Raw genomic sequence first — 115,343 nt, 5'->3', positions numbered from 1 at the left:
AAAGATGCAGAGCTCTATGGATTTGAGTTCGATGCTCACTACCAAATTACACCAAACACAATGGTTAAAGTATTTGGTGACTCTACCCGCGCTAAACTTAAAAATGATGAAAGCAACTTGCCGCGTATACCAGCAAATAAGTTAGGCTCTGAGTTACATTATGATTTAGGTAACTTGCAACTAACCCTAACTGGTACGCATTACTTCGATCAAAGTGATATCACTGCGTTTGAAAGCCAAACAGATGGTTATACTTTATTTGATGCTCAAGCTAACTACCAATTAGGATTAGGTGCTGTTGATGCTCAATTTTACATAATTGTTGATAACCTGACTGATGAGCTAGGGTTTGTTCATACCTCATTTATAAAAGATAAAGCCCCTCTTCCAGGTAGAAATATTCGCTTGGGCGTTCGCGGCTATTTTTAATCATTAACAGTTATGCTTCGAGGTTAAAGTGTTTAATTAATAACTCCCTTTTGAAACCGTATTTTTAAGTGCGGTTTTTTTATATGAGTTGCTTTGTAATTGAAGTTTAGAGTTAAAAGTGACTGTTCGTGTTGCCTGAAAATAATTAAAGGTAATTTTAATAGGCACAAAAAAACCGCGCTATTAATAAGCGCGGTTTTTTAAATAACTTAATAATGATTATTAAGAAAGGATTTCGTGTAGCTCAACGTCAAATACAAGCGTTGAGAAAGGTGCAATTGCAGCACCTGCACCACGTTCACCATAAGCAAGCTCATGAGGAACGTAAATACGCCATTTAGTGCCTACTGGCATCATTTGTAAAGCTTCAGTCCAACCTTTGATCACGCCACCTACTGGGAATTCAGCTGGTTGACCGCGCTCGTAAGAGCTATCAAATACTGTACCATTAATTAATGTACCGTGGTAATCAACACGTACTGTAGACTCAGCAGTTGGCTTTTCGCCTTCACCTGTTGCTAATACTTCATATTGAAGACCAGACTCAGTAACTGTGATTTCAGGACGTTTTGCGTTTTCTTCTAAGAATGCAATACCTTCAGCAGAAAGTACTTTTGACTCTTCTTCACGACGAGCTTGAATCTCTTCGTTAACTTTTTCAAATGCAGCTTGGATCTCTGGGATCTCAACTTGAAAAGCGCTACCTGCGTACGCATCTTTCATGCCTTCAAACACTGAATTTAGGTTTAAGCCTTCAAAAGGATTAGACTTAAGTTGCTCACCCATTTGTAAGCCAATACCGTAACTTGCTTTTTCAGCATCTGTAGTAAAATTATCTGACATAATGTGTTTTTCACGTTTTGTTAGTTAAAAGACATGAGTATGCTATCACAAAATAACGCACGTTTGGTGCTAGTTTTTATTGAGTTTTACCTTTAACAGACCAACAATAAAGCAACTAAGTATCAAACTGAATAAAAATCCGGCAAGCAATGAAAAAGTTAATAAACTAGCGGTGCCGCCAATAATAATTGGTACAGCGACTAATCCAACTACACCAATAAAAACTGAGGCAACTAGGGGCCATTTTGTATCGTACTTAGTAATTAAGTGGGCCACTAAAATATTAAAACCTACACCATATGCAAACGCTGTCATTAATGGGTGTTCTGGTTGTGCGTCGGCTGCCATTTTAATTAGTACGCTCATGCCGCTTTGGTAACAGTAACCAAACACGGTCCATAAAAGAATGTGTTTTAAAAGCTGTGCACTCATAGGAATAGTTGCTTTGTCTGTCATTTATCAAACCCCAGATAGCAAAAAACCGCCATAAGGCGGTTTTTTTAAATAATGGTGGAGAGATAGGGATTTGAACCCTAGATAGGCTACAAACCTATGCCGGTTTTCAAGACCGGTGCATTCGACCACTCTGCCATCTCTCCGTACGGCGCGTATAATATGGGTTATCGCGATATTTGTAAAGCTTTAAATGTAAAAAATAAAATTTAATCTAATAGTGTAAAAAACTATCACTTATTCATTTTAAGATTTTAAAAATAGCGGTTACTAGTAATACTGTTTAGGCCTACGCGCAATCCAAGAACACACTAAGCAAACCAACAAGCTCAATGAGAAAAAAGTAACCCCTTGAAAAATTAAATCAAAACGGTTTAAGTCGTCACTTGGCACAATGACAAACATAAAAGTAGGCAGAATACTTAACATAAGTACATAACAGCACACTTTAAATGCGCGTCCAAAATCAAATCGTTTAGATTGTTGCATCCACCAAGTAAGTAGTACCAATACACTGACGGCTGAACCGGCAATAAAAGGGGCAGCATTTGTACTCATTGCTACATATAACGTAACAAACGCACCTAAAAGCCCCCAAATTGACCAAGCGAGCCAGTTTTCTTTTTCACGTAAAAATAAATTTCCCATAATTTAAGTCTTCTTTATCGTTATTATTTTGAGACTTTCCATACATTATCAAAAAACAACCGATTAAAAAACAAACTGCAGAAGAATTATCAAGTTATTTAGCATCCATGCCCTTCTTGCAGTTTCTCACTAACATTAATAATCAGTGATTAAAATTTATACTCAATTATAAGTGACCATAAATGCATGTAAAAGTTCACACTTATTTATAAATCAGTAAAATAAGTTTCTGGCTTATGCCTTGGTGACTTTTTACAATCGACGGCAGGTGTACCTATATACAAGTAACCCACAATTTCATCTAACTCGTTTAAATTAAGCGCTAGCTTAACCGCATTACTTTGTGCAAAATAACCCGTGCGCCAAATACCCCCTAACCCTTGTGCAAATGCGGCTTGTTGCATTGCAAGTACGCTACACCCTGCGCTTTGCACTTGCTCGATACGAGGAACTTTAGGATGTTGTTGATATTTAGCAATGGCAATGATGATCATTGGAGCACGAAGCGGTAATTCTTTAGCTCGGTTTATAACTTTATCTTCTTGTTGCTCTGCCACAGCACTCTCGTGGTAAATCGACCCTAACTTTTCACGCGCTTGCCCTTCAACAACAATAAATTGCCATGGCGCTATGCAACCATGATCGGGGACACGAAGTGCAGCTTGTTTAATAATATTAAGCTGCTCAATAGATGGGCCTGGCTCTGTTAGTTTTGAGTCAGATTGGCGAGTTAATAAAAGCTCAATAGCATCCATAATTATTTCTCGATATTTAAAACGCTAGGGTAACATTTTAAGTCTGTGTTGATAAATATTGAAATAAAAACGCCAGCAAAAAATAATTTTTGCTGGCGTATATAAACTCACGTTAAATTTACTCTTTAAAGACACTTCTTCTGAGCCAATAATCAACGCTAACAAAGCGTCCACCTCCAGTGAAAAATAAACTCAGGAGCATAGCGAAATAAATGGCAGCAAATTCTATCCCATTATTTAATATTGAAGGTTTACCTTTTTCGTACAGGTAATCTACAAATCCATGCTCATCGACTATTGATCGTATTTTGCCAATTCGCTCTTGTACTTCAACTGAGTTTTCAAGACTTTCTTTGGCGCCCGGTATAGATAACCAATCAAGTACCTGAGCTGCACTCGTATCAGGATTAGTCGGAGCAATTGCAAACCAGCCATTGTGCCAATGTACTGATGTTGCAGCAACAACCATAGTAAACATTAGAGGAATACTTACGAGGCGAGTCAATAGGCCTACTAATAAAAACCAACCACCCAAAAATTCACTCCAACCAGCTAAAAATGCAAGTAAGTCGGGAAACGGTAAACCTAAGCCCCATTCACTATTTCCAAACCATTGCACAATATCAGGCGAGGCTAATAAATTATTGAAAAAGCCAGTAGCATCGCCGCTGATGCCGAGCTTATTATAACCCGCGATAATCATCACAGGGGCTAAAATTAATCTAAAAAGTAAAGGAGGTAACCCATCTAAAAATGATAGTTTACCTATTGCAGCTACATAGAAGCGAGTCAGTGTGTTCATGCGTATCCTGTGTTTAATGTTTATTTAGTTATAGACTATAAACAACCAAGACCGCATGAATTACTAAACTATTTCAACTTGTCGAAAGGTTAAATACTTCTCGCTATTTGAAGGGCTTCAAAAATAGCGCGCTTAGCATCAATTGCAGCAGCGAGTTTAGCGCCACCAATAACGTGTACTTTAGCGTTTTCAGCATGAGGCTTTACAACTTCATCATTTGAAACTTGACCAATACATGCAATAACAGTGTCGACCGGTAAAACCTGAGTTTCACCACCAACTGTAATAGTTAAACCCTTGCTATCAAAGCTTTGATACTGACAATCTGCAATTTGTTTTACACCATGCTGCTTAGCTACTTGACGATGGATCCAACCTGTTGTTTTTCCAAGTTCACTACCAAATCGGCCAGAGCTTCTTTTTAACATGTACAACTGACGCTCGTCTTTGTGTGGCTTCGGTTCACATTCAATTCCCCACTGCGTTTTAAACTCATCAATGGTTTGTGATTTATGTTCACTTAAAAATGCCACCATATCAAAACCAATGCCGCCAGCACCTAAAATGGCAATAGAGTTGCCTAACTCGACTTCGCCACGAATTACTTCATCGTATGCAAATACGCGTTTGTTATCACCACATTTAATTGACGCCTCACGTGGGCGAACACCCGTTGCAAATACAATATCGTCGTACTGTGTCAGCATTGACTCGTTGTATGACGTTTCGAGTTTAACCGCTACATCTAAACGTTCTAGCTCATTAATAAAGTATGCCAGTGTATGATTAAAGTCTTCTTTGCCAGGTATTTGCATGGCTAAATTAAATTGGCCACCCATTTGCGCTTTTTGGTCAATCAAAGTGACCTTATGACCTTTTTGAGCCAAATAACAACTTGCGGATAAGCCAGCAGGGCCTGCGCCCACAACAAGTACATTTTTTGAGTGTGTCGCTTTATCGAGCGGGTAATCAAGCTCAAAAGCCGCTTGAGGATTAACCAAGCAGGTTGCACGTTTATTTTTAAATACATGATCTAAACAACCTTGGTTACAGCCAATACAAATGTTAATTTGTTTTGTTTGATCATTTTGATATTTATTAAAAAACTCAGGATCAGCTAATAAAGGTCTAGCCATTGATATGAGGTCGGCTTCACCTGCATTTAAAATCTCATTTGCAATGTCAGGTGTATTAATACGGTTTACTGCAATGACTGGAACGCTAACAACACTTTTTAAGCGCTTAGACGCTTCTTTAAAGGCTCCTGGTGGAACCATACTAGCAATCGTAGGAACGCGCGCTTCATGCCAGCCAATACCCGTATTAAAAATATCAACCCCGGCTTTTTCAAGCTCAGTGGCTTGAATAACCACTTCATCAGGAGTGGACCCATCAGGGATTAGATCCATAACCGACAGTCTAAATATAATTAAAAATTTATCAGATACTTTAGCCCTAACCGCTTTGACTATTTCAAGCGCTAGGCGCATCCTGTTTTCAAGGCTTCCACCAAATTCGTCTTCGCGTTTGTTGGTGTGTGGCGCCATGAATTCATTAATCAAATAACCTTCAGATCCCATTACCTCAACGCCATCATACCCAGCTTTTTCAGCCATATAAGCAGAGTGCGCAAAGTCTTTAATCGTTTTTTTAATTGAGCTCAGTGACATTTCTTTAGGCTTGTAGGGATTAATTGGAGCCTGAATAGCACTAGGTGCCTGATTGAAAGGATGATAAGCATAGCGACCCGCATGCAGTAACTGTAAACAAATTTTCCCACCATGTTTATGAACAGCATCTGTGTATGCGCGATGCTTAAAAACATCATAATAACTGTTAAAAGAAGACGATATTGGCGTTAACTTGCCTCGCAGGTTCGGGCTATAGCCACCGGTAATGAGCATGGCTGTGCCGCCTTTTGCACGGGCTTCATAAAATGCACGTAAACGTTTTCTGTTATGCCATCCCTCTTCGAGGCCCGTATGCATTGAGCCCATAACTAATCTGTTTCGTAATTGTGTGTGTTTTAATTGTAGTTGTTGTTCTAACATCTCATGCCCCATTAACTGGTCTAACCTGTGTAGATTCACTAATTCTGCTTTAATGATAACGAATAAGCAATATTTGCATGTATTTAATTAATACTTAAGACACGCTTAAGATACGTACTCATCTCAAAATTACTATTTAATGCGAGAGTGTATCGCATAATAAATCCATTGTTTTCGGTAGCTTGAACGTATTTATAAACACTTCGTTACGATTTAGCAGTTAAATTTATATTTATTCTAGGATAAGATGAAACAAATGTATTAGCTGTACCAAATTAAGGAGCTATTTTGATAGCAAAAATATTCAAAGGCATTTGGGCTGGAATAAACTTTTCTCGTCGATTAATAATCAACTTTTTGTTTGTGCTACTTGTTATTGTATTTATTGCAGGTATATCAAGCGATGATGATAAAATTATTGTAGAGGAAGGCTCTGTTCTAAGATTAAACCTAAATGGCCCATTGGTTGAAGAAAAGTTATATGTAGATCCTATTGAGGCGGCTTTAAATGACGCAACATCAGGTAACGACCAACCAAGTGAGATTTTACTTGATGATGTTGTTGAAGTCATAAACGAAGCAGCAAAAGATAGTCGTATTAGTGTACTACTTCTTGATTTACAAGAAATGCCTAAAGCGCATTTAAATAAACTTAAACAAATTACCAACGCTATTGAAGGCTTCAAACAAGCTGGTAAAAAAGTAATCGCTACAGGTTACTACTACACGCAAGCGCAGTATTACATTGCTGCACATGCTGACGAAATAGCGATGCATCCGTATGGAAGCGTTGTTATTGAAGGTTACGGCATGTACCCACTGTATTTTAAAGACGCACTAGAAAAGCTAGAAGTAACACAGCATATTTTTAGAGTAGGTACATTTAAATCAGCTGTTGAACCCTTTATCCGTAACGATATGTCTGATGCGGCTAAAGAAGCAAACCGTGTATGGTTAGGTGCACTTTGGAATGAATATAAGCAAGATGTTTCTGCTGTACGTCCATTCGATGAGTCAAACTTTGATGAAACTATGGATGTTTACCTAGAAAAAATGCAAGCTGCTAACGGTGATGCTGGTAAATATGCACTCGATAATCAATGGGTTGATTCGCTTAAAACAACTCAGCAAATACGCCAACAATTGATAGATTTAGTGGGTGCACAAGAAGATGGAAAAACATTTAAACACGTATCGTTTCGTGAATACCTGAGCCTGGTTAAGCCTCCTGTCGTTTTTGATAACCCAATAACTGAGAAAGTAGCGGTTGTTGTAGCTAGAGGAACAATTGTAGATGGTGAGCGTAGAGCGGGCGAAATTGGTGGTGACTCTACCGCTGCCCTTCTTCGTAAAGCAAGACTTGATGATAAAGTAAAAGCAGTGGTACTTCGCATTGATTCAGGTGGCGGTAGTATGTTCGCATCTGAAGTTATTCGCGCAGAGGTATTAGCTCTAAAAGCAGCCGGTAAACCTGTTATCGCATCAATGAGCTCTGTTGCGGCATCTGGCGGTTACTGGATTGCATCTGCTGCAAACGAAATATGGGCTGCACCAAGTACGATTACAGGGTCGATTGGTGTATTTGGCACATTTATGACATTTGAAAATACATTATCAAAAATTGGTGTTTATTCTGATGGTGTTGCAACCACCGAAATGGCAGGTTTTTCTATCACTCGCCCACTTAACGAAAAAATGGCTCAAGTTATTCAAATGAGTGTTGAAGAGGCTTACGGTCGATTTTTGAATGTTGTAGCTCAGGCTCGAGGCATGACGCCTGAGGAAGTTGATGCAATTGCGCAAGGTCGAGTTTGGATTGCTTCTCAAGCACTTGAACTGGGATTAATTGATAAGCTAGGTGATAAGCAAGATGCAATTGATGCTGCAGCGGCCCTTGCTAAGTTAGAAAACTACGATGTTAAAACAATCACACAAGATTTGAGCCCGCAAGAAAAAATGCTACAAGACATTTTTGGAAGTGCATCAGTAAAATCGATGTTGGGTCTTCAAACAAAAGCACCATCTGTTTTAGCAACACAAGCTAATTTAAACAGCGTCATTCAACAACTGAGTAGTGAAGTTGAAAGCCTCAAGGATTATAACGATCCACAGGGTGTGTACGCTCGTTGTTTAGAGTGTAAAGTTGCACAATAAAGGTGCGTGATCCACACTCGTTGCTTTATTTACACTAGCGACAGGTTATACTAAGCCCAGTTTTTTTACTGGGCTTTTTTTATGAAACGTAAACGCATTTATATCGCTTATACCGGCGGTACCATAGGAATGAAAAAATCAAGTCGGGGTTACATTCCCGCAGAAGGTTTCTTAACCGAAACGGTTATGAACAATGCGGAATTTAATCGTGATGAAATGCCCTTATTTGATATTCACGAATACTGTCCACTTATTGATTCATCTGACATGTCCCCTGCGCACTGGCAACTTATTGCAGATGATATAAAAAGCAAATATCAGCAATACGACGGCTTTGTTGTACTACATGGTACAGACACCATGGCCTATACTGCATCGGCACTTTCATTCATGTTTGATAATTTAACTAAACCCGTTATTGTTACCGGATCGCAAATTCCACTTTCTCAACTACGATCTGATGGACAGGTTAATTTGTTAAATGCGATGTACTTAGCTGCTAATTACCCAATTGCAGAAGTGAGTCTGTTTTTTAATAACCAGTTATTTAGAGGTAATAGAGCTACTAAAGCACATGCAGATGGTTTTGATGCCTTTGCTTCACCAAATTTAGAGCCTCTTGCATTATCAGGCATTAATATTCAACTTATTAAAGGCCAACTAAGTCCTTATGTTGAAAACGAACTTCAAGTAACCACAATAACGCCACAGCCAATTGGCGTACTTTATTTATACCCAGGAATAAGTACCGAGGTTGTGAAGAGCCTTGTAAACGATAACATTAAGGCTTTAGTGTTATTAAGCTTTGGCGTGGGTAATGCACCTCAAGACGATAAGTTCTTATCAGTGTTAAGTGAAGCAAGTAATAAAGGAATGATTATTATTAATTTAACACAATGCCTAAAAGGCCAAGTAAATATGGGCGGTTACGCAACCGGCAACGCATTATTAAATATTGGCGTTATTAGTGGGTATGATATGACTTTAGAAGCCTGCCTAACCAAACTTCATTGCCTATTCAGCCAAAATCTAGAAACCGAGACTATTCGCCACTTAATGCAAGATAATATGCGTGGTGAGTTAACAAGATAAAGAGTTACACATCTGCAGAATCAAAAAAGGCACGCTTATAGCGTGCCTTTTTGTCTAATAAAGAATTAACGAACTTTAGCGTCAATCTCAACTAGGTCAGTTAAATGGCAGGTTTCACCACTATGGGTTTTAATGCCATGCTCACCAAAATAATCACGCTGGGCTTGAACTAGGTGCCCATTACTTGGTGTTGTTAACGTTGCTAAGTAAGTTTGTGTAGAGCTTAATACAGGAAACGCCAAACCAGACATAACAGCTTGTCCTGTTATCTTACGTAGTGCATTCGCCTCTTTATCGAGTGAATCTATAAATTCGACTCCTTGCGCCACGCTATCTAGGTAGTCAGCTCGAATAATACAACCTGCACGCCAAGTTTGTAATGTTTTCGACAAATCAACTTTCCACTGGTGTGTACGAGATGCGCCTTTAATTAGTGCTAAACCTTGGCGATACGCAAGTAAACTAGCAAGTGTAAATGCATCTTTAAGCTCTTCGAGATCAATATCAACGATATTGGTTGATTTTGAAGCGTACGTCATTTCTTGTGCAGCGGTTGTATCGCAGGCATTGGTTAGGTGTCTGGCTTGAACAGCAGCAACAAGTGATGGTACTGCAATCCCTAACTCTAGCGCGTTTTGTGCAGTCCACAAACCTGTACCTTTAGCGCCAACTTTATTATCAATAAGGTCGACTAGTGGCTCATTTTTATCATTCTCAAGGGTTAATATGTGGCTAGAGATAGAAAGTAAGTAACTATTTAACTGCCCTTGTGACCACTCATCAAATATTGCAGCTACTTCTTTTGGAGAACGGTTAGTTCCTGAGCGTAGTAATTGATACATTTCTGCAATGAGTTGCATAAGTGCATATTCAATGCCGTTGTGAACCATTTTAACAAAGTGTCCACTTGCCGATTGGCCAACACGCGCAAAACAAGAGCTACCATTGTAACTTGCAGCTACTTTTTCAAACCATGGTTCAATACGTTCCCAGCCACCTTCTGACCCACTGGCCATCATTGCTGGGCCATGGCGGGCACCTTCGGCACCACCTGAAATACCCATGGTGGCAAACTCAAATTTGTTTTGGTATTTAAGTTTACGCGTTATACCGTCTTTATAATTACTGTTACCACAGTCAACTATAATATCATCACATTCTACGCCTGCGTCTACCAGTTCATTACAAACGGTGTCAACTAACTCACCCGCAGGAACAAGTAATAAAATAGAACGAGGTGCTTCTAAACGCCTTACCATGTCTCCTAAATCAGAAACAATGTGAAGTTTGTCAGCCATGCCTTGAGATTTAGCACAACTTATTAACTCTTCACCCGCATGTGGGTTTTTGTCATAAGCAACAAGCGTTATCCCCTTTTCTATCAAATTTAGGGCAAGATTTTTCCCCATAACGCCTAACCCGACTAATGCAACTTGCATTTAGTGTCCTCCTCGGTAACAACTATTTGGTTAGAAAATTCAATGTATTCATTCAATAATACCGCATGCTTTATACGTATACAGTAATAAAATACTAACGATGAGCCAATACAAGGTAATATTTCACTACAAGTATAAGAGCCCCGCAATTATATCAAACATCATCGAGTAAAGGGTGACTAAAAGCAAAGCAAATTAAAATTATGATCATTGACGCATTTTGACACCGGTGTCATAATGTTCACACAATAGTTTTGTATAAAGTAGTGGCAATTCTTTTAGCTTTGCCTACAACTAAAGATATAGCTTTATAAAGCTATATCTATCGCAAACAAAATAACCGTCAACCTGCTTTCACCAAGCACACAGGAGAAATTGATGCTAAGACGCACAAAAATAGTCGCTACCCTTGGGCCCGCTACCGATAGAGATAACAACTTAGAAAAAATTATTCGCGCAGGTGCAAACGTAGTACGTTTAAACTTCTCACACGGTGTGGCTCAAGATCATAAAGACCGTGCACAGGCAGTTCGTGATATTGCAAAACGATTGAACAAACATATTGCTATCCTTGCCGACCTTCAAGGTCCTAAAATCCGTGTATCAACGTTCAAAGAAGGCAAAGTAACCCTAGAAGTGGGTGCTAAGTTTATTCTTGATGCAAAAATGGAAAAAGGGCAAGGCGATGTAAATGCTGTAGGTATCGATTATAAAGAGCTTCCACAAGACGTATCTCCTAACGATTTACTTCTTTTAAATGATGGTTTAATTCAACTTACAGTTGATAAAGTAGTTGATCATCTAGTTCACTGTACCGTTACAGTGGGAGGTGTTTTATCAAATAATAAAGGGATTAACCGTTTAGGAGGCGGATTAACTGCACCTGCGTTTACTGATAAAGACAAAGAAGACTTAATCACAGCAGCAGAAATCGATGTAGATTATATTGCGGTATCTTTTCCACGTAGTGGTGATGATATGCGTTACGTTCGTTCTTTAGCAGAAGCAGCTGGCTCTAAAGCGCAACTTCTTGCAAAAATTGAACGCGCTGAAGCTGTAGAAACGCAAGAAGCGATTGATGACATTGTACTTGCTTCAGATGCTGTTATGGTTGCACGTGGTGACTTAGGTGTAGAAATTGGCGATGCTGCGTTAATGGGCAAGCAAAAGCTTATTATTCGTCGTGCTCGTTCATTGAACCGTACTGTTGTTACAGCAACGCAAATGATGGAATCGATGATCGATAATCCAATGCCAACACGTGCTGAAGTAATGGATGTTGCAAACGCAGTGCTTGATGGAACCGACGCTGTAATGCTTTCTGCAGAAACCGCAGCGGGTGATTACCCTGAAGAAACTGTAGCAACTATGGCACGCGTTTGTTTGGGTGCTGAGTCACAAAAAGAAACTCATGTATCTAAGCACCGTTTAGATAGTCGCTTCTCTAATAATGCTGAATCAATCGCTCTATCAGCTATGTATGCAGCAAACCATTTAGATTCTGTAAAGGCTATTGTAACGCTTACTGAATCTGGTAGTACAGCAAAACTGATGTCACGCATTAGCTCAGGCTTACCAATTTATTCATTGTCGCGTCATGCCAGTACGCTTGGTCAAACTGCACTTTATCGTGGTGTATATCCGGTGTTTTTTGATTCGACGCAAACAGATAAAGATGTAATGGTTAAAGCAGCATTGGACACGCTTGTTGCCCAAGGATCATTATATTCAGGTGATACTGTGATTTTAACGCATGGTGATTCTATGGAAACTGTTGGCGCTACAAATACAATGAAAATTGTTACTGTTGAGTAATTAACGCTTTTAAAAAAATGCGAGCTAAGCTCGCATTTTTTATTTCTAACTATAATTTCAGCTCGCTAATGCTGCTTTTACTTTATCTCGGTAACTACGGCTTACTTTTAGCTCTTGTCCATTTTCTAAAACAAGTAAATACTCGCCACTAACCTGTGTTACTAATTTACTGATTTGCTTTGTATTTACAATTGCACTGCGATGAACCCTAACAAATAAATGAGGGTCGAGCTCTTGCTCAAGTTCTTTCATTGTTTTACGTAATATATGTGTTTGTCCATCTTGGCAATGTAAACACATATAATCACCTGCTGCATCAACCCATTGAATGGTTGCTGCTGGAACACGAATAATTTCGCCCTGCTCTTTTACTGCCAACGACTCTGGGTAACGTTTATCAGCTAAAGTATCACCGGTTGCAAGCTTTTTGAGAATTTCTTCACAGTTATTTCCGGTAATGCCAGCTACAAAACTCGCGAGTTTTTTCTTATGGGCGTTGTCTTGTTGCGTTTTTAAATAGGTATGCACTTTTTCTACCGCCTGTTTTAGTCTGTTATCATCAACGGGTTTTAAAATGTAATCCAATGCATGAATTTCAAATGCTTTTACTGCAAATTGATCAAATGCGGTAACAAACACGATTGCCGGAAGTACTTTAGTGCTTTCACTTAACGCGCGAGCAACTTCAAAACCATTCATGCCTGGCATTTGAATATCTAAAAATACTAAATCTATTTTTTCGTTTTTACACGTCTGTATTGCATCCGCACCTGAACTGCATAATTTAATAACTTCAATATCATCAAATTCTGAAAGTCTTACATCTAAACCTTTGCGCGCTAATGGTTCGTCATCAACAATAAGCGTTCTGATTTTCATCATTTCTTCACAGCCTTCTCAAACGGCACTCGCAGATTAACTTTTAATCCACTTGGCGTATTATGTGATAATACAAACGAATAATTATTTTCGTAGAGCGTTTTTAATCTATCTTTGGTATTTGCAATGCCAACACCTTGTGCGTTAACAAGCTTGCCATTTTCTAATTCGGTGCCAGGCCCGTTATCTCCCACTTCAAGGAGTAATTCGTTCGCAAACACTTGGGCTTTTATATCAATTACACCACCTTCAGATAAGTGGGCAATCGCATATTTAATTGCGTTCTCAATAATAGGTTGCAATATAAGACTAGGTACAAGCGCTTGTTTTGCTTGTTCACTTACGTCTATGCTTACCTTTAAACGTTCATCAAAACGAACTCGTTCAATATCTAAATATAATTTTAATGCATGTAACTCTTGCTCAAGTGGTACTTTTTTTATGGGATCGGTATTTAATGTGTATCTTAAAAAGTCACTCAATTTAGAGACCATTAAGTTAGCATCTTTATTTTCTTTTACCAAAACTAATGTTGAAATTGCATTTAGCGTATTGAATAAAAAATGCGGGTTAAGCTGATACCTAAGCATTTTTAATTGGGCTTCGTGGGCCATTGTAGTGGCTTTTAATGCTTTTTGACGTTCACTTTGCAATAGCTGATAATATTTAACGCCAAAGTATAAACCACTCCAACACAAAATAATGTAAACAGAATCCAATCCTTGTTGTAGGTAATAAAACCACTCTTCTGGCCTGTAACCATGGCGATATATTTCCCATAAATTAAATTTTTGTACAACAGCCCACAATGTACCCGTTACATAAGAAGCACCAAACACCACTAACATCAGCACTATAGGTGAAGCATTCCAAACTGTACGGTAAATATAGCGAAGGGGTACTGTCATAAGACAGCCAGCATAAGCATTTAATAATATAACGAATACGTAAATATCACGCATTTCAAATACTTTAGAACCAATGTAATTGACAAGCGCATACCCTATCCAGCCTGCAATCTGCAAAAGCCAAAAAAAGCGCTGACGGTTATCAATTAAAGATTGCCAATTCAAAATTTACACTGTCTCCAAAATAGTAACTGCTTTAAAATCTATTCTTAGCTTGTATTTATTAATAACTAATTAATTTTATAAATAAACTAATTCATAACATCGTTTATTATATAGATTTACGAGGCTGTTTAGCACTACCGCCTATCTTAGTTTTTAATACAATCAACGCAAACTTAACTTACGCGCAATAAAAAAGCGAAAGGGTAATACCTTTCGCTTTCATTAACACGTTGATAATTATTGTTTAAGCAAGTTTATCTGACGCAACTTTATAAGTTGGATCCTCTATTACATTTACTTCAACTAAATCACGCGCTTTGTGCAGTAACTGAGTGCAGTCTTTACTTAAATGACGTAAATGAAGCTGCTTACCCGCTTTAGTATATTTATCAGCTAATGCGTCAATAGCCTCTATTGCACTGTGATCTGATACACGGCTATGTTTAAACTCTACAATAACGTTCTCTGGGTCATTTTTAACATCAAATAATTCAGAAAAGTTTTTAACTGAACCAAAAAATAATGGCCCATGTAACTCATATACTTTTGAGCCTTCTTCATCAATGTAGTTGGTTGTGTAAATATGCTTAGCATGTTGCCATGCAAAAACAAGTGCAGACACAATTACACCTACACACACTGCAATCGCTAAATCGGTAATCACCGTTACACCTGAAACCAACACGATTACAAAGGCATCTGACAATGGAACACGCTTCATCATTTTAAAACTTGCCCATTCAAATGTACCAAGCACAACCATAAACATAACCCCAACAAGTGCGGCAAGTGGGATCATTTCAATTAAACTTGAGGCAAAAATGATAAATGCGAGCAACATTAATGCTGCACTGATACCTGATAAACGTGAACGACCGCCAGAATTAATATTAATCATTGATTGGCCAATCATTGCACAACCACCCATTGCACCAAAAAAGCCACACGTTATATTTGCAGCGCCTTGGCCAATACACTCTTTGTTACTGTGGCCACGCGTTTCAGTAATTTCATCAATTAAGCTAAGCGTTAATAATGACTCTATCAGGCCGATAGCAGCAAGTATCAGTGCATAAGGGAAGATAATTTGCAGCGTATCTAAATTAAATGGCACCATAGGAATATGAAACTCTGGCAACCCACCTGCGATTGTTGCCGCTTCGTCACCTGTCATCCCTTTTAAAAAATCTAATACGGTATGTGCTTCAAGGTCTAAGCCAATCACTAAGCCAGTCACCGTTACAATCGCAACCAAAGACGAAGGAATAGCCGTTGTTAACTTGGGCAGGAAATGAATAATCCCCATAGTTAGCGCAACCAGCCCTAGCATAATAAACAATGGTTCACCCGTCATCCATTGCTGACCGCCCATACCGTCAGGTACTTTAAACTGACCTAACTGGGCTAAAAATATAACAATAGCTAAGCCGTTTACAAACCCTAGCATTACAGGATGCGGTACCATACGAATAAACTTACCGAGCTTGAATATTCCCGCGAGTATTTGCAAAATACCCATTAAAAGCACGGTTGCAAAGAGATACTCAACACCATGATCAAGTACTAAACTTACCATAACAACCGCTAATGCACCGGTAGCACCTGAAATCATACCAGGGCGGCCGCCAAATATAGCCGTGATTAAACCTACGATAAACGCGGCATATAGACCAACTAAAGGTTCTACATTTGCAACAAAGGCAAACGCAACAGCTTCTGGCACTAGGGCTAACGCCACAGTTAAACCAGATAGAATATCGTTTTTAGCAGAGCTTGGCGCCCTACTGAGTAAGTTAAACATTGAGTTCCTCAGGTGTGTTTTGGGTATAAAAAAAGCGCTAAATTCTAGCAAATTAGCGCTCATTTAACAATTACATTGTCTTTTAAACTAAATAGCTCTAAAAAGTTATCCGTTTACAAAGGAAGAGAAGTACTTCGTTTTACACATGTCATTGTTACATTTGAATGCACTTCCTGTACATATTCTAAACTTAACAAGTTATCTCTAACAAAATGTTCGTAACCCTCTATACCTTGTGAAATTATGCGTAACATAAAATCCATGGTACCAGCCATTGTATAACACTCTGTAACTTCATCATAACTCATGATCAGTTTTTCAAACTCAGCCAGATTTTTTTTACCATGGTTAGATAAACGCACATGCGCGTACACTAGCATATCAAAGCCTAGTTTCTTTTCATCTAACAATGCCACTTTGCTTTTTATGTAGCCGTCTTGTTCAAGTTTAGCAATTCGACGCCAACAAGGTGATTGAGATAAGCCTACTTTGTCGGCTATCTCGGCAGTTGAGAGGCTTGCGTCTTGCTGCAAAAGTGCCAAAATTTGGCGATCTACGTGATTTAGAGACATTTTATTTCTTATTTATCAAATAAACTGGTTAAATTATACAACCATTTTTAAAAACAGTCTGCTTATTTTTAGTTTTTCTATGTATAAATTACTCATAATTAATACATTTAACTCACTACCCGTACTGCCCACTCACAAAAGGGTTCGTTTTAATTTCATGCTCTACCGTTGTCTCGCTGCCATGCCCCGACAAAATCGCGGTCCTCACTGGTAAGGTTAGTATATGAGCCTTAATAGATTCTAAAAGTTGTTGACTATTGCCTTGTGGAAAGTCGGTTCGACCCACAGAGCCTTTAAATATAACGTCACCAACAATTACACATTTATTATCTTGTTCATAAAATACAATATGTCCTGGCGTATGACCTGGGCAATGCATTACATCGAATTTTAATTTACCTAGGCTCAAAGTGTCACCATGGGATAGCCACTCATCTGGGTAAAAAGGATCAATAGGAGGAAAACCAAACATTTGAGCTTGCATTGGTAAATTATCAAACCAAAAACGTTCATCCTTGTGCGGGCCAATAATCTTAATATCAAACTGCCTACGAAGCACGTCCGCTGCACCAACATGGTCTAAGTGCCCATGGGTTAACCAAACAGCTTTTAAGGTTAAACTATTACTCGTTAAAGTAGCTATTATCTTATCGCTGTCACCACCGGGGTCAACAACGATTGCTTCTTGAGTACTTTCGCAAGCTATTATTCTGCAATTTTGTGCAAAAGGTGTCACTGGTATTGTTATAATTTTCATCGCTATATTTCTTTATCTTTTTGTTCTGGTATTGCTATTTCTTCTTCAAACGACATAAGTATTGGATACTTTAAATAAGCTTGGTCATAAAACGGGCTATGCCCATACAACCAGTTTAAGCGAGCATCAGGATCATTAGCGAATGACTTGTCATTTTTTAGCTTTTTATCAAATGCTAATGCAAGTTTTGGATTATCTTTTAACATTTGACGGGCAAACGGGATTAGCGCGTAGTTTTCCATGTATTCTGTTCGTTGAAAAACAGTATTAAACTCACCCCATGCAAAAAATGAATCCGGTGCCTCTGGGTGCAGCAAATGGACAGCTAATTCTCCTGCCTTTTGTTGAGTTGTCACTTCAAACCAACCGTCTAAATTTACATTAATAGCAGGCTTATAATCAAAAATAGCCGTTACTCTAAATCGTCCTTCAAACGGAGACTTAGCAAAAGAGTACTTATCTATTTTGGCCTGTTTTAATGGTTGTGTATTTTCACCAACTAATTTGTTCACAGACACACCATGAAGCGATAACTTTTCAATTAAATCCGTGTAAACAGGTGGTATAAAAAATGCCTTAGGCACTTCAACACGCTTTTGTACGTCTTTTTGCCAATATACAGGGAGGTTTGTATAGTCTTCTTTCTCGCCAATATATTGAACTTCTGTTTGACCTGATAACGTACTCATTTTTGAGGTATAACGAATACCTTTGAATTCAATTTCAACAGGAGTTTTACTATACCCTCGTTGAACAATAAGCTCTTTTGGCACAAATGCCTGTTCTTTTTTTACTGCATTAGCTAGTTCATGGCTGTGATTTGATAAGGCATCAATTGCACCATCAATAAATATATAAGTTCCTAATACACGTTGCTTATAGGGTTTCAGAGAATGGTTTTCGACTAAAATTGTAGGTAATGACTTTAAGTCGCCCCAACCATTTGAAAACCGTGGTGTAGCAACCCAACCTGCAAGCCCTTCTTTAAAGTTTCGCTTATTCATAACAAATACAAGTGGTCCAGGTATATGGCCTTGCGATGCTAACTTTTCATCTATTACAGGTTTGAAGTATTGGTCTAGCGCAGCTGATATAGCAGGTGATTCGCTCGCAAAAACCGGGTTATACCCATAGGTGACATCGTATTGATAATCGGCACCGTCAGTAACGTGCACATCAACATACAGATTTGGGTTATAGTCATTAATAACCTTCAAAACACTTTTAACTTCGGGTGTATCAAGTTTTGTAAAGTCACGGTTTAAATTTAAATTATTTGCATTAGTTCTAAAACCCATTTTACTTGGGCCGCGTTGATTAATACGGTTGAAGTGGCCGCTTCTTTCATGTCCGTCAACGTTTAAAATTGGGATAAACAAAATATTTACTTTCTTTAAAATATCCCTGCGTTTGCCTGTCGCTATATCGCGTAACAACATAAACATGGCGTCTTTACCGTCAATCTCGCCAGCATGAATTCCCGCTTGGACAAGCACTGTAGGCTTGGTGCTATTAGCAAGCTGATCTGCATCAAAAAAACCTTGCTCACTCGCTACAACCATTTTAATAGCGCGCTTACTATTACTATAACCAATTATTTGCGATTTGAATTGAGTTGGGTTTGCAGCAACTAAACGCTCTACAAAAGCCATTGTGTTGTTGTAGTCAGGAGATATATAACCATCTGAAAGTTCAAAATCCGTTGTCAGAGGACCTGCCTGTTGTATCAGCGATAAACTTTGTCCTTGCCAAGGTAGCAAAGGTGGTAAATGGCTATCGTAAGTCATAGTTGCAGATAAAAAGAGTAAGCTGGCTAACATATTATTCTCAAAAAACGCTTTAATAACCAAATTATAACAACTTAACTGATCGTTACGAAAAAACTGCGGTAGTTCAACAAAAAACACAGCCTAAGGTAAGTTAACAATGAATCAAAAATGCTTTATTGGTATTTCAGCCCAATTAGCACCCAATTAAATACAGCTGGGCCTTTAAATTGATAACGACTAACTTTACTCGGGAACTTGGAGTAACTCTTATATGTTGGGGGTTTCATAGCAAATTTTAGGCACAAAAAAAGGAGCCAATGGGCTCCTTTTCAGTTCTTATAAAAAAGCTTAAGCGGCTAGGCCTTCTTTAGCTTTTTCTACAAGCGCTGCGAATGCAACTTGGTCGTAAACAGCGATATCTGCAAGGATCTTACGATCGATTTCTACAGAAGTCTTTTTAAGACCATTGATAAAACGGCTGTAAGACAGACCATTTTGACGTGAAGCAGCATTGATACGTGCAATCCATAATTGACGGAAAGTACGTTTCTTCGCACGACGGTCACGGTAAGCGTATTGACCCGCTTTAGTAACAGCCTGGAAAGCTACGCGGTAAACACGTGAACGTGCTCCGTAGTAACCTTTTGCTTGTTTTAAAACTTTTTTGTGACGTGCACGTGCGACAACGCCGCGTTTAACTCTTGCCATTTCTAAAAACCCCTATTAAGCGAACGGTAACATACGTGAAACTAGACCATGGTCATTTTTATGAACCATCATCTTAGGACGTAGGTGTAACTTACGCTTAGAAGTTTTCTTAGTCAGAATATGACGAAGATGCGCTTGTTTACGCTTGAAACCGCCAGAAGCAGTCTTTTTGAAACGCTTAGCAGCGCCACTGTGACTTTTTAGCTTATAAGCCATTGCAATAACTCCAATTGTATTGCTTTTAAATTAGTAAGCAGGCGTGAGGTATATTTCTATAGCTCCACTTTTAGGCCTAACTTACTGCCATGTTCCGGTGAAAGCCCAACATAAAATGCTGCAACTCTACTTTAAAACCGGTTAACTCAGGTGAATATTTACATATTGCTTGCAGACCTGAGCTAAATTCGGTGCGCATTATTACTTAAAAATTACTTTTTAGCAATAGGTGCCATCATCATAACCATTTGACGGCCTTCAACGCGATTTGGGAATGACTCTACTACTGCTAAGTCTTCTAAATCGCCTTTAACGCGGTTTAATAGTTCGATACCAATTTCTTGGTGAGCCATTTCACGGCCACGGAAGCGGATGGTAATTTTAGCTTTATCGCCAGCTTCTAAGAACTTACGTAAGTTGCGAAGCTTAACCTGATAGTCACCTTCATCCGTACCAGGACGGAATTTGATTTCTTTAATCTGGATTTGCTTTTGCTTCTTCTTCTGCTCTTTCAGTTCTTTGCTTTTTTCAAAGATGAACTTACCGTAGTCCATAACCTTACAAACAGGCGGCTCAGCGTTAGGGCTAATCTCTACAAGATCAACACCCGCTGCATCAGCCATAGCTTGTGCGTCTTTTAATGACTGAATGCCAGCTTGTTCGCCGTCGATGTCGATTAAACGAACTTCTTGAGCTGTAATTTCTTCGTTAATACGATTTTTTTGAGCTGTTTGTTGCCCTTTCTTGCCGCCTCTAATGGTACGTTCCTCCAAGAATATCAATAATATAAGCATGTAGATGGCTTTTAGTAATTGCCCTACACGCTCGATTTTTACTGTCGATTTTTAATCTCTTCGCTTATTTTAGCTACAAAGTCATCGACATTAAATTTACCCAGGTCTTCACCTGTTCGCGTACGAACCGCTACTTCTTGTTGTTCAACTTCTTTATCGCCAACAACTAGTAAGTAAGGTATACGCTTTAATGTATGTTCACGGATTTTAAAGCCAATCTTCTCATTTCTCAAGTCAGCAGCGGCTCTAATTCCAAGTTTATTTAATTTTTGTACAATTTCGTGCACGTAATCTGCTTGTTTATCGGTAATATTCATAATTACCACTTGCTTTGGAGCAAGCCACGTTGGGAATAAACCAGCGTATTCTTCAGTTAAAATACCGATAAAGCGCTCAATTGAGCCCAAAATAGCACGATGTATCATAACGGGTGTGCGTCGTTCGTTATTTTCTGCTACATAAGTAGCACCTAAACGACCCGGTAATGCAAAATCTAGTTGCACTGTACCACACTGCCACGCTCTGTCTAAACAATCGTACAAAGTAAATTCAATTTTAGGGCCATAAAACGCCCCTTCACCAGGAAGGTAATCAAATTCAATGTCGTTTGCTTTAAGTGCATCGGCTAATGCAACTTCAGCTTTGTCCCAAATTTCATCGTCGCCAATACGTTGTTCCGGGCGAGTTGAAAGCTTAACCACAATCTTTTCAAAACCGAATGTCTCATAGGTATCATAAACCATCTTAATACACGCTGAGACTTCGTCCATTACCTGCTCTTCTGTACAGAAAACGTGAGCATCATCTTGTGTAAAGCCACGTACACGCATTAGTCCGTGTAAAGCACCTGATGGCTCATTTCGGTGACAACAGCCAAACTCGGCCATACGTAAAGGTAAGTCGCGGTACGATTTTAAACCTTGGTTAAAAATTTGTACGTGACCTGGGCAGTTCATTGGCTTAATTGCATATTCACGCTTTTCAGATTCCGTTGTAAACATGGCGTCTGAATATTTTTCCCAGTGACCTGATTTTTCCCATAACGAACGGTCCATCATCATCGGACCTTTTACTTCTTCGTATTGGTACTCACGTAATTTTTTACGCACAAACTCTTCAAGCTCGCGGTAAATGCTCCAACCATCGTTATGCCAAAATACCATACCTGGCGCTTCTTCTTGCCAGTGCCATAAATCTAAAGCCTTACCTATACGGCGATGATCACGTTTTTCAGCTTCTTCTAAACGCTTTAAATACGCTTTAAGTTGCTTTTTATCACCCCACGCTGTGCCGTAGATACGCTGTAACATTTTGTTTTCAGAGTCACCACGCCAGTATGCACCTGCTACTTTCATTATTTTAAAGTTTTGGCAGAATTTCATGTTTGGTACGTGAGGACCACGACACATGTCAACATATTCTTCGTGATGGTATAATCCTGGACGATCATCTTTTGCAATGTTCTCGTCCAAAATTTCAATTTTGTATGTTTCGCCACGCGCTTCAAACGTATCGCGAGCTTCTTGCCAGCTTACTGTTTTTTTCACTACGTCGTAGTTTGTTTTTGCAAGTTGTAGCATACGCTTTTCAATGGCGTCTAAGTCATCTTGTGACAAAGAATGTTCCATATCGATATCGTAGTAAAAACCGTTATCAATAGTTGGACCAATAGCCATTTTAGCTTCAGGGAAAAGTTGCTTAACTGCATGTCCAATCAAGTGAGCACAAGAGTGGCGAATAATTTCTAGACCGTCGTCATCTTTAGCAGTAATGATTTCAAGACGAGAATCTTCACTAATTAGGTCACACGCATCAACACGGTCGCCATTAACACGACCTGCTATGGTTGCCTTAGCAAGACCAGGGCCAATATCATTTGCTACATCAAGAGTACTAACAGGGTTTTCGAAACTACGCTGACTGCCGTCAGGAAGAGTAATAACTGGCATTATAAATCCTTACATACAGTGGTGACACCTACAATGTATCACGTGTATTTAAAATAAAATTAAATGAGAATGACTCGACAACGCTCTTACGAATAAGCATTGACTATTTTTCGCCTAACAGGCTGATGTAGATGCTGAGTCTGCTCAACTACAAAAATATATTGTCGCGTGAGCGAGAAACAATTACAAGTTTAAAGACTCTGTTAAAGGTGTTATTTTGCTTAAGTTTGTAAATTTAGATAAAAACGATGACAATTTTGAGAAATGCGTAATAAAATTTCGTCTTATTGCTTATTCTCGCAATTTAATAGATGTTGCGTATAATACACATCAATTAAGTTTTATTAGAGAACAGCAATGAGAACATGTGGTGTAGAAATTACCGGTAGTGACGTACTACTTTGTATTTTAAGTAAAGATAACGACGTTTTTGACATTCGCGATGTGCGCCAAACACGTTTTACCTTAGGTAATGGTAACGACACTGAAGTAATGCGCAAATTTCAATTTGATTTTGCAAAACTAATGCAAGATTACCAAATTGACTCTGTGGCTATTCGCGAACGTCAACCTAAAGGTAAATTTGCAGGCAGCGCTAAAGGTTTCAAAATGGAAACCGCTATTCAATTAATTGAAAACCTAGATGTTCGCGTGTTCTCAACAACTGAAATTAAAGAACAAGTGAAACGTAACCCTATCCCCATTGCGTTTGAAGAAACAGGCCTTAAAAAGTATCAAGAGAATGCATTTGTTAACGCTTACGTATATATAATGAAAAAAACGTACCGAAGCGACGAAATGTAACTTAAACATTCAAAAATCTTAAAAATAAAAACGCGCCTAAATGGCGCGTTTTTTATTGCTACTATTTTACTGGCCACATCTTTACCTATAATACATTAGTCTAATTACCCTTCTTTTTGTCGATAATGTGTGCATTTAGTTCCTAGTTTATGTAATTCACACATCGACATGGAGGAAACACATTCACACACAACATAAAGCGGTTAAAGAAGTAGAAGTAATTAATTTACTACCGTTGTCTAAAAGCTATTTTAAAGGCTCAAAAAATACACCTTTAACTAATAAAACCATTGGTGCCTACTTTGATTTTATTGTCGACAAAAACCCTAATTCGCTCGCGGTAGTAGTCAATCATCAAAACATACGTTTAACCTATAGAGAGTTTCAAAAAGAAGTAAATCAACTCGCGATGGGGCTATTAGCCATAGGCGTTAAACCAGGTGAACGGGTAGGAATTTGGTCACCGAATAACATTCAGTGGTGCCTAACTCAAATTGCTACCGCAAAAATTGGTGCCATTATGGTATGTATAAACCCTGCATATCGCCCGAGCGAACTGACTTATGCGCTAAATAGCGTAGAGTGTTCCACTTTAATTACTGCAAACAGTTTTAAAGGCAGTAATTATATAGAGATCCTAACTAGTTTAGCGCCAGAGCTTAACCAATCCGACCCAGGTAAGCTTGAGTCAAAAGTACTACCGAGCCTTAGAAACGTTATTAGTATTGGTGATGATCCCATCCCTGGTATGTTTTCGTTTTCACATATTATGCAGTTAGCTACACCCGCCCATCAGCTCGAATTACACGCTATAGCGGCTAATTTAAACGCAGATCAGGACATAAATATACAATTTACATCAGGCACAACGGGCAACCCCAAAGGCGCTACAGTTACCCATAAAAATATTTTAAATAATGCGCTTTTTGTTGCCGACTCTATGCGGTTTACACATAAAGACAAACTCTGCATTCCTGTTCCTCTTTATCATTGCTTTGGTATGGTTTTGGGGAGCCTCTTGTGCATTACCAAAGGTGCTGCAGCTATTTATCCAAGTGATGCATTTGATGCAAAAACAACACTTGAAGTAGTTGAACAAGAAGGCTGTACAGCACTACACGGTGTTCCCACTATGTTTATTAGCCAACTTGAGCTCAGTAGTTTTAATAAATATGACTTAAGGTCACTTAGAACCCGTGTTATGGCAGGCTCGACCTGCCCTGAACAAGTCATGCGTAAAGTTCAAACCCAAATGAATATGCATCAGGTTTTAATTGCTTATGGGCAAACTGAATGTAGCCCTATAAATAATATTACAGAAACTGACTCATCGATAGAGCGCCAAGTAACCACTGTTGGGCGCGCCCTTGCTCATACTGAAGTTAAAATTATTGATGAACTGGGTAATATTCAAAAAATAGGTTTACCTGGTGAAGTATGCTCAAAAGGCGCAGGCATAATGCGCTGCTATTGGAATGACGAAGAAAAAAAAAGCCACAATAGACAGTGACGGCTGGCTTCATTCAGGCGATTTAGGTGTTATGGATAGCGAAGGGTTTGTAAGTATTGTTGGGCGAATTAAAGATATGATTATCCGTGGTGGAGAAAACGTTTACCCTCGAGAAATTGAAGAGGTGCTTTACACATACCCCAGTATACAAGATGCCGCTGTATTTGGTATCAGCGATGAAAAATACGGTGAAGAAGTGTGTGCGTGGATCAAAGCAAAAAAAGATACAACACTCGATGAACAGTCAATTCGAGCATTTTTAAAAGACAAATTGGCCTACTTTAAAATGCCTCGGTATATTCGTTTTGTAGAGAGCTACCCTATGACAGTAACAGGCAAACTACAAAAATTTAAAATGCGCGAGCAAATGCACGAAATATTATTAGGTAAATCATTTTCATAACATATACTTGCCCAACACCACCAAATATAGATGTTGAGCAACGCTATGATATATAATCTTTAATTACTTTATTCTTACCTGTATTTTTTGCTGCGTACATCGCTTTGTCGGCAGATGCTAGTAATACTTTCATATCCGGACGAAGGGAGCAAAAATCAGCTATAACCACGCCAGCAGAAACTGTTATGCGCTTAAATGTTGAGTATTCGTGGCTTATCGGACTTGAGGCAAAGCGAATAGGTAAGTCGTCAAGCCAGTCTAAGTTGTTTTGGTCTAAAATTTTAACTAATATGAACTCCTCGCCGCCAAACCTGAAAACGATATCTGCCTCGCAATTTCGCAATCTGCTTGCAACATCAATGAGTATTTTATCTCCATCTAAATGACCGTAATTATCGTTGTATTTTTTAAAATCATCGATGTCGATCATAGCAAGCGCTAGCGATTGAGATGGCTTGATTTGATTCATTAAGCGTTTACATTCTGAGTCAAAACTGTGTCTATTATATAAGCCTGTTAGCTGATCAATATTTGCTTTTTGTGTTTCAACAAGCTCCGCTTCATATTGTTTACGTAGAAGTATATCCAGTTGGTATTGAATACAAGCCATTACAATCACAATACTAATGTAAAAGTATAGGCTCCATATTATTGGAGTACTTGAAAAAAAATGAACAATGAAAAGGCTTAAACCCGTGATTGTCCATAAAATAAGTTTGTGCCCTAAGTGCAACATGGGTATTGCAGAAAAAGAAGCGACCACAAGCATAGGCCCTCCCTCGTTTAAATAACCATATAACCCGACAAAGGACCAAAATAAATACCCAAACAACACACAAAATAAGATGCCATAAGCTAAACAACGATAATGTAAGTATTTTGCCTTTAACTTATTGTTTATATATATCAATACAAACGATAAACAAACCATCGATAGTCTTAAAACGTTAATGAAAGAGTATAAAGATTGCTCATCATTCAACCACGAAAGAACAACTAAAAGTGATAAAAATAAAGCAGCCAAATACAATGCGATGTTGGCAAAATGAACGGTGCTTTTGTTGAGTTGATACTGAAAATCTTTTTCTTTGTCGGGTGGAAAATAAAATGTTGCGGGTATTAATTGCATTCTAAATTCCTTTTTGTATTTTCGTTACCTGTAAATAGCGAACTTAAAACGGATATGATTGTGTTCTTATGATACTTGGTTTTTAATGCACTTAAATTGGTTTAGCAAAGTTAACTTTTAAATATTATCGCTAAGATAGATTAATTACAATCTTAGTAAACACTTATAGTGACTGGCTTAAAAACATTGTTTTTCACAACGTTTTTAAGCCAAAATAATTATTAGCAATTATTCAGGGCGGTGTTGTTGCTGAACGCCGGTTAAAAATAAACGAAGTATTTGATCGTTACACACCCGGTAATGCTTGTTGTCTACTTTACGAGAAAACGCACTTAATTCGTGTTTACTTAAATCAAAATCAACCAATGCAAGCGTGGCTATTACATCTTCAGCCTTCATATTTAAAGCAATACGTAACTTCATAAAGATAATATTATTATTAAGCTTACTCTCAGGTATTGGTTGTGCACCCTCGCGTTTACCTCGTTTGGTATTAATAAACCCGTTTAGGAAGGTTGCAAACTCAGTGTCTGAAATTTTAACAAACTCTTGCTCGCCCTCTTTTGTTAACCATGAAATGACTTGCTCTGTGGTTACTGTAGCCTCTGCCGCAGCAAAAATGTCAACCATGGCAATATCGGTTAAATTAAAGGTATAGCGAAGACGGCGTAAAATATCGTTATTTGTCAAAATATAATCCTAAATAAGGGAAAGGCAACTAAGCATTATTTGCTTAGCTCTAATAACTTGCCAGTTTATCAGTTTTAACAAACACACCCTACTTTTTATTCATGTAGGGAGTAATCTAACAACCCTTCTAGACACCAGATACTTTTTAGCTATCAGCTATTAAAAATATAATATAAAAAAACATAAATATAGATCCAAATAACCACAATAAAGTCATTTTCAATAGTATTTTCTGTGACTTTTTATTAAGTACAAACTTCACATTATTAATATACTTGCTTCTGTCGCCTAAACAAATTTGGTTTAATATGACAATAGCAATACTAATAACTATACCACTCGTGCAAACAACAAGTTTTGACTGGCTCATAATAAAATCAATAGTAGCTGGGGATATTAACCCTAGCAGTGAAAGGCTGTTTATAAATATAATAAGAGAAAAAGCAAAAACACCATCAACGCCACTGGCCGTTTTAGAGCGTTTCCTAAGCCATTGTACATATACAAAGTGCATCGTTCTGTATGTAGCAAGCATATTAAATCCTTTTAATAGTTATATAAGTTTCTGAACATGGGTTATTTAGTTACCCAACACTTTTGCAGGGTCTACTCGTGTAGCTTGCCAGGCAGGGTAAATAGTGGCAAAAATTGCTAATACAAAAGTGACTATTACAGTTATACCAATATCACTAAGTACTAATTTACTAGGTAAAAATTCTATAAAATAAACCCCTTCAAGCGGATTAGCACCCATTAGCTGGCTCAGCCAAGCAAATAATTCACTGATATTTAATGCCAATACAACACCTATAAAAGTACCGAGCAATACCCCTACAAACGCTTGCGTTAATCCTTGCATTACGAAGGTGGCTAAAATAGTGCTGTCTTTAGCGCCCATTGTTTTTAAAATTGCGATATTGCCTTCTTTTTCACGCACTTCCATGACAAGCGACGACACAATATTAAAACTCGCAACAGCAATTATTAAAAACACAACAATATACACAATGGTACGAACCATTTGTATATCTTGGTATAAACCGCCTTGTGTTCTAAACCAACTAGAAATATAGACATAATCGCTAATGGTTTGCCCTACATTAAGCGCTATTTGATGCGCCGAGAACACGTCATCAACACTTAATCTTAAACCTGTTACTTGGGCTTCGTCGAAGCCAAGTGTTTGCTGTGCTTTTGTCAAATGTATAAACGCAGCCGTGCTATCAATGGGGCCACCCATTTCAATAACACCAGCAAGGCTCAACGTAACGCGTTTAGGTGCTAATAACTGACCTCCCGTTTGCCCAACTTGAGGTATTAGCAAAGTGATATTATCACCCACTTTTGCATTAAGTTGCTTTACTATTTGCTGGCCTAAAATAACCTCTTCAGTAGATAGTTGGCTCACCAACTTGCCTGTTACAAACTGATTCACTGCAGAAACCTTACCCTCATACAAAGGGCTAACACCACGTATTTCAACCGCTTTTAATTGGCTTTTATACTGTGCCATACCATTAACCGCTACAAATGGAGCAGCCCCAGTGACATGTGGCTGACTTTCTAAATTAGCTATTTTTTGTTGCCAGTTAGCAATAGGACGGCTTGGCGCTACATATTCAACCTGTGGTACTACGCTTAATAAACGATGGACTAATTGTTGCTCAAAACCATTAATTACTGAAAGTGCAACAATTAATACAGCTACCCCCAATAAAATACCGATAGTAGAAGCCTTAGCTATAAAACTAACAAACCCGTTTTTTTCATCTTTATGGCCAGAATATGCTCTAAACCGTTTACTTAAAAATGCACTAAGCAACATATTTTGACTCTTTTACCGATAGTTTACCGTCATCTAAGTAAGCTATTTTACCTAGCTTATCAGCAAGCTCTAAATCGTGAGTTACCACTACAAAGCTCGTGTTTAAACTTTGGTTTAGTTCATTTATTAAATCATAAATTTTAATCGCATTTTGCTTGTCTAAATTACCTGTTGGCTCATCAGCAAGAACCAACGCAGGTTTGGTTACCAAAGCACGGGCAATAGCAACTCGTTGACGTTCTCCTCCTGAAAGTGCAGAAGGTTTGTGATCACTTCGATGTGCAAGGCCAACTTTTTCGAGCATGTCGAGCGCCTGTATTTTGGCTTCTTTTGCAGTTAAACCTTTTATTAATAGTGGTATTGCTACATTTTCAACAGCACTAAATTCCATCAATAAATGGTGAAACTGATAAATAAACCCTAAGTTTTGATTTCTAAATGCTGCTTGTTCAGTGCGAGATAACTTAGCCACTTCTTGACTTTTGATTTTAGCAATACCTGCCGTGGCAGTATCAAGTGTACCGAGTATATGCAAAAGCGTACTTTTACCCGAGCCAGAGCTACCTACAATAGCGAGCATTTCACCTTGTTGAAGCGATAAGTCAACGCCTTTTAACACTTCGACTTGGTTATTACCGTCTTGGTATACTTTGCTTAAATTTTCACAACTAATTACTAAATCATTCATAACGCAACACCTCTGCTGGTTTAACTTTTGCGGCTTTGCGCGCAGGATATAAGGTAGCTAAAAAGCTCATAGCAATACTGGCAAGCGCGATTATTGCTAAACTAATCACATCAAATTTCACAGGTAATTCAATGCCAGCAAGTAGATTCAAGCCAACTAACTCAAGTAGTTCATTAATGTATAAACTCAGTAGTACACCCACAAAAGCCCCAATTAATGTTCCAATAACGCCATTGTAAAGCCCTTGAACCATAAATACTTTTTGCACTTGCGATGGGGTGAGGCCAAGGGTTTGCAGTATCGCAACTTCCCCTTGTTTTTCACTCACCATCATTGTTAAGGCTGATACAATATTAAATACAGCCACCAGCACAATAAGTGCAAGTAGCATTGACATGATCCGCTTCTCCATTGCTACTGCCGCAAATAAAGTACCTTGGCTGCTTCGCCAGTCTGAATAGTTGTAACCCTTTAAAATAAGTTGGCTCGTGTCTGTAAATTCGTCCAATTCAAAGGGTTCATAAAGTGACACGCTTAAATTTGGGGCAACATTTTTATTTAACTTTAAAACACGCTGAAGCGATGCTCCGCTTGTAAAAGCAAGTGCCATGTCTATTTCAGAGCCCGTTTCGTATATTGCTGCAACTTTAAATAAACGCTGACTAGGCACACGGCCCAAAGGCGTGTAAGTAGATGCATTTGGCATGATCACACGCAGTTTATCACCTAAACCAATGCCCAGTTTTCGACTTAAATAGCGACTTATAGCAATGTTATAGTTTGTATTTAGTACTGTTTGCCAATTACCTTGCACTATTTTGTCAGTCACTTTGTATAACGTACCGTTATTGTCATATAATCCTTGCAGCAATACGCCGTGAAGATCTTTATTGGTTTGTAAAATAGCTTCGCCATGGCGATATAAATTAACGTGTTCCACGTAAGGAGATTTAGCTAAATTTGATTTAAGAGCCGACATTTCATCTGGTTTATGGTTTCCAGATTCAACTTCAATATGAGGAATGAGACCTAACATATTGGTTTTTAAACTGTGCTCAAAGCCGTTCATTACACTGCTTACAGTAAATAAAGCCATTAAACCAATAGCAATACCGGCAATAGAAAAAAACGAAATAAACGATATAAACGCGTTCCCTTTAGAGGAGCGGCTGTATCTAAGTCCTATAAATAAACTAACCGGTTGAAACATATTATTTAAAACATTTATGCTAAAAGTGTGCGGCTATAGTAGCACGAAGTTAGCACAATTGAATATGACCAAAAATGTAAGAAATAAATTATAAATCTGAGACTTGGCTGATTTTTCAGCAGTCTTTTTAGCGCAATTTACGCTTTAAGGGCAGCAACTAAATAGTCGAGTAATACACGTACATTGGTAGCTACAAACTGGCGCGGCGGATACACGCCCCACACACCTTCTTGCTTGGGTTGGTAAGACGTTAAAATAGGCACTAACTCACCACTATTAAGCTCATTATCTATGTAGTAATCAGGAAGTTGCACAATACCTAAGCCTTTTTTAGCGCCATCAACAAGTGCCCAACCACTGTTGCAATGTAATCTGCCAGCAATTTTAATGTGTTTTTCACGCTCATTTTCGTTTACACGCCAATATCTGCTGTTGCCTATTAAGCACTGGTGATTATTTAATTCCCCCAACGTATGTGGCTCACCAAAGCGCCTCAAATACGAAGGCGATGCACACATTATAAAGCGCCGAGCACTTAATTTTCGTGCTTTTAAGCTTGAATCTTTTAAATGCCCTAATCGTATTGCTAAATCAAACCCTCCATCTAGTAAATCTTCTTGTTCGTTACTTAGGTTTGCAATAACTTCAACATCAGGGTGATCGTGCATAAAATTGTGCACAATAGGCATAATAAAGATTTCGCCGAACATTACCGGGGCTGTTAGTTTAATTTTTCCTTTAGGGGTTGTTTGATGTGATGCTAGGCCCTGCGTAGCATCGTCCATTGCATGCTGTAAGTGCTTTATTTGATGTAAAAATACCTCACCTTCTTTGGTAAGAACAACTTTTCGTGTGGTGCGCGTTAAAAGCTGGGTATTTAAACGTTGCTCAAGGGCCGTTACATGACGACTAATATGCGCAACCGAAAGGCCCAATATCCTAGCTGCAGCAGTAAAGCTTCCTTCCTCACCGACTGCTATAAATTCGTCAATCCCATCCCAACGCGCCATTATTACCATACTGTAAAAGTGTTTTAATAAATAAGAGATTATCATTATATGAGAAACAAATACAATAGTCCCATCACCCAAACAAAATGGGTCTACAATTGATATTAAATAACACTACTAAGGATAAACACATGTCTGATTTTATTAAATCAAAAGCGGCGATTGCTTGGGGCCCTAACCAACCTTTAAGCGTTGAAGAAGTTGATGTAATGATGCCTAAAAAAGGCGAAGTAATGGTAAAAATTACTGCTACTGGTGTTTGTCATACCGATGCATTTACGTTATCAGGTGAAGATCCAGAAGGTATATTCCCAGCTATTTTAGGCCACGAAGGCGCAGGCGTTGTTTATGCCGTTGGCGAAGGTGTAACAAGTGTTGAAGTGGGGGATCATGTAATTCCACTTTATACCGCTGAATGTGGTGAGTGTAAAATGTGTACATCAGGCAAAACTAACCTTTGCTCAGCAGTTCGCGAAACACAAGGTAAAGGCCTAATGCCAGATGGCACAACACGTTTTTTTAAAGACGGCCAACCAATTTACCACTACATGGGTACGTCTACATTTTCTGAGTACACAGTACTTCCAGAAATTTCATTAGCCAAAGTAAACAAAGAAGCCTCTTTGGAAGAAATTTGTTTATTAGGGTGTGGTGTAACAACCGGAATGGGTGCTGTAACTAATACAGCCAAAGTTAAAGAAGGTGACACTGTCGCTATTTTTGGCCTAGGTGGCATTGGTTTATCCGCCATTATTGGTGCAAAAATGGCAGGTGCTAGTCGTATTATAGGTGTAGACATTAACACAAGTAAATTTGATCTTGCGACGAAGCTTGGCGCAACCGATTTAATCAACCCTAAAGATTTCGACAAGCCAATTCAAGAAGTGATCGTTGAAATGACTGACGGTGGCGTTGATTACTCATTTGAATGTATTGGTAATGTTGATGTAATGCGGTCGGCCCTTGAGTGTTGTCATAAAGGTTGGGGGGAATCGGTAATTATTGGTGTAGCCGGTGCTGGCCAAGAAATTTCAACTCGTCCTTTCCAGCTTGTTACTGGTCGTGTATGGCGTGGTAGTGCATTTGGTGGCGTAAAAGGCCGCTCGCAACTTCCTGAAATAGTTGAGCGCTACATGGCAGGCGAATTTGCACTAAACGACTTTATTACTCATACAATGAGCCTTGAAGAAATTAACGACGCGTTTGATTTAATGCACGAAGGCAAGAGTATTCGTACTGTAATTCATTACTAATAAGCACTTAGTAAACGACTTGATAAAAAGCCGTATTACTTGAACTTTTACGGCTTTTAAGGATTATTATGTTAGAGAATATCTCAAGTACAAAAGTAGCCGGTGGTTGGCATAAGCAATACACCCACACTGCAACAAGTACCCATTGTACTATGCGTTTTGCGGTATTTTTACCACCTGGTGCAAGTGAAACAAACAAAGTCCCTGTGCTTTATTGGCTATCGGGTTTAACCTGTACCGACGAAAACTTTATGCAAAAAGCGGGCGCGTTTAAAAAAGCTGCCGAGCTGGGTATTGCAATAGTGGCACCCGATACAAGCCCGCGTGGCGATAACGTACCCAATGAAGATAGTTATGACTTTGGGCAAGGTGCTGGTTTTTATGTTAATGCAACCCAAGCACCCTACAATACACATTTTAATATGTACGACTATGTCGTTGATGAGCTACCAGCACTTATTGAACAGCATTTTCCGGTAACAAGTACCAAAGCTATTAGTGGTCATTCTATGGGTGGGCACGGTGCTTTGATGGTTGCTCTTAAAAACCCACAAGCCTATGTAAGTGCCTCTGCGTTTAGCCCAATAGTTAACCCAATCAATTGCCCATGGGGCACAAAAGCGTTTAACGGTTATTTAGGCAATGATAAATCGCTTTGGACACAGTACGACACGTGCGAACTCATGAAACTAGCAAAGCAGGACGATTACCTACCAATGCTAGTATCGCAAGGTGATGCCGATGGCTTTTTAGAAGAGCAACTTAAACCACAAAACCTAGTGGCCATCGCTCACGATAAGGGTTACCCGTTAACGCTGGAAATACAAGAAGGTTACGATCATAGTTACTTTTTCATCAGTAGCTTTATTGACCAACACTTATTATTTCATAGTCAGTTTTTAACTGCGTAGCCTCGTTAGTGTGTAGTTCTGGCTTATCTAGTTCTACACACTCTTTTAAACTTTTACTCACCTTCCTACACACTTGACGTTGTTGATTACTCTCCACACTGACAAAGTCGACTAATGCAGAATCAATTTTTAAACCTAATTTTGTAAAAGAAAATCCTTCTCTATCTTTTGGAATGGGTTTGAATGGATCTTTGTAAGGATCTGAACGAGCTTTGCTATTCATATTTTGATTTAATGTATTATTGTTTTGAGCATGACCATCTATTACCGCTCCAGCCACCGTGCAACCACTTAAGTACACACTTATTAATAGTGTTAGTAATAGCTTCATAATCCCCTCCTCTAAAAACATGTATTTATACTATACGTTTACAAAATTAAGACTGTAAAAAGTTGTAAAACCAATTTAAACACACCTATAAACACATTAAGTAAAAGTGATAAACCAATGTGTACATTTTACTAAATATGCTCTCAATTAACCTGGAATAAAAAACAACACATTGATTTTAAATGTTTTTATATTTGGCGCAGCAATTGCTTTTGTAAGTTAAGTTTTTTAATTGAGAATCGCAATGGAATTTGATTTACAGTGGAATGAAATCTTAGATAACTTAATTCATTTAGGTATTGCCTACGCCCTAGCCTTGCCAATGGCCTACGATAGAGAGCGAAGTAAAGACGGCGCTGGACTAAGAACATTTCCGTTAGTTGCAGTTGCATCGTGTGGGTATGCACTTATAGCCATGTCGGTACTAGACTCATCTGAAGCACAATCTAAAATGTTACAAGGAATTATAACCGGGATCGGATTTATAGGCGGTGGTGCAATTTTGAAAAATAACCAGTCAACATCAGGTACTGCGACAGCAGCGAGCATATGGAATATGGGATTAATTGGTATTGCTGTAGCAAATAACCGATATGAAGTAGCCATTTTGCTAGCTATTATTAACTTTATAACGCTCAGGTATGTAAAAAAATTGAAGTAATATAGCTTAAAAGTAAAAACCCCATCGTTATATATGGGGTTTTAAATAAAAATATTTTTTGGTCTTTACAAAAAAGCATTACCACTTTGTTTTAGCGTTACTGTTTGTGCTTGCGCACTTTTAATTAATAACCCGCAACGTAAATCATCTTTAGAAATGACAATTTTATCAATAGCGCTTGTGTTGTAATTTACCACTTTATTTTCACAGCGCAGTTGAACCTTGCTAAGTGGCATTGTTGACTCAAGCACAACCTCACTTTTAGACAATAAAGGCATAACGGCTTGTGCTTTTTCAATCATTATCTGCTGGTTTATATCACCTGAGTTTTTATAAATATCATTAACTTGAGCTAGCAACTGCTGCTTGTTTTCATCTGTAAAAACAAAGGCTTTAATATTTCCTAGGGCATCAATTGCATCATAAGCACGCACGTAGTCCTGTTTAGATATAAACCATTGCAAAGCATTTTTCACCACTCGCACTTTGATCTGATCAGGTAAATTATCTCTAAATAAAAATGCATTATTAATGTGTTTATCAAAGCCAATCCAATCTTGGGTAAAGTAGCTATGCTGACTTTTTAGCCATGAAAGTAATACTATTTCAACAGTATTTTTAGCATGGTCGCGTTCTAGCTCTATTATTTTAATTTGCGCTTCGTCTAATTTTTTTTCATTAATTAGATTACTTGCCGTTTCATAATCATTAAAAAAGCCATGCGTTGCTTTGTCGTTAGTGTACCCCAAGTGCAGGTTTTGAGAAGTCACTGTAATAAGCTTTGCACTAGGCACAGCTTTACCATCGACCTGAGCACTCTTGTAATTTAGTTTTGACACATACTCAACAACTTCTCTTTTATATTTGTCTTGCCCGATAGATGCAACAATTTCAATATCACTAACCTGACCACTTTCATTCACAACATAACTACTTAAATTTAAGCCTTCAAAGCGTGACACACGAGAAGATGTATTTGTTTGTTTATTGTAGTTGTCCTTAACAACTTCAGCTGGCACAAAATCTGCCATTACTGGCACACAAGTTAACGCAGGTAATATAGAAAGAGCTATAGAGAGTTTTTTCATTTGATTATCCATCCTAGAACGCAAAGTAGCTATTATAGAAACAAACATTATAAAAAGATGCAAGCTTATATTTATAACTAACCAAAATTTAACTATAGACTAATAAACTCATAAATATAAAAAAGGCGCTTTATTAAGCGCCTTGGGTTTCAAGTATGTGTGCTTAAAACATATCTTGATAGGAGTGGGTTGTATTAAACGAAATTGCTTTATCAAAACCAGGAAGCTCTATTCCGTCTTCGCCAATTACAATATCGTTATCGTCAATGGCGCCATCGCCAAAACGGTATACTAATTCGTACTTGCCAAGATTTGCTTGTGCTCTATAGGTATTTTGCGCCGCAACAACAGATATATGCTTATCAGCGTAATTACTCATAACCTCATCACCGTGGCGCTTAGCAAGCATTTGCATCGTTACTTTAGCGCTAAGTACAGTCGCAGTGGCGTTATTACCGCCAAAGCCTTTTGAATTTATAAAGGCTATGTCCATATCGCCGCAATCGTAGTGGCTGTTACGTATATCTAAGTGATCTGCATAAACATCGTCAGCAACTTTATCTATGGTAGTAATACCCGGCATAATATTTTGGCTAAATACACCCAGCGCAATCGCTAATTGATCGCCACTGGCAGGTGCAATTGTATGCCCTACATAAGCTTTTGGCGCCGTTACTTTCCAGTTATCAATAGCAAAGGTTTGCGCTACTTTGTGATAAATAAGTGATTCTGTTACCCTGTTTTGCGGCGTACTTGAACCGTGCGCTAAAATAAAGCTGCGGTTTTGTAGCGCGTCATTACCTAATAAGCTTTTTGCCAATGCCGCAGATTTAGCCATGGTAATGTAATTACCTGGGCCCGGTGAGGTGATTGATTTTTTAATGCCATCAGCATTTACAAATACATCCGGTACTGAGCCCATAATATCTGCACCAAGCTCTAGGGCTAATGCATCATCCATTAAAATAGCCACTTGTGCACCTTCACCTAATGTAAAACCACAGTTTTCACCGAATGGGCGGCTACTTTTACGGTAATCGGGCTCTTGTTCACTGCTTAAATTATCTAAACGGCGCAGGCCTTCAACATTAGCAAGGGCGCTCATATTACCAAACCCTTCGACTACTTCTGGCGTTATAGCACATTCAACACTTGCAACAACTGCAACTCGGGTACGCCCAGCTTGAATATCGTTTACTGCCGCGCGTAAGTTATATAAAAAAGTCGCACATGCCCCCGAGGTAGAAAACGTAGTACCTACATTTCCTGTAACGTACGCGTTTATAAAATCAGTCGACATGGTGTTTAAACCCAGTGCTAATTGCTTAGTACTAACGCGATCGCCCTGCTGACGCGCTTTAACTAAGCCACCTAATCCTTTGTCGTCCATTTGCCCAATAACAGAGGCTGAATAGGTGCCAATTTTATCTGGCTCTACGCTATTCATTATTCGTTGCCAGTCAAGGCCAGTCGATTTAATCGCATCGTTTGCAGCAAATATGGTGGCTTGCAAACCGCGAGGCTGATAACGGCTGTTATACATAATTGATGGATCAAACCCGGTAGGAAACTGCCCCGCCGATTTAATTGGGTTGTCACGTGTAGAATCAAGCTTTACGTCTAGCTCTGCGGCTATTGTTACTTTTACTTTTTTGCCGTCAAGCTCTTGTACTTTCCAACTGGCAGGTACTGGACTTGGTAAATCGCGTGCGCGAGTTTCAAATACAATCGCGTTTTCATCAGATGTCTTTAAGGTCATTTTTTGCTGCCAAGGCGTGGCATCTGCGTCAAAATGTTCTTTTTCAATTTTACGAATAAGTGTGCCAGTAATAATTTGCTCACCAAAGCGTGCTTCTATGTCGCTTTGCTCAACATTATTACCATTTGAATCTTGAAGGTTACCATCAACAACGCGTACCAAGTTCATTAATGTGGCGAGGCCTAAAAATGTTTCACTACGATCTTGTGCGTTTAATGCATCTAACACGATACGGCGGTAACCTTGATGAAAAGAAGTACGGCCTGCGGCGTTTATACCGCCCATGCCTACTATTACGGGTAATGCTGTCATAATTAACCTTTAATGCGTGTTACTGGAGAAGCAAACAGTTTAAATGGATTAACAATAACCATTTGTGCTTTAATAGCCAAATATTCAGCATTAAAGGCCAAAAAGTACTGGTCGGAGCATTGAAATGAATAAAAAATCGCTTAACCCCGCGCTAAACATTGCAATCACTGTGTACCCACACTTACTTATTACCAGTTTAACGCTCCCCATTGAAATGCTTAGAGCGGGCGAAGCCTATGCAAAAGGCCATTTAAACCAAGCTGATTTTAGACCGCTTAGTATAAATTTAATTGCTAAAAATAATGAGCCAATACAAAACCGTACTGGTCTTGCTATAGTCCCCGATTTCACTACAGTCAACGCACCGTATAACGATTTAATTATAGTACCCGGTATATGGCGAAACCCTCGCCCAGTTGTTCGTACTAATAAAGAAGTGGTTGAATGGCTGCAAGAAAGCTTTGAAACCGGCAGTCATATAATTGGTGTAGGAACGGGTAATTGCCTAGTTGCAGAAGCGGGTTTACTTAATGGGCACCCTGCAACAACCCATTGGCATTATGCAAAACAATTTAGCCACGACTACCCATTGGTAAGCCTAAAGCCCGACTTTTTTATAACCCAGTCTGAGCGCATGTATACGGTAGCAAGCTTAAATGCCCTTGCCGATGTGATTGTACATATTATTAGCCAATACTATGGCAAAGCTGCTGCGCAACATGTAGAGCGTAACTTTTCGCATGAAGTACGAAAGCCTTACGAAGATCAGCGCTACCTTGAAGGCGCGGTTGACCGCCACCCAGATGAACTCATAGCGCAAATTCAGTTTTGGCTTAAAACTAATTTAACCAGCGAGTTAAACCTGCAAGAAGTCGCTGCACAATTTAGTTTGAGTTATCGCACCTTTACCCGCCGTTTTAAGCTTGCAACTAATCAAAGTCCAATAGAATATTGGCAACAATTGCGGGTAGAAGGCGCTAAAGAGTTATTAGCTTCATCTAATTTAACGATTCAAGAAGTGGCACTTGAGGTCGGCTATAACGACCAAGGCCATTTAACCCGCGTGTTTAAAAAAGTACTGAGCCAAACACCAAGCGAGTACAGAAAAGTAGTAAGAAGAAAATTATTTGGTTAATACACAACGCCACTTAATTAGTGGCGATCTGTGTCGTTAAAATCTTTTCGGTAGTAACGCTTTTGATAGTTTTTTACTTTAGCGTGTACGCCTTTACTTAAACTTTTAAATTTAGCCTCAAGTACATCAACACCATATAAAATACCAACCACCAGCACTGAAAGTTTAATAGCAGCGCCTAAATTGTCGGTAGCTATCATTACGCCAATTGAGGCAAGCACCCAAATGGTTGCAGCTGAGGTAACCCCAACTACGGCGCCGTCTTTTGCAAGCATGACCCCAGCGCCTAAAAAACCAATGCCTGTAATTATTTGCCCAACAACACGCGAATGATCAATTACATCCCCTTGTAAGTTAAACGCGGTCGATAAAAACAAATACGTGCCCAGCGTTATTAAAGCTGAGGTACGAATACCTACAGGTTTACCGCGTAACTGGCGCTCTATACCAATTATGGCACCGCAAAAAGCGGCGGTGCCAATGGCTGCCCACGAATAAGGGGTTACATCAATTAAATCTAAAAAAGTCACTCTTTACTTAAAACCTATTAATTATTAGCAATGGCCACTGCGGTTCTTAGCCGTTGGCCACCAAATGCTGACATTTTACTAAAATCACTGCGCGCTATAGGTACGTACTGGCAATCTATAGCAAGTTGTTTGTCACTTTCTGGCTCGCAAAATGGGTCGTGAACATACACGCAGTGCTCATCAAGGTGGGTAACGCAAACCCAATGAGGTGATTTTTTACCATCAAAACTGTATGTGCTAATTAATAACAGCACACTAAAGCCTTGACTTAACCACTGTTCAATATGCTCAAGCTCAACATCTTTATGCACAAGCGGTATATTTGCTTGCGCCATACCATCCACAAATTGTTGGTGTACTGTTGTAAGTACCACTTTTTTGTTCTCATTGCGTACGCCATCTAAAAACAACGGCTCTGTGGTATTTACCATTACCTCGCTTTTAAAACCGCGTCTATTAGCCGCAAGTGCTAAACCAAACGGATGGCAACCACCATGGCCCGAGGTCATAAAAATGGTGGTGCCTTCACGCCAAAGTGCCAACTCGTGTGATTGGCTAAGCTCGGTTGTTGGCTTAAGTGCCCCCATTGCCATTAATAACGCTGCAGGCCCACAGGTAAACTCGGTAGTTTGCTGATACCACGGCGTTAATCGCGCTAATTTAAGCTCACTCGTTTGGCGAATATTTTTTTGCATGCGCAGTGCATCACTGTGATCGTCATAATAATCGCTGTATTGGCCAAACACTCTGTAACCCAAACTTTTATAAAGCCCAATCGCACTTTCGTTATTTACGGCCACTTCTAATCGTAAGTAAAGTCGCCCGCGCTCACACGTTTCTTTTTCAAGGCTTGTAAGCAGTGCTTTTGCAATGCCCTTACCTTGCATTGTGGGTTTTACAGCAAGCGAATATAAACGCGCCAAACGTGTGCCTTTATGGCACCACACAAGCCCATAGCCGCATACTTGCTCGCCATTTTCTGCAATTAGTAAAATACCGTGCTTAGCACTTAACCAACGCTTTAAACTACGCGGGCTCAATTTATCGTTATTAAAGCAGGCGTTTTCAACGTCTATTAGTGCGTTTAAATCACTGCTAAGTGCTTTTCGAATAACAAGGTTGCTCATGTATTAGCCACGGCCTCGTGCTTCTAGGCGTTGTTTAAATTCATCCATAATGATCATGTATAGCTCGTCGCCCAAATATCCGTCTTCTACTTTGTGATCAATGCTTGGATTATCATTTACTTCAAGCACATATGCTTTGCCCTGATGCTCTTTAACATCTACGCCATATAAGCCTTTACCCACTGTTTTACATGCTTTTAAAGCCGCATCTAACACGGCTTTTGGTAACTCAAAGGTAGGTAGCGTTTCAAAGCCACCCGAGAAAAACCGTTTAGCGTCGTGATTATAAATTTGCCAATGGTTGCGCGCCATTAAATAACGACACGCATATATAGCGCGGCCATTTAATACACCTACTCGCCAATCGTATTCTGTGTACATGTATTCTTGTGCAAGTATCAATGCGCTATATTCAAACAGCTCAGTTAATTTAGCTTCAAGCTCACTGCGGTTTGCAACTTTAAACACCCCTTTTGAGAAAGACCCTTCAGGCATTTTTAAAACCAGCGGATAGGTAAAGGCCTCTTCTAATTGCTCAAGCGTTTGCGCTGCTTGATCAGCCACTACAACCGTTTTTAAACTGGGCACTTTTTGATAATTAAACGCATCGTGTAAATACACTTTATTACAACAACGTAAAATAGATTCAGCATCGTCAATAACTACTAAGCCAAGGCTTTGCGCTTTACTTGCAAGGCGATAAGTTGGGTGATCAATCGCTGTAGTTTGGCGAATAAATAACGCATCAAACTGAGCAATGTTGTCTATTTCATCAAAACTGAGTGCTTGCGCATTAATACCATGTTTAGCCGCTGCTTTTATAAAACGGGCAATGGCGTCTTTATCACTCGGTGGTACTTTTTCGTTATGATCAACAAGTATTGCCATATCCCATCTAAAACGGCGCTGCACATTGCCAATGCGCCATTGTGTTTGGGTAAACGTATTTAGTTTTGCTACAAAATTGCTATATTGCTCCTCGTTTAAAGAGCTAAGCGAACCTTGCTGTAACAAACCTTGCTCATCTACATATAAAATAGGCGCTGGGTATTGTTTAAATACCGACTTAGCCGCTTTACTTTGTAATTCGTTTAGCGCATTACCAAAGTAAATTTCGCCATCAATTTGACCCACATTTAACATAGGTGCGTGGCCGCCTCGAAGCGCGTTTATTGTTTTTAGACTTGGTAATACTTGGTGTTTGCGGGCTTCAGCAAGCAACGAGCAATAGTAACCCTTACTCAAGTATTGGCTTGAGTCGCATAAATTAATAATGCGGGTTTTAGGTTCATTATGTTTTGGGTAATCACGTAAGTAACTATTAAACGTAATCACATTGTCGAACGATTGAGCAAGTGTTTGCTCGTTGTTATCAACCACTATTAAGGTTTTAAACACGACTTTTCCTAGTTAAGCCAGAAATAAAAAAGAGTAAAAACTCAGCATTATAAATAGAAACACCCATCGTACTAAGTGTGCATTGCGCGTATCACTTAATCCGATGGGTGCTTTAACAAATACCTACTGTAAGTGTTAGCGCTTAAATTGCTTAAGCGACATCTGCTTTATATGCCCTTTTTAAAAACCACACAAACGAGATATTTTTAGCGTAAAGATAAAAAATATTGATTAACTATATTTTCCAATTAATGCAGATTAAAATACGCAAAATTAATATTTTATGAGCGTTAAAAATGTCACATCCTGCCTGCCCACAGTGCCAATCGGAATATGTTTACGAAGACCAGCAACTGCTTATTTGCCCTGAATGCGCCTATGAATGGAACCCAAATAACACAAGCGATGAAGACGCAATTTTAGTTAAAGATGCCAATGGCACTCTACTTAGTGATGGCGATAAAGTAACCGTAGCCAAAGATTTAAAAATAAAAGGCAGCTCACAAGTGATTAAAATTGGCACAAAAGCAGTCGTTAGGCGTGTGCTTGATAAAAAAGATCACGAGCTAGATTGCAAAGTTGACGGCATTGGCGAAATGATGGTAACAGCGAAGTTTGTGAAAAAAGCTAACTAGTAGGTCGGATAAAGGGCGAAGGCATCCTGCATGCCTCGCCAAAACGATCGAAATGATTGATTTTTATTTAGTTATTGGTGAGCATTCGTTAACAACCGCTAAACCCAGGTCTATGTGAGCAACAATATAGCCATATTCCTTCTTTGACAGTTTGCCAGTTTTGTACTGCTCTTTTGCCGACTTATGGTTCCATGATTCACCACATTTTGACTCTGGAATTTGAAGTTCTAGGGTAAGTAGGTATTCCTTTTCTTTATCTATGGAATACCCTTTTTTAACAGAGCTTTTCGCGCAGAGGCTAAGTGCATATTCAACCGCAAACTTGTCAACGCTTGGTAAGCCAACAAACTCCACATCACACCCTAAAACACGTTCGCCAGAAGCCTTCGTGTAATAAAGCTTTCCTGTAGTGCAAGCTGATAATAAAAAGAGCATTGCGGATATTGATAAAAATCTATGAATCAAAGTACTTCCTTGTTTACTATTGCCAAGCTCTGCAGGCATTTGAAACGTAGCGAAAATTGGTTCGCTCAAACTATTTATTTAGGCTGACACCTATCTTAATTTCAAAGTTTATGTGAGTGTCTAATTAATTATGTTTATGCAAACTAGGGTGACAAACACAATAACTGGCGTAAACAAACAACCTAAAAAAATGTGACCTTTAGAATCTGTCTTGTACTCGTAGTTCTTTTTTACAAAAAAAGGATATAGCCTAGCGCTCATGCTGATTTGAGCGAAAATATGCAAGGTTAAGATTCCCAGAGAAAATTTCACTGGTAGCATTTCCATTAGATTCAACGTAAGCACAATCAAAATAGGTATAAGAAGCAGAGTAAAGAAGACCTTGAAGCGGTTGCCCATAATCCAAATCGTAACAGAATTTCGCTCATCAACTTCTCGCTGAGAATTAAGGTGCCGACCACATTCTGAGCAAACGAATTGAGATAGAGGAAAAGAATCGAAGTTCCCACATTCACTACTCCCACAAACTTTAAATGTTCGGTGTTTCATATATCAACCTAAAACGCCGTTGTAACTGGCTTATAATATTTGGCTAAAACTTGTCAGGTACGGACAAAGCCAACTGTTATTTGTCCGCGTTTACGACTTTGTAATACTACATTACTCCGTACTTCTTGGGCGACAGTACATTTCAGGAATGGTGCCTAAAGGGTCACTTTGACCAATTAATAATCTAAATTCATTTTTACCATTATCTATCAAATACCCTGGTGAAATAGTCAAGCTTTTAAAGTCTTCAATCGCTGCCCAAAGTAACTCTTCAGCCTCTTCACGAAAATCTGCTTCTATTGCTAAATCATCAGAAGCAGCCAACTTTTTGCCGTTACCTGCATGCTTAAGGGAATTATATGCTTGTTTGTTAAACTTTTGAGCACCACTGAATACCTGCTTTTTCTCTGATTCATTTAGCTTACGCCCAAGTGAATACTCTCGTATCTTGATAACTGCTTCAGCTGACTTTTCATGCGAAGTTTTTTTGTCCGCTTCAGACAAAAGCGGCGATATGATTCCAGTAGAAGCCCCTGCTAGCAAAATACATTGAATATAATCTAAGTCAGATTGAGCAACTTTGAATTTCAAAATTGCTTCCTCTAACATATCAGCTGCAATTAGTCGTTTTTCATAAGTTTTTAACACTGAAGCATCCTTGTAGTTATAACAACTTATTGAACCCATTTTAATGATTTATACCACACCAAAACGGCGCATATTATATCGCTCAATAATTCCACCAACTAACCCTAATGTAAACAGGTAATTACTTATGTTATAAAATCTCTGTTGGTAAAATACACCAAAACGACTTCTAATAATGTTATTCGGCAAATTGGCTTTGTCAGATGGCGCTTCGCTTCTCCAACCTATATATAAAACTAATGCTTTATAAAATTTCTACCACTTCATATTCATGGTTTTTGCCTGCAATGCTTAGGCTTACTTCATCATCAAGCTGTTTGCCTAAAAGTTGTTTACCCAGTGGTGCTTCGGGTGTAACAACTTGAATAGTTTGCCCTTTAACTTCAACCGTTAAACCGCCTGCGGCTGGGCCTAAATAAAACCATTTTTGTAAGGCGCTTTCATCTTCCAAACAAACGAGTGAGCTTATATTCACTTTATTGTGAGTTGGCTCTTTAAAAATGGCTTCAAATTGTTTAATGCTTTTGTAGCAATCGTTTACACGCTCAGCTTGCCCTTGTGCTAAATAAGCAGCCTCGAGTCCTAGGGTATCGTACTGCGTTTCTGCAACGCTTTCTTCGTGAGTTGCGGCGTCGTGCGCAGCTTTTGCTGCTTGTTTTGCACTGTTTAACTGTGCTTCTAGTGCAAATTTAAGGTGTTCTATTACGTGGGATTTATTCATGAAAGGCGCTAATAACCAATACGGTAAACTATGTGATTAATTTTAACGTTATAAGGCGCTTAAAACCATTATTTTAAGCGCCTGTATTTTAATGCAGATTTTAAAAGTATTTATTGCTAAGGCATATCGAGCAACGCTTGCGTTTCTGCATCTTGTTTCTCTTCGTAATTTTTAGCACTTAACCCTAAAAGCTCGGGTAACGTGGCGGCAATACAAATAGATGAGAACGTACCTACTACAATGCCGGTAAATAGCGCAATGGCAAAGCCTTGTAATGGCGCACCCGCGAGGAGCCAAACACTTGCAACTGTAGCAAGCGTGGTGCCCGATGTAATAAGCGTACGCGTTAAGGTACTTTTTATGGCGTTGTTAATAATACTTGCCGGGCTAAGCGCATTATTAGATTTAACACGTAAAAGCTCGCGTACTCTATCACCTACTATTATAGAATCGTTAAGTGAATAACCTATAATGGCGAGTAAGCTGGCAAGTACGGTTAAATTGAACTCAATACTTAATAGCGAAAATAGCCCCAGTACCAGTAATAAATCATGCACTAGCGCAACCACAGAGCCAACAGCTAAACGCCATTCAAACCGTACCGCTAAATAAAGCATTACTGCAACCATAGCTGAAAATAGCGCTAAACAACCTTGCTCAAACAGTTCATCACCCACTTGCGAGCCAATATACGCTGATGATAAAACCTCGGCGTTAATGTCTGCATTTTGTGTAATGGCGCTTTGCCAATCATTGCTGTTTGCTGTTGAACCGCTGGGCGCTTCGCGTAGCTGAAAGTGATTATTACCTTGTGCGGTTAGTTCAAACTCGCCATTGTGATTTTTAGTAATAAATTGCTCAAGGTGTTTTAGCTCAACACCTTGGCTGGTGGTAAATTCTGTTAGGTAACCACCGGTAAAGTCGAGTCCAAAATTAAGCCCTTTTTGACTAAGCGTAAATACCGATAGCAGTACAAGTATGGTGCTCAAAAACATGCCTGAAAAACGCAGACGCGACCCCGCCTCGCCCTTTAAAAAAGTGTTAAGCATGTGCATTTACTCCTGCTTTTTTAGCCATTTTTAAATATACCGTTTGGCTTAGTACTTTTGATACGTACACGCCAGTAAATACCGAGGTTAATAAGCCAAGTGCCAATGTTATGGCAAAGCCTTTAACTGGGCCGTAACCTATTCCATACAATATAAGCGCGGTGATCATGGTGGTTATATTGGCATCAAATATGGTGTTAGCGGCTTGCTTGTAACCTTCTTGAATAGCTTGATAAGCAGAGCGCCCTTTTCTACGCTCTTCTTTTATTCGCTCAAATATAATAACGTTGGTATCTACTGCCATACCAATAGTGAGCACAAGCCCGGCAATACCCGGCAGTGTTAACACAACCCCTGGTAATAACGACATTAGCCCCACAAGCGACGTTAAATTTAATAACAGCGCGACGTTTGCAATAAGCCCTAAACGGCGATACCACATTGCCATAAAGGCAAGTGTAATACCCATTCCCAGCATCAATGCGGCCAAGCCGTGAGTTATATTTTCTTGACCTAGGCTCGGCCCTATTGTTTGCTCGTGCACTATAGTTACCGGCGCAGTCAGCGAACCTGCTCGTAATAACAGGGCTAAATCGGCCGCTGCTTGTTGGCTTTTCATATTGGTAATACTAAAGCGTGAACTTAAATGCTGCGCAATATTAGCCACGTTTATAACTTCACTTTTTTTAACGGTTTCACCGTTTGCGTTTTGAGAGTACTCTGAGTAAACCGTTGCCATAGGTTTACCAATATTTGCTTTTGAAAACGCTGACATGGCATCGCCGCCTTGCCCATCTAGGCTAAGTTGCACAAGGGGTTTACCCCAATCGTCGCGCCCTATGTTGGCATTATTAATATGCTCGCCGGTAAAAATAGGCACAGGATCAAGTTTGATGGTCCCGCCCGATTGCATATTAAATGTTTGCCCACCAATTTCTTTTAACTGATAAAACCCAAGTGATGCAGTTGCGCCTATAATGCGCTTTGCCTCTGTTGGGTCTTGCACGCCAGGTAGCTCTATGCGTATACGGTTTTTACCTTGGCGCTGAGTTACGGCTTCGGTAATGCCTAATTCTTCAATGCGTGAGCGAAGCGTTGTGAGCGTTTGACTCATTACTTCTTTCTCAAAGTTGCTGCGCCCTTGTTCTGAGTAGCTAAACTTTGCGTTTTTAACATTGCCGTTATGGGTTGTTGTAACCGCTAAATTAGCAAAGCGACTTTGTAGCTCATCAATTATGGGTTTTAGTTTTTGCACCGCATTAGGCAGCGCGTTAATTTCAAAACCATGCTCTGTTTGCTGCGCTTTAAGGCCATGCGCTTTTTGCTTAACAATAATTGACTTAGCTTGCTGATACACACTGACTAATTGCTCATCAACAGCTTTATCTAAATCTACGTCGAGTACAAATAACACACCGCCATTTAAATCAAGACCCAGCTTTATTGGTGATAAACCAAACTCTTGCAGCCAAAGTGGGCTGGTTGCATGCTCTACAATTTTAACTTGCGTGTTTGGGTACTGCGCCTTTATAACCGCTTGCGCTTGTGCGCTTTTAGTTGGCTCGTTTAACAAAATATTTATAGATGTTTGATTATTGAGCCCTTGCTCAACTTTTAAGCCTTGGTTATTTAAAAAAGTAACTAAGGCTTTAGTGCTTGGCACAACTTGAGCTTCGCTATGAGGTGCATTGCTTACATGTAACCACGATTTATTTGGGTATAAGTTGGGTAATGCGCTAATGGCTAATAAAACCAGCACAATAAGCATGGCTATATAGCTTAATTTAAATTTTGCCATAAACGGCTTGTGATCTTTTTTTACACTTAACATGGTGTTTCCTTATTACCAGAACCGGTAACGTACTTATTAAAAACACAATTAATCTCAAGGCTTAAACGTAAAACGTTAAAACCTAATAAAAATTAACTAAGAAAATTAAGCGTGGTAGGTAGTTACTGCTTTGTAGAGTAAGTTGGCATCTTTCCAGCCACTTAAACGCAATTTTTTACTATGATATACAAGCGTATACCATGGCTGAATAGCATTTACAGCTTGGGGGCGTAAAAATATTTGCCTAACAAGGTGCTGCGCAAAAAACTCAAAAACAACGTCGTATTCGGGCTCACTTTGAACTGTGTGCAAAAAAAGTGACGCATTACTTGCTGTAAGCCTTGGTTGATGTGAGTCAAAATCGGTGTGTTGTGTTTTTTTATGCGCAGGTGCGTCTGCAGACTTTTTAGTAGGCTTTGTTTTAGTTATATCAATAGCATCTGTGAATAGAATGTGTGAACTGACAGCTGGACTTAAATTTTGTGATACCTGCACAGAATTACTCTGCACACTAAACAGTGCAGCGAGTAGCAAAAAAGCAGTTATAAAAACACGAAATTTAAACATACTTAAATCAAACTAAAATAAAGGATGACTAGTATATTAGGGCTACTATTTAAAATACAATGCTTAATAATTAAGTATTTAATCGAGAAAAATAATGCGCTCCAGACAAAACGTTGAAAAACGTGCAGACGCCATGAATTTAAAACAAAGCGTTAAAACATTGTGGCCTTACATTACAAAGTTTAAAGGGCGTGTTTTTATTGCGCTTTTAGCGCTTATTGGTGCCAAAGGCGCCACTCTTTTAATGCCTTGGGCACTTAAAGAAATTATCGACTCGGTTGATAAGTCAATAAACCCAGTATTGGTCATTCCCGCTTTATTGTTACTTATGTACGGCAGCTTACGTTTCGCTAGCGTGTTTTTAGGCGAGGTACGCGATGCAGTGTTCTCGCGTGTAACAGAACATGCCATGCGCAATATTGGTTTAAAAGTATTTAAACATTTACATAGCCTAGAGCTTGCCTTTCACTTAGACAGGCAAACTGGTGGAATAAGCCGTGACATAGAACGTGGCACCAGTGGGCTCAGCTTTTTAATGCGCTTTTTAATGTTTAACATTGTACCCACCCTTTTTGAAATCCTCACCGTCGCGATTATTTTTGGGACGCTATTTTCTGTCTGGTTTGCTTTAATTACGCTCCTTGCTGTAGGTGTGTATATATTTTTTACTGTCACGGTCACTCAGTGGCGTAACCGTTTTATTCGTGAATCAAACGCGGCTGACAACCTCAGTAATACTCGCGCAATTGACAGCCTGCTAAACTACGAGACTGTAAAGTACTTTAACAACGAAGAGTTTGAAGCCAACACATACGACTCCTTTTTAGCAAACTGGGAAACTGCGCGATTAAAAAATAGAATGTCTCTTTTTGCGCTAAACTCTGGGCAAGCGTTAATTATTGCCAGTGCCATCACTGCGTTAATGTGGTTAGGCTCCAGTGAGGTAGTGACAGGATCACTTAGCATTGGTGAATTAGTAATGATAAACGCGTATATGATCCAATTATTTTTACCGCTTAACTTTTTGGGGTTTGTGTACCGTGAAATACGTCGCGCCCTTACCGATTTAGAAAACATGCTGGGCTTACTTAATAAAAAGCCACAAGTCACTAATGCTCCACAGGCAAATACCCTTAATGTGAAAAAGGGGGAAATTGCCTTTAATAACGTCAGTTTTAGCTACAATGCAAACCGCCCTATTTTAAATAATATTAGCTTTAAAGTGAAAGCGGGTAGCAAGGTAGCTATTGTGGGCGCAAGTGGTGCTGGCAAAAGTTCACTAGCGCGCCTGCTCTATCGTTTTTATGATGTAACATCGGGTAGCATTACTATTGATAACCAAGCTATTAGCTCGGTCACGCTTAATAGCCTTCGTAAAGCTATTGCTATTGTTCCTCAAGATACCGTTTTATTTAATACAACAATTCGTGAAAATATTGCCTATGGCCGCCCTTCTGCAAGCGACACCGATATTGATAAAGCGATTGAAATGGCCCATCTAAAAGGTTTTATTAACACGTTGGCTGATGGCGATAAAACGCGAGTTGGCGAACGCGGTTTAAAAGTATCCGGTGGCGAAAAACAGCGAATTGCAATTGCACGCGCAATTTTAAAACAATCCCCTATTTTAATATTTGACGAGGCCACATCGGCACTCGACTCTCAGGCTGAGCAAGCAATATTAAAGGCAATGCATGAAGTAGCCAGCGAGCACACCAGTATTGTAATTGCGCATAGGCTATCAACCATTACTGATGCCCACACTATTATTGTGCTTAAGTCAGGCCAAATTGTTGAACAAGGGCAACATAACGAATTGCTGACCTTGGGTGGTGAATACGCACATATGTGGGCATTACAACAACAAGATTAACCTGTTTATTAATTTATGTTGGTAGCTTGTTGCTTGCGTTGCTTATTGGTTTTATCGGATCAGGCTGTGATTCACCTCAAAAGAATTGTGTGCCTGTCTTTTATACATAACAATCAAAATGATATTTTTATAACAAAAATTAACAAATTCATTATCCAGGGGGATAAACGATGAAAATGAGTCTAATTGCAGCGGCTTTAGCTGCCACTTTTATAACAGGCTGTTCAGAGCCACAAACTACAAGCAGTGAAGTTCAAACTGCAAGCACAGAAAATACAGTTGTTAGCAATAAAGCTGAATTAGGTAGCTTTGGTGTTGATTTATCAGCGCGTAACGAAGCCATTAAACCTGGTGATGACTTTTTCATGTACGCCAGTGGCACGTGGTACGACAACTACAATATGCCAGCAGACAAAACGCGTTATGGTGCGTTTTCGGCTTTAGCAGAACGCAGTGAAGACCGAGTTAAAAAAATTATTGAAGACATAGCTGCACGTAAAGAGCTAAACGCTGAAGAGCAATTGGTTGCTGATTTTTATAACTCGTACATGGATACCGACACACTTAATGAACTTGGTGTTAAACCTATTCAACCGCTGTTAAATCAAATTAGTAATATGGAATCAACCGACGACTTAGCTTATGTATTTGGGCAATCGTGGTTATCGGGCCTTCGTACTCCTATTGGTGGTGGTATGTGGTTTAACCGTTTAGATCCAAATAAATACGAAATGTCGTTAGGCGCTGGTGGTTTAGGTTTACCTGATCGTTCTTACTATCTAGAAGATGCTGAGCGTTTTGTTAAAACTCGCGAAGCTTACGTGGCTCATATTGCCGACATGCTAAAATTTGCCAATGTTGATAACACAACAGAGCGCGCAAAAGCCATACTAGAGCTTGAAACTAAAATAGCACAAGGGCATTGGCCGCGCGAAAAACGACGTAATCGCGACCTGTCGTTAAATCAAATTAAACGTGAAGATTTAGCCTCTACATACCCTGGTTTTAACTGGGATGTATATTTTGAGCAAACAGGATACAAAGTACCTCAACTTAATGTATCTCAGCCTGAACCGGTTAAAGCCATGATTGAGCTTATCAACAATGAAGATTTAGCGGTTTGGAAAGACTACTTAACCTACCATGCAATTAGCGGTAATGCAGGTTTACTTTCTGAAGATATTTTTAATACACGTTTTGCATTTTATGGCAAAGAACTAAACGGCCAGCAAGAACCACGCCCTCGCTGGAAACGTGCAATTAACACAATGTCGGGAACAAGTTCGCTAGGCTTTGCTATTGGTAAAATTTACGTTGATCAATACTTTCCTGAATCATCTAAACAACAAATGTCTGAACTGGTTGAAAATCTGCGTTCAGCATTAGGTGAGCGAATTGATAATCTTGATTGGATGGGCGCTGAAACTAAGGTAAACGCACGTGCGAAGTTAGCAGCATTTGTTCCAAAAATTGGTTACCCAGATGTATGGCAGTCTTACGATGGTTTAACTATTAGCCAAAACGATTTAGTAGGTAACGTTAAAAACATGCGTGAGTTTTTCCGCGCTGAAAGCGTAGAAAAAGAACTACAAAAAACTGACCGTAACCGTTGGGGCATGACACCACAACGTGTAAATGCATACTACAATAGCTCGTTTAACGAAATTGTGTTTCCAGCCGCTATATTACAACCTCCGTTTTTTGATCCAAATGCCGATCCAGCGGTTAACTACGGTGGCATTGGCGCTGTAATTGGTCACGAAATGGGCCATGGTTTTGATGATCAGGGTTCAAAATCTGATGCTAACGGTATTCAACGTAACTGGTGGACAGACGAAGACCGCGCTGCATTTGATGCAAAAGCAGACCAACTAGCCGCACAGTACAGTAAATACGAACCTATTGAAGGTAACTTTGTAAACGGCCGTAACAGCCTAGGTGAGAACATTGGTGATGTGGGTGGCTTAGCCATGGCTTACCATGCATACAAACTAAGCCTAAATGGTAAAGAAGCGCCTGTAATTGACGGTGTAACCGGCGATCAACGTTTCTTTTTAGCTTGGGCACAAGTATGGAAAGAAAAACGTACTGAGCAAAGCATGTTAAACCAGTTACGCGGTGGAACACATGCTCCAGGTCGCTTTAGAGCGCAAGCACCACGTAACCACGATGCTTGGTACAAAGCATTTGACGTAAAACCAGGTGATGCGTTGTATTTACCAGAAGAAGAACGCGTTCGTATTTGGTAATTGCCTTATAATATGTAAATCAATACTAAACAGCCCGCAATAGCGGGCTGTTTTATTTAGAACGTATTTTATTCAAATTGCTATATTGGCTTTTTAACTATTAATGTTCCCCAATCCGTACTAGCCCTTAATGTCATTTACCTTTAGAATACGGTCTATTATTTTTTCAGTTATTTATAAAATTAAGGCGAAACGCAGATGGGAAGAGCTTACCAAAACAAAAAAGATTCAATGGCTAAAACTGCGGGTGCTAAAACTAAAGTTTACTCTAAGTACGGTAAAGAAATTTATATTTGTGCTAAAAATGGCGGTGTAGATACAGATGGTAATTTATCATTACGCCGTTTAATTGAACGTGCAAAAAAAGACCAAGTACCAGCACACGTAATTGAACGCGCAATTGAAAAAGCAAAAGGCGGCGGCGGTGAAGACTACGCTGCAACACGTTACGAAGGCTACGGCCCAGGTAACTGTATGATTATTGTTGACTGCTTAACCGATAACAACAAACGTACATTTGCAGACGTACGTGTTTGTTTTACTAAAGCGAATGCTAAAATTGGCGCTCAAAACTCGGTTTCACATTTATTTGATCATTTAGCTATTTTTGTTTTTGATGGCGACGATGATGAAGCGGTTCTTGAAGCACTTATGATGGCTGACGTTGATGTAACCGATGTTGAAGTTGATAACGGTAAAGTAACCGTATTTGCTCCGCATACAGAGTACAACAATACTCGTACTGCATTAGAAGAAATGGGCATTTCTGAATTTGACGAAGACTTAATTGCGTTTGTACCACAGGTAGAGGCCCCAATTGAAGGCGAAGACGTTGAAGTAATGGAGCGCTTTTTAGCCATGCTAGAAGATTGTGACGACGTTCAAAACGTTTACCATAACGCGCAATTCTAACCCTTATTCACATATTAATTAAAGCCAACAGCCATGTTGGCTTTTTTATTTACAGGGCTTTTTAAATTAATGAATACCCTTGCAGAGCTTAACACTGGTAAGTTAGCCGGTGCGAAGCACTTACAGCTGGTTGAGCAATTATCTGAGTTTCCAGCAGACATTTTTAAGCTTGCCGATACACTCGAAGTACTTGATCTTTCAAATAACAATTTAAGTGATTTACCAGACGAATTTGCTTGTTTACACCGCCTTAAGCGTGTGTTTTTGTCGTTTAATCAATTTAAACATATACCCTCAGTATTGGCTAAATGCCCTGCTTTAATTATGGTTGCGTTTAAAGGAAACCAAATATCGGTGTTTGCACCTAACAGCCTGCCAAAAAATATTGAGTGGCTTATCCTCACCGATAACAACTTACACGAATTACCTGACGACTTTGGTAATTACAGCCAGCTTAAAAAGCTTGCACTTGCGGGTAATAACCTTAAAAATTTACCGGTAAGTATGGCTAATTGCACTAGCTTAGAGCTTGTAAGGCTCTCTGCAAACAGCCTAATAAAACTCGATGATTGGCTACTAGAATTACCAAAACTTGCTTGGCTTGCTTTTGCAGGTAACGACTTTAATAAAGCGCAGTGTTTAACTAAAAGTACGTTGAAAAATACCCCACTTGAAAAATTTCAGCTTAAAAAAGTAATAGGCCAAGGCGCATCGGGTGTTATTCATCTTGCAAAAGCAGAACGTAATAATGTTGCAGTGAAACTTTTTAAAGGCGCGATCACCAGCGATGGTTACCCTCTTGATGAAGTAAATTGCTGCCTACAAGCTGCTAATCATGCAAACTTAATAAAGGTATTAAGCTACATAGAGCAAAGTGAACAACTTGGCTTAGTAATGGAGTTAATAGATACCAATTATACTAATTTAGGCTTACCACCAAGTTTAGAAACATGTACACGCGATACGTTTAATGACGGTTGCAACTACTCTATTGAAGCTGTTTACAAAATAGCAAAACAAATGGCAAATACGCTTACTCACCTCCATACGAATAAGGTAAGCCACGGCGATATTTACGCCCATAACACCATGATAAATGAACACTATGACGTTTTATTTGGCGATTTCGGAGCAGCTACAAATTTAGCTATGCTTAGCGAATATCAGCAACAGCAAATACAATTAATAGAAGTCCGCGCTTTTGGTTGTTTAATAGAGGATTTACTAAGTACTGTTAGCGCAGCAGTTAAGCAAGACGAATTGTTTGTTAAAATGTCCGATATAGCAACGCGTTCTACCAACAGCGTTATTGCATCGCGCCCTAGCTTTAAAGCATTAAGCACCTTATTAAACGAATTGGTATAAATTAAGCAAAAAAAAGCCTGCATAATGCAGGCTTGGTTGGATAAAGGTAAACTTTTACAGGGTCAATTATAAGTACTGACCTAATGCTTTAACTTGGTCTAACATGCGGTTTGAGAAACCCCACTCGTTATCGTACCAAGCCATTACTTTAACTAGTTTGCCATCAGCTTTAGTTTGCGTTGCATCAAAAATTGATGACGCAGGGTTGTGATTAAAATCAATAGAAACAAGCGGTAGCTCGTTGTACTCTAAAATATCTTTCATTGAACCTGTTGCTGCGGCTTTCATTACTTCGTTAATTTCTTCAGCAGTTGTTTCGCGCTTAGTAATAAACGTAAAATCAACTAAAGAAACATTGATAGTAGGTACACGTACCGACATACCGTCTAATTTACCCGCAAGCTCTGGAAGTACTAAGCCAACAGCTGCAGCAGCACCTGTTTTAGTTGGGATCATAGATTGTGTTGCACTACGCGCACGGTATAGATCTGGGTGGTAAACGTCAGATAAATTTTGATCATTTGTGTAAGCATGAATTGTAGTCATGCTACCTTGCTCAATACCTACTGTGTCGTTAATTGCTTTTGCAATAGGTGCTAAACAGTTAGTAGTACAAGAAGCGTTAGAGATAATGTTGCTATCAGCATTAATTACATCGCTGTTAACGCCGTGAACTACTGTTGCATCTAAATCTTTACCAGGCGCAGATACAATAACTTTTTTAGCGCCTGCTGTAATGTGCTTAGCCGCGTCTTCACGCTTAGTGAAAAAACCCGTACATTCTAAAACGATATCTACGCTTAGCGCTTTCCACGGTAAGTTTGCAGGGTCACGTTCTTGAGTAAGTGTAATTACGTCATCACCAATTAACATGGTGTTATCAGCAAGTGTTACTTTTTTAGAAAATTGACCATGAACTGAGTCAAACTGAGTTAAATGTGCATTTACGTTAGCGGGTGCTAAATCGTTGATTGCTACAATTTTAATTTCACTGTTTTGCTCTGACTCGTAAAGTGCACGTAATACATTGCGACCGATACGACCATAACCGTTAATTGCTACATTAATCATTTTAGACTCCTATTTAAGTTCACTTGCTTGGCGAGCAAGCGCTTCAATGGCTTGCCAGTCTTTATTTTCAATTAGTTGCTTGTCTAGCATCCATGTACCACCAACACAAATAACATTATTAAGTGCTAAGTAGTTAGGCGCAGTTGTTAGGCTAATGCCACCTGTTGGGCAAAAGGTAATGTGTGGTAATGGCCCGCCAATAGACTTAAGCATTGCCGTTCCGCCAGCAGCTTCAGCTGGGAAGAATTTTAAAAACTTAAAACCATGACTTGCTAACTGCATTACTTCGCTTGCAGTTGCAGCCCCCGGTAAAAATGGGATATCTGACTTTTTTGCAAGTTCTAATAACTCAGTACTAACACCTGGGCTAACCATAAAATCAGCGCCTGCAGCCACTGAGGCTTCAAAGCTTGCTTTATCAACTACAGTTCCCGTACCAACAAAAGCTTCTGGCACTTCAGCTTTCATCAACTTTACAGCTTCTGCCGCAATTGGCGTACGCAGTGTAATTTCAAGTGCTTTTAAGCCACCGTTGTATAACGCTCTAGCAAGTGGTGCAGCATCTTCTAATTTTTCGATTACAACCACTGGCACAACAGGTGCCGATGCTAAGATTTTTTCAATACTCATTACTTGTTCCTCATTACCCAGTTTGGCTAATTATTATTCAAGTCCAAAAGCACTCGCGCCTAAATCGGCACTGCTTACTATATTTCTAAATCCTGTAAATAATTCACGTCCAGTACCAAATGTTAAGCTTGGCTGGCTAATTTCAAGCTCACGTTTTGCAAGCTCATCGTCGCTAACATGTACTTTTAAAATTCCGTTAGGGGCATCTAAAGTTACTAAGTCACCCTCTTGAATTTTTGCAATTATGCCACCTTCAACAGCTTCTGGTGCTAGATGTATTGCAGCTGGTACCTTTCCTGATGCACCCGACATACGGCCGTCAGTTACAATAGCGACTTTAAAACCTTGGTCTTGAAGGGTTGCCATTACTGGCGTCAATTTATGAAGCTCTGGCATCCCTTTCGCTTTAGGGCCCTGCTCTTTAAGTACGGCTATAAAGTCTTGGTTTAACTCACCGCGGCTATACGCATCTTGAAGTGCCCCTTGCGAGCTAAATACTTTAGCCGGTGCCGTAACCACTTGATGCTCTTGTGCAACAGCAGATACTTTGATTACCGCTTTACCTAAATTACCAGTAAGCAGTTGTAGGCCACCTTGTTTACTAAATGGGTTACTTACAGGACGAAGCACTTCTTCATCAAGTGAATTTGCAGGGCAATCAACCCATTTAACTTTGCTTGGGCCATTTGAATCGCTCATGATCAGGCTTTCGTCTTTATCTAAACGCGGCTCTGTCATGTAAGGTGCTAGGCCATCACCAAGCATTGTTTTAACATCAGTATGCAGGTAACCTGCGCTTGCTAGTTCGCGCATTAAGAAACCCATACCGCCTGCGGCTTGGAAATGGTTTACATCTGCTGAACCGTTAGGGTAAATACGCGTAAGTAGTGGTACAACTTCTGATAAATCAGACATGTCTTTCCACGTCACTTGAATACCTGCAGCCTTTGCGATTGCAACAATATGAATAGCGTGGTTGGTAGAGCCACCTGTAGATAGCAAGCCAACTAAACCATTAATAATGGTTTTTTCGCTAATTACCTCTGCTAAACACGGGCTTTCTTTATCATCTGTAAGCTGCTTAAGCATGGTTTCTACAGCATTACCTGTTAGTCCATCGCGAAGCTCTGTGTACGGGTTAATAAACGAGCTACCCGGTAGGTGCAAGCCCATTATTTCCATTAACATTTGGTTTGAGTTAGCAGTACCGTAAAACGTACAGGTACCCGCACTGTGGTAAGATGCGCTTTCAGCTTCTAGTAGGTCTTCACGGCTAACTAAGCCTTGTGCAAACTTTTGGCGAATACGTGCTTTTTCTTTATTTGGGATACCAGATTGCATTGGACCGGCTGGTAAAAAGAACACAGGTAAATGGCCAAACGATAGTGCGCCGATTAATAGACCTGGGACAATTTTGTCACACACGCCTAAACAAAAAACACCGTCAAATACGTCATGCGATAATGAAACAGCGGTAGACATTGCAATAACGTCACGAGAAAACAGTGATAGTTCCATGCCATCACGCCCTTGCGTAACGCCATCACACATTGCAGGAACGCCACCCGCTACCTGAGCGGTTGCGTCAAACTTAGTTGCAATGCTTTTTATTACGTCTGGGTAATCTTTGTAAGGTACATGGGCAGATAACATGTCGTTGTATGAATTGATAATGGCTAGGTTTGGCACTTCATCTGCTTTTAAGCGCGCTTTATCGTCGCTGCTGCAGGCAGCCATTACGTGGGCAATGTTGCCACAACCTAATCCCGCACGAACTCTTGTTTGTTTTTTTGCATGCGAAATACGATCTAAATAATCTTGACGGGTTTTTTTACTGCGTTCAATAACGCGTTGGGTAACTTCTTGAATTCGAGGATGTAACATAATTAACTCATCTCTATTAGTTAGAGGATAAAGGCTCAGTAGCAATTACAGACTCCACGTAAATAACTGTACTGAGCATCTTTGATTGACCCGTTCAAAGGTACGATATCAGGGAGCCTCTCACAACAAACCTGACACCGGTGTCACCGTATTAACTCACAGCCATGACACCGGTGTCAAGCCTGACCGCTAAAATTAATTTAACTTTTTATCATGACCAATTAATGAATACTTAAATTCTTGTGTACATCCACACTTTTATCAAGCTGCGGGCAAAAAAAGCCTGAATAAGCGTCACTCATATTCAGGCTACTGTGAAAAAGTATTTTATGGGTTTACGCGAGCTGTTGATTCACGCGTTATTAAACGTGATTCAAGCGTGATTTGAAAGGGTTGCTCTTGTGGCTCGGTAATGTGGTTAATTAATTGGGTAACCGCAAGCTTTGTCATTTCTTCTACTGGTTGCGCTATGGTTGTTAACCCTGGCCAAATATGACGTGCAATAGGTGCATTATCAAAACCGGCTATAGAAATGTCGTCAGGTACACGCAATTGCCTTTGTGTTGCGAGTTTAAGTACAGCCGCGGCCATGTAATCGTTTGATGCAAATACGGCGGTGGGACGAGGTGACAAATCTAAAATGCTGCGCGCGCTGTCTACACCTGAGTGGTAACTAAAGTTACCCTCTTCAACTAATCGCTCGTCAAAATCAATATTATGATCGGCTAATGCACGCCTGTAGCCTTTAAAGCGCTGCTGTGTTGCACTGTGATCGGGGTGACCTTTAATAAATGCAATTGACTTGTGACCAAGGCTGATTAAATGTTCTGTAATTTCAAATGCACCCTGCTCGTCGTTACTACGAACAGAAATAGATTCATCTTGTAAAATTGCGGACGCTACTCTCGCAAACGGGATTTTTTTAGCTGTTAAAAACTCAACCAGCTCAGGAAAATCACCAAAAGGTGGCGTAAGTACAATACCATCTAAACGGGATGTTTGAAATAACTGCTCAACGTTGCTAATTAAAGCCTCACCTCTGCATTCACATGGGTGAATTAGCAAGTTGTAATTGTTTTCTTGGCAAGCGGCTAGAGCCCCCGTTTGAACACGGGTTATGTAGCTTTTACTTGGGTTGTCGTATAAACAACCAATAATAAAACTTCGATTTTGTGCTAACCCACGCGCTATAGGATTCGGCGTGTAATCTAGTTCTTTAAACACAGCGAGTACTTTTTCGCGAGTGGCTGCACTTACGTTAGGCTCATTATTTAGAACCCGCGATACTGTTTTTTTAGACACACCAGCATGACTTGCTACGCTGTTGATTGTTACTTTTTTCATCACTCTATTGTCCACATGCAATCAACAAAATAACTAATTGGCGTTGTGCAAACACGCCGCTGCACCAATTAAAGGTATGTTGTCTTGTGTTACTAATGTAACAGGTATTTGACCTGTGTATTGCGACATAATCCCTTTTTGCGAAAAGCGTTCAACAAAACGGCTTTCAAGTAAACGAGCTTGCATACGCGGTAATATTCCGCCGCCTATAAATAGGCCACCCAATGCGCCATAAGCTAGTGATAAATCGCCTGCTACGCTGCCAATCCAATCACAAAATTGATTTAATGTTGCATCGCACACATCACACTCGCCACTATTTGCTAAACTGCTAATTTGAGCAGCATCAAGGTTTTTAGGCGATTGCCCTTTAACGGCAGCCATTGCTTTATACAAATGGGTAATGCCTGGGCCAGAAAAAACGGTTTCCACGGAAACGTGTTGATGCTCTTTTTTTAGTTCTTGAATTAATAAAGCGTCGAGTTCTGTCACCGCTGCAAGTGATATATGCCCACCTTCGGAGCTTAAAACAGAAGTAGAATGAGATGTTCTAACTAAGCAAGCCGCACCAAATCCCGTTCCAGGCCCCATAACGCCAATGTTTGCATTGTCATCAGCTTGACCTGCTTTTATAACAACATTTTGAGATGGGCTTAAGTAAGGTGCAGCGTAAGCAAAAGCAGCAAAATCATTAATAACATCGAGCTCATTCAATTCAAAATGGGCTTTAAAATCGTTAACACTAAAGTGCCAGCCTAAATTTGTTAAGTGAACCTGACCTGCCTTTATTGGGCCTGCTACCGCTAAACATGCACGTTTTGGTGTAATGTGTGGTACGGTTGTTAGGTAATGCTCTAGTGCTTTTTCAAGTGAGCCAAAGTTAGCACTAGGGAATGTATTATTGTGCTCAATAGTAAATTGATTTGTTGTATCATCAAACGATGTAATTAAAGCAAAGCGCGCGTTAGTACCACCAACATCGGCAACTAAAATAGGATCAAATTGGGTAGAAGAGTTTAGGCTCATGGTGTTATCTCTTTTGTTTAAGCAATCAGTGCTTTTTTGTTCTACAATAGTAAACCATTGGTGTACTTGCTTTAGGCTATCACCCTAAAGCGGCTATCAGAGAAAAAATACTGCCTGTAGCAATTACAAACAGCCAATTCGTTTTGACAACAAAATGATAAAACACAAATATTATGACACCGGTGTCACAGTCAAATCAATAAATAATTTACATTAAACACAAAAAGCTTGAAATATTTAATTAATAAACGAAAATGGCACTATTGTGTATTACATTAACTAAGTTGTGATAATGAAAGGTAAAGCTACATCATTTGATATTGCCCACTATGCAGGGGTATCTCAATCAACTGTATCTCGTGCTTTACGAAATAGTCCGCTTGTCAACGAAGAAACGCGCAAACGTGTCCACGACATAGCAAAAAAGCTCAATTACAAGGTCGACAAAAATGCCAGTAACCTACGCACTCAGCAAAGCAGCACTCTAGCCCTATTATTATTTGAAGACCCTACCTCAGACGAATCACAAATAAACCCATTCTTTCTATCTATGCTTGGAAGCATTACACGCGCGTGTGCAAAAGAAGGCTATGATTTATTAGTGTCGTTTCAATCAGCCAGTGCAGATTGGCAAGCCGATTACGAAGATAGCCACAGAGCCGATGGCATTATTTTACTCGGTTACGGTGATTACATAGACTTTCAGCCTAAATTTAAAACACTGCTTGAGCAAAACACCAAATTTGTATGTTGGGGTGCAACGGTAGACAACAGGCCTGATCTAACAGTGTGCTGCGACAATTACGGCGGTGGGAAACAGGCCGCGGCTCATTTTATAGCCCACAACAGGCAAGACTGTGCTTTTATCGGCGATGCCTCAGACCACAGCCCAGAATTTTTTGCTCGTTTTCAGGGGTTTAAAGACGAACTAGAAGCTAACAACATTGCTATAAATGAACGTAAAATGGCTAACGCTATTTCAACGGAAGAATCAGGCTATCATGCAACTCGCTCACTCATTGCCAATAATATTAAATTTAATGCGTTATTTGCAGCAAGCGACTTAATCGCAATTGGCGCTATTCGCGCACTCAAAGAAGCAAATATTAATGTTCCTAAAGATGTCGCTGTAGTCGGGTTTGATAACATAGCCATAGCCAGCTTTGTTAACCCACCACTGACAACCATAGAGCAAAATACTACTATTGCAGGTCAAATGCTCGTTGAAAATTTACTCAAACTAATCAGAGAAGAAGATGTGCAAAGCACCCTATTACCCCCTGTGTTAATTGCTCGCGGATCGAGTTAAATATTTAACCCGAACTCTGGATGATATATGTATTTCAAACAGCTATATTTGGTGCTAACTGCGTTGAATTCCCATGCAATAGATTAGCTGTTTTCGCGTAAAATCGCCTTGTTTTACTTAAAGTTTGTAGCTAGAAAAAAGTAGAATTAAATTTAATTAAAATTTAGCTGGTTACTAAATCCCCGAACCAAAGTTCAAGTTATTCAATACACAGCGCCCTGTTTCAAATATATTTTTACCTTAAATATAAAAAAACCACGCTATAAACGTGGCTTTTCTTTAATTAGTAGATAAATTTACTTTAGTGCTTTTTCTACCACTGGGTAATAATCCCATACTTGTTTATCGCTTAATGAGCGAACTAGCTTAACGTACTCAGCATGAGTCCATGCCAGTGGTGTTGCTGAGTTAGTACCTTCTCCTAGTTCATAACCCGCTTTGTTAAAACCTACACCATCCCAGACTTGCTCAGGCAGCATCATGCCTTCATTCGCAAACTGCTCTAGACCTTTTACGTAACTATTTCTAATATCAGCCTGCTTAGCATCATTAAGTGTTTTGCTAGCTTTTGCTGCAGCAATTTCGTAATGGCCACGCTCGCCGGTAAAAAATGGCCACACACGACCGCGTTGCCCAGGAGTGTTAGTGCCGCCCTCTGCGTAATTTGTGCCTGTTACTTCATCTTCGCCGTAACCGTCGTTACCGTAACGGCGGTAGCCTGCAAATGTGCCGCTGCCATCTTCAAAACTAAAGGTATATTTTACCTGTAGGTTATCTTCAAGCGTTTCATCGTCATATTCAGGCAATGTTTTAACAATGCTTTCGTCGTTAGCACCACGCACACCGTAGCGTACAAGTTCTAAAAACCCACCATCTAAAATTTGCTTTTTGTTAAACCCTTCCCGGCCATTATTAGCATTAATTTTGGTGTCTGAATTAGCATCTGTGTCTTGACCTATACGAATAAAGTACTCACCGTCGGTATTTTCGCTTTTTAAATTACCCTTTGTAGTAAACATTTGCGATTCTATTTCGCTGTTATACTTCTTAGCCGTTTCTAAATAACGCTTAGCGTTTTTATCGTCACCGCTAAGTGTTGCTATATCGCTGGCTGTTATCAAGCCCGCAACAATTGCAGCCGTCGTAGAAGGCGAGTAACCTTCTTGCTCTTCCCAGCGCTCCTGCTGCGTTGCCGGTGGAGTAATTTGCGTGTCGTTCCATAAAATTTTAGCAAGGCCACCATCAACTAAAAAATCGGCAGCCGGTTTTAGCATTTTACCGTACCAACTTTTAAGTTCATCGTCGCTAAGTACATTGGCTTTATGCAATTTCCAAGCAAGCATAATAGGCATCGCGGTTTGATCTAACTGTACACCGACCCATTCAAGCTCACCATCTACATGTGTTTTTTGTAAAAACCAGCCAGTATCGCCATTATTGCCGGGCGTATTGCTGTTAACTTGTACTTTTTCAAGGTACTCGAATGCTGTTTTAGCAGTGGCTGTATCGCCGAGCGCCATAAATGCCATTGCAACTTGGTAAAAGTCGCGCACCCATACCGCTTTATAACCGGTAGAACCTTCTTTTGCAGATACAGTTTCACCCCATGGGTTTGACAGTGATGCAATAAGTGCACCCGCGTGTGTTTTATCTTCTTGTGCTTTTAAAACCATGGCACTGGTGTACAAAAGTTTGCCGTTATCTGCAGTTTGATCAACCATGCTTGTTAGTGGCTCAAGGCTTTGTAAGTAATCTTGCCAACCTAGCGCGTCGCCTTTACCGTTGTAGTGATCGAGTACGGCTTGGTAACCCTTAGCCAAACTTTGTTCGCCTTGCTGAATACTTTGCTGCTGCGTTTTGCCAAAGCTTAACGCTAAATCAAATGTGGTGTTGTTACTGATATCACCGAGTTCTGCAAGCATGTTTACATTACCTGAAGCATCACCGGTATTCGAATACTGATTATTAATTACTTGCGCTGTTTTAAGTGAGCTTATGCCATCACTTTCACCTGTAAAGCCAACGGTTTGTGCTTTAAAAGGTGAACTTGATTGTAATGTTAAATAGTTATCGCCTTCCCATGCTACAAGCCCTTGTTCTGTTGTTTTAGCAAAGTCACCTAACCCGTTATTATTTATGTACGGGTTAACGTTAACGTAGGCTTTTAAACCCTCTAATTGAGTATTAAATACACTTCGTACAAATAATGTTTGTGTATCTGGGTCGGTAAATATGTGTTTTTCTAAACTAAATCGACCTTGCTTATCGGTACTTGTTACTTTATAAGCGAGTGAAAGTGGCCTGCCTTGCTCATCTTTGTATAAGTAATCAATGGTTACGTCTAAGTCATCAGCCTCGGTTACCGTAAAGTCTTTACCGGTAACAATAAATTGCATGTCTTTTATTTGTGCTTGGTGAATAAGCCCAAACATAGTTTCGGTGATCATTCCTTTAGCAATAGAAAACCATACTTTAGACACATTGCCTGTTGCGGCTGTATCGCTGTACTGGCCTTTTTTATATTCTTCAAACGATGTGCCGATACCTGTTTTGCCTGCATACGCCCAAAATGGCTCTACCCCTGGGGCGCCTGGTGCCGATGTAACTTGTGCTGAAGTACTTTCATTAGTTGTGCTTGTGTTTTGTGCGCCACAAGCTGTTAAACCTAAGGCTAAAAGTGAGGCGGTTATAAGGTTGTATTTTTTCATTGTGTGTCCTTAATTAGAATTTTTAACGCGCATTACGGCTACAGCGGCAACCACAAATGAGGCTGCACCAATTAATAAGGCGTAAATAGGCTGGTTAGAAAATACATGGCGTAAAATAAGCCCTAAAATACTGGCTGCTAGCAATTGTGGGATAACAATAAAGAAGTTAAAAATGCCCATGTAAACGCCCATTTTGTTACTTGGTAAGGCGTTACTTAACATCGCGTATGGTAGCGATAGAATAGAGGCCCACGCAAAACCTACGCCTATCATAGGAATAAGTAACATTTTAGGATCTTGTATAAACATAAAGCTGCCAAGGCCTAATGCGCCAAGCAATAAATTAAAGCAATGCGCCCGTTTTAAACCCATTTTTTTAACTAAAAACGGAATACACATAGCGGCAATAGCAGCAAAACCATTGTAAGCTGCAAATAAAATACCCACCCAATCCGCACCATCGTTGAATGCTTTAGAAGTTGCATCGCTACTACCGTAGTGAAAGCTAGTCACCGCTGAAGTGGTATAAATCCACATAGCAAATAAAGTAAACCAACTAAAAAACTGTACCCATGCAAGCTGCTTCATAGCCTCTGGCATCGTAAAAACATCTTGTACTACTTGGTAAAAGCCACCTTGTGTTTTGTTGGCGCTTTTAAGCGCGGCTGCAATCCACTGAACAATACCAAATGCCAATAACCCACCAGCTAATAGGTACAGCTCTTTTTCAAGCGATAGGCCCATAACTAATGCAAGGGTTGCTAAACCTAACACCACAAAAATAATGGCGCCTTTGTTAAAATTAATATCGGCAATAATTGCAGTGGTGGGCTTTGCTGTTTGCTTTTCAAATTCAGCAAGTTGTTCTGGACTATATTCCTTGGTGCGTGCCACAGTCCATAAGACAGCAACTAATAAAACTACCCCACCCCAGTAAAATGAATATTTAACCGACTCGGGAATTTGCCCAGCCGCTGCAGTATTACTAACATCAAACCAGTTGGTCATCATCCATGGTAACGCTGAGGCTAACACCGCCCCAATACCAATAAAAAAGCTTTGTAAACCATATCCGGTTGCACGTTGTTTTTCTGGCAGGTTATCACCAACCAGCGCTCTAAACGGTTCCATGGTCACATTAATCGAAGCATCCATGATCCATAACATACCAGCTGCAATCCAAAGTGTTGGCGAATGCGGCATAATAAACAACGAAAGTGTTGTTAACACAGCGCCCACAAAGAAAAACGGACGACGACGGCCAAAGCGCCCCCACGTTTTATCGCTCCAGTAACCTATAATAGGCTGAACAATTAAGCCTGTAAGCGGAGCTGCAACCCATAAAATAGGAATATCATCAACTTGTGCGCCTAATGTTTGAAATATTCGGCTTACATTGCCGTTTTGCAGAGCAAAACCAAACTGTATGCCTAAAAAACCAAAGCACATGTTCCATATTTGCCAAAAACTTAAACTTGGCTTGTCACTGTTATTATTTTGATTATTCATTATTAGCCTTATTTGTTAATACTGCGCTGCTAAATGCTTCAAGTGTCAGGTTAAATGTGGCGCCTTGCGAGTGTGTTTTAAGTGCCACTTGCTGTTGCTCAAGTAAATCAACAAGTAGTGAGCTTTCACCCAGTTTTATTACTTGCTCAAGAGATAAATCAACGGAGATACTCTGTGCTTGCTCACTAAAGTTACTTAGTACCAAAATTGTTTGCTGCCCGAGCGTTCGGCTAAACCCAGCAATACGATCGCTGCCTGTAACACTAAGCTCTTGCATATCGCCGCCCACAACAGCAGGTAAAGTATTTAAGGCCATAATTGCTTTGTAGTATTCACGCAATTCAGCTTGTTCGTTATTGAGTTTTGCACCATCAAAGTGACCGTGATTCGTCCATGCTTGATGAGCGGGAACGCCTATGTAATCAAAAATACTGGTGCGAGTAGGCGAACCAAATCCAGCATTTTCAGAAGCATCTTCACCAACATCTTGGCCAAAGTATAATAAGCTTGGTGCACGACTAATTAAGTTAGATACCACCATGGCTGGTTTACCCCAAACTGCACTTCCTGCAAAGTCTGGGCTAGCGATACGTTGCTCGTCGTGATTTTCTAAAAAGTGCAACATGTGTTGCTCAATGTCTGCAACGGTTTTATGCGCATCAAAAATAGTGTTTGCTGGCTGCTTGCTTTGCATAATGGCCTTTAACGTATCGTAAAAGCCCACTTTGTCGTAAAGAAAATCCATTTTCCCTTGGTGAATATAGGCGCGATACATTTTTGGGTTGTAAACTTCCGCCAGTAAAAAGGCATCTGGCTTTTGCATTTTTATTGATGAATTCAAAAAACTCCAAAATTCGACCGGTACCATCTCAGCCATATCATACCTAAAGCCATCAACCCCTTTGTCGAGCCAAAACAATGCAATATCTCTAAATTTATACCAGCTATTAGGAAGCTCTTTATCTTGCCAAAACGCATAATGAACACGGTAATCTTTCGTTTCTATGTTTTTTGGTAGTGTTGGAAAGTCGTAACTGCCGTCTGGTTTAACACCGTAATTCACTTTTACGGTTTCGTACCAATCGTTTATGTCAGGTTTTGGCGCTCGTGCACCATTACCTGTCCATTTTGCGGGGTTTTCGTCAAAAAAGCCGTCCGCAAGTGGATGAGCATTGCCACCTAGGACTTGGTAATTAACATCTGTAGGTACTTGAAAAGACTTTCCTGGTACATAGTAAAAATTATTATTTTTATCGTACTCTTTGCTGGTGTCATCTTCCTCACCAAAGTCTTTAACACCTTTTGGCTTACCCAGCGACTCGTAGTTACGCGCCACATGGTTAGGCACTATATCAATAATAACCTTCATTCCATGATTATGTGTGCGTTCAATAAGCTCACTAAATTCGCCCATTCGGTTAGTAACGTTAATCGCTAAATCGGGGGTTACGTCGTAATAGTCTTTAATTGCATAAGGCGAGCCAGCACGCCCTTTTACAACATCAGGATCGTCTTTAGAAATACCGAACTGCGTATAATCACCCACTAATGCGTGATGCAACACTCCCGTATACCAAACGTGCGTGGTACCTAGTTCTTTAATACCCTTAAGCGCAGCGTTGTTAAAGTCGGCAAATTTGCCCACGCCGTTTTGCTCTTTGCTGCCCCATGGCACATTAGCGGTTTGCGTATTACCAAATAAACGAGTGAAAACTTGATATACAACAGGCTTAGCTAACTCATTAGCTTTGCTCTGTGTTACTTGGGGTTGCTCATCTTTATTACTTTCTGAGCAGCTACTAATTAATAGTGCGCTACATAAAATTGCAGGTGCATAAACTGATTTTTTCATTGTGTGTCTTTTGTCAGTGCGTATCACTTAATACTAATGATTAGTGCAGCAACCATACAGTTGCTGCATACGTATTCAGGCAAACTATTATGGTGTTTTTATTACTAAAACGGTGGCACTCATTGCTGGAAAAGCCACTGTATCACCTAGTAACTGTGTTTTTTTGGAGAATAAATTAAGCGCTTTGGCATTTTTTGGTATTACTTCCTGCATATACTTAATATTCTTAACGAGCTCTTTTGTGTTTTTATTCATAAATACCAACACAGTTTGCTCTTCGCTAATACGCGCATAACTATACAGACCTTGTTGAGGCGTAAAGTGTACTAACTTGCCTTTATTTAACGCAGTGCTGTTTTTTCTAAAGTTAAGCAAGGTGCTAATTGTTTTGTGCATGTCTTTTTGTTGCTCGGTAAGCCCTTCTCCTGTAAATGCATTACTCGTTTGCCCTTCAAATCCTCCAGGAAAATCAATTCTAATATCGCCATGGTCTTTACTTGGGGTGTTATCTAATAGTACTTCCGTACCGTAATACATTTGCGGTATGCCACGTGTGGTTAAAAATAGCGTCATGGCCATTTTTGTTTTGGCAACATCTTGTCCAAGCTCGGTGTATACACGGCTCATATCGTGGTTATCGGCAAATACCATAATGTTATTGGTATCAGGGTATAAAAAGTCATTAGCTAACGATTCATATACTTTAACCCAACCCTTGTTCCAGCTTTCATCTTCATTTAGCGCTTGGATAACCGACTCTTGCAGCGAAAAGTCCATCACGCTGGGTAAGCTTGATGTATAGCCATCTTGGTTATGCTTACCACGTTGCCAATAAGAGGCAATTGCAGGGTTAGACGTCCACTCTTCTCCTACAATATTAAAGTCTGGGTACTCTTGCATTATGGCTTTTGTCCAATCACTCAAAAATGCTTTATCTGAGTAAGAGTAGGTATCAACGCGAATACCGCTTAAATTGGCGTATTCTATCCACCAAATCGCATTTTGAATTAAGTATTCACTTAACAGTGGTTGGCGCTGATTTAAATCAGGCATGGTTTCTACAAACCAGCCATCGTTAAACTGGCGTTTATCGTATGCACTGGCATGTGGGTCTTGTATAGTTTGGCGTGCATGGCTGGTGGCATTTTTGCCATTGTTAAATTCACCATTAAAGTTAATCCAATCTTTGGTTGGTTTATCTTTAACCCAGGTATGCTCAGAGCCAAAATGGTTAAGAACCATATCCATTACAAGACCTATGCCTTGCTCTTTTGCTTTTACAGATAACGTTTTGTATAACTGGTTTGAGCCCATTCGTGGGTCAACCTTATAAAAGTCAGTAATTGCATAACCATGATAAGAATAATTAGGCATGTTGTTTTCAAGCACAGGCGTTAGCCAAAGCTGTGTTACGCCTAAGTCGTTTAAATAGGGAAGCGCGTTTATAACGCCTTGAATATCACCACCGTGGCGCCCACCTTTTATACTCGGGCTTGCTGCTTCTAACATGCTTGGGACGGTATCGTTTTCTTTATCACCATTAGCAAATCGATCGGGGTTAATTAAATAAAGCGTATCAGCTGATGTAAACCCTTTACGCTGAGCGCTGTTTTTATCTCGTTCAAGAAGTGGGAACTCAAAGTTATTGTTTGTTTCGCTGCTATTAAATTTAAGCGTTCCCGGTTGAGCTTCATCGGTAATGGTAATATTTAAAAATACATAATTTGGATTATCGGTACGGGTTACTTTATTTAACTTAACGCCGTTGTATTTAGCTAATTTAATTTGCTCGTTTGCAATGTTTTGCTCATGAACCATAATGGTAATCGTGTTTTTGTTCATGCCAACCCACCAATTAGCTGGCTCAACGTCAAGTGCGTAGCTAATGGTTGGTAAAGTACAGGCACTTACAAGTAAAAGCTTTTTTAAAAGTTGCATCATCAGGCCTTTTTAATTTTTGCTAAAAAATCTTTATGAGTGGGTAATTGATCTACCGTTGAGGTAATAAGCGTTTTTAGTGTTGAGAATAAATCGTTTAGTTGTTCCCTACTGAGTGAGTCAACAATACTATTGTAATCGTTTGGAATAAGCCCTTGCCCAATGCATACTTGCTGCCAAGCCACTTCTGCAAATAGTTCGTCGTTTTCTCGAACCACCTTGCCTGTTTGCCTAAATAAATCCATTTTATGAGCTAACGATTGAGGAATATCCATTTGCTTACATTGGCGCCAAAATGGGGTGTCTTTTCGTTCGGTTAACTTGTAGTGTAAAATAATGAAGTCTCGAATATGCTCTATTTCAGTAACACTTTGCTTATTAAATTCAGTAACAAGCGCATCACTAATGCCATTATGAGGAAATAACTTAATTAAACGTATAACCGCACTTTGAATTAAATGAATACTGGTAGACTCAAGCGGCTCTAAAAACCCACTTGAAAGCCCCACTGCTACCACATTTTTATGCCATTGCTTTAAGCGTCGTCCTGTTTTAAATTTTATTAAACGAGGATTTGTTGTAGGTTCACCCGGTAAGTTGTTGAGTAAAAGCGCGGTAGCTGAGTCGTCAGATAAATAACGACTGCAGTAAACAAGCCCGTTCCCTGTTCTATTTTGCAATGGTATTTGCCACTGCCAGCCTGCGTTATGTGCAATAGAACGCGTATAAGGCCTTAATTCGTCACTTCCTGTTGATTGCACTGCTACGGCACTATCGCATGGTAAATAATGCGACCAATCAACAAAGCCTGTATTAAGCGTTTGCTCAATTAAAAGTGCACGTTGCCCCGTACAATCTATAAATAAATCCCCCTCAATTTGGCTATTATTATCAAGCGTTAGACTGTTAATTTGGCCTGTGTTAGGGCATTGCGTAACATGGTCAATTTTTGCATCTATGTGTTTTACACCGCGTGATAATGCCAGTTTTTTAAGGTACTCAGCATATAAGGTGGCATCAAAATGAAAAGCGTAACTTATTCCTGGTAGCTGTGTATTAGGAATAGCGCTTAGTGGTGCAAACTTGTGCTTTTTAGCAGCTTGGTAATTAAGTGAAAAATCCCATAAAGAATCCTCACTACCACTTATTTGCCCTTTTATCCAAAAGTTATAAAAGTCACAAAACGGAAAGTCTTTACCAAACGAGCCAAACGCATGCATGTAACTATGAGAGGTGGTTTTCCAGTTTTCGAACTCAATGCCAAGCTTTATAGAGGCATTAGTAGCATTTATAAAGTCTTGTTCATTAATACCTAACGCATTGTTGAGCTGAATAATAGGCGGAATGGTCGCTTCACCAACGCCAATAGTACCAATACTGCTGGATTCTATAAGGGTGATGTTAATTACTTTACCTAACACTTTATTTAGTAGCGCTGCGGCTATCCAACCAGCGGTCCCACCGCCCGCAATAACAACGTTTTTTATTGGTTTCATAGTATTGCCCACGTGTTAATACCAACTCAACATAGCACTTAATGGTTTGATTGGTATAAATCAGATTTTGATAAAATTTAGATAAAGTAGCTATAAAAAAGCCCTTGTAAAATAAATTACAAGGGCTTCTACACACAACGTTTATTATAGCTTGTAGCTAAAGCCCAGTAAGAACGTACGACCATAATCTTGGTAGTCACGTACTTGCAGCGCGTTATCGCCACTTAAAGTAGTAAACGGTTCTTCAGTAATATTTTGTACTTGGAAGGTTACATTTAAGCCATCTAAGCTATCAACACCAGCTTCGCCAAAATCAAAGCCCAATTGCGCATCCCAAATTGTTTCACCTTTAATATCAACTTGAGTTGCAGCAAGACCTAATCCGTTTACGTTACCTTTAAAGTCACTACGCTTACGCATGCTTGTACGCGCTTGGAAACCATTACGCTCGTAGTAAACTGTCAAGCTATCTATTTGGTCAGATAAGCCAACAAGTTCATATTCATTACCGTTTTGATCTTCAACGTCTTGCTCAATACCAGTATGACTTGCAATTAAACCAAAGCCATCTAGTGAAGAGTGGAATACATTGAATGGTAACGCAAGTGAAAGCTCGTAACCCCATAGGTCACCGCCGCCGCCATTTACTTTACCATTACCTGTACCCGACGAAGTTGCAGGTATTTCACCCGTTGCAGGGTTAGCTACACCAGACATATCGACTGCGTATGTACCGTCGAATATCCATTGATTGATATCTTTATAGAAAACCGCAGCAGAAAAATAACCTTCTGCATTAAAGTAGTTTTCGTAACTTATATCGAAACCTGTCGCTTCTTTTGGCTCTAGTTTAGGGTTTCCACCCGAAATGCTCCAAAAGTTACCATTATCATCTGGTTGTTGTCCGTATGATGCATTAATTGACGCATTCATATCGTTTAACAATGCGCGTGAAATAGTTTTTGCCGCACCAAAACGTAACGTTTGTTCTTCATCGATTGCAAACGATAAGTTAATGCTTGGTAAAACGTGGCTGTAATCGTGACTTACGTCTGTTGGTGTAACAACTACTAGACCATCTACTGTGTTAGCAGCTGAACCTTGTGAAGACTGTTCAGTTTTAACATAACGAACGCCTACATTACCTGTTACCGGAATTGATCCAATCTCTGCATTAATATCAGCTTGAACAAAGAACGCTGTTACTTTTTCTTGTACTGTCCACGACTGCGTTTTGTGTTTTTGGTCAGTTAGGCTTTCTTGAAGTAAATCATAGTAACCATCGTTTATTAAGGCACGAGTATCGTAGGCAATCATATCGCCCATACCAATGAAGTCTAAACTAGCTGAACCTAAACGGTACTGCTCTGGAACAGAAACCATACCCGGGTTTGACAGTGAAAAATCTTTAAGTGTTAAGAAATAACCTTCAGACAATTTTGATTTTTCACGGTCACGATAAGACATACCAAATTTAACAGCATTAACGTATTCGTTATCAAGAATTTTAGTTGCAGCTAGTTTCAGCGTAGTTAGTTCATCATTCACTTCTGGCGCATTGATAAAACCATCTTGTGCTGTATTTTGAAATGGAGTGTCAGTTAAACCATATTTGTCATTTAGGGCTTTACTTCCGCCCCAGGATAACGGGCCACCTAATTGAATTAGGTTATAGTCACTGTAATCTAGCTCATGAGAAAATTGTGCACCCGTGTTACCACCATCAAGCATATAACCTATGTTATCAGCAACACCATTAGCATCACCTCGGCCTGTGCCTGAATAACTTTCAATGCTCCATAGCTGACGTTCAACCTCAGAGCGACTAATATCAAACTCTGTGCTCCAACTGTCATTAATGTCGTACTTTGCATTAAAACCAAACTGCGTCAATTCTGCTTTTCGTTCTTGATGATCGTTACGTACAACAACACGTTGGCCTTCAGTCACAGCACTTGTGATAAAACCAGTCTCGGCATCAACCGTTGTTGAGTCAGGGCTAATTGAACCTTGACCCCATGCAAATGGAATTTCGATACCGCGTAAAATTTGCTCATCTGCGAAATCGATGTAAAGCGCATCAAACGTCATGTTTAATTTATCAGTAGGAGCCGCTTCTAATACAAGCATAGCTGAGTCACGCTCAAGCGTTGAAGAACGTACAAACGGTTTAGCACCACCTAAAATAGAATATGACTGACCATCTTCAGCAGTAAACTCTGGGTAACCCCATGAGTTCCAGCGCTTTTCTTGGTTTGGTGAACTCATTGTGTTGTAAGCAAATGCTACACCAATCGTGTCATCTGCGAATTGGTCAATGTATGAGACCGTACCGCGGTAACCTTGATCATCACCGTCTGGATTAAGCTTACCAAAACCAGTTTGCTCAAGTTGACCATTAAACATGATTACACGTTCACCTTTACTTAAAGGTTTAACGGTTTGCATGTCGATAACACCGGCGATGCCTTCAGCTTCGATACTCGCACTGGGTGTTTTGTAAACCGTTACGCCGCTCATTATTTCAGATGGGTAAAGGTCGAACTCAACGCCACGGTTGTCACCAATCGATACTTGCTCACGGCCATTAAACGTAGTGGCACTTTCATTTTCACTAAAGCCACGTACACTCACTCGGCTTGCACGACCGTCTAGGCGCTGTGCTGTTAAGCCAGGTAAACGAGCGATAGACTCAGCAATCGACGAATCAGGCAGCTTACCAATATCTTCTGCAGAGATAGACTCAACGACTTCTGGTGAAAAACGTTTAGTGTTGATTGATTCTACAATACTGCCACGAAAACCTTTAACTTCGATGACTTCTACGTCGTCATTTTTTAATTGTTTTTCTTCAGCTGCAGTTGTTGCAAAGCTAGTGATGCCAGCAGCAGCCAACGCCAGAGTTAATATACTTGGTTTGAACATAGACATGATGTTTTCCCGTTACCCATATTGTGATACCCGCTCAATTGTTTAGTGATAGTAAACCGAGGCGAGCTTATTTTGTTGTCAGAATGGATATTAACGCTTGGTTTATTTTATTAACAAGTTTATGCATACGTATTCAAGCCTTATAAAACCAACATAAATTAACATAAACTTCACATAAAACTTAGTAACACACTGTTTTAAATGGTATTTATTGGTGCAAACAATTCCATCCGAATATTACAATTATGCAAAATAGCCTAATGATTTTAACGTGCTTTAACAGCCTGTAATTACTAATAAATAAATTTGAACCATGCAGAATAAGGCAAATATAATCAATAAATAGGAATGTGAAATTGGTAAGACCATTACATACAATCACTATTATAGTGCAATCCAGTAAAAATATGCACTTGCGAGGTGCTATGCCGCATTACTTTTTAATTACATGCAATTGGTAAACAGATTCAATTTAATGGCATCGCTTTCTAGAAACTAAATAGAGGCTTTTTGAAGTCACTCAAACATGCTTATTTTTGTGCATACGTATGCAGTCTTTTTACAGTATCTCGGCCTTCACGTATGCTTTTTGCAAATAACGTGATTTACCATAATCACATATAAGAATTTAAAAAACTGTTTGGAATGACGGAGAAAAGCATGACCCAAAAGCAGTGGTATAAAGGTGCGGTTATTTATCAAGTTTACCCGCGTAGCTTTCAAGATAGCAACAACGACGGTATTGGTGATTTAAGAGGAATAATTAATCGTATTGATTATATTAAGAGCTTAGGTGTTGATGCTATTTGGATTTCGCCATTTTTTAAATCTCCTATGAAAGATTTTGGTTACGATATTAGTGACTACCGTGATATTGATCCTTTATTTGGCAATTTAAACGACTTCGACGAGCTTATTGAACGAGCCCACGACCGCGATATTAAAATTATTATCGATCAGGTGCTAAGCCACACGTCAGATCAACATCAATGGTTTTTAGACAGCCGTGAAAACCAAAATAACGATAAAGCCGATTGGTATGTGTGGGCTGACTCTAAAGAAGACGGCACAGCACCAAATAACTGGTTATCAATTTTTGGCGGCGGTGCATGGCAATGGGAACCACGCAGAGGACAATACTACCTTCATAACTTTTTAACTGAACAACCCGATTTAAATTTTCATAACCCTGATGTTAGAAAAGCCGTGCTAGATAACGTTGAGTTTTGGCTTAAAAAAGGCGTTGACGGTTTTAGACTCGATGCCATTAACTTTTGTTATCATGATGCGCAGCTTCGTGATAACCCTGCTAAACCAAAAGAAAAACGCCAAGGCCGTGGTTTCAGTGAAGACAACCCCTACGCTTTTCAATACCACTACTACAATAATACCCAACCTGAAAATATTGAGTTTATGCAAGATATTCGTGCGTTACTTAATAAATACCCTGGCACTGTGTCACTAGGTGAAATTTCGTCAGAGGACTCTTTAGCCACTATGGCAGAGTACACACAAGGCGGTGATAAGCTGCATATGGGTTATAGCTTTGAACTTTTAACTAACGATTATTCAAGTGAGTATATAAGAACAACTGTGCAAACTCTTGAAAAAGGAATGACAGAAGGCTGGCCTTGTTGGGCGTTTAGCAATCACGACGTTGAACGTGTAGCAAGCCGTTGGAGTCAAAATGGCGAAGTTAATTCACAGCAATGTAAAATGCTCACCGCCCTACTCGCATCCTTGCGCGGTAGCGTATGTATGTACCAGGGTGAAGAATTAGGCCTAGGGGAAGCCAACGTAGCCTTTGAAGATTTGCAAGACCCGTATGGAATAACCTTTTGGCCAAACTTTAAAGGACGTGATGGCTGTAGAACGCCGATGCCATGGGATAATGCCGATTTACACCATGCAGGCTTTAGTGACACTAAGCCATGGCTGCCTGTAGACGAGCAGCATAAGCAGCAATCAGTAAAACAGCAAACACATGATCATGATTCTATCTTAAATGCTTATCGTGAATTTATGGCGTGGCGAAAAACAAAAACCGTGCTACTTGAAGGCGATATTGAATTTATTAACACACATGAGCCTGTACTTGCTTTTTACAGAACATTCGAAAATGAAAAAATGTTGTGTGTTTTTAATTTAAGTGGCACTGAAGCATCGCTATCGATGCCAACTGAGGTATTAACAGAGTTTAGTGAGCTTAGCCACCACAAAGGGTATATAACGAACGATCAATTACTATTAGCGCCGTTTGCATGCTATTACGCAACGTGCTAATTGATACTAACCGCTAATTAGTTACAAAAAAGCCCATGTAATAACATGGGCTTTTTTTAGGTAAGTTTAATGGTTATGGGTTTTACTATTGAGGTAATCGGTAAATGCAAACAACACTCCGGACATCACAAAGGTGACGTGGATTATTACTTTCCATAGTAGCTCGTCGTTTGAATGCGCCTCTGAATTTATAAATACTTTTAATAGTTCTACAGCCGATATTGCAACGATTGCGCTGATAAGCTTCATTTTCAGCCCTGAAAACCCCACTTTACCCATCCAAGATGGCTTATCTTCATGATTATCTATACCTAGTTTAGACACAAAGTTTTCGTATCCACTGAATATAATAATCAACAATAAGCCTGCAAGTAACGCTGTATCAACCAGCGTCAATATGCCTACCAGTAAATCTTGGTTTGATGCGGTAAAAGTAGCGATCCCCATTAAATAAAGTTGTTTAAAAAACTTTATTAATAACAAAATAACTGCAAACAAAAGGCCAACAAAAAAAGGCGCTAACAACCAACGTCCTTTAAAAATAAACGACTCCAGTGCATGCTCTATTTTATTGGTTGATTGAATGTTTTTTTTGGGTGTATTGGACGTGTTAGGTGTCATTTATTATTCTATGAATTAAAAAAAGCGACATTAACGTATTAATTAAGCTTATACAAATAATTATAAAAAAATGGCTCATAAATAAACTTATCTTTACGATAAATATATTTCGTTATCTTTTATTTAAAATTCGATTAAATTCAGCATACCAACAGAAGCGTTCTGTTTGGACATGTTTGTTTAATAGCGACAATAACCGCTATTAATCCATTTTTTAGGAATAAACGAATGAAAAAAGCATTACTTGCATCATTAACAGCGTCACTATTTGCAGTATATGCAACATACTCAGTAGCAGACGACACACCAGTAGCATCAGCACAAATGGTAAAAGAGTACACTGAGATGTGCGTTAACTGGGCTAAAGACGACGATGTAATGAATGAAGACCTTTACGCGTATGTTTTAAATTGCGTAAATGATGAGCTTGAATCAGAAGGCTATCAAAAAGTAACTTCTGTAAAAATCTAACCCTGACTCAAAGGTATGCTTTAAGCCTGCTTTTAAGGCTAGCTATGCTTAGCTAATTGAACAGCCAAAAAGCCGTTGCGAGCACAATTACCAAGCATAAAAAAACCGGAATAGACACAGGCTGTGCATTCCGGTTTTTTGTAACTATAAGGTGTTAAAAACGCGCTTTAGTTACTTTTCATCTTTTTTTGCTTTTGCTTTAGGTTTTGCTTTAGCAGGGGCTTTTTTAGCAGCAGCTTTCTTTTTAGGTGCAGCTTTTTTCTTGGCTTCTTCTACCCACTTACCTGCTTCATAATGAGCAGTCCAACCAGTTGCTTTGCCGTCTATCTCAGTCATAACATACTGCGCTTTGTTTTTACGACTGTAGCGCACAACAGCAAGATTACCATCTGGGTCTTGACCTGGTGCGTCCGCTAAATAGTAGAATTTAGGGGATATACGATCTCTAAATCGTTTTAACTCTTCAACCTTAGGTGCTCGAGTTTCACGCGATTTAGGGAATGTATTTGCAGCTAAAAATATACCTGCAGCACCATCTCGTAATACAAAATAGGCTTCTGATTTTTCACATTCTAATTCAGGAATATGAACTGGATCTTCTTTAGGCGGAGCAGCTTCACCATTTTTTAGTAACTTACGTGTATTTTTACACTCTTCGTTATTACAGCCAAAGTACTTACCAAAACGTCCAGATTTAAGTTCCATGTTTGAGCCACATTTATCACACTCAATAATTGGACCGTCATAACCTTTAATCTTAAACGTGCCTTGCTCAACAATATGCCCTTTACACGCTGGGTTGTTACCACATACATGTAACTTGCGGGTCTCATCAATTAAATACGAATCCATCGCGGTTTCACAAACGGGACAGCGCTTCATTTGCATTAATTTTTCTGTTTCTTCGTCTTCAACATCAGCGGCAACCGCTTCATCGCCCGACACTAAATTCATAGTGGTTGTACAACGTTCTTTAGGTGGTAGGTTATAACCCGTACACCCTAAAAACACCCCAGTTGAAGCAGTTCGAATACCCATTTTACGGCTACAGGTAGGGCATTCTATATCAGTTTCAACCATTTCATTAAGACGCATGCCACCTTGCTCTGGTTCGTCTTTTGCAATGGTTAATTGTGTTGAAAAATCAGCGTAAAACTTATCAAGTACTTGCGTCCATACACGCTCACCTTCTGCTATATCATCTAAGCGGCCTTCCATTTTTGCTGTGAAATCAAAGTTCATTAAATCCGTAAAGTTTTCAACCAGACGATCGGTTACAATTTCACCCATTTTTTCAGCAAAGAAACGACGGTTTTCTACCCGCACATAGCCACGGTCTTGAATTGTAGAAATAATAGAAGCATAAGTAGATGGACGACCTATTCCTCGCTTTTCTAACTCTTTAACTAAACTTGCCTCACTAAAACGCGCTGGTGGCTTAGTGAAGTGCTGTTTAGGATCAAGTTCAACAAGTGTCAGTGTTTCGCCCACTGCAACAGCTGGGAGTGATTGATCTTCTTCGTTCTTTTTGCGAACAGCTGGTTGCACTTTGGTCCAACCATCAAAACGAAGTACACGCCCTTTAGCTTTAAGCTGAAAATCGTTAGCCGCAACAGTTAAGGTTGTTAGATCGTACTCTGCAGGTACCATTTGGCACGCTACAAACTGACGCCATATTAACTCGTAAAGCTTTTTAGCATCGGCATCTACACCTTCAAGGTGTCCAGACAGCACAGTAACGCTAGAAGGACGAATCGCTTCGTGTGCCTCCTGTGCATTACCTTTAGAGCTGTAGTTAATTGGCTCTTTTGGCAGATATTTTGAGCCAAATTGCTCTGTAACGTATTCACGACACATCTCAACAGCATCTTTCGATAAGTTTGTTGAATCGGTACGCATATAGGTAATATAACCGCCTTCGTACAGTCGCTGCGCTAGCATCATGGTCTTTTTAACACCATAGCCTAAACGTGTACTAGCAGCTTGCTGCATTGTTGATGTGATTAATGGTGCACTTGGGCGACTTTTACTCGGTTTTTCTTCAACATTAACAACTTTATATTCAGCACTCTCAAGGCTTTTTACCGCCTCTTTGATCTGAGCTTCATTTACAGGTTTAAATGGCTTGTCTGCTTGTTTAGTGACTTCTAAACGTAGGTCAGACTCGCTATTTTTAACATCTGCATGAATATCCCAGAACTCTTCTGGAATGAACGCTTTTATTTCACGCTCACGCTCTACGAGTAATCGCACTGCAACTGACTGTACTCGCCCTGCAGATAAACCACGCGCTACTTTTGCCCACAGAAGCGGCGATACCATAAAGCCCACAACACGGTCTAAAAAGCGACGAGTTTGCTGAGCATATACCATGTCAGTATTGAGCTCACCCGGTGTTTCAAACGCTTGCTGAATGGCATTTTTAGTAATTTCGTTAAAAACAACGCGCTTGTATTTTTCTGGTTCACCACCGATTATTTCTTGAAGGTGCCAAGCAATTGCTTCCCCTTCTCTATCCAAATCCGTTGCGAGGTATATTTGGTCTGCTTTCTCGGCCAGCTTTTGTAATTCTTGAACAACCTTTTCTTTACCCGGTAGGATTTCGTAATGAGGCTGCCAGCCTTTTTCAGGATCAATCCCCATACGTGCAACCAAGTTTGCGTAATCTCGTTGCTGTTTATACGCTGCTTTCTCATCCGGTGGCATTTTACGCACTTCTGCTGGCGTTTTAGTTGCCGGCACTTTTGCTTTGCTCGAACCTGAGGTAGGTAAGTCTCGTACATGCCCAATACTGGACTTTACGATAAAGTCATTACCTAAGTATTTATTAATTGTTTTAGCCTTAGCAGGTGACTCTACAATTACTAGCGATTTGCCCATAGTTGCCTATTTCTAACCAAATATTGAAAATGTGTTTACCGCATTAGCGGTGCGAATATTTATAGGTATATCTACAAACACTAGTTGTTACAAGCTTTTAATACAAACTTTTCAGTATTTACTGAATAAACGAACAATTTTTGTTGCTAATTTAGACAAACTGGTGTTTTTAGAATAATTGCTGTGGAATATATAGAACACAAAGAAAAATGCCAACCTAAAGGTTGGCATTTTTTACGATAACTTAAACATCATCGAAAATTGTGATGCCTGTCGAGACCGTTTTACTGGCCCCTAGTTGGTTTTCAAATTCAAAAGTAATACTTAAAACCCCACTTGTTTGGTCGTTACCATCAGTCTCTCGTGAAATTAATACATCCGAGTACATCGGTTTATCTGTGTTGGTATTAGGTATTGTTTCACTGTGACTAATAATTGACAGATCGCCATTGCTCGTTGTTAAAGACACTACCGTGTTTGCAGGTAATGGATTACCAAATTCATCTGTGTAGTGAATACGAACAGCCATTGATGTTAAACCAATGTCCACGGTAAGTGTTTCAGGGTCTGTTTCGTCAGGGTCATTAGGATCGAAATCTGGGTTAGCGATTTCAACATTGTTAACAGAAAGGTCTATTGCAGCAACATCACAACGCTCAGTTACATCGGACTCTTCTAACTCTACAAAAGTTCTGTTACCAGATACTGAGCTTGAACAATCGGCAGGAACAAATACTTCAAATGGTGCTGGTAATGCATCCGTTTTAACCACAGAGAAACGTACATATGGTTCATCGCCTGACATAACTAGCTCAATGTTTTTACGAACCTCAACCAACTCACGTGAACATTCGCCTGCAGCATTTGCAGCTTCGCTACATAATAAGCCATTGTAGAGGCCGTCAGCAGCATCGTAGATACCGTCGTTGTCTAAATCACGCCATGTTTCGTTATGACCACCACGCGAGTTTAACTCTGAACACGCATCTGATACAGGGTCGTAATCATCTCCGCGTGCATCACTACAATCCGCTTTATCAAAACTGTTATTTTCGTTGTGATCAATAAAGGCTTCAGGTAAATCGTAGCTAGCGTAGTACTCGCCTATATCAAATAAACCATTCGTACGCTTTATATCATCAGTTGATTGCTCATCAACAAAATTTTCTTGACCTTTAGTAACTGCAAGCACACTTACGCGCCCCCCCATTACTACGCCGTTTTCGTCATTTTTAGCGCGTGTAATACCATTAATACACGGTGCAGCTGCGCCAAAATAAGGGTCACAATTAATTTCGCCCGTTTTAGGGTTTATACCCTCAGTTGTCGACGCATTACCGTCAATATCGCCTATTCTGTTACCCCATTTGTAATCTTCAAATGGGCGTTCACCTTGAGAGCGCCATGTAACAACACAGGTTGCATCGGTTGTTTTACATGTTTCTTCGTTGCTTGAAGAACCAACCACACCCGCCTCTGAAAGCACTGTAGCTTCAACACCGTCACCGTTGTAATTATTGAACTGGTCACCAAAAAATACAGTTAAATCAGTTATGATACCGTTGTAGTAAAGTGAGTTAGTATTAAATGTTGTTGGGCTTAAATCAAAGCTGTTTTGGTCAGTTACACCCGAAGCAAGTGTAAGCTGAGCAGAAACAGAACTAATTTGCTCAGAAAGTGGGATCAGGTTTAATGTACCCTCTGGGCAAATTTCATTGCTAGGATCAGTTTGGCACAATTGGAAGTCATCAACCCAACACGTTAAATCATCACCCTCTGGAAGAGCTTTAACATCGTCTTTAGACACATAACATGCTTTCACAACTAAAGGCCCAGGCACAATACCTGACGTTACTGTCGTTTGTACCAAACCTTCGTTATCTGTGTTGCCACTGGTAAGCGTTAAATTTGCAGCGCCTACCGAATCTGTTAGTTTAAAGTCAATTCGTTGCTGAGAAGACGCTATATTGTCAGCATCTAAAAGCTTAAAAGTAACGATTGATTGAGTTGGTAGGCCACCTTCGCCTGGTGGAAGCGCAATAAATGTTTCGCTTACATCCACAAATTGAATAGACTGTACTGCAGAACTTTCCACGGGTATAACCGTTGATTCAGTAAAGTTTTGTCCGCCTGTTTCGACTGTAATAGTTACATCATCGTCAATCTTACACCCTGTTGCTCTGTAAGTTGCTGTAGCAATACCATTTGACGATTTTACGCTGTCATCAATGACTGACTCACCAGCAATCGCACAGGTAGAGCTAAATTCAACGTCAGTAGCTGTTAAGTATAAATTACCATCTTCGTCTAAAAGCGTTACTTCTATTACCGTACTACCGCCTGCTTTAAGCGGTATAACGCTGCCATCATCATTAATGTTCAAGCCGTTATCAACGCTAAGCGTTAAATTTGCAATACCCACTGCAAAGTTTAAAGATGCACTTTCATCGAGAGCCGTTGCCGTAACCGTTCCTGCGCCACCAGTATTGCCCGGCTGCAGCTTTAATAATGCAATACCAAAGTTATCAGTTAGAGCAGTGCCCGATGAAGGTAAAATTGTACCTAAATTTGTTTCAATATTTACGAGTGCGTTTTTTCTGCCTTCGCCACTTTGTTCATTAGTGATTTCTACAAATAGCTCACCCAACTCTGAAGATGAAATGCTGTTGGTCACAGTACAACCAGATGCTGCAGATAAAGGGTCTAATTTAACATTGCTGCGGTTATCATCCCAATCAGCGTTACAGCCTGTTAATAGTTTAATAGATACTGAAAATTGCGCTTCATCTTGCGCTGCACCATCACCCGATGAGTAAAAGACGGCCGTGTTGCTAACGCTCGTACCACTTGCTGGAGCGTAACTTGCTACAACTTGGCCAGCACCCGTTGCTACACCACTCCCTAATGTAACGCGAGCTTCACCAGAATCATCAGTAATCGCCGTGCCAAGCTCTGGCGTTATAACGCCCGTAAAATTGGTACTAAAAGAAATGAGTTTTTCCGCAACAGCAACACCGTCTGATTTAAGTGTTGCAACAACAACACCGGTGTTATCCGCAGTTACTGGGTTAGCACTGGTAAATTTATTACCATTTTGGTCAACAATTTGAACTTCTAAAGTTGTTGAGCCACTCACACCCGTGTCGTCACCTTGGCCACCCGTTGATTGAAATGCAAACGTGGCTGTATACGTTTCATCATCGCCATTGAAGGTGGCAGTAACTTCACCAGCGCCTGCCTCAGAGCCAGCACTTAACTCGATTGTTGCTATGCCATCGTTTTGTGTCAGGGCTGAATCAGGGTTTAAAACCCCTATATCGTCAGCCAACGTAAAGGTAATGCGTTTACCAGCAACAACAGCTCCATCATTATCTTTTAAGGTTGCACGTAAATCTAATGACGCAGTACTCGTCACGCTATTTGATTTCGTTGCGTCTGCTTGAGAGTAGCCTTGTAGCGTTAACGTATAAGTTGTTGTATCTGTGTCTGTATCAGTGTCACCAACTGTACCGCTTTTTTCAATTGATCCACCGCCACCACAGGCTGTGAGTAATAAGCTGAGCAATAAAATGCCGAGTAGTCGCATTAAAGGCATGAACCTCTCCCTAGCGTTGTTATTATTAACAATATGTTGTTTACCTCATATTAACCTATAACTTAGTCTAAAATCACAGTTTTTTATTACTTTTTTGTACAAAAATATTTCGTGTAAATACTAATTTTTTCTGTAGTAAATAATTTCTTACTGGTAGTCTATGGCAAATTTATAAAAAGTAGATTCGGTGTATGTCAAAAATCGGTACGTTAAGTTTAACTACTCGCATCATGATTGGTATGGTGCTTGGTGTTACAGTTGGTTTTATATTTCAAGCAATCTTAGCTGGTCAAGACGATTATCTAATCCCTCTTGGATTATTCTCTTTGCCAATTAAAGCCTTTTTTGTTGACGGCATTTTTCATGTGGGTGGGCAAATTTTTATTGCTAGCCTAAAAATGCTCGTTGTCCCTCTTGTTTTTGTGTCCTTAGTATGTGGTACCTGCAGCTTAAGTGACCCTAAAAAATTAGGGCGATTAGGTGGAAAATCGATTGGCTTGTATTTGATTACAACTGCAATCGCTATAACGGTGGCTATGACACTTGCCTTATTATTTAACCCAGGTGAAGGCATTGGCTTGCCATCTCAAGCAAGTTACGATGCGAAGGAAGCTCCGACCCTCGCTCGTGTTATTATTGATATGTTTCCAACCAACCCATTTGAAGCAATGGCAAAAGGCAATATGTTACAAGTAATTGTATTTGCATTGCTTTTTGGTATTGCTATGGCTTTAAGTGGCTCAGCAGGTAAACGTGTTGCAGCCGTTTTTGAAGATTTAAACACCGTTATCTTAAAGTTAGTAACGTTACTAATGAACATTGCCCCTTACGGTGTGTTCTTTTTAATGGCCAAACTATTTACTACCATAGAACTTAATTTGATTGTAAGTTTAGCCAAATATTTTGGTGTTGTTGTATTAGCGCTATTGTTTCATGCCTTTGTAAACTACACTTTACTATTAAAACTCCTGACCGGCTTAAACCCTGCCACTTTCTTAGCTAAAATGAAACACACGTGTTTATTTGCCTTTAGTACATCAAGCTCTAGTGCAACCATGCCAATAACACTTGAAACTGCAACTAAAAAGTTAGGTGCTAGTAATTCTGTCGCATCATTTACTATTCCGCTAGGTGCAACTATTAACATGGACGGCACTGCAATCATGCAAGGTGTTGCTACAGTATTTATTGCACAAGTTTTTGCAGTTGATTTAACGGTATCAGATTACTTAATGGTAATATTGACAGCTACGCTTGCGTCTGTAGGAACGGCGGGTGTACCCGGAGTTGGTTTAATCATGCTAGCAATGGTGCTTAATCAAGTTGGTTTACCAGTAGAAGGTATCGCCATAATTATTGGTGTAGACAGACTGTTAGATATGACTCGTACCGCTGTAAATGTTACAGGCGACTGTATGGTTACTTGTGCGGTTGCTAAAAGCGAAGGTGAGTTAGATGAAGCGATTTTTAACGACCCTAACGCTGCAAAAGATTTAGAGGATTACCATAAGTCAATTGACTAATGGCCATGAAGTTTTAAAGCTATAAAAAAACCCTGATAGTTATCAGGGTTTTTTTATGCGTAATGCCTTATGCCGTTCTTAGGGATTTAGTGATTTAAACTTAGACAACAAGTTTATCCCTATTTTATTTACGCCACTGCTTAATCCAAGCGCAAATTTATCGCTTAGTCCTTTTTTTACTTTGTATTTAATTTTGTATATTTGACGTTCGCTTTGTTGTTCTAGTAATGCATCGTCGCTTGTTTTAATTACGTCAACTAAACCTTTGTCTATTGCTTGCGTGGCAAACCAATGTTCACCCGTTGCAACTTGGTCTATGTTTAAACTCGGACGCTGTGAACTAACAAAGGTTTTAAATAAATCATGCGTTTGTTCTATTTCATCACGAAACTTTTCACGTGCTTTGTCTGTGTTCTCACCAAAAAGAGTTAAAGTTCGTTTAAATTCACCTGCAGTAATTTGTTCAAACTCAACATCATTTTTTTTCAAAATTTTATTAAAATTTGGAATTTGCGCTATTACGCCAATAGACCCAACTATAGCAAAAGGTGCTGCTAATATTTCATCAGCAACACAAGCCATCATGTAACCACCACTCGCTGCTACTTTATCGATAGACACACTCAGCGGTATACCTGCCGATTTAATGCGTTGCAATTGCGATGCAGCAAGCCCATAGCCATGGACTACCCCGCCGCCACTTTCCAAGCGAATTAGGACTTTATCTTTTTTAGGATCTGCAATTGAAATGATTGCTGTAATTTCTTCTCTTAAACTTTCAACTTCATGAGCATCCACACTCCCAATGAAGTCAATAACATAAAGACGAGGTTTTACACCTTCTTTATCTGATTTTTTGTCGAGCGCTTTACGCTCTTTATCGTGCACTTTAAGTTCTTTTTTACTTAATGTATTTTGTAAAAAATCTTCTTTAAGCTCACTCAGCTGAGCCGATACATCATCAATTTGTATTTCACCCTTTTTTGCTTTTGGCTTTACAGCAGCGCCAACAAGCATCATTAAAATAAGTCCTACCGCGATAACAAAGGTAACTGTTTTGGCAAAAAACAAACCGTATTCGTATAAAAATTCCAACTGATCTCTCCGATTTTAAATTTACGCTAATTTATCATGCTTTTAAGCAAAAAAAAGCCACTTTAAAGTGGCTTTGTATTAGATATATTTTAGAGCGTATGTTTAGTCAGTAACAACATCACTGTTTGTTACTAATAACGTACGACCGCGAGTAGCTAAATAAACAGCAACTTGCATTTGCATTTCAGCATTTGCAGCAGCACTACCCTCTACAGTAGACGACTGAGCAGCATCTTGTGCAGGTGTCAAAATAGAACCATGATGGCCCTTAGAAAATTTAACTAAGTAGCTAGATGGTGTTTCTGTCATTGCCTGCGTTGTGCTTACTGTTTCTAATCCCATAAAATTAGCAAGTGGAATTGTGCCAGAAATAGGATTGTTAGTAGCCATTGGTGGAATAACTTGATCTGGCTTGTTTTCACCGCCGTCACCCACTACCACATTAGTATAAACAGGTGTACCCAACGCTTGTACCGCTGCTGCGTAATTAGTTGGGTCACCACTGTCTAATGCTGTTTGAGAAGCAAACGCGAACTGCGTAAATACGCCTTGAATATTTGTAAGTTTAGATGTTTCGCCTGCCGTTGTAATAGACGCAATGTATTCGTTATAACCACACGTTAAGTATGCTTCCATATCGGGTAGTGTAGCGCCACAGTTAGAAACTGCATCACCTTGCAAGAAGGCATTAAACTCATCAGCTTCAGTTGTACCAGCTTGAGAAAGTACAGAGCCTTGAATAAACGGGCCAAATGCTGCTGATTCTAATAAGAAGCTAGCAATACCGCCACCGCCACTTGCAAGAGCCACTGTGTTTACATTAAATAATGGGTCAACAGTCGGCGCTAATGGATTGTTAGCCTGTGCAATAAACGCAGGAGCAACAATAGAGCCTAGTGAATGTCCAATGTAAGTAACATCTTGGCTGTTAATAGTTGCATCTTGCAAAAAGTTTAAACCTAAACGTAAACCTAATAAATCTGCAGCAGATTGGCGTAAGCTATCACGTGCAACTAATAAAGAACTTAAATTCATGTAACTAAGTACTGAACCGGTTGTTGCATTAAAGTCGTCGTTACCATCACCGTCAACATCTACACCACGTTCACCATGACGAGGATGATCAATTGCAACCGTTGCAAAACCTTGAATAGAAAGCTGAGCTGTTAATGCAAGCATACTTTCTTTGTTGGTTGTAATACCATGTTGCATCATAACAACAGGCCAACCACCTTCAGGCATTTCAATTGCAGGTAACTGTAACTGTGCACGTACACCGTTAATGATTGGTAAAATTGGCTTTGTCACCTGTACTGGTACGTTAGCCATACTTTGTACTTTAGGGATTGGGTTATATTTTGTTAAATGACGTGTGCTATCAATACCTAGGTCACGTAACTGTCCACCACTCAGTGCTGAACATAACCCATCATTTTCACTGATAGGATCAGTTGGGAATGCATCACCTGCAACCGCTTTGTAACCTTGAAGTGCTACAGCGTTATCACACATACCTTGCCAGTATGTATCGTTTAAATCGCTAATATCTGTACCAGTTGGCGTGCCAAGGTACATAGGTAACATAATGCTACCTTTTAGATATTGAACGCCTGAAAACGCAGCCGATACCGTTACACCCTGAGATGCAAACACTTGTTGCACATTAACCATTGGTTGTTCAGGTACCTGCAATGCTGGAGTAGGCAAAGCATCGTTTTGTAAACTTGCGGCCAATAGATTTTTTATTGTGCCAAGTACCGGACCCGCTGACTGAATTGTCATTGCGCCTGAGAAAATAATATCTTCTTTTGAAATATCACCAGAGCTTACAACTACATTCTCGTAACTATTTACAGCACCTTGTAATGCCAGTTGAGAGTCGGTAATTAACGGCGCTTCTTGTTTCACTAAACCATAAGTGGATGACGGCGCAATAGAACGTCCCATAGAATCTTTAAGGCCTGTGGTTAATACATTAATGTACGAACTACCTGCTTTAAAAGGCTTAAGAGGAATAATAGCGACGGCATTTCCTGAAGCTTGTGTAACAAAATCAACACCGAATGTTAATTCGCCAACTAACTTACATGCTGCACCAGCTGGAGCAACAGAACATTCTGCATCTGTCAGACTTGCGCCCATTATTACTTCAAAAATTCTTACGCTGCCAGGTGTTCCAGCTGACGCTTCATCAAGTGAAACATTTGGTGGAAATGTCAAATCAACTTTATAAGGAACTTGAGACGACCAGCCGTCCAGTGCGCCTAATGCTAACTGAGGATCAGCATATGCAGCACGCGGAATAGATACATTGTCGTCATCTAATTCACCTGGGATATTTAAAGTACCATCTTGGGTGCCGCTCATTAATAAATCATTGGGAACAGAAATTACACCGTTAGCTGGGTCAAAGCTAACCGTGGCCATAGGTACAACTGTAGCGGTTTCATTCTTAACATCTTCTAACGTTTCTCCGCCGCCACAACCTGCTAAAGCAGCAGTGACCGAGAGTGAAAGTAGCATTTTCTTCATATTGGTGACTCCGAACATATTTTATTTTTATAGTGTGTTTAATCAGTGTATCAAGTTAAAACAATGTAATCAGATTATTAATGAGACATTAGACCAGTTAAACTTAACGTAAAGTTTCTTTTTTCGCCACCTAATTTTTCAATAAATTCGATTACTTGTCGAATTGCTATGTTAAAATCAAAAAAAATCTATCAATTGGTACCTTTATGCACAATTATCAAGCAGCTGAAAATGCATTAAACGATAAAGTTATTTTAATCACCGGCGCTGGCGATGGTATTGGCCGAGTAGCGGCTATTACTTATGCCAAACATGGTGCTACAGTCATTTTATTAGGTAAAACAACAAATAAACTTGAATGCGTTTACGACGAAATTGTGAATGCAGGGTACCCAAAACCTGCAATTGTACCAATGGACTTAAAGGGCGCAACAAAACAAAATTATCGTGACCTTGCTGCAACTATTGAGAATCAGTTTGGCCGTTTAGACGGGCTCCTAAATAATGCAGGCATACTTGGCTCTCTTGGGCCACTGGAACATTTTTGTTCATCTACGTTTGAGAACATCATGAAAGTTAATGTGACAGCTCAAGCAATGATCACCAAAGCATTATTTCCCGTGCTGCGTAAATCAGACAACGCGTCTATTGTTTTCACCTCATCAGGTGTTGGTCGAAAAGGCCGTGAGTTTTGGGGACCCTATGCCATCTCTAAGTTTGCAGTTGAAGGCATGATGCAAACGTGGGCTTGTGAAGTAGGTAAAACCAACATTCGCGTAAACTGTATTAATCCAGGTGCTACACGCACATCTATGCGCGCATCGGCATACCCTGGTGAAGATAGGGATAAGTTGGCAACACCTGAAAGCATTATGCCGACCTATTTATATTTAATGAGTGATGATTCAATTGCAGTCAATGGCGAGTCATTAGACGCACAAATAAAAAAGTAACAGCTGTTTACTTTTATTAACCTCAATAAAAAAGCCGCAAATAATGCGGCTTTGTACAAAACGTCAAAATATCACTTACGCTTAGTCGACTTAACACGTTGGTTGTGCTTTTTAACCGCTTTACGAATTTGATTAATTTTAGCGCGTTTATCTTTGCGTTTCTCTGGCATAACTGAAAGTTTAGTTTGCGTTTCACGACCTAATTTAACCGTTTTACGTAAATAGTTGACGGTGTCTAGGTCGTATTCAACCCAACCACCTTGTGGCACACGCTTATCTAGCTCTAGCTTACCGTAACGAATACGGATAAGACGCGACACTTCAACGTCTTGAGATTGCCATAAACGACGAACTTCGCGGTTGCGCCCTTCGTTTAATGTCACATTAAACCAGCGGTTAATCCCTTCACCACCTAGCGGTTTTATATTTGTGAATTTTGCTGGACCATCTTCAAGCTCAACACCACGCATCAGGTTTTTAAGTGTCTCGTTTGTTACTTCACCAAACACACGCGAAGAATATTCACGCTCTACTTCATAACTTGGGTGCATTAAACGATTGGCTAATTCACCATCGTTGGTAAACAACATTAAGCCTGACGTATTCACATCAAGTCGGCCTACAGCTATCCAACGATCGCCATCAATACGAGGAAGTCTGTCAAATACAGTACGACGACCTTCAGGGTCTTTACGTGTACTCAACTCTCCCTCGGGTTTGTTGTACATAATTACACGGCAAATTCTGTCAGCTTTTTCTTCAATTTTTACGGTATGACCGTCAACACGAATTAAATCGGTTTCTTCAACGCGGTCACCGAGTTTAGCTACTTTGCCATTAACACTAACACGGTTAGCGTCAATGTATTTTTCCATTTCACGACGCGAGCCTACACCAGCTCTGGCTAGGACTTTTTGTAACTTTTCACCTTGTATATTCATTCGGATGGTTCTCTCACAGAAGGATCACTTAATAACTGGTTTATTTTACTTTCTTGTTGCGCAGGTAACGCAGGTAAGTTTTCTAAACCCGTTAATGAAAAATAATCTAAAAATTGTTTAGTAGTGGCGTATAAAGCGGGCTTACCCGGTACTTCTTTGTGCCCTACCACTTTCACCCACTCTCTTTCGAGTAAGGTTTTAATTATATTCGAACCCGTTGTTACACCTCTTACTTGCTCTATTTCACCACGCGTAATGGGTTGACGATAAGCAATAAGTGATAATGTTTCCAATAAAGCACGTGAGTATTTAGGAGCTCGTTCTTGCCATAGGTTACTCAACCAAGGGCTCAAACTACTACATGCCTGAAATCGATAACCACTACCAACTTCAACAAGGCGAATACCACGGGTTTGAAAGTGTGTTTGTATTGTTTCTATAGCCTCGTTTATACGTGACATAGAAATTGCAATATCCACTAAAACAGTGTCTTTAATATGGCGTTTACTTATGGGTTTGTCTGCAACAAAAATCGCAGCCTCAATGATTTCAACCAACTGCTCATCACTAATTCGCCGCCCAGCCATATACACTCTTAATAAATAAAAATACACAGCCATCTATTATGACAGAACAACCACTAACTAGGAAAATATATCTGGCAATTATCGAAAATTAGCTATAAAAAAAGCCAGTTAAAATAACTGGCTTTGATTTTTATGCTCTGAATTTTAATTAGCTGTTTTGAATTGACTCTAACGCTTCGTCTTCAGCTACAGATTTACCATATTTATTTATGTAGCCCATAAACTCATTTTTACTAATTCGCTTGTCTTCGTTTTTGTCCATATAACCAAAGTGATTTGAAATATCGTCGTCATTGCCTTCAACAACTGATATGTAACCATTACTATCGTTATCTAAACTGGCAAAACTACTTTCAATTTTGTCAAATTTTGCAATTTCAGCTTTAAAGGCTGATTCACTTACATCACTATCGGTTGCAACCTTGCCAGTGTTTAACTGCATGTAAGCATTAAATTCTTTACGACTAATTTCTTCATCCATATTGGTGTCGATATTTGAAAAGTGACCCCAAATATTATCGTCGTCAGCTTCAACTTTTGAAATAAAACCATCACTGTCGTTGTCTAGGCTTGCAAAGTCGCTGTCTATTTTATCAAGACCTTGATTAGATGCGCAGGCTGCTAAACTTAATGTTGCTAAAATAGTTGTTGCTAATGTTAACTTTTTCATAAGACGTGTCCTTCGTTGTTAATAAATGTCACAACAACTAATACAAGTCTGGTGCCAAAATAAAATAAACATAAATTTCAGTATCTTACAGAACCCCTGTGTATTATTTATTCTATTTTCAATACGTTAGCCTTGAAACCTTTTCAACCAACCTTGTAAATTTTGCAAAAAAAAGCCCAGCTGTAAAAGCTGGGCTCTCATTAATTTTGTCTTGCTAATTAAATTGCAGCGTTTTGATAACGCTTAACAAAGTCAGTAACTTTCTGACCGTTACATTTAAGCGAGTTTAAGTTACCGATTTTTTGGCGTACTGGCGCTAAACCTTGCTTTAATGCAGTCATACATAGTTGAGTTTCTTGTTGAGCGTCTTTAGCAAACACTTCTACTTTGTTTTCAGTTATATTGTTTGTTGAATCTTTCTTTGCAATATCACGGATATCTTGACCGTTACACATGATGCTCTGTGAGAAGCGTGATAAGTATACATTATGCTTAGCTGCTAATTTACGTGCCGCAGAAAAACCTTCGTTTGCGCTTAATACGCACAGCTTAGACTCAATTGAGCTGTCTTGGCTGAAGTAAGTGTTACTTTGAGCTGAAACAGAAGAAGATGCTAATAATGTTACCGCTAAAAATAATTGTGCTTTCATGAGAGATCCTATGTGAACGAGTTTGCCAATGAATTTGCGCGCATTATATAGCCAATTTCATGCATATCAATTGAATTTTTTATTTATTTTATAAATTAATACAACATTAACAATGTTTAAACTTTCACCAGCATTTGATCAACATTTACGCAGCTATTTTGTCATTTCAGACATGTTATGTAAGCTAATTTACTGATACAATTTGCTATCAAAATGAGAACAAATTTAAAGGTAAATCGAATGAAAGTGATTTCTTTCAATATCAATGGTCTGCGTGCTCGTCTTCACCAATTACAAGCTGTTATTGATAAACATCAACCAGACGTAATTGGCTTGCAAGAGATTAAAGTTCATGATGAAGCGTTTCCATTAGACGATGTTCAAAAAATGGGGTACCACGTCTACTTTCACGGTCAAAAAGCACATTACGGCGTAGCTATGTTATGCAAAAAAGAGCCAAAATCAGTCTTAAAAGGGTTTGCTACCGACACAGAAGAGTCGCAAAAGCGCATGATCAGTGTCACTATTGAACAAGATAACGGCCGCGACATTACCGTTATGAATGGTTATTTCCCGCAAGGCGATAATATCAATCACGAAACCAAATTCCCCTATAAACGTCAATTTTATAAAGATTTGATGACACATCTAGATACAAACCTCACTCCCGATCAGGATGTAGTTGTTATGGGCGACATAAATATATCACCCACAGATTTAGACATAGGTATTGGTGAGGTCAACGCTAAACGCTGGCTAAAAACAGGTAAGTGCTCTTTCCAACCAGAGGAACGTCAATGGCTATCAACACTTTTAGATTGGGGATTTAAAGATACCTTCAGAGAACTCTATCCTGATGTTAACGATCAATACTCATGGTTTGATTACCGCTCTAAAGGCTTTTTAGATAATCGCGGCCTGCGAATTGATGTGGTGCTTGCAACTCAATCACTTGCTGAGCGTTGTATTGAGTCAGGAATTGACTATGAGCTGCGTGCAATTGATAAACCATCAGATCATGCGCCAATTTGGTCAACGTTTAAGTAGGTATAATGTTAAACACTGAAATACAAGGGCTGATGTGGGTCCTTGTAGTTGCTATTGCAATTTTTAGTTTTGACCAAAACACCTATAAATCGCTTTATAAAACGTCTGCTAGGCAAAAAGGTGTATTAGCCTGTGCGCTTGTATTTGCATTATTGTGGCGTATTAAAGCCGGTATTTTAACGGGCCTTGATCTGCACATACTTGGTATTACTGCAGCCACCTTAATATTGGGCTGGCGGCTAGCCATTTTGAGTAGCCTACTGGCAAGTGCCTTGTTGTTTTCATTTGGGCAGGTTAGTTTTAACCTTTTACCTGTACAAATACTTATTGGCGCTTTTATTCCCATATTATTGAGTTATTTAAGTTTTGTTGTGTGCTATCACTATTTACCAAAACATTTTTTTGTTTATATATTTGTTTGTGCCTTCATAACAGCTGGGTTTATAGCGTGCATAAAGATATCTTTAGGTGCCCTCTTTTATTTCGCTTTAGGTGAGTATAATTGGCAAGAACTTGCCGACAATTACGTTTATTTAAGTGCTATAATTTGGTTTCCAGAAGCCATGTTAAACGGAATGGCCATCACCATTTTAATTACATACCGTCCCCACTGGGTTAAAACTTTTTACGACAAGGATTACCTAGACTCATGAGTCTTGAATATCAATGCCCTTTATGTAGCAAATCGCTAACAAAAACTCAAAATACACTGCGTTGTGAAAGCAACCATAGTTTTGACTTTGCCAAAGAAGGCTACGTTAACTTACTACCTGTTCAAAACAAAAACTCTAAACAACCCGGTGACTCGCTTGAAATGGTGCAAGCAAGGCGCACATTTTTAGAGCAGGGTTATTATGCTTTCTTACAACAAGCACTGAGCGATATAATAAGCACTATAAAGGGTGATAATATTATTGATTTAGGGTGCGGTGAAGGGTTTTACACCCACGCTATTGCTAATAATACTCAGGCGCAAGTTTATGGTGTAGATATTTCAAAGTCAGCTATAAAATACGCCGCTAGACGTTACCCCAACTGCAGCTTTAGCGTTGCTTCAATCAGTCAAGCCCCTTTTAAAGAAGGGTTTGCTGATATTCTTATAAGTGTATTTGCACCTTTATTTACTAAAGAGCTTGATAGACTCGCTAAACCTAATGCTACGCTTGTCGTGGCCAGCCCTGGGCCATGGCATTTAAAAGAGTTAAAAGCTTATATTTACCAATCAGTAAGCGAGCATACGAAAGTAGATGTGCCTGAAGGTTTTACAGAAACTCACCAAGATTTAATCACTCAACAGGTAACACTGAGTATTAACGATGTTAGAAACCTGATTATGATGACACCGTTTGCGTGGAAATTTAGGCCTGAGCACTGGGAAACTCTGGAAGAGAAAGGTGAACACCATGTCACCTTGTCGTTTTATATAACGCAATTTCAAAAAGCGTAATTGTTGAAAGCGTTTATTAAAACTGTTCTTTAGTGAACGCTTTATCCATTTTTTCAAACATATCTTTAAGTAAAGTTGCAAGCTCCAAATAGCGGGGCTTTTTTTCACTTAACTTAGCTTGATAACCATTAGCAACCATTTTTGTATGAAGCTCTTTGTACCAACTCAGCATGGCTGGGTCTAATGGGGTTTGTGCTCGTTTACCCAACCACAATAAGCCTTGCAGAGGTAAAGATAAGAAAAACAATGCACTGGCAATCGCTTGTGGTAAAAAATCAGGACCAAGATAGTTGAGTTGAAAAAATAATGTCAACATAGCAAGAATCGGCATAACAGTAATGGCAAGTTCTGTTGCTCTAATTACCCTAAACTCACTAAACAATGGAGCTAACTCTTTTCGCATTGGCCATTGTTTTGCGTACTGTCTACCAATTTGAACTTGTGACATCACACTTTTTTGCATCATGACTCCTCACAATTACTAAATTCAATATATAAATTAGCTCGTATCTTACAAAGTGTAACACAAATACGGCGGGTTTCACTTAATCAGTAAAAGTGCTTAATTATGCTGTTAAATTGTGCAAAATACTAAACTAAATACATCAAATAGTTTAAAATATAAAACTTATTCATGGGTCTAACGACCTTGTTTATAATATCTTTAACCTTTTAATTAAGGCCTGAGTGTAACAGTAAATAATTAATGTTCACTTACTAAACTTTATTTATGGAAATTATATCTATGCCAACACCCGCTCCTAAGTCACAACATGTTTTAGTATTAAACTGTGGTAGCTCAAGTTTAAAGTTTGCCATTATTGATGCAAACACCGGCCATGAAATTATATCGGGCTTAGCAGAGCGACTAGGTGCAGCAACTCCGTCGGTAAAGTATAAATACAAAGGTGATAAAACACTTATTGATTTAGCACCAGAGCAAGCTCACGCTGAGGCTATTAATACGTTAGTGACTTTAATAAAAGATCACAAACTAGATGAACAGCTAATTGCTGTTGGTCATCGTGTTGTTCACGGTGGCGAGCACTTTACCAAATCAGTATTAATTAATGATCAAGTTATTGAAAGCATAACCCAGGCTGCAACACTTGCACCGCTTCATGGTCATGCCAACTTGCTGGGTATATCTTCAGCGCAAGACTCGTTTAAAGGCTTACCTCAAATTGCCGTATTCGATACGGCTTTTCACCAAACTATGGATAAGGTCGCATACCTTTATGCGCTACCTTACAATTTATATACCGAGTTTGGTGTTAGACGTTATGGCTTTCATGGTACGAGCCATTTTTATGTTGCCGGGCAAACAGCAAAACTACTTAACCAACCTATTGAAAAAAGTAATTTTATTAGTGCTCATTTGGGGAATGGCTGTTCTGTATGTGCTATTAAAAATGGTGACAGTGTCGATACAAGTATGGGCCTTACGCCACTTGAAGGGTTAGTAATGGGTACTCGCAGTGGCGATATTGATCCAGGTTTATTTAACTTTTTAACGACACAACTTGATTATAGTGCGCAACAAATAGATGACTTACTCAATCAAAAAAGTGGTTTGTTAGGCATTAGTGAGCTTTCAAACGATTGTCGTACTATTGAAGAAGCTGCTACAGCGGGAAATCAAAAAGCAACATTAGCACTCGATATGTTTTGCTATCGTTTATCTAAGCAAATTGCATCGTACATGGTGCCTTTACAGCGTCTTGATGCGCTTATTTTCACCGGCGGTATTGGAGAAAACTCAGATATCATTCGTAAAAAAGTGATCACTCAACTTGGATTTTTAGGTATGGAATGTGACACGCAAGCAAACCTAGATGCTCGTTTTGGTCAACAAGGTGTAATTAGCACTGAGCAATCTCGTATCAAAGCTGTCGTCATGCCAACGAATGAAGAATGGGTTATCGCCCTCGACTCTGCAAATATTGTTAAGGAGCTATAATATGGCACACCGTATTATGTTGATACCGATTTCTACGGGAGTTGGTTTAACATCTGTTTCCGTCGGGCTTGTGCGTGCGCTTGAGCAAAAGGCGGTAAAAGTTAATTTCTTCAAACCTATTGCTCAACCGCGCTCTGGCGAAACCGGTCCAGAAAAATCGACACAAATAATAAAGCAAGGCTCCCCTATTGACCCACCAACACCGTTTGCATTGGATTACGCAGAGCAAATGATTGGTGATGCAAAGGGCGACGACCTATTAGAAGAAATTGTTGAGCGCTTTGAAAGTAAAATTAACGACGATGAAGTAGCCATTATTGAAGGCATGGTTCCTACTCGTAAACAACCTTATGCAGGGCGCGTAAACCGTGAAATAGCGCAAACACTCGGTGCCGATATTGTATTTGTATTAACGCCTGGTAACGATAATATTACCCAGCTGGAAGATCGTCTTGAGATTGCAGCTGGTAATTATGGTGGTATTGACCACCCGCGTGTATTAGGCTGTATTTTTAATAAAGTAAATGCCCCTCTTGATGAAGAAGGCAGAGCACGCGCCGATTTAGTCGACTCCTACAAACCTGATGAAGTAGATAACGAACTAAACCGCTTAGCATCACTGCCAATTTTTAGAAAAAACCCATTTATGTTGCTTGGTGCAATACCATGGGATTTTGATTTAGTCGCACCACGTGTGAAAGACCTAAGTGCGTATTTAAAAGCCACAATTATTAACGAAGGTGACATGCTGCATCGACGCCTGCGTCGTATCACATTTTGTGCACGTACAGTGTCTAATATTTTAAACCATTTCACACCAGGTGCACTATTAGTTACTCCTGGCGATCGCTCTGATATTTTAGTAGCTGCGTGTTTATCAGCAATGAATGGTACAAAAATTGGGGCAATACTACTCACCGGTGGTTTTATGCCAGAACAGCGTATTATGGCGCTGTGCGAACAAGCAATGCAAACTGGCCTACCAATTTTAGCAACAGAGGCCGATACATGGCGAACATCGTTGTTACTTCATAACTTTAATATGGAAGTGCCAAGCGATGATGACCAACGTATAGAAAAAGTAAAAAGCCACAATGCTGAATATATTGACTCAGATTGGCTGAACTCACTGGCAAAAAATGTGGGGAAAACACGTAAACTCTCGCCACCCGCTTTCAGATACTTACTTACAGATAAAGCTCGTAAAGCAGGCAAAACGGTTGTTTTACCTGAAGGCAACGAACCGAGAACTATTAAAGCAGCTGCTATCTGTGGGCAACGCGGTATAGCAAAAACCATTCTATTAGGTGATCGCGAAGAAATAATGCGTATTGCTGAGCAACAAGGTATAGAGCTCAACGAAAATGTAAGTATTGTAGAACCAAGCAGCATCATTAATGATTATGTCGAGCCTATGGTCGAAATCCGAAAAAGCAAAGGTCTGACTGCTGTTGTAGCGCAAGAACAATTACTCGATAACGTTGTACTGGGTACTATGATGCTTGAACAAGGCAAAGTTGACGGACTTGTTTCAGGAGCAGTTAACACAACCGCTAATACAATTAGACCGCCATTACAGCTAATCAAAACGGCCCCGGGCTCATCGCTTGTATCGTCAGTATTTTTTATGTTACTGCCTGATCAGGTACTCGTTTACGGAGACTGTGCAATTAACCCAGATCCAAATGCTGAGCAACTTGCTGATATTGCTATTCAGTCTGCTGACTCAGCTGCAGCTTTTGGTATAGAGCCGCGTGTTGCCATGATCAGCTACAGTACAGGTACTTCTGGTACAGGAGCCGACGTTGAAAAAGTGCGAGAGGCAACCAAAATAGCTCAACAAAAACGTCCCGATTTGATTATTGATGGTCCCCTTCAGTACGATGCAGCAATTATGGAAAACGTCGCGCTTAAAAAAGCACCAAATAGCCCCGTAGCGGGTAAAGCAACGGTGTTTATTTTCCCTGATTTAAATACCGGTAATACAACCTATAAAGCCGTGCAAAGAAGCGCAGACCTCATCAGTATTGGGCCAATGCTTCAAGGTATGCGTAAGCCAGTCAACGATTTAAGCCGTGGTGCATTAGTTGATGACATTGTATACACAATCGCACTTACCGCTATTCAAGCAGCGCAAGTCGAAGCACTTAATTAAAGGCTTTAATTAACATGTGCTTTTTATAGCCTAGCTAATTTCTAATTATAAATTAGTTAGTTAGGCTATTTATACCTCTCAACCCCCATAGTTATCCACAGAAATTGTGGGTAAGTATAAGTAGCTCATATTTTGCAGCTTAGTTACGGTGAGTTACCGCTTTAATTTATCTTTAATAATCTATACTATTAATAAATCGTCTTTGCTGTACCGCAGGTTTTTAATGTCAAAACAAACATTACAATTACACAGCACTATTTTGTCTATACATAGTTTAGATATTGATGCTGATATCCCTGCTGCTTTGTTAAAACTTCCGTTGTTTTTTATCTCAAAAACCCATGATGAACTATCAATTGTATGCCCCAGTAGTTTTGAATTACACAGCCTGGATACAGAATCTGATTGGCAAGCATTAGAGGTTATTGGCCCTTTAGGATTTTCGCTAACAGGAATTATGGCTAATATTTCTGGCGTGTTAGCAAAAGCACAAATATCTATCTTTTCTATTTCAACTTACGATACTGATTACATACTTGTAAAAAAACAAACAGCGGCCCAGGCAATCAATGCACTAAAAAAAGATGGCTATAATGTGGTGACAAACTAATTTATGAAAGCACAATCAATAGAGCTTATTGCACAAAATAAAATACCCCGTGGTGCTATTAATATCACCAGTCCATTTACGGGAAAGGTAGTAGAATTAAGTAATCACCCAGAGCCTTTGTTCAGTTTTGGTACGCTTGGCCCCGGTGTTATGGTGCAAGCAACCAGTCATAAAATTTTAGCCCCCTTTGATGGGGTTTTACTGAAGGTTAAAAACGCAGGAACTGAATTTATTTTACAGGCTAAAAATGGTTTAAAAATACTCATTAATTTAACTTTACCTGCCTCTGCAGCAATTACGCATACCCATATAGCCCAGTTAAATGGCAGCCAAGTACTCAAAGGCCAACGACTTGCTTATTTTGACCTAAGAGAATTAGACTCCCCCATGCTAGGAAGTTTAATATTACTTAATGGTCACAACCTGGGCACATTTCATTATTCACACCTGCATGTAAAAGCAGCTGAAGACACCTTATTAACTATTATTAAAAAGAAGTAACTTATGATCACTCTTTACGGAATTAGTAACTGCGACACAATTAAAAAAGCTAAAAAATACCTTACAGATAATAAGATTGAGTTTACCTTTCATGATTACCGCAAAGAGGGTGTTAATGAACAAATGGTCGCTGAATTTGCTGATAAATTAGATTGGGAACAATTAGTCAATAAACGCGGAACTACATACAGAGCTTTAAGTGACGAGCAAAAACAAAATTTGACTAAACAAAATGCTATTGAATTATTAGTTCAGCAGCCCGCTATGATAAAGCGACCAGTATTAATGAACGGTACTGACTTTTATTTAGGCTTTAAAGTCGCGCAATACGATGAGATTTTTAAAAAATGAATGAAGTAATTGCACTTGCACAAGCCTTGATACAGCGTGAATCTGTCACTCCAGAGGATGCCGGCTGTCAACAAATGATGAACGAACGTCTTGAAGCGATCGGCTTTAATATAGAGTCACTATTTTTTACTGATACATTAAATACTTGGGCGCGTAAAGGCGACCAGTCGCCGCATTTTTGTTTTGCAGGACACACAGATGTAGTGCCTACGGGTCCGGCAAAAAACTGGCAGCACCCACCATTTTCAGGGCTGGTAGAAAATGGTTTATTGCATGGTCGAGGAGCTGCCGATATGAAAGGCTCGCTTGCTGCCATGATTGTAGCTACTGAGCGTTTTGTAACTAAATACCCGAACCACAAAGGATCAATTTCTTTTTTGATCACTTCTGATGAAGAAGGACCATTTATAAATGGAACCACCCGAGTTATTGATACACTAGAATCTCGCGGTGAAAAAATTGATATGTGTTTGGTTGGCGAACCTTCATCTCGGGATGTCTTAGGTGATGTAGTTAAGAATGGCCGACGCGGCTCGCTTACCGGATTCTTAAAAGTTAAAGGTATTCAAGGACATGTTGCCTACCCTCACCTGGCTCAAAACCCTATTCATCTAGCCACTGAAGCATTAACAGAGCTTAGCCAAACCCAATGGGATAAAGGGAATGATTTTTTTCCGGCAACCAGCTTTCAAATATCAAATATTAACGGCGGCACAGGTGCAGGTAATGTGATCCCTGGTGAGCTAGATGTGCAATTTAATTTTAGATTTAGCACCGAAGTCACGCATCAACAATTACAACAGCGTGTAGTCGACATTTTACAAAAACACAACTTAAACTACGAGTTAAACTGGATTGTAAATGGTCTCCCATTTATTACAGAACATGGTCCACTTGTAGACGCAACTGTCAATGCTATTGAGTCTGTGACAGGATTAGCAACCAATTTAGAAACCACGGGGGGAACCTCTGATGGTCGCTTCATTGCTCAAACCGGTGCTAAAGTCATTGAGCTTGGGCCTCGTAATGCCACCATTCACAAAGTGGATGAGTGCGTAAGTACAGATGACTTAATTAAACTCACCGACATCTACGAGCAAATACTTGAGCAACTGTTAACCTAATGACTGATTTACAAGTAACCACGATAGCGTGTATCACAGGGCAAAGTGATACACATTTAACTAAAATACAAAGCCATCGTTTGCATAGCGCTATCACTGCTGATTTTATAGCGCTACAAAATGCAGCTAAACAAGCTGGGTTTGACTTAACTATTGCATCAAGCTTTAGGGACTTTGAACGTCAGGCGCTCATTTGGAATAACAAATTTTCAGGACAAAGGCCTGTTTATAATTCACAACAAAAGGTTGTTGATTTAACAAACTTAAGTGACATTGATAAGTGTATTGCAATTATGCGTTATTCAGCTCTACCTGGGGCAAGCAGGCACCATTTTGGTACCGATTTGGATGTGTATGATAAAGCCAGTGTTAGTGATGATTATCAACTGCAGTTATCTCCTCACGAATATGAGAAAAACGGTCCCTTTTCACCATTGAGTGAATGGCTCAGTATTCACCTTGAGAGCTTTGGTTTTTATCGGCCTTATCGCAAAGATTTAAACGGGATAGCTCCAGAACTTTGGCATATTAGTCACATTAAGCAATCACAGTTGCTCAGTATTCAACTAACTGAAAGTGCTTTACGAAAATGCATTGAAAACAGTGAACTACTTGGTAAAAGTGCCGTATTGGCGCACTTACCTTCACTTTATAAGCGCTTTGTGACCAACGTTAGTCCACCGTAAAAGAAGGACTACTCCTTCTTTTTATTTAAAATAAATATGAGTACCGCTGTTAATATAACTAAGCTGGCGATAACAAATTCAACCGTTAACTGTTCTTGTAAAAAAATAACGCCTGCAAACGCTGCAACTACGGGCACACACAATTGCACAACCGCAGCCTGCGTGCTTTTAAGTAATGGCATTGCAACGTACCAAATACTATAGCCAATTCCAGAGGCTAAAGCGCCAGAAGCGCTCGCGAGTAAAATGCCTTCTATGGTAAGTGCGTTAAAGTAGCTCATACTAACAAGCAATAAAATGGGTAGTGCTACTAAACTTCTAATAAAATTAAACCCTGTCGTTCGTAAAGGCGATACACATACTTTGCCACGAATACTGTAAATGCCCCAAGCAACACCGCTTATGGCCATCAATCCCGCCCCTATTAGCGAGGGCACCGCCGCTGAGGGCAGCATTAAATAAGCAAACCCCGTAACAGCAATCAAAAAAGCAGCCCACTGCACGGCGCTTAATTGTTCTTTTTTATATATACCCCAACCAATCATAGTAAATTGTACCGCTGAAAATAAAATAAGTGCCCCTGTGCCTGTATCTAGCTCAACGTAGGCCACCGAAAAACATACAGCATAAACCAGCAAACTAATGCTACTTCTCCAACTGCCAGTATCACTTAAAATTGCATCATTAAATAACCCTTTACGTTTTTGGTTATAAGTGGTGACACTCATAATGATACCTAAACACGCGGCACCGCTTAACAAACGAATACTGGTAAAGTTGTAGGGATCTATATCCCCTTCAGCTAATGCCATTCGGCAAAATAATGAGTTTGCGGCAAATGCTATTAAAGCAATCAATGTATATACAGCTGCTTTCAAAATAATCCTTCTTAAACTAAATCAGGTTAGTAATTAATCTTTTATAAAGGTGAGTAGTTAAATAACTTAAACTGCTATAAAAGTAAGTTATTTATACAGCATAAGGCAAAGTGTGCAAAAACTTTCAACTCATTAAGACCTTAACTTTTCGATGACTATTTAACAAACTACTAAATTCACGCCTTATTCATATAAAAAATGCTTATTTACTTTGAGGATGAAATAGCTCTACGTTTTTTTACAATGTTTCACACTCTTGCTCAAAAAGAGTATGTTAACCTACTTTGGTAGATTAAAAGGAGTGCTGTGTGCGCAGAAGTATAATTTTTAGCGTTTGTTTTACTTTGAGTGGCTGTAGCTCGATGGGTTTTAATGACCTATTTAATGATTACGCCACACAAATGACGCCTGTGCGAAATGCAATTGAAAATAATAACCTACAACAAGCTAAAACGTTAATTGCTCACAATACCACTTTGCACAGTAGTTATTTGCTTAACCAACTTGAACAAGCGCGTATCAACGACCTTGCTAATTCAGCTGACGACGCTCAAAGCAAATTCGAAAACGTATATGCCCAAATGCAAACTAAACGTCAGGCTGCAAGGATTCAACTAAGTGCCGGGCTTGAACAAAGTAATGCATTATTTACGAATGACTCGGCAATTACCTATGTACCGCCTGCTTACGAGATGAGCATGCTTCATAGTTATAAAGCACTTAACTATGTTTATAAAAATGATATTGAAGGCGCACTGGTCGAAATTCGCCGAGCTAATAAAGTACAAGCCGATGCGCTTAGCGAGAATGAAGCAGAAATAGATTCAGAAAAAAACGAAGCGCAGCAGCATTATCCAAGTATGAATAATGTGACAAGAGATGTTAAAAACGGCTTTCAAAACGCATACACTTTTTACTTATCGGCTTTGCTTTACCAAAGTGCAAAACAGTTTGACGACGCCTACATAGACTACAAAAAAGCGTTAGCGATACAACCAAATAATAAATACTTACAGCAGGATGTAATTCGCCTAGCTAAAAAGCAAGGGTTTCAGCAAGAGTTTGACGAATTTAAACAACGCTTTGGCGAACCCACTACTTTAAAATCTTCCCATGGTGAAGTAGTTGTATTACTTGAGCAAGGTTTGGTACCTAAACAAACCGAATTTAAATTAAGACTACCGATTGATACAAGTCGAGGTGATGTTCGTTTTTATAGTCTTGCTATGCCAGTATATAAAGATAGTGCTTACATTAGCGCGATACAAAATGTGAGTATAGCTGGGCAAAACGTCGAATTATCACCGTTAGTGTATTTAGAGGCCCTTGCTGCTAAAACCCTTGAACAAGAAATACCAGGCAAAATTACACGCCAAGTATTACGGCTTATAACGAAAGAAAAAGTCCGCGCTGAGCTTGCGCGTAGTGCTGGTGATGTAGGAAATATATTAGCTAATATATACAATTTAGCGTCAGAGCAAGCTGACACCCGAAGTTGGCTTACATTACCAAATCAAATTGCTATGGCACGTAAAAGTCTCACAGCAGGTGAACATTCATTAAATATTGGCAATCAACCGCCAATTAATTTTACCGTTAGTAAGCAAGGGTTAACCTTAATTTACCTAACCTCTATTAACAACTATTTTAACTACCATGTAGTTCAACTCTAGGAGTTACCATGAAATACATAGTGCCAATGTGTGCTGTATTACTGCTAAGTGCTTGTGCAACACAGCCTGTAACATCAGGTATATCGGTTGAACAAACTAAAGGAAATTTTAATGATCAACTTAGAGTGGATAACCCTGACTTAGGTGAAAAACTTGCCATTACCGACGTTAAAACGCGTCAAACAAATCAGTTAACTGATGTGGTGGTTACCCTATCTAGCCAATATAAAAAATCACAATATTTACAGTATCAATTTAAATGGTTTGATAAAGACGGATTTGTAATCAAAGGAAATCATTCACCCTGGCAACCATTAACTTTATTTGGTTTTGCTAAAACACAATTACCTGGCCTAGCGCCAAGCTCTGATGCAGTGACATTTTCACTAGCAGTTAGAAAAGTATCAACTAAATCACAAGAATTTAAAGATTAAAGGAAACTAGTATGCACACGACATTTAAAACAGCATCCACCTACGCATTAGTCGGGCTCAGCGCATTGATCTTAAGCGGCTGTGCTAACAAAGCCGTAGTTAGCTATGGTGACGCTCAAGCAGTTGAAACAACTGATATAAATTTTGGTTCTACCGATTTACAAAAAGTCGCCAGCCAAATGACCGACTCACTACTAAGTTCGCCAGTGGTGGGAACCATGACTCAAAATAACCGTCCAGTTGTGTTTGTGGAACGTATTAAAAACAAAACCAGTGAGCATATTGATACAGAATCAATCACTGATTCTATTTCAACACAGATGCTACGAAGCGGTAAATTCCGTTTTGTTGACATGACACGTGTAGAAGCTGTTCGTGAACAGCTTACTTTTCAAAATGAAGATGCATTAGTTAATCCTGCAACAGCTGTCGCTTTTGGACAACAAATTGGTGCGCAGTACATGTTGTATGGCAACTTATCAAGCATTGTTAAAACAAATGCAGATAAATCAGACGTATATTATAAATTCACAATGCGTTTAATGGATATGAAAAGCGGACTCATTGAATGGGCGGACGAAACTGAAATTCGCAAAACCAAAGAAAAATCAACCTTTGGCTGGTAAGCCTATAGGAGTAAGTTATGAAAGCAATTGCTGTAATTATGTGCGCTTTACTTACATTAAGTGCACCCACTTTTGCTAAATACGAGCGAAATAAAGCCGTAGCAGTTCAAAAAGTGTTGTTTGGTGACATTAAATCTGTACGAAACATCACCGAGCAAGAAATAATACAAGACAAAAAGAACGGCTGGAAAACGTTTGGTGGCGCACTTGTTGGTGGTGTTATAGGTAATCAATTTGGTGGCGGCAGCGGTCGTGCTATAGCCACAATTTTAGGCTCAGTTATCGGTGGTAGTGTTGCTAATAATAGTCAGCAAGGTAGCTATTATAAACAAACTCAGTTAGTTGAATTACTAATTCAGGTAGAAAATGGCGATCAATTTATGGTAGTTCAAGATCTAGACCAAACTATGCGATTTCACAAAGGCGATAATGTGAGGTTAGTTTATTTAGGCGATAATACCGTAAGAGTAGATAAAGCATATTAATAACACGCCTTTAAAAACAAAAACGAGCCAACAGGCTCGTTTTTTTATAAAGTTTTATAACTGGCGATAATCTTTAAAGAAATGTTGCATTTTTTGCATAGCGTCAGTTAAGTCATCCTTATTGGGTAAAAAAACCAGCCTAAAATGATCAGGCTCTGGCCAATTAAACGCTCGCCCATGCACTAACAATATTTTTTCGGCTTTTAGCAAATCAAACATCATTTGTTCATCGTTTTTTACATTAAAATGGGCGGTATCTACTTTAGCAAAAGCATATAAAGCCCCTTTTGGCTTTTTACAGCTAATGCCTTCAATTGCATTTAAACCACGCCATGCAATGTCACGTTGTTCGTACAATCGACCGCCCGGGTTAATTAAGTTATCAATTGATTGTACACCACCCAATGCCTGCTGAATTGCATATTGGGCAGGCACGTTGGCACACAAACGCATTGAGGAAAGTATATCTAGCCCTTTACTTAAATCGTCCATGGCTGATGTTTTACCACTTAAAACCATCCAGCCCATTCTTAGCCCAGCCGCACGATAAGTTTTAGCTAAACCATTAAAAGTAATCATTGGCACATCATCACACAATGAAGCAATTGAAGTGTGGGTAATGCCATCGTATAAAATCTTTTCGTAAATTTCGTCACTTAACAGCAGTAATTTATGCTCTCGCGCAATATCTATTAATTGCTTAAGCAGGTCATCACTGTATACCGCACCGGTCGGATTGTTAGGGTTAATTAACACCAAGGCTTTAGTTTTAGAGGTGATTTTACTTTTTATATCATCTATATCAGGGAACCAATCTTGCTCTTCATCACACAAATAATGAACAGGGTTGCCACCTGCTAACTTAACAGACGCAGTCCACAACGGATAATCAGGCGCAGGGATGAGCACTTCATCGTCATTGTTAAGTAAGGCTTGGGTGATCATTTGGATTAGTTCACTCACTCCATTACCAATGTAAATGTTGTCTACATCTAAATTGTTCAATCCACGTTGTTGATAATGCTGATAGATAGCCACTCGGGCTGAGTAAAGTCCTTTAGAGTCACAGTAACCTTGGGCTGAATACAAGTTACGGATGATATCGCGATGCATATCTTCGGGCATATCAAAGCCAAAAGCAGCAGGGTTACCAATATTTAATTTTAAGACTTTTTGACCATCGTCTTCCATTTTCTTAGCTTGAGCTAAAACAGGACCACGAATGTCATAACACACGCCTTCTAATTTATGACTCTTTTTTATATCTGACATTTTACCTCTACTCGCTGGCGCCTGATGACCTTTGTAAGTTGAATTGTTATAAACAAGGTCTAATTTATCTCAATAATAAAAGCCCCCGGTAACCTGTTAGACTAACCGAGTAAATATAAAACACCAGCAAATTTAACAGCTACAAACTGAAATTAATTCACGTTTGTTATTGAGCATCTAGCCACTGTTTAAACTCAGATTGAGAACCCTCTACCTGCGGCATTAAGCTTGCACATGCATCCATTGCTTTGCCTAAATCGTCATCAACTAAACTTAGCTCAATAGTGCGTGAAACCTCAGCAAGACTCGATGCTCCAAACTGTGCTGCATTTGATTTTAAACTATGAGAATGACGAATCGCGGCTTCTTTATCTTTGCCAATTGTTGCCAAAACTTCTGAACCTAAACGCTCAAACTCTGCACAGCAAAAGTCGAGCGTATCAGCAAACTGCTCTCCTAGTAACGATTTCATGTTTTCTAATGCTGATGTGTCTATGGTAATCTCTGCCATAATTTAAGTCCTCAAACTATCCATAAGTATCCTGATTGTAATAACTACTTTATATTGATAAACAAAAAAAACCAACTTAATTGCCTGTACAAATGTATAATTAGCGGGTTAATAACGTTATGAAAGTTTTTAAAATGGCACGCATTCTTTGTAATCACTGTAATTTTGCTCTCAACACCTGCGTATGCAGCGCTGTCAAAATCATACCTAATAAAGTTAAAGTTGTTATTCTACAACACCCTAGCGAAGAAAAAATAGCCAAAAACACAGCAAAACTACTTAATTTAAGTTTAACTAATTGCTCAATAATAAAAGGTGAAAACAGCCAAGACTTTAAGGCTTTAAATAACCTGCCAAAAGAATCAACGGCACTGCTTTACCCTAACGATGACGCCACCTATTTAGATGAGCCAAACTTCACAACTAACAATTATATTACCCATTTAATTGTCATTGATGGCACATGGAATAAAGCTTATAAAATTTTGCAGCTCACTCCCATACTTAGCCAATTTAAAACCATCAGTTTTAAACAAGTACCCAAAAATCGTTACACTATTCGTAAAGCGCCTCGTGCCGACAGCCTTTCAACGCTTGAAGCCGTTGCACATAGCCTAACCCTCATTGAGCAATTAAACCCAGAGCCTTTATTTGCACTACTAGAAGAATTGATAAATAAACAGACCCAACACATGCCCGAGCACGTAAAAGCACGTTACTTAACTTAAATTTAGTTTTTCATAAAACAGATGCGACATTACCCAAATAGATTAAAACGAGGATTTACTCGCCAAGGCCCTGATTATCGCTTTGATGACCAAGTTGATTTTAGCGATATAAGAACCACATTTGGGTTCAGATCAATGGTGGTTGGTAAATGGGTCACTAAAGAAGAGCGCTATATTAGCGCTAATTTAATTTACGATGCGCTGGCCGACCTTGCGCAAATACTGCACCTACCACCTAAAGCGATTGGCCTGCGCGGCAAGTTAAACTTTGCATTTGGCCACGGAGGCCAAAAAGGAGTTCAAGCTCATTATAATGCTGGCAGTCAAACACTGGCGCTTGCAAAAAATGCCGGCGGCGGAGCATTGGCCCATGAGTGGTTCCACGCGTTTGATCATCACATTAGTGAGCATTTATTTAAAGCAAAGCCACGCTATGGCTTTGCATCAAAACTTTGGCTTTCTAACACGCCAAATTTATCGCACCCACTTAATGACGCGCTGAACAGTTTTTATAAAGAAGTATTTTTAGATGAAAATGGCGAAAATGCCAATGAATTTGTGCAAGCATGTATTAAACATGACCAAGCCCATAATATGAATTATATGAGTATGCCTGAAGAAATTGCTGCTCGCTGTTTTGAAGCCTGCATATCTGCAAACCCCCACATAAAAAATAGTTTTTTAGTGGGCGGCTTAAAAACAAGTAATTTAATATACCCACCAGCACAACATACCACCAAGGCAGGGAAAGCGCTTAACCACTATTTTCAACTATTGGGTTATGCGCTTCATAATTTACCCGATAAGGTTTAGCTATTATCGTCGCTTATGCGACTTGCTACTGCACTACTTTGATCTTTATACTTAGCATCTTTACGAATATTGTAAGGGTTTTCACAAGGCCCTGAGAGCATTTCGAAACTCATAGCGCCAATTTTCATCATTGGGCGCAGCGCTAAGGGTAATTTTCCTGAGTTGTAAAACTCTAATACAATATTACCGCTCCAGCCGGGATCAATTCGGTGTGCTGTTACATGCACCATCAAACCCAAACGCGCAAGCGATGAGCGCCCATCCAACCATCCTACAATATCGGCGGGTAGCGTTACTTTTTCATATGTGATTGCAAGTGCGAGTTCACCTGGATGTAAAAAAAACGCTTCACCGTCTGCAAGCTCAATTTCCTCACTCATGATTGATTCCATGGCTTTATTGAGTTGATCCTTTGGACCACTTAAATCAACGTAGGCTGCATTATGGGCATTGAACGTTCTAAATTTATTACCAAGACGTAAATCTGCTGTCACACCCGATATCATCTCACTACTCGGAGCAGGCTCTATAACTATTCTGCCATCTTTTAGGTGTTCTTTAATATGTGTGTCTGAAAGTCTCATGCTTTTAATCTTCTGTAATCACAATTTCTATGCTGTTGTGATGCTGTTGATAATATAGCGTGCTGGCTATAAGCCTAGCTGCTGCGCTGTATGTTTTGCTTATTGCCGCATCGTTATCGCTAGCAATAAGTTTTCCTTGCTCAGAGTACTCTCTAATATCAATGGCAAGGGGAATATGGCTAAGTACCGGAACACCATGCTTGTGAGCTAGTTTTTGTGCACCCTCTTTGCCAAATACATGGTTTGCCTCACCGCAGTGGCTGCAAACGTAATGGCTCATGTTTTCTATCAAACCAAGTACTGGCACATTTACTTTATTAAACATTGCAATGCCTTTTTGGGCATCTGCGAGTGCTAAATCTTGAGGCGTAGTTACAATAACAGTCCCACTGGCGGGTACTTTTTGGCTCATGGTAAGTTGTATATCACCTGTACCTGGGGGCATATCTACAATTAAATAATCGAGCTCGCCCCAATCAGTCTCGTTAAGTAATTGGCTAAGTGCACCCGATGCCATTGGACCTCGCCATACTGTTGCGTCATCACTGGGTACTAAAAAGCCAATAGATTGGGCTTTAATACCATTGGCATCAAACGGTAGTAATTGTTTGTTATCTTTTGTTTTTGGCTCAGCACCAACAAGGCCCAACAACATTGGTATTGAAGGACCATAAATATCAGCGTCTAAAATACCAACTTTTGCTCCCTCGCCTTTTAACGCACCGGCTAAATTAACAGCTGTAGTCGATTTACCAACCCCACCTTTACCTGAAGCAATAAGTACAATGTGTTTAATCCCTTTAAACTTTGCAGGCTCTTGAATTTCAACCTTAGCCTTTATTGAGATTTCAATATTTAAAACATCACGGACATGTTGCTCTACAAGGGGGATTTCTGATTGCGCAGCAAAAGGCAAAGTAAGACTAATTTGTAATGATTTATCGTCGTTTTCAGAAATTGAGTCAATAAATTTTTCGTCAATTCCTACGGCAAAGGCCGCACTACGATAAGCCGCTAAAGCAGCAATAATCGGTTGTTTTTGCACCGATTTAGAAGAGAAAAGTTTCGACAGTCCAAACATAGCAATTAAATAGCGTTTCTTTGATGAAAAGTGCCTCGGAATTATGTAACATTCAGGTCATTAACACCAGTCAATTAATAAAAATCCATATGTAGTGTGTGCGCACAGCCACCTACTTATAGATAAATTAATGATAACAGCCGTTTGAATAGTAAAAACGGTAGCTTATCCTCAATTCGGAATGATTATGGCACAGCGAAAGATCCTGATTACCAGCGCATTACCTTATGCAAATGGCCCAACACACTTAGGTCATTTATTGGAATATATTCAAACTGATATTTGGTCACGTTTTCAAAAACTTCAAGGCCATGAAACGTATTATGTTTGCGCAGACGATGCTCACGGCACACCAATAATGCTAAATGCGCAGAAGCAAGGGATCACACCTGAAGAAATGGTAAAAAATGTGAGCATTGAACGCCAACGCGACTTTGCTGATTTCAACATTAAGTTTGACAATTACCACAGCACGCATAGCCAAGAAAACAAAGAATTTAGTGAATTAATATACAACCGCTTAAACGACGCGGGCCATATAAAAAAGCACACTATTTCGCAATTGTTTGACCCAGATAAAGGCATATTTTTACCTGATCGCTTTGTAACCGGTACTTGCCCAACGTGTAAGTCTGAAGATCAAAATGGCGATAGCTGTGATTCGTGTGGTGCAACTTACAGCCCAACCGAATTAATAAACCCGCGCTCTGTTATGTCAGGTGCCGAGCCTATTCTAAAAGATTCTGAGCATTACTTTTTTGACCTACCAGCATTTGAAGGCATGCTTAAAGAATGGCTACACTCAGGTACTATTCAACAAGAAATGGCTAACAAGCTAGACGAATGGTTTACTGACGGCTTACAACAGTGGGATATCAGCCGTGATGCGCCTTACTTTGGTTTCGAAATTCCAAATGCCCCAGGTAAATACTTTTACGTATGGCTAGATGCGCCAATTGGTTACATGGCCAGCTTTAAAAACCTGTGTGATAAAAAAGGGATTGATTTTGACGCATTTTGGGCTGAAGGCTCAGAAGCTGAGCTTTACCACTTTATTGGCAAAGATATTATTTATTTCCACAGTTTATTTTGGCCAGCAATGCTAGAAGGCGCTAACTTTAGAAAGCCTACCAACGTATTTGCACACGGTTTTGTTACTGTAAATGGCGAAAAAATGTCTAAGTCAAAGGGTACGTTTATTAAAGCACGTACTTATCTAGATAACCTAAACCCAGAGTATCTTCGTTATTACTACGCAGCTAAGTTAAACAGCGGCATTATTGATCTTGATTTAAACCTAGAAGATTTTGCACAACGTGTAAATTCAGACCTAGTTGGTAAAGTAGTGAACATAGCGAGTCGCTGTGCAGGCTTTATTACCAAAAAGTTTGATGGCAAATTAAGCGCAACCATTATGCAACCAGAGCTCCTAGAAGAGTTCCAAGCTGCCGCGCCAAGTATTACCACCCATTTTGAGAACCGTGAATACAGTCGCGCAATTCGTGAAATTATGGCCCTTGCCGACAAAGCAAACCAATTTATTGATGGCGCAGCACCATGGGTATTAATTAAAGACGAAACTAAGCAACAAGAAGCTCACGATGTGTGTTCGCTTGGCCTTAACTTGTTCCGTGTTTTAATTACCTATTTAAAACCAGTACTACCGGCTATGGCCCAAAACGTAGAAGCGTTTTTAAACGATGATCTTGCTTGGGATGCAGTACAGACGCCACTAGTAAGCCACTCAATCAATAAATTTAAACCGTTAATGCAACGCGTAGAAATGGACAAAGTAAACAAAATGGTTGAAGAATCTAAAGAAAGCCTAGAGCCGAAAGTAACAATTGACCCAAATAGCCCTCTTGCAAAAGAACCTATTAGCGAAGAAATTGAGTTTGACGATTTTGCAAAGGTAGACCTTCGTGTTGCTAAAATTGCAAAAGCAGAGCATGTAAAAGGCGCCGACAAACTACTGAAGCTAACCCTTGATTTAGGCGGCGAAACGCGTCAAGTATTCGCAGGCATTAAATCAGCATACGCTCCTGAAGATATTGAAGGTAAGCTAACAGTAATGGTTGCAAACCTTAAGCCTCGTAAAATGCGTTTTGGTATGTCTGAGGGTATGGTGTTAGCAGCAGGACCAGGCGGTAAAGAAATCTACATTCTTAACCCTGATGACGGCTCAGAGCCAGGTATGCGTGTAATGTAAACTTACATTTATATATAAAAAACCGCTGATTT

98 protein-coding genes, 1 tRNA gene and 1 pseudogene (1 of these 100 running past the window's edge) are annotated in these 115,343 nt (G+C 39.5%); 37 read left to right on the top strand and 63 right to left on the bottom strand.

From position 1 onward, the window contains the following. Window positions 1-429, top strand: partial view of a TonB-dependent receptor gene (locus ACFI34_RS12390; RefSeq protein ID WP_462673717.1) — the end only. 1,950 nt of this gene lie to the left of the window's left edge; the window shows 429 of its 2,379 coding nt (coding positions 1,951-2,379); the start codon falls outside the window, past its left edge; the stop codon is at window positions 427-429. A gap of 222 nt (window positions 430-651) precedes the next feature. Here the strand turns inward: ACFI34_RS12390 and ACFI34_RS12385 are convergent, their stop codons facing one another. The 7 genes from ACFI34_RS12385 to ACFI34_RS12355 all read right to left on the bottom strand — a co-directional run bounded on the left by ACFI34_RS12385 (window position 652) and on the right by ACFI34_RS12355 (window position 5,981). Next, on the bottom strand, window positions 652-1,272 hold the full coding sequence (locus tag ACFI34_RS12385; protein ID WP_006794455.1) for an FKBP-type peptidyl-prolyl cis-trans isomerase: 621 nt from the start codon (window positions 1,270-1,272) through the stop codon (window positions 652-654). A gap of 69 nt (window positions 1,273-1,341) precedes the next feature. Beyond that, window positions 1,342-1,728 carry a hypothetical protein gene (locus tag ACFI34_RS12380; protein ID WP_462673716.1) on the bottom strand — a complete coding sequence of 129 codons (387 nt, stop codon included), beginning with the start codon at window positions 1,726-1,728 and terminating at the stop codon, window positions 1,342-1,344. Between the two features lie 52 nt (window positions 1,729-1,780). Then, window positions 1,781-1,871, bottom strand: a tRNA-Ser gene (locus tag ACFI34_RS12375). Window positions 1,872-1,995: 124 nt separating this feature from the next. Then, on the bottom strand, window positions 1,996-2,373 hold the full coding sequence (locus tag ACFI34_RS12370; RefSeq protein WP_006794457.1) for a hypothetical protein: 378 nt from the start codon (window positions 2,371-2,373) through the stop codon (window positions 1,996-1,998). A 206-nt stretch (window positions 2,374-2,579) separates the two neighbouring features. After that, window positions 2,580-3,128: an NAD(P)H nitroreductase gene (locus ACFI34_RS12365; protein ID WP_006794458.1), complete on the bottom strand. Its 549-nt coding sequence runs from the start codon at window positions 3,126-3,128 to the stop codon at window positions 2,580-2,582. A 118-nt stretch (window positions 3,129-3,246) separates the two neighbouring features. Beyond that, window positions 3,247-3,930 (bottom strand): HvfX family Cu-binding RiPP maturation protein, encoded by a 684-nt coding sequence (locus ACFI34_RS12360; RefSeq protein ID WP_276754871.1) that lies wholly within the window; start codon window positions 3,928-3,930, stop codon window positions 3,247-3,249. An 89-nt stretch (window positions 3,931-4,019) separates the two neighbouring features. After that, a complete protein-coding gene (locus ACFI34_RS12355; RefSeq protein WP_462673715.1) occupies window positions 4,020-5,981 on the bottom strand; it encodes an oxidoreductase in 1,962 nt (653 codons plus the stop codon). Between the two features lie 288 nt (window positions 5,982-6,269). On the opposite strand from ACFI34_RS12355, the gene sppA reads away from it, so the two are divergent. Continuing rightward, a complete protein-coding gene (gene sppA / locus ACFI34_RS12350; RefSeq protein WP_462673714.1) occupies window positions 6,270-8,135 on the top strand; it encodes a signal peptide peptidase SppA in 1,866 nt (621 codons plus the stop codon). Between the two features lie 81 nt (window positions 8,136-8,216). After that, the gene (ansA, locus tag ACFI34_RS12345) at window positions 8,217-9,227 is read left to right on the top strand and encodes an asparaginase (RefSeq protein ID WP_462673713.1); all 1,011 of its coding nucleotides are present in this window, start codon (window positions 8,217-8,219) and stop codon (window positions 9,225-9,227) included. 65 nt (window positions 9,228-9,292) lie between these two features. On the opposite strand, the gene gndA is transcribed toward ansA, so the two are convergent. Continuing rightward, window positions 9,293-10,666 (bottom strand): NADP-dependent phosphogluconate dehydrogenase, encoded by a 1,374-nt coding sequence (gene gndA, locus ACFI34_RS12340; RefSeq protein WP_462673712.1) that lies wholly within the window; start codon window positions 10,664-10,666, stop codon window positions 9,293-9,295. Between the two features lie 378 nt (window positions 10,667-11,044). On the opposite strand from gndA, the gene pyk reads away from it, so the two are divergent. Continuing rightward, window positions 11,045-12,481 carry a pyruvate kinase gene (gene pyk / locus ACFI34_RS12335; protein ID WP_462673711.1) on the top strand — a complete coding sequence of 479 codons (1,437 nt, stop codon included), beginning with the start codon at window positions 11,045-11,047 and terminating at the stop codon, window positions 12,479-12,481. Between the two features lie 57 nt (window positions 12,482-12,538). Here pyk and ACFI34_RS12330 read toward each other — a convergent pair whose 3' ends face one another. The 10 genes from ACFI34_RS12330 to thrS all read right to left on the bottom strand — a co-directional run bounded on the left by ACFI34_RS12330 (window position 12,539) and on the right by thrS (window position 22,999). Further along, on the bottom strand, window positions 12,539-13,363 hold the full coding sequence (locus ACFI34_RS12330; protein ID WP_006794465.1) for a LytR/AlgR family response regulator transcription factor: 825 nt from the start codon (window positions 13,361-13,363) through the stop codon (window positions 12,539-12,541). Next, a complete protein-coding gene (locus tag ACFI34_RS12325; protein ID WP_462673710.1) occupies window positions 13,360-14,433 on the bottom strand; it encodes a sensor histidine kinase in 1,074 nt (357 codons plus the stop codon). Before ACFI34_RS12325 ends, ACFI34_RS12330 begins: the two co-directional genes overlap by 4 nt. Before the next feature lie 244 nt (window positions 14,434-14,677). Next, the gene (locus tag ACFI34_RS12320; protein WP_006794467.1) at window positions 14,678-16,234 is read right to left on the bottom strand and encodes a SulP family inorganic anion transporter; all 1,557 of its coding nucleotides are present in this window, start codon (window positions 16,232-16,234) and stop codon (window positions 14,678-14,680) included. 113 nt (window positions 16,235-16,347) lie between these two features. Then, entirely contained in the window at window positions 16,348-16,806 is a 459-nt protein-coding gene (locus ACFI34_RS12315; RefSeq protein WP_002960703.1) for an Lrp/AsnC family transcriptional regulator, read from the bottom strand. A 115-nt stretch (window positions 16,807-16,921) separates the two neighbouring features. Further along, the gene (locus tag ACFI34_RS12310) at window positions 16,922-17,563 is read right to left on the bottom strand and encodes an MBL fold metallo-hydrolase (protein ID WP_462673709.1); all 642 of its coding nucleotides are present in this window, start codon (window positions 17,561-17,563) and stop codon (window positions 16,922-16,924) included. A gap of 2 nt (window positions 17,564-17,565) precedes the next feature. Further along, window positions 17,566-19,383, bottom strand: a complete 1,818-nt coding sequence (locus ACFI34_RS12305) for a M14 family metallopeptidase (protein ID WP_462673708.1) — start codon at window positions 19,381-19,383, stop codon at window positions 17,566-17,568. A 297-nt stretch (window positions 19,384-19,680) separates the two neighbouring features. Continuing rightward, window positions 19,681-20,040, bottom strand: a complete 360-nt coding sequence (gene rplT / locus ACFI34_RS12300) for a 50S ribosomal protein L20 (protein ID WP_002960711.1) — start codon at window positions 20,038-20,040, stop codon at window positions 19,681-19,683. Between the two features lie 15 nt (window positions 20,041-20,055). Continuing rightward, window positions 20,056-20,256, bottom strand: a complete 201-nt coding sequence (rpmI, locus tag ACFI34_RS12295) for a 50S ribosomal protein L35 (RefSeq protein WP_002960713.1) — start codon at window positions 20,254-20,256, stop codon at window positions 20,056-20,058. Between the two features lie 212 nt (window positions 20,257-20,468). Continuing rightward, window positions 20,469-21,029, bottom strand: coding sequence for a translation initiation factor IF-3 (gene infC / locus ACFI34_RS12290; protein ID WP_006794470.1), 561 nt, complete (start codon window positions 21,027-21,029; stop codon window positions 20,469-20,471). 59 nt (window positions 21,030-21,088) lie between these two features. Further along, the gene (gene thrS / locus ACFI34_RS12285; RefSeq protein ID WP_462673707.1) at window positions 21,089-22,999 is read right to left on the bottom strand and encodes a threonine--tRNA ligase; all 1,911 of its coding nucleotides are present in this window, start codon (window positions 22,997-22,999) and stop codon (window positions 21,089-21,091) included. Window positions 23,000-23,356: 357 nt separating this feature from the next. Here thrS and ACFI34_RS12280 point away from each other — a divergent pair, with 357 nt between their 5' ends. Both ACFI34_RS12280 and ACFI34_RS12275 read left to right on the top strand, forming a co-directional pair. Further along, on the top strand, window positions 23,357-23,803 hold the full coding sequence (locus tag ACFI34_RS12280) for a DUF3010 family protein (RefSeq protein WP_058403926.1): 447 nt from the start codon (window positions 23,357-23,359) through the stop codon (window positions 23,801-23,803). 181 nt (window positions 23,804-23,984) lie between these two features. Continuing rightward, a pseudogene (locus ACFI34_RS12275) lies at window positions 23,985-25,716 on the top strand (AMP-binding protein). Between the two features lie 43 nt (window positions 25,717-25,759). On the opposite strand, the gene ACFI34_RS12270 reads toward ACFI34_RS12275, so the two are convergent. From ACFI34_RS12270 to ACFI34_RS12240, 7 genes are all read right to left on the bottom strand, one after another. Beyond that, window positions 25,760-26,845, bottom strand: coding sequence for a GGDEF domain-containing protein (locus ACFI34_RS12270; RefSeq protein ID WP_462673706.1), 1,086 nt, complete (start codon window positions 26,843-26,845; stop codon window positions 25,760-25,762). 228 nt (window positions 26,846-27,073) lie between these two features. After that, entirely contained in the window at window positions 27,074-27,535 is a 462-nt protein-coding gene (locus ACFI34_RS12265; RefSeq protein ID WP_462673705.1) for a YehS family protein, read from the bottom strand. Window positions 27,536-27,680: 145 nt separating this feature from the next. Beyond that, on the bottom strand, window positions 27,681-28,070 hold the full coding sequence (locus tag ACFI34_RS12260; protein WP_138740874.1) for a hypothetical protein: 390 nt from the start codon (window positions 28,068-28,070) through the stop codon (window positions 27,681-27,683). A 45-nt stretch (window positions 28,071-28,115) separates the two neighbouring features. Continuing rightward, a complete protein-coding gene (locus ACFI34_RS12255; protein ID WP_462673704.1) occupies window positions 28,116-29,360 on the bottom strand; it encodes a lipoprotein-releasing ABC transporter permease subunit in 1,245 nt (414 codons plus the stop codon). Then, window positions 29,350-30,048, bottom strand: coding sequence for a lipoprotein-releasing ABC transporter ATP-binding protein LolD (gene lolD / locus ACFI34_RS12250; protein ID WP_462673703.1), 699 nt, complete (start codon window positions 30,046-30,048; stop codon window positions 29,350-29,352). The genes ACFI34_RS12255 and lolD overlap by 11 nt, the downstream gene beginning before the upstream one ends. After that, entirely contained in the window at window positions 30,041-31,258 is a 1,218-nt protein-coding gene (locus tag ACFI34_RS12245; RefSeq protein WP_462673702.1) for a lipoprotein-releasing ABC transporter permease subunit, read from the bottom strand. The genes lolD and ACFI34_RS12245 overlap by 8 nt, the downstream gene beginning before the upstream one ends. 137 nt (window positions 31,259-31,395) lie before the next feature. After that, a complete protein-coding gene (locus tag ACFI34_RS12240) occupies window positions 31,396-32,268 on the bottom strand; it encodes a LysR family transcriptional regulator (RefSeq protein WP_462673701.1) in 873 nt (290 codons plus the stop codon). A gap of 131 nt (window positions 32,269-32,399) precedes the next feature. Here ACFI34_RS12240 and ACFI34_RS12235 point away from each other — a divergent pair, with 131 nt between their 5' ends. After that, window positions 32,400-33,521 (top strand): S-(hydroxymethyl)glutathione dehydrogenase/class III alcohol dehydrogenase, encoded by a 1,122-nt coding sequence (locus tag ACFI34_RS12235; protein ID WP_006794756.1) that lies wholly within the window; start codon window positions 32,400-32,402, stop codon window positions 33,519-33,521. Between the two features lie 68 nt (window positions 33,522-33,589). Beyond that, on the top strand, window positions 33,590-34,432 hold the full coding sequence (gene fghA / locus ACFI34_RS12230; RefSeq protein WP_462673700.1) for an S-formylglutathione hydrolase: 843 nt from the start codon (window positions 33,590-33,592) through the stop codon (window positions 34,430-34,432). Here the strand turns inward: fghA and ACFI34_RS12225 are convergent. Then, on the bottom strand, window positions 34,386-34,763 hold the full coding sequence (locus tag ACFI34_RS12225) for a hypothetical protein (protein WP_462673699.1): 378 nt from the start codon (window positions 34,761-34,763) through the stop codon (window positions 34,386-34,388). The genes fghA and ACFI34_RS12225 overlap by 47 nt on opposite strands. Window positions 34,764-35,007: 244 nt before the next feature. Here ACFI34_RS12225 and ACFI34_RS12220 point away from each other — a divergent pair, with 244 nt between their 5' ends. Further along, on the top strand, window positions 35,008-35,424 hold the full coding sequence (locus ACFI34_RS12220; protein ID WP_006794759.1) for an MgtC/SapB family protein: 417 nt from the start codon (window positions 35,008-35,010) through the stop codon (window positions 35,422-35,424). Between the two features lie 65 nt (window positions 35,425-35,489). On the opposite strand, the gene ACFI34_RS12215 is transcribed toward ACFI34_RS12220, so the two are convergent. After that, on the bottom strand, window positions 35,490-36,512 hold the full coding sequence (locus ACFI34_RS12215) for an energy transducer TonB (RefSeq protein WP_462673698.1): 1,023 nt from the start codon (window positions 36,510-36,512) through the stop codon (window positions 35,490-35,492). 163 nt (window positions 36,513-36,675) lie between these two features. Further along, on the bottom strand, window positions 36,676-38,583 hold the full coding sequence (locus ACFI34_RS12210; RefSeq protein ID WP_462673697.1) for a beta-ketoacyl synthase: 1,908 nt from the start codon (window positions 38,581-38,583) through the stop codon (window positions 36,676-36,678). Between the two features lie 124 nt (window positions 38,584-38,707). On the opposite strand from ACFI34_RS12210, the gene ACFI34_RS12205 reads away from it, so the two are divergent. Then, window positions 38,708-39,718 carry a GlxA family transcriptional regulator gene (locus ACFI34_RS12205; RefSeq protein WP_462673696.1) on the top strand — a complete coding sequence of 337 codons (1,011 nt, stop codon included), beginning with the start codon at window positions 38,708-38,710 and terminating at the stop codon, window positions 39,716-39,718. 17 nt (window positions 39,719-39,735) lie between these two features. On the opposite strand, the gene ACFI34_RS12200 is transcribed toward ACFI34_RS12205, so the two are convergent. Genes ACFI34_RS12200 through ACFI34_RS12190 form a run of 3 tightly spaced genes read right to left on the bottom strand, consistent with a single transcriptional unit; the run spans window position 39,736 to window position 42,773 of the window. Further along, on the bottom strand, window positions 39,736-40,248 hold the full coding sequence (locus ACFI34_RS12200; RefSeq protein ID WP_462673695.1) for an MgtC/SapB family protein: 513 nt from the start codon (window positions 40,246-40,248) through the stop codon (window positions 39,736-39,738). Between the two features lie 17 nt (window positions 40,249-40,265). Beyond that, window positions 40,266-41,375 carry a GNAT family N-acetyltransferase/peptidase C39 family protein gene (locus ACFI34_RS12195; RefSeq protein ID WP_462673694.1) on the bottom strand — a complete coding sequence of 370 codons (1,110 nt, stop codon included), beginning with the start codon at window positions 41,373-41,375 and terminating at the stop codon, window positions 40,266-40,268. Window positions 41,376-41,378: 3 nt separating this feature from the next. After that, entirely contained in the window at window positions 41,379-42,773 is a 1,395-nt protein-coding gene (locus tag ACFI34_RS12190) for a RimK family protein (protein ID WP_462673693.1), read from the bottom strand. 296 nt (window positions 42,774-43,069) lie between these two features. On the opposite strand from ACFI34_RS12190, the gene ACFI34_RS12185 reads away from it, so the two are divergent. Next, a complete protein-coding gene (locus ACFI34_RS12185) occupies window positions 43,070-43,408 on the top strand; it encodes a zinc ribbon domain-containing protein YjdM (protein ID WP_462673692.1) in 339 nt (112 codons plus the stop codon). A gap of 63 nt (window positions 43,409-43,471) precedes the next feature. Here the strand turns inward: ACFI34_RS12185 and ACFI34_RS12180 are convergent, their stop codons facing one another. The 6 genes from ACFI34_RS12180 to ACFI34_RS12155 form a co-directional block, all read right to left on the bottom strand. Then, window positions 43,472-43,843, bottom strand: coding sequence for a hypothetical protein (locus ACFI34_RS12180; RefSeq protein WP_462673742.1), 372 nt, complete (start codon window positions 43,841-43,843; stop codon window positions 43,472-43,474). 690 nt (window positions 43,844-44,533) lie between these two features. After that, complete coding sequence (locus tag ACFI34_RS12175) at window positions 44,534-45,070, bottom strand: hypothetical protein (RefSeq protein ID WP_305399011.1); 537 nt, start codon at window positions 45,068-45,070, stop codon at window positions 44,534-44,536. A 244-nt stretch (window positions 45,071-45,314) separates the two neighbouring features. Next, window positions 45,315-45,791 carry a GreA/GreB family elongation factor gene (locus tag ACFI34_RS12170; RefSeq protein WP_462673691.1) on the bottom strand — a complete coding sequence of 159 codons (477 nt, stop codon included), beginning with the start codon at window positions 45,789-45,791 and terminating at the stop codon, window positions 45,315-45,317. A 116-nt stretch (window positions 45,792-45,907) separates the two neighbouring features. Next, window positions 45,908-46,840: a protein translocase subunit SecF gene (gene secF / locus ACFI34_RS12165; RefSeq protein ID WP_462673690.1), complete on the bottom strand. Its 933-nt coding sequence runs from the start codon at window positions 46,838-46,840 to the stop codon at window positions 45,908-45,910. Continuing rightward, complete coding sequence (gene secD, locus ACFI34_RS12160) at window positions 46,833-48,671, bottom strand: protein translocase subunit SecD (RefSeq protein ID WP_462673689.1); 1,839 nt, start codon at window positions 48,669-48,671, stop codon at window positions 46,833-46,835. The genes secF and secD overlap by 8 nt, the downstream gene beginning before the upstream one ends. A 105-nt stretch (window positions 48,672-48,776) precedes the next feature. Continuing rightward, window positions 48,777-49,238: a hypothetical protein gene (locus ACFI34_RS12155; RefSeq protein ID WP_462673688.1), complete on the bottom strand. Its 462-nt coding sequence runs from the start codon at window positions 49,236-49,238 to the stop codon at window positions 48,777-48,779. 94 nt (window positions 49,239-49,332) lie between these two features. Here ACFI34_RS12155 and ACFI34_RS12150 point away from each other — a divergent pair, with 94 nt between their 5' ends. From ACFI34_RS12150 to ACFI34_RS12135, 4 genes are all read left to right on the top strand, one after another. Further along, window positions 49,333-51,111 carry an ABCB family ABC transporter ATP-binding protein/permease gene (locus ACFI34_RS12150; protein ID WP_462673687.1) on the top strand — a complete coding sequence of 593 codons (1,779 nt, stop codon included), beginning with the start codon at window positions 49,333-49,335 and terminating at the stop codon, window positions 51,109-51,111. 170 nt (window positions 51,112-51,281) lie between these two features. Then, complete coding sequence (locus tag ACFI34_RS12145) at window positions 51,282-53,360, top strand: M13 family metallopeptidase (protein WP_462673686.1); 2,079 nt, start codon at window positions 51,282-51,284, stop codon at window positions 53,358-53,360. A 198-nt stretch (window positions 53,361-53,558) separates the two neighbouring features. Continuing rightward, window positions 53,559-54,272, top strand: a complete 714-nt coding sequence (locus ACFI34_RS12140) for a YebC/PmpR family DNA-binding transcriptional regulator (RefSeq protein WP_203987004.1) — start codon at window positions 53,559-53,561, stop codon at window positions 54,270-54,272. Window positions 54,273-54,305: 33 nt separating this feature from the next. Then, complete coding sequence (locus ACFI34_RS12135) at window positions 54,306-55,637, top strand: leucine-rich repeat domain-containing protein (RefSeq protein WP_462673685.1); 1,332 nt, start codon at window positions 54,306-54,308, stop codon at window positions 55,635-55,637. Window positions 55,638-55,703: 66 nt separating this feature from the next. Here the strand turns inward: ACFI34_RS12135 and gap are convergent, their stop codons facing one another. From gap to glk, 5 genes are all read right to left on the bottom strand, one after another. Beyond that, window positions 55,704-56,708 carry a type I glyceraldehyde-3-phosphate dehydrogenase gene (gene gap / locus ACFI34_RS12130; protein WP_462673684.1) on the bottom strand — a complete coding sequence of 335 codons (1,005 nt, stop codon included), beginning with the start codon at window positions 56,706-56,708 and terminating at the stop codon, window positions 55,704-55,706. A gap of 9 nt (window positions 56,709-56,717) precedes the next feature. Continuing rightward, window positions 56,718-57,338 carry a bifunctional 4-hydroxy-2-oxoglutarate aldolase/2-dehydro-3-deoxy-phosphogluconate aldolase gene (eda, locus tag ACFI34_RS12125; protein ID WP_462673683.1) on the bottom strand — a complete coding sequence of 207 codons (621 nt, stop codon included), beginning with the start codon at window positions 57,336-57,338 and terminating at the stop codon, window positions 56,718-56,720. 33 nt (window positions 57,339-57,371) lie between these two features. After that, window positions 57,372-59,222 (bottom strand): phosphogluconate dehydratase, encoded by a 1,851-nt coding sequence (edd, locus tag ACFI34_RS12120; protein WP_462673682.1) that lies wholly within the window; start codon window positions 59,220-59,222, stop codon window positions 57,372-57,374. A gap of 327 nt (window positions 59,223-59,549) precedes the next feature. Next, window positions 59,550-60,566, bottom strand: coding sequence for a LacI family DNA-binding transcriptional regulator (locus tag ACFI34_RS12115; RefSeq protein WP_462673681.1), 1,017 nt, complete (start codon window positions 60,564-60,566; stop codon window positions 59,550-59,552). Between the two features lie 33 nt (window positions 60,567-60,599). After that, a complete protein-coding gene (glk, locus tag ACFI34_RS12110; RefSeq protein ID WP_462673680.1) occupies window positions 60,600-61,592 on the bottom strand; it encodes a glucokinase in 993 nt (330 codons plus the stop codon). Between the two features lie 292 nt (window positions 61,593-61,884). Between glk and ACFI34_RS12105 the strand changes: the two genes are divergently transcribed. Further along, window positions 61,885-62,901: a LacI family DNA-binding transcriptional regulator gene (locus tag ACFI34_RS12105; RefSeq protein WP_462673679.1), complete on the top strand. Its 1,017-nt coding sequence runs from the start codon at window positions 61,885-61,887 to the stop codon at window positions 62,899-62,901. Window positions 62,902-63,197: 296 nt separating this feature from the next. Here the strand turns inward: ACFI34_RS12105 and ACFI34_RS12100 are convergent, their stop codons facing one another. The 6 genes from ACFI34_RS12100 to ACFI34_RS12075 all read right to left on the bottom strand — a co-directional run bounded on the left by ACFI34_RS12100 (window position 63,198) and on the right by ACFI34_RS12075 (window position 75,335). After that, the gene (locus ACFI34_RS12100; protein ID WP_462673678.1) at window positions 63,198-65,609 is read right to left on the bottom strand and encodes a glycoside hydrolase family 15 protein; all 2,412 of its coding nucleotides are present in this window, start codon (window positions 65,607-65,609) and stop codon (window positions 63,198-63,200) included. 9 nt (window positions 65,610-65,618) lie between these two features. After that, window positions 65,619-67,118: an MFS transporter gene (locus ACFI34_RS12095; RefSeq protein WP_462673677.1), complete on the bottom strand. Its 1,500-nt coding sequence runs from the start codon at window positions 67,116-67,118 to the stop codon at window positions 65,619-65,621. Further along, entirely contained in the window at window positions 67,111-68,970 is a 1,860-nt protein-coding gene (locus ACFI34_RS12090; protein ID WP_462673676.1) for an alpha-amylase family glycosyl hydrolase, read from the bottom strand. The genes ACFI34_RS12095 and ACFI34_RS12090 overlap by 8 nt, the downstream gene beginning before the upstream one ends. An 87-nt stretch (window positions 68,971-69,057) precedes the next feature. Further along, window positions 69,058-70,911 carry a glycoside hydrolase family 13 protein gene (locus ACFI34_RS12085; protein ID WP_462673675.1) on the bottom strand — a complete coding sequence of 618 codons (1,854 nt, stop codon included), beginning with the start codon at window positions 70,909-70,911 and terminating at the stop codon, window positions 69,058-69,060. Beyond that, window positions 70,911-72,404, bottom strand: coding sequence for a tryptophan halogenase family protein (locus tag ACFI34_RS12080; protein WP_462673674.1), 1,494 nt, complete (start codon window positions 72,402-72,404; stop codon window positions 70,911-70,913). Before ACFI34_RS12080 ends, ACFI34_RS12085 begins: the two co-directional genes overlap by 1 nt. Window positions 72,405-72,548: 144 nt before the next feature. Next, window positions 72,549-75,335, bottom strand: coding sequence for a TonB-dependent receptor (locus tag ACFI34_RS12075; RefSeq protein WP_462673673.1), 2,787 nt, complete (start codon window positions 75,333-75,335; stop codon window positions 72,549-72,551). A gap of 660 nt (window positions 75,336-75,995) precedes the next feature. Between ACFI34_RS12075 and ACFI34_RS12070 the strand changes: the two genes are divergently transcribed. After that, complete coding sequence (locus tag ACFI34_RS12070; protein ID WP_462673672.1) at window positions 75,996-77,618, top strand: alpha-glucosidase family protein; 1,623 nt, start codon at window positions 75,996-75,998, stop codon at window positions 77,616-77,618. 66 nt (window positions 77,619-77,684) lie between these two features. On the opposite strand, the gene ACFI34_RS12065 is transcribed toward ACFI34_RS12070, so the two are convergent. Further along, window positions 77,685-78,239, bottom strand: coding sequence for a TIGR00645 family protein (locus ACFI34_RS12065; protein WP_462673671.1), 555 nt, complete (start codon window positions 78,237-78,239; stop codon window positions 77,685-77,687). A gap of 228 nt (window positions 78,240-78,467) precedes the next feature. On the opposite strand from ACFI34_RS12065, the gene ACFI34_RS12060 reads away from it, so the two are divergent. Next, window positions 78,468-78,710, top strand: a complete 243-nt coding sequence (locus ACFI34_RS12060) for a hypothetical protein (protein ID WP_006792156.1) — start codon at window positions 78,468-78,470, stop codon at window positions 78,708-78,710. Window positions 78,711-78,881: 171 nt separating this feature from the next. Here ACFI34_RS12060 and topA read toward each other — a convergent pair whose 3' ends face one another. Both topA and ACFI34_RS12050 read right to left on the bottom strand, forming a co-directional pair. Beyond that, window positions 78,882-81,590: a type I DNA topoisomerase gene (gene topA, locus ACFI34_RS12055; protein ID WP_462673670.1), complete on the bottom strand. Its 2,709-nt coding sequence runs from the start codon at window positions 81,588-81,590 to the stop codon at window positions 78,882-78,884. 244 nt (window positions 81,591-81,834) lie between these two features. Next, entirely contained in the window at window positions 81,835-85,185 is a 3,351-nt protein-coding gene (locus tag ACFI34_RS12050; RefSeq protein WP_462673669.1) for a hypothetical protein, read from the bottom strand. 191 nt (window positions 85,186-85,376) lie between these two features. Between ACFI34_RS12050 and ACFI34_RS12045 the strand changes: the two genes are divergently transcribed. Next, window positions 85,377-86,708: a dicarboxylate/amino acid:cation symporter gene (locus ACFI34_RS12045; protein WP_008131535.1), complete on the top strand. Its 1,332-nt coding sequence runs from the start codon at window positions 85,377-85,379 to the stop codon at window positions 86,706-86,708. A gap of 78 nt (window positions 86,709-86,786) precedes the next feature. Here the strand turns inward: ACFI34_RS12045 and sohB are convergent, their stop codons facing one another. Then, entirely contained in the window at window positions 86,787-87,803 is a 1,017-nt protein-coding gene (sohB, locus tag ACFI34_RS12040; RefSeq protein WP_462673668.1) for a protease SohB, read from the bottom strand. 102 nt (window positions 87,804-87,905) lie between these two features. Continuing rightward, a complete protein-coding gene (locus ACFI34_RS12035; protein ID WP_462673667.1) occupies window positions 87,906-90,335 on the bottom strand; it encodes a VolA/Pla-1 family phospholipase in 2,430 nt (809 codons plus the stop codon). Window positions 90,336-90,541: 206 nt separating this feature from the next. On the opposite strand from ACFI34_RS12035, the gene ACFI34_RS12030 reads away from it, so the two are divergent. Next, the gene (locus tag ACFI34_RS12030; RefSeq protein ID WP_462673666.1) at window positions 90,542-91,288 is read left to right on the top strand and encodes a YciK family oxidoreductase; all 747 of its coding nucleotides are present in this window, start codon (window positions 90,542-90,544) and stop codon (window positions 91,286-91,288) included. A 71-nt stretch (window positions 91,289-91,359) separates the two neighbouring features. Here the strand turns inward: ACFI34_RS12030 and rluB are convergent, their stop codons facing one another. From rluB to ACFI34_RS12010, 4 genes are all read right to left on the bottom strand, one after another. Beyond that, a complete protein-coding gene (gene rluB / locus ACFI34_RS12025; RefSeq protein WP_462673665.1) occupies window positions 91,360-92,229 on the bottom strand; it encodes a 23S rRNA pseudouridine(2605) synthase RluB in 870 nt (289 codons plus the stop codon). Next, the gene (gene scpB, locus ACFI34_RS12020) at window positions 92,226-92,816 is read right to left on the bottom strand and encodes an SMC-Scp complex subunit ScpB (RefSeq protein ID WP_008131527.1); all 591 of its coding nucleotides are present in this window, start codon (window positions 92,814-92,816) and stop codon (window positions 92,226-92,228) included. The genes rluB and scpB overlap by 4 nt, the downstream gene beginning before the upstream one ends. 148 nt (window positions 92,817-92,964) lie before the next feature. After that, window positions 92,965-93,486 carry an EF-hand domain-containing protein gene (locus ACFI34_RS12015; protein WP_462673664.1) on the bottom strand — a complete coding sequence of 174 codons (522 nt, stop codon included), beginning with the start codon at window positions 93,484-93,486 and terminating at the stop codon, window positions 92,965-92,967. A 218-nt stretch (window positions 93,487-93,704) separates the two neighbouring features. Then, window positions 93,705-94,136, bottom strand: coding sequence for an exonuclease III (locus tag ACFI34_RS12010; RefSeq protein WP_462673663.1), 432 nt, complete (start codon window positions 94,134-94,136; stop codon window positions 93,705-93,707). Between the two features lie 240 nt (window positions 94,137-94,376). Between ACFI34_RS12010 and xthA the strand changes: the two genes are divergently transcribed. Genes xthA through rlmA form a run of 3 tightly spaced genes read left to right on the top strand, consistent with a single transcriptional unit; the run spans window position 94,377 to window position 96,630 of the window. Next, window positions 94,377-95,183 (top strand): exodeoxyribonuclease III, encoded by an 807-nt coding sequence (xthA, locus tag ACFI34_RS12005; RefSeq protein ID WP_008131522.1) that lies wholly within the window; start codon window positions 94,377-94,379, stop codon window positions 95,181-95,183. A gap of 5 nt (window positions 95,184-95,188) precedes the next feature. Further along, on the top strand, window positions 95,189-95,836 hold the full coding sequence (locus tag ACFI34_RS12000) for an energy-coupling factor ABC transporter permease (RefSeq protein ID WP_462673662.1): 648 nt from the start codon (window positions 95,189-95,191) through the stop codon (window positions 95,834-95,836). Further along, on the top strand, window positions 95,833-96,630 hold the full coding sequence (gene rlmA, locus ACFI34_RS11995) for a 23S rRNA (guanine(745)-N(1))-methyltransferase (RefSeq protein WP_462673661.1): 798 nt from the start codon (window positions 95,833-95,835) through the stop codon (window positions 96,628-96,630). The genes ACFI34_RS12000 and rlmA overlap by 4 nt, the downstream gene beginning before the upstream one ends. A 16-nt stretch (window positions 96,631-96,646) precedes the next feature. Here the strand turns inward: rlmA and yfbV are convergent, their stop codons facing one another. Further along, window positions 96,647-97,093 carry a terminus macrodomain insulation protein YfbV gene (gene yfbV / locus ACFI34_RS11990; RefSeq protein WP_006792170.1) on the bottom strand — a complete coding sequence of 149 codons (447 nt, stop codon included), beginning with the start codon at window positions 97,091-97,093 and terminating at the stop codon, window positions 96,647-96,649. Window positions 97,094-97,375: 282 nt separating this feature from the next. Here yfbV and ACFI34_RS11985 point away from each other — a divergent pair, with 282 nt between their 5' ends. From ACFI34_RS11985 to ACFI34_RS11955, 7 genes are all read left to right on the top strand, one after another. Continuing rightward, window positions 97,376-98,590: an acetate kinase gene (locus ACFI34_RS11985; protein ID WP_462673660.1), complete on the top strand. Its 1,215-nt coding sequence runs from the start codon at window positions 97,376-97,378 to the stop codon at window positions 98,588-98,590. A 1-nt stretch (window position 98,591) separates the two neighbouring features. After that, the gene (gene pta, locus ACFI34_RS11980; RefSeq protein WP_006792172.1) at window positions 98,592-100,745 is read left to right on the top strand and encodes a phosphate acetyltransferase; all 2,154 of its coding nucleotides are present in this window, start codon (window positions 98,592-98,594) and stop codon (window positions 100,743-100,745) included. A 223-nt stretch (window positions 100,746-100,968) separates the two neighbouring features. Continuing rightward, window positions 100,969-101,355, top strand: a complete 387-nt coding sequence (locus ACFI34_RS11975) for an ACT domain-containing protein (RefSeq protein ID WP_462673659.1) — start codon at window positions 100,969-100,971, stop codon at window positions 101,353-101,355. 3 nt (window positions 101,356-101,358) lie between these two features. Further along, window positions 101,359-101,856, top strand: a complete 498-nt coding sequence (locus tag ACFI34_RS11970) for a PTS glucose transporter subunit IIA (RefSeq protein ID WP_462673658.1) — start codon at window positions 101,359-101,361, stop codon at window positions 101,854-101,856. A gap of 3 nt (window positions 101,857-101,859) precedes the next feature. Beyond that, window positions 101,860-102,207 (top strand): ArsC family reductase, encoded by a 348-nt coding sequence (locus ACFI34_RS11965; protein ID WP_462673657.1) that lies wholly within the window; start codon window positions 101,860-101,862, stop codon window positions 102,205-102,207. Then, window positions 102,204-103,331, top strand: coding sequence for a succinyl-diaminopimelate desuccinylase (gene dapE, locus ACFI34_RS11960; protein ID WP_462673656.1), 1,128 nt, complete (start codon window positions 102,204-102,206; stop codon window positions 103,329-103,331). The genes ACFI34_RS11965 and dapE overlap by 4 nt, the downstream gene beginning before the upstream one ends. After that, complete coding sequence (locus ACFI34_RS11955) at window positions 103,331-104,017, top strand: M15 family metallopeptidase (protein ID WP_462673655.1); 687 nt, start codon at window positions 103,331-103,333, stop codon at window positions 104,015-104,017. The genes dapE and ACFI34_RS11955 overlap by 1 nt, the downstream gene beginning before the upstream one ends. Before the next feature lie 8 nt (window positions 104,018-104,025). On the opposite strand, the gene ACFI34_RS11950 is transcribed toward ACFI34_RS11955, so the two are convergent. After that, complete coding sequence (locus ACFI34_RS11950; protein ID WP_462673654.1) at window positions 104,026-104,895, bottom strand: DMT family transporter; 870 nt, start codon at window positions 104,893-104,895, stop codon at window positions 104,026-104,028. A gap of 308 nt (window positions 104,896-105,203) precedes the next feature. On the opposite strand from ACFI34_RS11950, the gene ACFI34_RS11945 reads away from it, so the two are divergent. From ACFI34_RS11945 to ACFI34_RS11930, 4 genes are read left to right on the top strand one after another with little or no spacing between them, the layout of a single operon-like run. Beyond that, a complete protein-coding gene (locus ACFI34_RS11945) occupies window positions 105,204-106,568 on the top strand; it encodes a COG3014 family protein (protein WP_462673653.1) in 1,365 nt (454 codons plus the stop codon). Between the two features lie 8 nt (window positions 106,569-106,576). Further along, a complete protein-coding gene (locus tag ACFI34_RS11940; protein ID WP_462673652.1) occupies window positions 106,577-107,002 on the top strand; it encodes a YcfL family protein in 426 nt (141 codons plus the stop codon). An 11-nt stretch (window positions 107,003-107,013) separates the two neighbouring features. Next, window positions 107,014-107,628 carry a penicillin-binding protein activator LpoB gene (lpoB, locus tag ACFI34_RS11935; RefSeq protein ID WP_462673651.1) on the top strand — a complete coding sequence of 205 codons (615 nt, stop codon included), beginning with the start codon at window positions 107,014-107,016 and terminating at the stop codon, window positions 107,626-107,628. Window positions 107,629-107,645: 17 nt separating this feature from the next. Then, window positions 107,646-108,113, top strand: a complete 468-nt coding sequence (locus ACFI34_RS11930) for an outer membrane lipoprotein (RefSeq protein ID WP_462673650.1) — start codon at window positions 107,646-107,648, stop codon at window positions 108,111-108,113. 54 nt (window positions 108,114-108,167) lie between these two features. On the opposite strand, the gene ACFI34_RS11925 is transcribed toward ACFI34_RS11930, so the two are convergent. Beyond that, the gene (locus ACFI34_RS11925) at window positions 108,168-109,385 is read right to left on the bottom strand and encodes a pyridoxal phosphate-dependent aminotransferase (protein ID WP_462673649.1); all 1,218 of its coding nucleotides are present in this window, start codon (window positions 109,383-109,385) and stop codon (window positions 108,168-108,170) included. 166 nt (window positions 109,386-109,551) lie between these two features. Beyond that, the gene (locus ACFI34_RS11920) at window positions 109,552-109,896 is read right to left on the bottom strand and encodes an Hpt domain-containing protein (RefSeq protein ID WP_462673648.1); all 345 of its coding nucleotides are present in this window, start codon (window positions 109,894-109,896) and stop codon (window positions 109,552-109,554) included. A gap of 134 nt (window positions 109,897-110,030) precedes the next feature. Here ACFI34_RS11920 and ACFI34_RS11915 point away from each other — a divergent pair, with 134 nt between their 5' ends. After that, entirely contained in the window at window positions 110,031-110,624 is a 594-nt protein-coding gene (locus ACFI34_RS11915; RefSeq protein WP_462673647.1) for a tRNA-uridine aminocarboxypropyltransferase, read from the top strand. Window positions 110,625-110,645: 21 nt separating this feature from the next. After that, window positions 110,646-111,437, top strand: coding sequence for a CLCA_X family protein (locus tag ACFI34_RS11910; protein ID WP_462673646.1), 792 nt, complete (start codon window positions 110,646-110,648; stop codon window positions 111,435-111,437). On the opposite strand, the gene dcd is transcribed toward ACFI34_RS11910, so the two are convergent. Both dcd and apbC read right to left on the bottom strand, forming a co-directional pair. Beyond that, a complete protein-coding gene (dcd, locus tag ACFI34_RS11905) occupies window positions 111,434-112,021 on the bottom strand; it encodes a dCTP deaminase (RefSeq protein WP_462673645.1) in 588 nt (195 codons plus the stop codon). The two genes, ACFI34_RS11910 and dcd, sit on opposite strands and share 4 nt — an antisense overlap. Window positions 112,022-112,025: 4 nt before the next feature. Next, on the bottom strand, window positions 112,026-113,102 hold the full coding sequence (gene apbC / locus ACFI34_RS11900) for an iron-sulfur cluster carrier protein ApbC (RefSeq protein ID WP_462673644.1): 1,077 nt from the start codon (window positions 113,100-113,102) through the stop codon (window positions 112,026-112,028). A 187-nt stretch (window positions 113,103-113,289) separates the two neighbouring features. Between apbC and metG the strand changes: the two genes are divergently transcribed. Continuing rightward, window positions 113,290-115,311 (top strand): methionine--tRNA ligase, encoded by a 2,022-nt coding sequence (gene metG / locus ACFI34_RS11895; RefSeq protein ID WP_462673643.1) that lies wholly within the window; start codon window positions 113,290-113,292, stop codon window positions 115,309-115,311. Window positions 115,312-115,343: the final 32 nt, after the last annotated feature.

The organism is Pseudoalteromonas sp. PSi26 (assembly GCF_054960575.1).
The sequence above is the reverse complement of the archived record's forward strand: the minus strand, read 5'-3'. Positions and strand labels throughout refer to the sequence as shown.

Excerpts from the sequence above, each read along its gene's own strand:
- ACFI34_RS12385 (WP_006794455.1), bottom strand. The coding sequence starts at position 1,272 with ATGTCAGATAATTTTACTACAGATGCTGAAAAAGCAAGTTACGGTATT.
- ACFI34_RS12380 (WP_462673716.1), bottom strand. The coding sequence starts at position 1,728 with ATGACAGACAAAGCAACTATTCCTATGAGTGCACAGCTTTTAAAACAC.
- ACFI34_RS12370 (WP_006794457.1), bottom strand. The coding sequence starts at position 2,373 with ATGGGAAATTTATTTTTACGTGAAAAAGAAAACTGGCTCGCTTGGTCA.
- ACFI34_RS12365 (WP_006794458.1), bottom strand. The coding sequence starts at position 3,128 with ATGGATGCTATTGAGCTTTTATTAACTCGCCAATCTGACTCAAAACTA.
- ACFI34_RS12360 (WP_276754871.1), bottom strand. The coding sequence starts at position 3,930 with ATGAACACACTGACTCGCTTCTATGTAGCTGCAATAGGTAAACTATCA.
- ACFI34_RS12355 (WP_462673715.1), bottom strand. The coding sequence starts at position 5,981 with ATGTTAGAACAACAACTACAATTAAAACACACACAATTACGAAACAGA.
- ansA (WP_462673713.1), top strand. The coding sequence starts at position 8,217 with ATGAAACGTAAACGCATTTATATCGCTTATACCGGCGGTACCATAGGA.
- gndA (WP_462673712.1), bottom strand. The coding sequence starts at position 10,666 with ATGCAAGTTGCATTAGTCGGGTTAGGCGTTATGGGGAAAAATCTTGCC.
- pyk (WP_462673711.1), top strand. The coding sequence starts at position 11,045 with ATGCTAAGACGCACAAAAATAGTCGCTACCCTTGGGCCCGCTACCGAT.
- ACFI34_RS12330 (WP_006794465.1), bottom strand. The coding sequence starts at position 13,363 with ATGATGAAAATCAGAACGCTTATTGTTGATGACGAACCATTAGCGCGC.
- ACFI34_RS12320 (WP_006794467.1), bottom strand. The coding sequence starts at position 16,234 with ATGTTTAACTTACTCAGTAGGGCGCCAAGCTCTGCTAAAAACGATATT.
- ACFI34_RS12315 (WP_002960703.1), bottom strand. The coding sequence starts at position 16,806 with ATGTCTCTAAATCACGTAGATCGCCAAATTTTGGCACTTTTGCAGCAA.
- ACFI34_RS12310 (WP_462673709.1), bottom strand. The coding sequence starts at position 17,563 with ATGAAAATTATAACAATACCAGTGACACCTTTTGCACAAAATTGCAGA.
- ACFI34_RS12305 (WP_462673708.1), bottom strand. The coding sequence starts at position 19,383 with ATGTTAGCCAGCTTACTCTTTTTATCTGCAACTATGACTTACGATAGC.
- rplT (WP_002960711.1), bottom strand. The coding sequence starts at position 20,040 with ATGGCAAGAGTTAAACGCGGCGTTGTCGCACGTGCACGTCACAAAAAA.
- rpmI (WP_002960713.1), bottom strand. The coding sequence starts at position 20,256 with ATGGCTTATAAGCTAAAAAGTCACAGTGGCGCTGCTAAGCGTTTCAAA.
- thrS (WP_462673707.1), bottom strand. The coding sequence starts at position 22,999 with ATGCCAGTTATTACTCTTCCTGACGGCAGTCAGCGTAGTTTCGAAAAC.
- ACFI34_RS12280 (WP_058403926.1), top strand. The coding sequence starts at position 23,357 with ATGAGAACATGTGGTGTAGAAATTACCGGTAGTGACGTACTACTTTGT.
- ACFI34_RS12270 (WP_462673706.1), bottom strand. The coding sequence starts at position 26,845 with ATGCAATTAATACCCGCAACATTTTATTTTCCACCCGACAAAGAAAAA.
- ACFI34_RS12260 (WP_138740874.1), bottom strand. The coding sequence starts at position 28,070 with ATGCTTGCTACATACAGAACGATGCACTTTGTATATGTACAATGGCTT.
- ACFI34_RS12255 (WP_462673704.1), bottom strand. The coding sequence starts at position 29,360 with ATGTTGCTTAGTGCATTTTTAAGTAAACGGTTTAGAGCATATTCTGGC.
- lolD (WP_462673703.1), bottom strand. The coding sequence starts at position 30,048 with ATGAATGATTTAGTAATTAGTTGTGAAAATTTAAGCAAAGTATACCAA.
- ACFI34_RS12245 (WP_462673702.1), bottom strand. The coding sequence starts at position 31,258 with ATGTTTCAACCGGTTAGTTTATTTATAGGACTTAGATACAGCCGCTCC.
- ACFI34_RS12240 (WP_462673701.1), bottom strand. The coding sequence starts at position 32,268 with ATGGCGCGTTGGGATGGGATTGACGAATTTATAGCAGTCGGTGAGGAA.
- ACFI34_RS12235 (WP_006794756.1), top strand. The coding sequence starts at position 32,400 with ATGTCTGATTTTATTAAATCAAAAGCGGCGATTGCTTGGGGCCCTAAC.
- fghA (WP_462673700.1), top strand. The coding sequence starts at position 33,590 with ATGTTAGAGAATATCTCAAGTACAAAAGTAGCCGGTGGTTGGCATAAG.
- ACFI34_RS12225 (WP_462673699.1), bottom strand. The coding sequence starts at position 34,763 with ATGAAGCTATTACTAACACTATTAATAAGTGTGTACTTAAGTGGTTGC.
- ACFI34_RS12220 (WP_006794759.1), top strand. The coding sequence starts at position 35,008 with ATGGAATTTGATTTACAGTGGAATGAAATCTTAGATAACTTAATTCAT.
- ACFI34_RS12215 (WP_462673698.1), bottom strand. The coding sequence starts at position 36,512 with ATGAAAAAACTCTCTATAGCTCTTTCTATATTACCTGCGTTAACTTGT.
- ACFI34_RS12210 (WP_462673697.1), bottom strand. The coding sequence starts at position 38,583 with ATGACAGCATTACCCGTAATAGTAGGCATGGGCGGTATAAACGCCGCA.
- ACFI34_RS12205 (WP_462673696.1), top strand. The coding sequence starts at position 38,708 with ATGAATAAAAAATCGCTTAACCCCGCGCTAAACATTGCAATCACTGTG.
- ACFI34_RS12195 (WP_462673694.1), bottom strand. The coding sequence starts at position 41,375 with ATGAGCAACCTTGTTATTCGAAAAGCACTTAGCAGTGATTTAAACGCA.
- ACFI34_RS12185 (WP_462673692.1), top strand. The coding sequence starts at position 43,070 with ATGTCACATCCTGCCTGCCCACAGTGCCAATCGGAATATGTTTACGAA.
- ACFI34_RS12180 (WP_462673742.1), bottom strand. The coding sequence starts at position 43,843 with ATGCTCTTTTTATTATCAGCTTGCACTACAGGAAAGCTTTATTACACG.
- ACFI34_RS12170 (WP_462673691.1), bottom strand. The coding sequence starts at position 45,791 with ATGAATAAATCCCACGTAATAGAACACCTTAAATTTGCACTAGAAGCA.
- secF (WP_462673690.1), bottom strand. The coding sequence starts at position 46,840 with ATGCTTAACACTTTTTTAAAGGGCGAGGCGGGGTCGCGTCTGCGTTTT.
- secD (WP_462673689.1), bottom strand. The coding sequence starts at position 48,671 with ATGTTAAGTGTAAAAAAAGATCACAAGCCGTTTATGGCAAAATTTAAA.
- ACFI34_RS12155 (WP_462673688.1), bottom strand. The coding sequence starts at position 49,238 with ATGTTTAAATTTCGTGTTTTTATAACTGCTTTTTTGCTACTCGCTGCA.
- ACFI34_RS12150 (WP_462673687.1), top strand. The coding sequence starts at position 49,333 with ATGCGCTCCAGACAAAACGTTGAAAAACGTGCAGACGCCATGAATTTA.
- ACFI34_RS12145 (WP_462673686.1), top strand. The coding sequence starts at position 51,282 with ATGAAAATGAGTCTAATTGCAGCGGCTTTAGCTGCCACTTTTATAACA.
- ACFI34_RS12140 (WP_203987004.1), top strand. The coding sequence starts at position 53,559 with ATGGGAAGAGCTTACCAAAACAAAAAAGATTCAATGGCTAAAACTGCG.
- ACFI34_RS12135 (WP_462673685.1), top strand. The coding sequence starts at position 54,306 with ATGTTGGCTTTTTTATTTACAGGGCTTTTTAAATTAATGAATACCCTT.
- gap (WP_462673684.1), bottom strand. The coding sequence starts at position 56,708 with ATGATTAATGTAGCAATTAACGGTTATGGTCGTATCGGTCGCAATGTA.
- eda (WP_462673683.1), bottom strand. The coding sequence starts at position 57,338 with ATGAGTATTGAAAAAATCTTAGCATCGGCACCTGTTGTGCCAGTGGTT.
- edd (WP_462673682.1), bottom strand. The coding sequence starts at position 59,222 with ATGTTACATCCTCGAATTCAAGAAGTTACCCAACGCGTTATTGAACGC.
- ACFI34_RS12115 (WP_462673681.1), bottom strand. The coding sequence starts at position 60,566 with ATGAAAAAAGTAACAATCAACAGCGTAGCAAGTCATGCTGGTGTGTCT.
- glk (WP_462673680.1), bottom strand. The coding sequence starts at position 61,592 with ATGAGCCTAAACTCTTCTACCCAATTTGATCCTATTTTAGTTGCCGAT.
- ACFI34_RS12105 (WP_462673679.1), top strand. The coding sequence starts at position 61,885 with ATGAAAGGTAAAGCTACATCATTTGATATTGCCCACTATGCAGGGGTA.
- ACFI34_RS12100 (WP_462673678.1), bottom strand. The coding sequence starts at position 65,609 with ATGAAAAAATACAACCTTATAACCGCCTCACTTTTAGCCTTAGGTTTA.
- ACFI34_RS12095 (WP_462673677.1), bottom strand. The coding sequence starts at position 67,118 with ATGAATAATCAAAATAATAACAGTGACAAGCCAAGTTTAAGTTTTTGG.
- ACFI34_RS12090 (WP_462673676.1), bottom strand. The coding sequence starts at position 68,970 with ATGAAAAAATCAGTTTATGCACCTGCAATTTTATGTAGCGCACTATTA.
- ACFI34_RS12085 (WP_462673675.1), bottom strand. The coding sequence starts at position 70,911 with ATGATGCAACTTTTAAAAAAGCTTTTACTTGTAAGTGCCTGTACTTTA.
- ACFI34_RS12080 (WP_462673674.1), bottom strand. The coding sequence starts at position 72,404 with ATGAAACCAATAAAAAACGTTGTTATTGCGGGCGGTGGGACCGCTGGT.
- ACFI34_RS12075 (WP_462673673.1), bottom strand. The coding sequence starts at position 75,335 with ATGTCTATGTTCAAACCAAGTATATTAACTCTGGCGTTGGCTGCTGCT.
- ACFI34_RS12070 (WP_462673672.1), top strand. The coding sequence starts at position 75,996 with ATGACCCAAAAGCAGTGGTATAAAGGTGCGGTTATTTATCAAGTTTAC.
- ACFI34_RS12065 (WP_462673671.1), bottom strand. The coding sequence starts at position 78,239 with ATGACACCTAACACGTCCAATACACCCAAAAAAAACATTCAATCAACC.
- ACFI34_RS12060 (WP_006792156.1), top strand. The coding sequence starts at position 78,468 with ATGAAAAAAGCATTACTTGCATCATTAACAGCGTCACTATTTGCAGTA.
- topA (WP_462673670.1), bottom strand. The coding sequence starts at position 81,590 with ATGGGCAAATCGCTAGTAATTGTAGAGTCACCTGCTAAGGCTAAAACA.
- ACFI34_RS12050 (WP_462673669.1), bottom strand. The coding sequence starts at position 85,185 with ATGCCTTTAATGCGACTACTCGGCATTTTATTGCTCAGCTTATTACTC.
- ACFI34_RS12045 (WP_008131535.1), top strand. The coding sequence starts at position 85,377 with ATGTCAAAAATCGGTACGTTAAGTTTAACTACTCGCATCATGATTGGT.
- ACFI34_RS12035 (WP_462673667.1), bottom strand. The coding sequence starts at position 90,335 with ATGAAGAAAATGCTACTTTCACTCTCGGTCACTGCTGCTTTAGCAGGT.
- ACFI34_RS12030 (WP_462673666.1), top strand. The coding sequence starts at position 90,542 with ATGCACAATTATCAAGCAGCTGAAAATGCATTAAACGATAAAGTTATT.
- rluB (WP_462673665.1), bottom strand. The coding sequence starts at position 92,229 with ATGAATATACAAGGTGAAAAGTTACAAAAAGTCCTAGCCAGAGCTGGT.
- scpB (WP_008131527.1), bottom strand. The coding sequence starts at position 92,816 with ATGGCTGGGCGGCGAATTAGTGATGAGCAGTTGGTTGAAATCATTGAG.
- ACFI34_RS12015 (WP_462673664.1), bottom strand. The coding sequence starts at position 93,486 with ATGAAAAAGTTAACATTAGCAACAACTATTTTAGCAACATTAAGTTTA.
- ACFI34_RS12010 (WP_462673663.1), bottom strand. The coding sequence starts at position 94,136 with ATGAAAGCACAATTATTTTTAGCGGTAACATTATTAGCATCTTCTTCT.
- xthA (WP_008131522.1), top strand. The coding sequence starts at position 94,377 with ATGAAAGTGATTTCTTTCAATATCAATGGTCTGCGTGCTCGTCTTCAC.
- ACFI34_RS12000 (WP_462673662.1), top strand. The coding sequence starts at position 95,189 with ATGTTAAACACTGAAATACAAGGGCTGATGTGGGTCCTTGTAGTTGCT.
- rlmA (WP_462673661.1), top strand. The coding sequence starts at position 95,833 with ATGAGTCTTGAATATCAATGCCCTTTATGTAGCAAATCGCTAACAAAA.
- yfbV (WP_006792170.1), bottom strand. The coding sequence starts at position 97,093 with ATGCAAAAAAGTGTGATGTCACAAGTTCAAATTGGTAGACAGTACGCA.
- ACFI34_RS11985 (WP_462673660.1), top strand. The coding sequence starts at position 97,376 with ATGCCAACACCCGCTCCTAAGTCACAACATGTTTTAGTATTAAACTGT.
- pta (WP_006792172.1), top strand. The coding sequence starts at position 98,592 with ATGGCACACCGTATTATGTTGATACCGATTTCTACGGGAGTTGGTTTA.
- ACFI34_RS11975 (WP_462673659.1), top strand. The coding sequence starts at position 100,969 with ATGTCAAAACAAACATTACAATTACACAGCACTATTTTGTCTATACAT.
- ACFI34_RS11970 (WP_462673658.1), top strand. The coding sequence starts at position 101,359 with ATGAAAGCACAATCAATAGAGCTTATTGCACAAAATAAAATACCCCGT.
- ACFI34_RS11965 (WP_462673657.1), top strand. The coding sequence starts at position 101,860 with ATGATCACTCTTTACGGAATTAGTAACTGCGACACAATTAAAAAAGCT.
- dapE (WP_462673656.1), top strand. The coding sequence starts at position 102,204 with ATGAATGAAGTAATTGCACTTGCACAAGCCTTGATACAGCGTGAATCT.
- ACFI34_RS11955 (WP_462673655.1), top strand. The coding sequence starts at position 103,331 with ATGACTGATTTACAAGTAACCACGATAGCGTGTATCACAGGGCAAAGT.
- ACFI34_RS11940 (WP_462673652.1), top strand. The coding sequence starts at position 106,577 with ATGAAATACATAGTGCCAATGTGTGCTGTATTACTGCTAAGTGCTTGT.
- lpoB (WP_462673651.1), top strand. The coding sequence starts at position 107,014 with ATGCACACGACATTTAAAACAGCATCCACCTACGCATTAGTCGGGCTC.
- ACFI34_RS11930 (WP_462673650.1), top strand. The coding sequence starts at position 107,646 with ATGAAAGCAATTGCTGTAATTATGTGCGCTTTACTTACATTAAGTGCA.
- ACFI34_RS11925 (WP_462673649.1), bottom strand. The coding sequence starts at position 109,385 with ATGTCAGATATAAAAAAGAGTCATAAATTAGAAGGCGTGTGTTATGAC.
- ACFI34_RS11920 (WP_462673648.1), bottom strand. The coding sequence starts at position 109,896 with ATGGCAGAGATTACCATAGACACATCAGCATTAGAAAACATGAAATCG.
- ACFI34_RS11915 (WP_462673647.1), top strand. The coding sequence starts at position 110,031 with ATGGCACGCATTCTTTGTAATCACTGTAATTTTGCTCTCAACACCTGC.
- ACFI34_RS11910 (WP_462673646.1), top strand. The coding sequence starts at position 110,646 with ATGCGACATTACCCAAATAGATTAAAACGAGGATTTACTCGCCAAGGC.
- dcd (WP_462673645.1), bottom strand. The coding sequence starts at position 112,021 with ATGAGACTTTCAGACACACATATTAAAGAACACCTAAAAGATGGCAGA.
- apbC (WP_462673644.1), bottom strand. The coding sequence starts at position 113,102 with ATGTTTGGACTGTCGAAACTTTTCTCTTCTAAATCGGTGCAAAAACAA.
- metG (WP_462673643.1), top strand. The coding sequence starts at position 113,290 with ATGGCACAGCGAAAGATCCTGATTACCAGCGCATTACCTTATGCAAAT.